At 57.7% G+C, this 115,343-nt stretch carries 103 protein-coding genes and 1 pseudogene (2 of these 104 cut by a window edge); 48 read left to right on the forward strand and 56 right to left on the reverse strand.

Features of this window, described 5'->3' with window-relative positions; translation table 11 throughout:
- Positions 1-282, reverse strand: partial view of a DUF2950 family protein gene (locus J7416_RS14145; protein ID WP_209225600.1) — the start only. Its footprint begins 609 nt before the window's first position; only the first 282 of its 891 coding nucleotides appear in the window; the start codon lies at positions 280-282; the stop codon falls past the left edge of the window.
- A 1-nt stretch (position 283) separates the two neighbouring features.
- Complete coding sequence (locus J7416_RS14150; protein ID WP_209225602.1) at positions 284-1,591, reverse strand: DUF3300 domain-containing protein; 1,308 nt, start codon at positions 1,589-1,591, stop codon at positions 284-286.
- A 225-nt stretch (positions 1,592-1,816) separates the two neighbouring features.
- On the opposite strand from J7416_RS14150, the gene J7416_RS14155 reads away from it, so the two are divergent.
- The 6 genes from J7416_RS14155 (at position 1,817) to urtE (ending at position 8,440) form a co-directional block, all read left to right on the forward strand.
- Positions 1,817-2,158 (forward strand): hypothetical protein, encoded by a 342-nt coding sequence (locus J7416_RS14155; protein WP_209225604.1) that lies wholly within the window; start codon positions 1,817-1,819, stop codon positions 2,156-2,158.
- A 286-nt stretch (positions 2,159-2,444) separates the two neighbouring features.
- Entirely contained in the window at positions 2,445-3,719 is a 1,275-nt protein-coding gene (gene urtA, locus J7416_RS14160) for an urea ABC transporter substrate-binding protein (RefSeq protein ID WP_209225606.1), read from the forward strand.
- A gap of 67 nt (positions 3,720-3,786) precedes the next feature.
- On the forward strand, positions 3,787-5,742 hold the full coding sequence (gene urtB / locus J7416_RS14165; protein ID WP_209225608.1) for an urea ABC transporter permease subunit UrtB: 1,956 nt from the start codon (positions 3,787-3,789) through the stop codon (positions 5,740-5,742).
- 31 nt (positions 5,743-5,773) lie between these two features.
- The gene (gene urtC / locus J7416_RS14170; protein ID WP_209225813.1) at positions 5,774-7,006 is read left to right on the forward strand and encodes an urea ABC transporter permease subunit UrtC; all 1,233 of its coding nucleotides are present in this window, start codon (positions 5,774-5,776) and stop codon (positions 7,004-7,006) included.
- The gene (gene urtD, locus J7416_RS14175; RefSeq protein ID WP_209225610.1) at positions 7,003-7,743 is read left to right on the forward strand and encodes an urea ABC transporter ATP-binding protein UrtD; all 741 of its coding nucleotides are present in this window, start codon (positions 7,003-7,005) and stop codon (positions 7,741-7,743) included. Before urtC ends, urtD begins: the two co-directional genes overlap by 4 nt.
- Positions 7,733-8,440, forward strand: a complete 708-nt coding sequence (gene urtE / locus J7416_RS14180) for an urea ABC transporter ATP-binding subunit UrtE (RefSeq protein ID WP_209225611.1) — start codon at positions 7,733-7,735, stop codon at positions 8,438-8,440. The genes urtD and urtE overlap by 11 nt, the downstream gene beginning before the upstream one ends.
- A 151-nt stretch (positions 8,441-8,591) precedes the next feature.
- On the opposite strand, the gene J7416_RS14185 is transcribed toward urtE, so the two are convergent.
- From J7416_RS14185 to J7416_RS14200, 4 genes are all read right to left on the reverse strand, one after another.
- Positions 8,592-10,838: a DUF3604 domain-containing protein gene (locus J7416_RS14185; protein WP_209225613.1), complete on the reverse strand. Its 2,247-nt coding sequence runs from the start codon at positions 10,836-10,838 to the stop codon at positions 8,592-8,594.
- Between the two features lie 110 nt (positions 10,839-10,948).
- Complete coding sequence (locus tag J7416_RS14190) at positions 10,949-12,463, reverse strand: tripartite tricarboxylate transporter permease (RefSeq protein WP_209225615.1); 1,515 nt, start codon at positions 12,461-12,463, stop codon at positions 10,949-10,951.
- 3 nt (positions 12,464-12,466) lie between these two features.
- Complete coding sequence (locus J7416_RS14195; protein WP_209225617.1) at positions 12,467-12,955, reverse strand: tripartite tricarboxylate transporter TctB family protein; 489 nt, start codon at positions 12,953-12,955, stop codon at positions 12,467-12,469.
- A gap of 3 nt (positions 12,956-12,958) precedes the next feature.
- Complete coding sequence (locus J7416_RS14200) at positions 12,959-13,927, reverse strand: tripartite tricarboxylate transporter substrate binding protein (protein WP_209225619.1); 969 nt, start codon at positions 13,925-13,927, stop codon at positions 12,959-12,961.
- Positions 13,928-14,058: 131 nt separating this feature from the next.
- Between J7416_RS14200 and J7416_RS14205 the strand changes: the two genes are divergently transcribed.
- From J7416_RS14205 to J7416_RS14220, 4 genes are all read left to right on the forward strand, one after another.
- Entirely contained in the window at positions 14,059-14,955 is an 897-nt protein-coding gene (locus tag J7416_RS14205) for a LysR family transcriptional regulator (protein ID WP_209225621.1), read from the forward strand.
- Positions 14,956-15,053: 98 nt separating this feature from the next.
- Positions 15,054-15,851, forward strand: coding sequence for a phosphosulfolactate synthase (locus J7416_RS14210; RefSeq protein ID WP_209225623.1), 798 nt, complete (start codon positions 15,054-15,056; stop codon positions 15,849-15,851).
- A 23-nt stretch (positions 15,852-15,874) separates the two neighbouring features.
- Positions 15,875-17,095 carry a CoA transferase gene (locus J7416_RS14215; protein WP_209225625.1) on the forward strand — a complete coding sequence of 407 codons (1,221 nt, stop codon included), beginning with the start codon at positions 15,875-15,877 and terminating at the stop codon, positions 17,093-17,095.
- 16 nt (positions 17,096-17,111) lie between these two features.
- Positions 17,112-18,575 (forward strand): sulfatase-like hydrolase/transferase, encoded by a 1,464-nt coding sequence (locus J7416_RS14220; RefSeq protein ID WP_209225627.1) that lies wholly within the window; start codon positions 17,112-17,114, stop codon positions 18,573-18,575.
- A gap of 152 nt (positions 18,576-18,727) precedes the next feature.
- On the opposite strand, the gene J7416_RS14225 is transcribed toward J7416_RS14220, so the two are convergent.
- Both J7416_RS14225 and J7416_RS14230 read right to left on the reverse strand, forming a co-directional pair.
- Positions 18,728-20,203 carry a M81 family metallopeptidase gene (locus J7416_RS14225; protein ID WP_209225629.1) on the reverse strand — a complete coding sequence of 492 codons (1,476 nt, stop codon included), beginning with the start codon at positions 20,201-20,203 and terminating at the stop codon, positions 18,728-18,730.
- Positions 20,204-20,284: 81 nt separating this feature from the next.
- Complete coding sequence (locus J7416_RS14230) at positions 20,285-21,886, reverse strand: ABC transporter substrate-binding protein (protein ID WP_247744288.1); 1,602 nt, start codon at positions 21,884-21,886, stop codon at positions 20,285-20,287.
- A 19-nt stretch (positions 21,887-21,905) separates the two neighbouring features.
- Between J7416_RS14230 and J7416_RS14235 the strand changes: the two genes are divergently transcribed.
- A complete protein-coding gene (locus tag J7416_RS14235) occupies positions 21,906-22,775 on the forward strand; it encodes a helix-turn-helix domain-containing protein (protein ID WP_209225631.1) in 870 nt (289 codons plus the stop codon).
- 77 nt (positions 22,776-22,852) lie between these two features.
- On the opposite strand, the gene nagA is transcribed toward J7416_RS14235, so the two are convergent.
- Genes nagA through J7416_RS14255 form a run of 4 tightly spaced genes read right to left on the reverse strand, consistent with a single transcriptional unit; the run spans position 22,853 to position 26,653 of the window.
- Positions 22,853-23,986 carry an N-acetylglucosamine-6-phosphate deacetylase gene (gene nagA / locus J7416_RS14240; protein WP_209225634.1) on the reverse strand — a complete coding sequence of 378 codons (1,134 nt, stop codon included), beginning with the start codon at positions 23,984-23,986 and terminating at the stop codon, positions 22,853-22,855.
- Positions 23,983-25,011 (reverse strand): SIS domain-containing protein, encoded by a 1,029-nt coding sequence (locus J7416_RS14245; RefSeq protein ID WP_209225635.1) that lies wholly within the window; start codon positions 25,009-25,011, stop codon positions 23,983-23,985. The genes nagA and J7416_RS14245 overlap by 4 nt, the downstream gene beginning before the upstream one ends.
- A 12-nt stretch (positions 25,012-25,023) precedes the next feature.
- Positions 25,024-25,779 (reverse strand): GntR family transcriptional regulator, encoded by a 756-nt coding sequence (locus tag J7416_RS14250; RefSeq protein WP_209225637.1) that lies wholly within the window; start codon positions 25,777-25,779, stop codon positions 25,024-25,026.
- Positions 25,766-26,653 (reverse strand): BadF/BadG/BcrA/BcrD ATPase family protein, encoded by an 888-nt coding sequence (locus J7416_RS14255; protein WP_209225639.1) that lies wholly within the window; start codon positions 26,651-26,653, stop codon positions 25,766-25,768. The genes J7416_RS14250 and J7416_RS14255 overlap by 14 nt, the downstream gene beginning before the upstream one ends.
- A 160-nt stretch (positions 26,654-26,813) precedes the next feature.
- On the opposite strand from J7416_RS14255, the gene J7416_RS14260 reads away from it, so the two are divergent.
- From J7416_RS14260 to aroQ, 7 genes are all read left to right on the forward strand, one after another.
- Complete coding sequence (locus J7416_RS14260) at positions 26,814-27,737, forward strand: N-acetylmuramic acid 6-phosphate etherase (RefSeq protein ID WP_209225641.1); 924 nt, start codon at positions 26,814-26,816, stop codon at positions 27,735-27,737.
- A complete protein-coding gene (locus J7416_RS14265; protein ID WP_209225642.1) occupies positions 27,734-28,984 on the forward strand; it encodes an ABC transporter substrate-binding protein in 1,251 nt (416 codons plus the stop codon). Before J7416_RS14260 ends, J7416_RS14265 begins: the two co-directional genes overlap by 4 nt.
- 68 nt (positions 28,985-29,052) lie before the next feature.
- Positions 29,053-29,967: a sugar ABC transporter permease gene (locus tag J7416_RS14270; protein ID WP_209225644.1), complete on the forward strand. Its 915-nt coding sequence runs from the start codon at positions 29,053-29,055 to the stop codon at positions 29,965-29,967.
- Positions 29,968-29,977: 10 nt separating this feature from the next.
- The gene (locus J7416_RS14275; RefSeq protein WP_170424048.1) at positions 29,978-30,817 is read left to right on the forward strand and encodes a carbohydrate ABC transporter permease; all 840 of its coding nucleotides are present in this window, start codon (positions 29,978-29,980) and stop codon (positions 30,815-30,817) included.
- On the forward strand, positions 30,814-31,848 hold the full coding sequence (locus J7416_RS14280) for a Gfo/Idh/MocA family oxidoreductase (RefSeq protein WP_209225646.1): 1,035 nt from the start codon (positions 30,814-30,816) through the stop codon (positions 31,846-31,848). The genes J7416_RS14275 and J7416_RS14280 overlap by 4 nt, the downstream gene beginning before the upstream one ends.
- On the forward strand, positions 31,845-32,840 hold the full coding sequence (locus J7416_RS14285) for an ABC transporter ATP-binding protein (RefSeq protein ID WP_209225648.1): 996 nt from the start codon (positions 31,845-31,847) through the stop codon (positions 32,838-32,840). The genes J7416_RS14280 and J7416_RS14285 overlap by 4 nt, the downstream gene beginning before the upstream one ends.
- A gap of 134 nt (positions 32,841-32,974) precedes the next feature.
- Positions 32,975-33,535: a gamma subclass chorismate mutase AroQ gene (aroQ, locus tag J7416_RS14290; protein ID WP_209225650.1), complete on the forward strand. Its 561-nt coding sequence runs from the start codon at positions 32,975-32,977 to the stop codon at positions 33,533-33,535.
- Positions 33,536-33,594: 59 nt separating this feature from the next.
- On the opposite strand, the gene J7416_RS14295 is transcribed toward aroQ, so the two are convergent.
- From J7416_RS14295 to J7416_RS14360, 14 genes are all read right to left on the reverse strand, one after another.
- Positions 33,595-34,467 carry an isocitrate lyase/PEP mutase family protein gene (locus J7416_RS14295; protein ID WP_209225652.1) on the reverse strand — a complete coding sequence of 291 codons (873 nt, stop codon included), beginning with the start codon at positions 34,465-34,467 and terminating at the stop codon, positions 33,595-33,597.
- A gap of 7 nt (positions 34,468-34,474) precedes the next feature.
- Complete coding sequence (locus tag J7416_RS14300) at positions 34,475-35,749, reverse strand: TRAP transporter large permease (RefSeq protein WP_209225654.1); 1,275 nt, start codon at positions 35,747-35,749, stop codon at positions 34,475-34,477.
- Positions 35,746-36,243, reverse strand: coding sequence for a TRAP transporter small permease (locus J7416_RS14305; RefSeq protein ID WP_209225656.1), 498 nt, complete (start codon positions 36,241-36,243; stop codon positions 35,746-35,748). The genes J7416_RS14300 and J7416_RS14305 overlap by 4 nt, the downstream gene beginning before the upstream one ends.
- Before the next feature lie 51 nt (positions 36,244-36,294).
- Positions 36,295-37,275 carry a TRAP transporter substrate-binding protein DctP gene (gene dctP, locus J7416_RS14310; RefSeq protein WP_209225658.1) on the reverse strand — a complete coding sequence of 327 codons (981 nt, stop codon included), beginning with the start codon at positions 37,273-37,275 and terminating at the stop codon, positions 36,295-36,297.
- Between the two features lie 287 nt (positions 37,276-37,562).
- On the reverse strand, positions 37,563-39,059 hold the full coding sequence (locus J7416_RS14315; protein ID WP_209225660.1) for an aldehyde dehydrogenase (NADP(+)): 1,497 nt from the start codon (positions 39,057-39,059) through the stop codon (positions 37,563-37,565).
- 10 nt (positions 39,060-39,069) lie between these two features.
- The gene (locus tag J7416_RS14320) at positions 39,070-40,218 is read right to left on the reverse strand and encodes a fumarylacetoacetate hydrolase family protein (RefSeq protein WP_209225662.1); all 1,149 of its coding nucleotides are present in this window, start codon (positions 40,216-40,218) and stop codon (positions 39,070-39,072) included.
- Positions 40,215-40,997: an alpha/beta hydrolase gene (locus J7416_RS14325; protein WP_209225664.1), complete on the reverse strand. Its 783-nt coding sequence runs from the start codon at positions 40,995-40,997 to the stop codon at positions 40,215-40,217. Before J7416_RS14325 ends, J7416_RS14320 begins: the two co-directional genes overlap by 4 nt.
- Before the next feature lie 2 nt (positions 40,998-40,999).
- Entirely contained in the window at positions 41,000-41,623 is a 624-nt protein-coding gene (locus tag J7416_RS14330; RefSeq protein ID WP_209225666.1) for a hypothetical protein, read from the reverse strand.
- The gene (locus tag J7416_RS14335; protein WP_209225668.1) at positions 41,620-42,969 is read right to left on the reverse strand and encodes a substrate-binding domain-containing protein; all 1,350 of its coding nucleotides are present in this window, start codon (positions 42,967-42,969) and stop codon (positions 41,620-41,622) included. The genes J7416_RS14330 and J7416_RS14335 overlap by 4 nt, the downstream gene beginning before the upstream one ends.
- A 14-nt stretch (positions 42,970-42,983) precedes the next feature.
- The gene (locus J7416_RS14340) at positions 42,984-43,955 is read right to left on the reverse strand and encodes an ABC transporter permease (RefSeq protein ID WP_209225671.1); all 972 of its coding nucleotides are present in this window, start codon (positions 43,953-43,955) and stop codon (positions 42,984-42,986) included.
- Positions 43,952-44,896, reverse strand: coding sequence for an ABC transporter permease (locus J7416_RS14345; protein ID WP_209225673.1), 945 nt, complete (start codon positions 44,894-44,896; stop codon positions 43,952-43,954). Before J7416_RS14345 ends, J7416_RS14340 begins: the two co-directional genes overlap by 4 nt.
- Positions 44,893-46,410: a sugar ABC transporter ATP-binding protein gene (locus J7416_RS14350; protein ID WP_209225675.1), complete on the reverse strand. Its 1,518-nt coding sequence runs from the start codon at positions 46,408-46,410 to the stop codon at positions 44,893-44,895. Before J7416_RS14350 ends, J7416_RS14345 begins: the two co-directional genes overlap by 4 nt.
- 62 nt (positions 46,411-46,472) lie before the next feature.
- Positions 46,473-47,603, reverse strand: coding sequence for a substrate-binding domain-containing protein (locus tag J7416_RS14355; protein WP_170424017.1), 1,131 nt, complete (start codon positions 47,601-47,603; stop codon positions 46,473-46,475).
- 25 nt (positions 47,604-47,628) lie between these two features.
- The gene (locus tag J7416_RS14360) at positions 47,629-48,897 is read right to left on the reverse strand and encodes an amidohydrolase family protein (RefSeq protein ID WP_209225677.1); all 1,269 of its coding nucleotides are present in this window, start codon (positions 48,895-48,897) and stop codon (positions 47,629-47,631) included.
- Between the two features lie 372 nt (positions 48,898-49,269).
- On the opposite strand from J7416_RS14360, the gene J7416_RS14365 reads away from it, so the two are divergent.
- Positions 49,270-51,249 (forward strand): bifunctional 2',3'-cyclic-nucleotide 2'-phosphodiesterase/3'-nucleotidase, encoded by a 1,980-nt coding sequence (locus tag J7416_RS14365; protein WP_209225679.1) that lies wholly within the window; start codon positions 49,270-49,272, stop codon positions 51,247-51,249.
- A gap of 96 nt (positions 51,250-51,345) precedes the next feature.
- Here the strand turns inward: J7416_RS14365 and J7416_RS14370 are convergent, their stop codons facing one another.
- Positions 51,346-52,476, reverse strand: coding sequence for an aldo/keto reductase (locus J7416_RS14370; RefSeq protein WP_209225681.1), 1,131 nt, complete (start codon positions 52,474-52,476; stop codon positions 51,346-51,348).
- A 26-nt stretch (positions 52,477-52,502) separates the two neighbouring features.
- Entirely contained in the window at positions 52,503-53,243 is a 741-nt protein-coding gene (locus J7416_RS14375; protein ID WP_209225682.1) for an SDR family oxidoreductase, read from the reverse strand.
- 117 nt (positions 53,244-53,360) lie between these two features.
- On the opposite strand from J7416_RS14375, the gene J7416_RS14380 reads away from it, so the two are divergent.
- Complete coding sequence (locus tag J7416_RS14380; RefSeq protein WP_209225684.1) at positions 53,361-54,275, forward strand: LysR family transcriptional regulator; 915 nt, start codon at positions 53,361-53,363, stop codon at positions 54,273-54,275.
- Between the two features lie 98 nt (positions 54,276-54,373).
- Here the strand turns inward: J7416_RS14380 and J7416_RS14385 are convergent, their stop codons facing one another.
- From J7416_RS14385 to J7416_RS22665, 5 genes are all read right to left on the reverse strand, one after another.
- Complete coding sequence (locus J7416_RS14385) at positions 54,374-55,630, reverse strand: hypothetical protein (protein WP_209225686.1); 1,257 nt, start codon at positions 55,628-55,630, stop codon at positions 54,374-54,376.
- A gap of 534 nt (positions 55,631-56,164) precedes the next feature.
- Positions 56,165-57,778 carry a GMC family oxidoreductase N-terminal domain-containing protein gene (locus tag J7416_RS14390; protein WP_209225687.1) on the reverse strand — a complete coding sequence of 538 codons (1,614 nt, stop codon included), beginning with the start codon at positions 57,776-57,778 and terminating at the stop codon, positions 56,165-56,167.
- Between the two features lie 114 nt (positions 57,779-57,892).
- The gene (locus J7416_RS14395; RefSeq protein WP_209225689.1) at positions 57,893-58,309 is read right to left on the reverse strand and encodes an alcohol dehydrogenase catalytic domain-containing protein; all 417 of its coding nucleotides are present in this window, start codon (positions 58,307-58,309) and stop codon (positions 57,893-57,895) included.
- Entirely contained in the window at positions 58,306-58,446 is a 141-nt protein-coding gene (locus tag J7416_RS22660; protein ID WP_247744289.1) for a hypothetical protein, read from the reverse strand. Before J7416_RS22660 ends, J7416_RS14395 begins: the two co-directional genes overlap by 4 nt.
- A gap of 114 nt (positions 58,447-58,560) precedes the next feature.
- Positions 58,561-58,707, reverse strand: a complete 147-nt coding sequence (locus J7416_RS22665; RefSeq protein WP_247744290.1) for an FGGY-family carbohydrate kinase — start codon at positions 58,705-58,707, stop codon at positions 58,561-58,563.
- A 615-nt stretch (positions 58,708-59,322) separates the two neighbouring features.
- Between J7416_RS22665 and J7416_RS14405 the strand changes: the two genes are divergently transcribed.
- From J7416_RS14405 to J7416_RS14460, 12 genes are all read left to right on the forward strand, one after another.
- Positions 59,323-59,985 (forward strand): urease accessory protein UreD, encoded by a 663-nt coding sequence (locus J7416_RS14405; protein ID WP_348540275.1) that lies wholly within the window; start codon positions 59,323-59,325, stop codon positions 59,983-59,985.
- A 1-nt stretch (position 59,986) separates the two neighbouring features.
- The gene (locus J7416_RS14410) at positions 59,987-60,289 is read left to right on the forward strand and encodes an urease subunit gamma (protein ID WP_209225693.1); all 303 of its coding nucleotides are present in this window, start codon (positions 59,987-59,989) and stop codon (positions 60,287-60,289) included.
- A gap of 15 nt (positions 60,290-60,304) precedes the next feature.
- Positions 60,305-60,466, forward strand: a complete 162-nt coding sequence (locus J7416_RS14415; RefSeq protein ID WP_209225694.1) for a peptidase M23 — start codon at positions 60,305-60,307, stop codon at positions 60,464-60,466.
- Entirely contained in the window at positions 60,463-60,768 is a 306-nt protein-coding gene (locus tag J7416_RS14420; protein WP_209225696.1) for an urease subunit beta, read from the forward strand. The genes J7416_RS14415 and J7416_RS14420 overlap by 4 nt, the downstream gene beginning before the upstream one ends.
- Positions 60,768-62,528 carry an urease subunit alpha gene (ureC, locus tag J7416_RS14425; RefSeq protein WP_209225698.1) on the forward strand — a complete coding sequence of 587 codons (1,761 nt, stop codon included), beginning with the start codon at positions 60,768-60,770 and terminating at the stop codon, positions 62,526-62,528. The genes J7416_RS14420 and ureC overlap by 1 nt, the downstream gene beginning before the upstream one ends.
- 17 nt (positions 62,529-62,545) lie before the next feature.
- Positions 62,546-62,998, forward strand: a complete 453-nt coding sequence (ureE, locus tag J7416_RS14430; RefSeq protein WP_209225700.1) for an urease accessory protein UreE — start codon at positions 62,546-62,548, stop codon at positions 62,996-62,998.
- Positions 62,982-63,635 carry an urease accessory UreF family protein gene (locus J7416_RS14435; RefSeq protein ID WP_209225701.1) on the forward strand — a complete coding sequence of 218 codons (654 nt, stop codon included), beginning with the start codon at positions 62,982-62,984 and terminating at the stop codon, positions 63,633-63,635. Before ureE ends, J7416_RS14435 begins: the two co-directional genes overlap by 17 nt.
- Positions 63,632-64,261, forward strand: a complete 630-nt coding sequence (ureG, locus tag J7416_RS14440) for an urease accessory protein UreG (protein WP_209225703.1) — start codon at positions 63,632-63,634, stop codon at positions 64,259-64,261. The genes J7416_RS14435 and ureG overlap by 4 nt, the downstream gene beginning before the upstream one ends.
- A 172-nt stretch (positions 64,262-64,433) precedes the next feature.
- Positions 64,434-65,639, forward strand: a complete 1,206-nt coding sequence (locus J7416_RS14445; RefSeq protein WP_209225705.1) for a YcaO-like family protein — start codon at positions 64,434-64,436, stop codon at positions 65,637-65,639.
- Positions 65,636-66,976 carry a TfuA-like protein gene (locus J7416_RS14450; protein WP_209225706.1) on the forward strand — a complete coding sequence of 447 codons (1,341 nt, stop codon included), beginning with the start codon at positions 65,636-65,638 and terminating at the stop codon, positions 66,974-66,976. Before J7416_RS14445 ends, J7416_RS14450 begins: the two co-directional genes overlap by 4 nt.
- On the forward strand, positions 66,973-68,271 hold the full coding sequence (locus tag J7416_RS14455; RefSeq protein ID WP_247744291.1) for a hypothetical protein: 1,299 nt from the start codon (positions 66,973-66,975) through the stop codon (positions 68,269-68,271). The genes J7416_RS14450 and J7416_RS14455 overlap by 4 nt, the downstream gene beginning before the upstream one ends.
- A gap of 151 nt (positions 68,272-68,422) precedes the next feature.
- A complete protein-coding gene (locus J7416_RS14460) occupies positions 68,423-69,007 on the forward strand; it encodes a pentapeptide repeat-containing protein (RefSeq protein ID WP_209225708.1) in 585 nt (194 codons plus the stop codon).
- 53 nt (positions 69,008-69,060) lie between these two features.
- Here J7416_RS14460 and J7416_RS14465 read toward each other — a convergent pair whose 3' ends face one another.
- The 3 genes from J7416_RS14465 to phnY form a co-directional block, all read right to left on the reverse strand.
- Positions 69,061-70,830, reverse strand: a complete 1,770-nt coding sequence (locus tag J7416_RS14465; RefSeq protein ID WP_209225710.1) for a tetratricopeptide repeat protein — start codon at positions 70,828-70,830, stop codon at positions 69,061-69,063.
- 94 nt (positions 70,831-70,924) lie between these two features.
- Complete coding sequence (locus J7416_RS14470; RefSeq protein WP_348540276.1) at positions 70,925-71,566, reverse strand: GNAT family protein; 642 nt, start codon at positions 71,564-71,566, stop codon at positions 70,925-70,927.
- Between the two features lie 227 nt (positions 71,567-71,793).
- A complete protein-coding gene (gene phnY / locus J7416_RS14475) occupies positions 71,794-73,242 on the reverse strand; it encodes a phosphonoacetaldehyde dehydrogenase (RefSeq protein ID WP_209225712.1) in 1,449 nt (482 codons plus the stop codon).
- A gap of 264 nt (positions 73,243-73,506) precedes the next feature.
- Between phnY and J7416_RS14480 the strand changes: the two genes are divergently transcribed.
- Complete coding sequence (locus J7416_RS14480) at positions 73,507-74,187, forward strand: GntR family transcriptional regulator (RefSeq protein WP_209225714.1); 681 nt, start codon at positions 73,507-73,509, stop codon at positions 74,185-74,187.
- 425 nt (positions 74,188-74,612) lie between these two features.
- Here the strand turns inward: J7416_RS14480 and J7416_RS14485 are convergent, their stop codons facing one another.
- The 3 genes and pseudogenes from J7416_RS14485 to J7416_RS14500 all read right to left on the reverse strand — a co-directional run bounded on the left by J7416_RS14485 (position 74,613) and on the right by J7416_RS14500 (position 77,419).
- On the reverse strand, positions 74,613-75,707 hold the full coding sequence (locus tag J7416_RS14485) for a Xaa-Pro peptidase family protein (protein ID WP_209225716.1): 1,095 nt from the start codon (positions 75,705-75,707) through the stop codon (positions 74,613-74,615).
- 295 nt (positions 75,708-76,002) lie between these two features.
- A pseudogene (locus J7416_RS22670) lies at positions 76,003-76,293 on the reverse strand (ABC transporter substrate-binding protein); the annotation flags it as partial.
- A 205-nt stretch (positions 76,294-76,498) separates the two neighbouring features.
- Positions 76,499-77,419, reverse strand: coding sequence for a LysR family transcriptional regulator (locus J7416_RS14500; RefSeq protein WP_209225722.1), 921 nt, complete (start codon positions 77,417-77,419; stop codon positions 76,499-76,501).
- A gap of 344 nt (positions 77,420-77,763) precedes the next feature.
- On the opposite strand from J7416_RS14500, the gene J7416_RS14505 reads away from it, so the two are divergent.
- From J7416_RS14505 to J7416_RS14515, 3 genes are read left to right on the forward strand one after another with little or no spacing between them, the layout of a single operon-like run.
- Positions 77,764-81,477 (forward strand): CHRD domain-containing protein, encoded by a 3,714-nt coding sequence (locus tag J7416_RS14505; RefSeq protein ID WP_209225724.1) that lies wholly within the window; start codon positions 77,764-77,766, stop codon positions 81,475-81,477.
- 59 nt (positions 81,478-81,536) lie between these two features.
- Complete coding sequence (locus J7416_RS14510; RefSeq protein WP_209225726.1) at positions 81,537-83,285, forward strand: type I secretion system permease/ATPase; 1,749 nt, start codon at positions 81,537-81,539, stop codon at positions 83,283-83,285.
- Positions 83,282-84,652 (forward strand): HlyD family type I secretion periplasmic adaptor subunit, encoded by a 1,371-nt coding sequence (locus J7416_RS14515; RefSeq protein WP_209225728.1) that lies wholly within the window; start codon positions 83,282-83,284, stop codon positions 84,650-84,652. The genes J7416_RS14510 and J7416_RS14515 overlap by 4 nt, the downstream gene beginning before the upstream one ends.
- Before the next feature lie 66 nt (positions 84,653-84,718).
- Here J7416_RS14515 and J7416_RS14520 read toward each other — a convergent pair whose 3' ends face one another.
- Positions 84,719-85,336 carry a TetR/AcrR family transcriptional regulator gene (locus J7416_RS14520; RefSeq protein ID WP_209225730.1) on the reverse strand — a complete coding sequence of 206 codons (618 nt, stop codon included), beginning with the start codon at positions 85,334-85,336 and terminating at the stop codon, positions 84,719-84,721.
- 181 nt (positions 85,337-85,517) lie between these two features.
- Here J7416_RS14520 and J7416_RS14525 point away from each other — a divergent pair, with 181 nt between their 5' ends.
- From J7416_RS14525 to J7416_RS14545, 5 genes are all read left to right on the forward strand, one after another.
- The gene (locus J7416_RS14525) at positions 85,518-86,447 is read left to right on the forward strand and encodes an AEC family transporter (protein WP_209225732.1); all 930 of its coding nucleotides are present in this window, start codon (positions 85,518-85,520) and stop codon (positions 86,445-86,447) included.
- Positions 86,448-86,547: 100 nt separating this feature from the next.
- The gene (fghA, locus tag J7416_RS14530) at positions 86,548-87,381 is read left to right on the forward strand and encodes an S-formylglutathione hydrolase (protein ID WP_209225734.1); all 834 of its coding nucleotides are present in this window, start codon (positions 86,548-86,550) and stop codon (positions 87,379-87,381) included.
- Positions 87,382-87,384: 3 nt separating this feature from the next.
- Complete coding sequence (gene sthA / locus J7416_RS14535) at positions 87,385-88,842, forward strand: Si-specific NAD(P)(+) transhydrogenase (protein ID WP_209225736.1); 1,458 nt, start codon at positions 87,385-87,387, stop codon at positions 88,840-88,842.
- Positions 88,839-89,294 carry a YaiI/YqxD family protein gene (locus J7416_RS14540; RefSeq protein ID WP_209225738.1) on the forward strand — a complete coding sequence of 152 codons (456 nt, stop codon included), beginning with the start codon at positions 88,839-88,841 and terminating at the stop codon, positions 89,292-89,294. The genes sthA and J7416_RS14540 overlap by 4 nt, the downstream gene beginning before the upstream one ends.
- 142 nt (positions 89,295-89,436) lie before the next feature.
- Positions 89,437-90,057: an HAD family phosphatase gene (locus tag J7416_RS14545; protein WP_209225740.1), complete on the forward strand. Its 621-nt coding sequence runs from the start codon at positions 89,437-89,439 to the stop codon at positions 90,055-90,057.
- 1 nt (position 90,058) lies between these two features.
- Here J7416_RS14545 and J7416_RS14550 read toward each other — a convergent pair whose 3' ends face one another.
- A complete protein-coding gene (locus J7416_RS14550; RefSeq protein ID WP_209225742.1) occupies positions 90,059-91,297 on the reverse strand; it encodes an MFS transporter in 1,239 nt (412 codons plus the stop codon).
- Between the two features lie 146 nt (positions 91,298-91,443).
- On the opposite strand from J7416_RS14550, the gene zapE reads away from it, so the two are divergent.
- Positions 91,444-92,502 (forward strand): cell division protein ZapE, encoded by a 1,059-nt coding sequence (gene zapE, locus J7416_RS14555; RefSeq protein WP_209225744.1) that lies wholly within the window; start codon positions 91,444-91,446, stop codon positions 92,500-92,502.
- A gap of 79 nt (positions 92,503-92,581) precedes the next feature.
- Here the strand turns inward: zapE and J7416_RS14560 are convergent, their stop codons facing one another.
- From J7416_RS14560 to J7416_RS14575, 4 genes are read right to left on the reverse strand one after another with little or no spacing between them, the layout of a single operon-like run.
- Positions 92,582-93,856 (reverse strand): folylpolyglutamate synthase/dihydrofolate synthase family protein, encoded by a 1,275-nt coding sequence (locus J7416_RS14560; RefSeq protein WP_209225747.1) that lies wholly within the window; start codon positions 93,854-93,856, stop codon positions 92,582-92,584.
- Complete coding sequence (gene accD / locus J7416_RS14565; RefSeq protein ID WP_209225749.1) at positions 93,853-94,785, reverse strand: acetyl-CoA carboxylase, carboxyltransferase subunit beta; 933 nt, start codon at positions 94,783-94,785, stop codon at positions 93,853-93,855. The genes J7416_RS14560 and accD overlap by 4 nt, the downstream gene beginning before the upstream one ends.
- Before the next feature lie 60 nt (positions 94,786-94,845).
- The gene (locus J7416_RS14570) at positions 94,846-95,742 is read right to left on the reverse strand and encodes a CPBP family intramembrane glutamic endopeptidase (RefSeq protein ID WP_209225751.1); all 897 of its coding nucleotides are present in this window, start codon (positions 95,740-95,742) and stop codon (positions 94,846-94,848) included.
- The gene (locus J7416_RS14575) at positions 95,735-98,833 is read right to left on the reverse strand and encodes an ABC transporter transmembrane domain-containing protein (protein WP_209225753.1); all 3,099 of its coding nucleotides are present in this window, start codon (positions 98,831-98,833) and stop codon (positions 95,735-95,737) included. The genes J7416_RS14570 and J7416_RS14575 overlap by 8 nt, the downstream gene beginning before the upstream one ends.
- 242 nt (positions 98,834-99,075) lie before the next feature.
- Here J7416_RS14575 and J7416_RS14580 point away from each other — a divergent pair, with 242 nt between their 5' ends.
- The 3 genes from J7416_RS14580 to J7416_RS14590 all read left to right on the forward strand — a co-directional run bounded on the left by J7416_RS14580 (position 99,076) and on the right by J7416_RS14590 (position 101,822).
- The gene (locus tag J7416_RS14580) at positions 99,076-99,837 is read left to right on the forward strand and encodes a DUF6478 family protein (RefSeq protein ID WP_209225755.1); all 762 of its coding nucleotides are present in this window, start codon (positions 99,076-99,078) and stop codon (positions 99,835-99,837) included.
- 10 nt (positions 99,838-99,847) lie between these two features.
- The gene (locus J7416_RS14585; RefSeq protein ID WP_209225757.1) at positions 99,848-100,207 is read left to right on the forward strand and encodes a hypothetical protein; all 360 of its coding nucleotides are present in this window, start codon (positions 99,848-99,850) and stop codon (positions 100,205-100,207) included.
- Between the two features lie 88 nt (positions 100,208-100,295).
- Entirely contained in the window at positions 100,296-101,822 is a 1,527-nt protein-coding gene (locus J7416_RS14590) for an MFS transporter (protein ID WP_209225759.1), read from the forward strand.
- A gap of 48 nt (positions 101,823-101,870) precedes the next feature.
- On the opposite strand, the gene J7416_RS14595 is transcribed toward J7416_RS14590, so the two are convergent.
- The 7 genes from J7416_RS14595 to J7416_RS14625 form a co-directional block, all read right to left on the reverse strand.
- Complete coding sequence (locus J7416_RS14595) at positions 101,871-103,214, reverse strand: S41 family peptidase (RefSeq protein ID WP_209225761.1); 1,344 nt, start codon at positions 103,212-103,214, stop codon at positions 101,871-101,873.
- A 6-nt stretch (positions 103,215-103,220) separates the two neighbouring features.
- Complete coding sequence (locus J7416_RS14600) at positions 103,221-104,351, reverse strand: peptidoglycan DD-metalloendopeptidase family protein (RefSeq protein ID WP_209225763.1); 1,131 nt, start codon at positions 104,349-104,351, stop codon at positions 103,221-103,223.
- Positions 104,348-105,865, reverse strand: coding sequence for a 2,3-bisphosphoglycerate-independent phosphoglycerate mutase (gene gpmI / locus J7416_RS14605; protein WP_209225764.1), 1,518 nt, complete (start codon positions 105,863-105,865; stop codon positions 104,348-104,350). Before gpmI ends, J7416_RS14600 begins: the two co-directional genes overlap by 4 nt.
- A 103-nt stretch (positions 105,866-105,968) precedes the next feature.
- Positions 105,969-107,642 (reverse strand): sulfatase-like hydrolase/transferase, encoded by a 1,674-nt coding sequence (locus tag J7416_RS14610; RefSeq protein WP_209225766.1) that lies wholly within the window; start codon positions 107,640-107,642, stop codon positions 105,969-105,971.
- A 75-nt stretch (positions 107,643-107,717) separates the two neighbouring features.
- A complete protein-coding gene (nqrM, locus tag J7416_RS14615; RefSeq protein ID WP_209225768.1) occupies positions 107,718-107,954 on the reverse strand; it encodes a (Na+)-NQR maturation NqrM in 237 nt (78 codons plus the stop codon).
- Positions 107,955-107,968: 14 nt separating this feature from the next.
- Complete coding sequence (locus J7416_RS14620; RefSeq protein WP_209225770.1) at positions 107,969-108,994, reverse strand: FAD:protein FMN transferase; 1,026 nt, start codon at positions 108,992-108,994, stop codon at positions 107,969-107,971.
- Between the two features lie 67 nt (positions 108,995-109,061).
- Positions 109,062-109,247, reverse strand: coding sequence for a hypothetical protein (locus tag J7416_RS14625; RefSeq protein ID WP_209225772.1), 186 nt, complete (start codon positions 109,245-109,247; stop codon positions 109,062-109,064).
- Positions 109,248-109,367: 120 nt separating this feature from the next.
- Here J7416_RS14625 and J7416_RS14630 point away from each other — a divergent pair, with 120 nt between their 5' ends.
- The 3 genes from J7416_RS14630 to tviB all read left to right on the forward strand — a co-directional run bounded on the left by J7416_RS14630 (position 109,368) and on the right by tviB (position 112,288).
- Positions 109,368-109,892 carry a CBS domain-containing protein gene (locus J7416_RS14630; RefSeq protein ID WP_209225773.1) on the forward strand — a complete coding sequence of 175 codons (525 nt, stop codon included), beginning with the start codon at positions 109,368-109,370 and terminating at the stop codon, positions 109,890-109,892.
- An 85-nt stretch (positions 109,893-109,977) separates the two neighbouring features.
- Complete coding sequence (locus J7416_RS14635; RefSeq protein ID WP_209225775.1) at positions 109,978-110,991, forward strand: NAD-dependent epimerase/dehydratase family protein; 1,014 nt, start codon at positions 109,978-109,980, stop codon at positions 110,989-110,991.
- A 13-nt stretch (positions 110,992-111,004) separates the two neighbouring features.
- Positions 111,005-112,288 (forward strand): Vi polysaccharide biosynthesis UDP-N-acetylglucosamine C-6 dehydrogenase TviB, encoded by a 1,284-nt coding sequence (tviB, locus tag J7416_RS14640; RefSeq protein ID WP_209225777.1) that lies wholly within the window; start codon positions 111,005-111,007, stop codon positions 112,286-112,288.
- 37 nt (positions 112,289-112,325) lie between these two features.
- Here tviB and nqrF read toward each other — a convergent pair whose 3' ends face one another.
- The 4 genes in view from nqrF to J7416_RS14660 are tightly spaced (at most 10 nt apart) and all read right to left on the reverse strand, a layout consistent with a single transcriptional unit that may run on beyond the window.
- Complete coding sequence (nqrF, locus tag J7416_RS14645) at positions 112,326-113,549, reverse strand: NADH:ubiquinone reductase (Na(+)-transporting) subunit F (RefSeq protein WP_209225778.1); 1,224 nt, start codon at positions 113,547-113,549, stop codon at positions 112,326-112,328.
- Positions 113,550-113,559: 10 nt separating this feature from the next.
- Positions 113,560-114,168, reverse strand: a complete 609-nt coding sequence (nqrE, locus tag J7416_RS14650; protein WP_170423419.1) for an NADH:ubiquinone reductase (Na(+)-transporting) subunit E — start codon at positions 114,166-114,168, stop codon at positions 113,560-113,562.
- Positions 114,168-114,821 carry an NADH:ubiquinone reductase (Na(+)-transporting) subunit D gene (locus J7416_RS14655; protein ID WP_170415660.1) on the reverse strand — a complete coding sequence of 218 codons (654 nt, stop codon included), beginning with the start codon at positions 114,819-114,821 and terminating at the stop codon, positions 114,168-114,170. Before J7416_RS14655 ends, nqrE begins: the two co-directional genes overlap by 1 nt.
- A protein-coding gene (locus tag J7416_RS14660; protein ID WP_209225780.1) for a Na(+)-translocating NADH-quinone reductase subunit C crosses the window boundary here: on the reverse strand, positions 114,821-115,343 show its 3' portion. It continues 293 nt past the right edge of the window; 523 of the gene's 816 nt are visible here — the last part of the coding sequence; its start codon lies beyond the right edge, outside the window — the gene reads right to left on this strand; its stop codon occupies positions 114,821-114,823. Before J7416_RS14660 ends, J7416_RS14655 begins: the two co-directional genes overlap by 1 nt.

Raw genomic sequence — 115,343 nt, forward strand, 5'->3', positions numbered from 1 at the left:
CAGAAGAACAACGCCATCATCTTCGGGCTGAAAGCGATACCCTTCGCCATACATGCTAAGCACGTCTTGCCGCCTTGCCTGGTCTTCTGCCGGATCACCGGTGCCAATCAGGTCTTCGGCCTCGGGACCAAAAACCTCGAGCAGTTTGCTCTGATCATTGGCTTGCAACGCACCGACAAAGGCATCCAGCGCAGTTTGCGGCGTGTCAAACCGGGCCCCCTCCGACAGCGCGGGGCCTGTGGTCGCGGCCAGCAACAAAACTGAGAATACTGATCTACGCATCTTACCGTCTCCGTGTGCCTTTGGCGGCGTGTCCCCGTCTGGACGCGTTATGTGCCCGGTTTCCAGACGCCTTTTTCTTCATCGCTTGCCCCTTTGATGCCGTGGGCTTGCGCTGAGTTGTCGTGACCTTCTTGGTCCCGGTCTGCGGTCTTTGCGCAACCGGCCTTTTCGCTGCGTCCGTACGTTTGGTGCGATCGATCGCCTGTTGTTTTGCAGCGGCTCTGTCCACGTCGACATTGCCCCGGTTCACTTGCGGAAGGGATCGGTCACCACCGCCCCGGTTCGCCAGAGCACCGCCAGCAACCGCCCCTGCGCCAGCTGCGGCTGCCGCGGCAGCGCGATCACGGGTGATATCTGCGGCACCGGACTCGCGGCTTAGTTTCGCGCGCAGTTCATCCGTCCGACCCTCGGGGCGGTTGACCGGCAGCTCACCGCGCCCGCCTTCGCCTCTTTCATGATCTGCAATTCTATCCCGGGCTTCTTGCTGGCGTTCCGGGTCGGGCTTCCAGCCAACATCCGTACGATCGCCCAGATCGATGTCGTTGCCGATGTTGACGTTGCCATCGATGTCGATGTCGATGTCCGGGTTTCGGTAGATCGGGCCCCCGCCCCAGCCGCCACAATTTCGGCAACCCCAATAGCCATACCAGTCATCATCGTCATCAAAGATCTCGTCGATCAGGGCCACTGTGCCGAACGTCAGCAAAGCCGCGCCCACAACGTCTCCGGTCGACGGGCCGGTATAGACCGTCGCCGGATTATACTGCGGAACATACACCGTTTCAGGCTGTGTCGGCGTGATTACAACCGTATCGTCGTCTGACACCTCGACAGTTTGTTCTGGCCCGGAAACAAGAGCGCCACTGTCAATCGCCTGATCCCGCATCACCTGCACCGCGTCCATCACGTCATCGGATTGGGCAAGCATCGCGGTGCCCACAGTTTCGGTCCAATCGATATGGGTGGCCATCTGCCCAACAACTTCGGGGAATGCCGTTGCCAGAACGCTGACCGAAGGGTCCCAGCCCATGGCGTTGATTTCAGGCTCAAGCTCAACAGGGTCGCGGTCGGCATTGTCCAACAGGTACCGCTCGGCCTTCACAATCTCTAGCGGCTGCGTTGCGGCAACGAGTATTTGGATCAAAAGCGTGTCGGGATAAAGTGCCACTGGGGCGACCAATGTCTGCAGCTCGGCATCGGTAAGTCGGTCGGACGTCTCTTCTGAAGCTGCAGCATCATCTGTGGCCTCTTGGGCAAACAGGGCAGTTGATGCGCAAAGACCGAGGGCAATTACTAGATATCTAAACATATTGCGATCCTTCGATTTCTTGAAAGATCACCCATGACCGCGATTCTTGCAACCGGCGGCAAGTGAGGACGGAAACCCAAAAAAACTTGGGCGCTCAGCTCCAAGCCGGCTGGAGACAACAAGATCGCGTTACAAAAGTGCTGTCTTGACGGGCGCTTTTTCAATTGCAATGGTCAAATTATGAGCGCTTTAAGAAAAATTGTCCTTTCAATTCAGTGCTTCCTGATGTCTGCCGGATTGCTTTACGCCGAAGGTGATATGGTCAAATCCTTTGCAGGTTGTGCGGGGCGCTTCTCGGCTGAAATGGAACATGCGTGGCTTTTGAACGATGCAAAAGCTCAGGACTATGAACTGCGGCGCGGCGGGTTTGTGTCTTTGCTAGAAGCGACGACCACAGCAGAAAATGCCGAATTTGTCTTAAGCCACAGGGTGAATTCCAAACACGCGCATGCACGTTTGCTGCAAACCGCGACCTTTGGTTCGGATAAAACAAAGGCAAGTGCGGCGCGCCGTACCGCCAAGCAGTATTTGGATCAGTGTAACCTGTTGATCCTGGGCGGCGCATAAGAGCCGCTTCGCTGCGCTGCCGCATTATTGAGCGGGACATGCTGCGCTGCCGCAAATTTAGGCAATACCCTGAATCAATCCAAGAACTCGTGCCATGAGACTCTGAGCGCTGCGGAGAACTGTCCTAGCACTATGGAGTGCCGCAAGACGGCTTGGAACATGTGCGAAGGTGTCCGGCCTAGGAACCTGAAGACGCCCTCGCACACCGCAATTATGCGTGGGGGGTATATGGGACGTTTCGGCGCCCCGAACAACCCTGCTGCGCATCGCATAAAAGGAAATGCTGATGCACACCAAACTTCTCACCACAACCGCCGCAGTCCTGTTGGCCAGTTCATTGCCTGCACTGGCCGATTGCCCAATCAAGGTTGGCGTCCTTCATTCGTTGTCCGGCACCATGGCCATTTCGGAAACCACTCTGAAAGACACGATGGAAATGCTGGTCGAACAGCAAAACGAAGCCGGTGGTCTTCTGGGGTGCGAGCTTGAGGCGGTCGTCGTAGACCCGGCCTCGGATTGGCCGCTGTTTGCCGAAAAGGCGCGTGAGTTGCTGACCGTGCACGAAGTTGACGTGATCTTTGGCAACTGGACGTCGGTTTCCCGCAAATCCGTCCTGCCGGTGATCGAAGAACTGAACGGCCTGCTGTTCTATCCGGTTCAGTACGAGGGCGAAGAAAGCTCGAGAAACGTGTTCTACACGGGTGCTGCGCCGAACCAGCAGGCGATCCCGGCCACGGATTACTTTTTGGATGAGCTGGAAGTTGAGAAATTTGCTCTGCTGGGAACCGACTACGTCTATCCGCGGACCACGAACAATATCCTTGAAAGCTACTTGAAGCAGAAGGGCATCGCGGAAGAGGATATCTTCGTCAACTACACGCCGTTCGGTCATTCGGACTGGTCCAAGATCGTGGCCGACGTGGTTGCGCTGGGCGCGGATGGCAAGAAAGTCGGTGTGATTTCAACCATCAATGGCGACGCAAACGTTGGTTTCTACAAGGAACTTGCTGCCGCCGGTATCTCGGCTGACGATATTCCGGTTGTCGCCTTCTCGGTCGGTGAGGAAGAACTGGCCGGTCTTGATACCACCAACCTCGTCGGTCATCTGGCGGCCTGGAACTACTTCCAGTCGGCCGAAAGCGATACGAACGAGGCATGGGTCGAAGCGTGGAAAGCCCGCATGGGTGAAGACCGTGTAACCAACGACCCGATGGAGGCCCACTATATCGGCTTCAACATGTGGGTGAACGCGGCGACCGCGGCCGACACCACCGATGTCGATGCCGTTCGGATCGCGATGTACGGTCAGGAATTCCCGAACCTGACAGGTGGCACCGCTGTGATGCTGCCCAACCACCATCTGGCCAAGCCGGTCCTGATCGGTGAAATCCAGGAAGACGGTCAGTTCGACATCATCAGCCAGACCGAAGAAGTTCCGGGCGACGCCTGGACCGACTATCTGCCTGAATCCGCCGTTCTCGTATCGGATTGGAAAGAGCTGGGTTGCGGTATGTACAACACCGAAACCGAAAGCTGCGTACAGATCAAGTCCAACTACTAAGGTCTTAACCTGAATTCCTCGGGGCGCGCGACTTGTGCCCCGAGGCTTAATACAAAGGTCTTCCTAAATGACGCTTCCGTTCAGGCGGGCAGTGCTTGCCCTGCTGGTCCTTGTGGCCCCTACCCTTTTGCAAGCGCAATCCGCAGACGCCCCGGTCCAGCAGGTGTTGCAGTCCCACGCGGAGGTGATCCAGAAATCCTCTCGCAAGACGATTGGCCCTGCGATTGACGCGCTGGCGCAAAGTGGACTGCCGGAAGCGCAGACCGTTCTGGAACGTTGGCAAGCCAAGGACATGTGGTTCAACAAAGAAACCGGTCTTTTTGTCTTTGCCTCAAAGGCTGACGGTGGGTTGCAGATTTTCGATGTATCTGATGGGGCCGAGATCGGGATTGTCGAGAAAAAGGAATACAAACAACTCAAGCCAAATTCTGGCATTCGCGGGTTGATCGCGTCTGCACTGGTGCAGTTTCAGCTGAATGATCCCAATCCCAAGACACGCGACGCCGCCCTGACAGCGATTGAGCGAGACGCCGAAGCGTCGCACTTGTCCGCCCTGCGGGGTTCTATCGAGACGGAACAAGACGCCGACCTCAAGGTGCGCAAAGACCGGTTGGAGCGCCTGTTGACCATTCGCTTTGATGAGGATGACGCCGCTAGGCTTGCTGCCATCGACAGCTTTGCCGGCGATCTGGGTGTCGATGTCAGGGCAACGCTCAATCCTTTGGTTTCATCCGAAATCAAGGTCGCAGATGAAATCCCTGACGGTGCGGTTGGCATTCAGGTCGGGTCAGACGAGCTGACGCAGGACCAGGCCTATAGCCTGCTTGTCGCAAATGACTTGGCCCCGGAACCGGTGGATGCCGCAGCGTTAAAGCAAACCCTGATCGCCAACATAAACGGCGATACGGTCGCAGGTGTCCAAGTGGCGAGCCTTGACGAGTACGCCGCCCGAGAGGCCGCGTATCAGGTGTTGGCCCAGCAAGGTTTGGCGGCCCCGTTGGTGAAACAGGAAGATATTGCCGAAGCTATTCAAAAGCATAGGTTTTTCAAGGTCTACGTCTCAGCCCCCCTGCCCATCGCTCTTGCTGCGCAGGCGGCTCTGGACAACATCGAAACGCAGGTTGCTTTGAACCAGACAGCGGATCTGGTGTTGGACGCGCTGTCCCTGGCGTCGATCTATTTCCTCGCGGCGATCGGTCTTGCGATCACCTTCGGGGTCATGGGCGTGATCAACATGGCGCATGGTGAGTTCATCATGATGGGTGCCTATACCGGCTATGTGGTGCAGCTGTTCATTCCTGACCTTACGCTTTCGATCCTTGTGGCAATTCCCTGCGCGTTTCTCGTGACTTTCGGGGCCGGTGTTCTGCTGGAGCGGTTGGTCATTCGCTGGCTGTATCACCGCCCGCTAGAGACGTTGCTGGCAACCTTCGGCGTTTCCATTGCCTTGCAGCAACTGGCCAAGAACATCTTTGGCACGCAGGCGCGCCCTTTGACTGCTCCGTCATGGTTGGACGGGTCAATGGTGCTGAACGACATCGTGTCGATCAGCTACATCCGCATCGCGATCTTCGTTCTGGCGCTGCTGTTTCTGGCGCTGTTCCTTGTTGTCATGAACCGAACCCGGCTGGGGCTTGAGGTGAGGGCCGTGACCCAGAACCCTCGCATGGCGTCCTCGATGGGCATCAACCCAGACCGGATCAACATGCTGACGTTTGGTCTGGGTTCGGGCATCGCGGGTATCGCCGGCGTGGCCATCGGGCTTTACGCCAAAGTCACGTCCGAGATGGGCTCTGACTACATCGTGCAAAGCTTTATGACGGTGGTCGTCGGCGGCGTTGGCAACATCTGGGGCACGCTGCTGGGCGCTACGATGGTCGGAACGCTGCAAAAGGGGATCGAGTGGTTCAATCCGTCCAATACGCTGGCGGCGCAGACCTACATGATCCTTTTCATCATCCTGTTCATTCAATTCCGACCGCGCGGCATCATCGCGCTCAAAGGTCGGGCGGCGGAAGCGTGATATGGTTGATATGACGTCTACAGCCGAGCCGATACGCAAGCCGCTGGTGCTGCGCTATGCCTCTGTCGCGATCTTTTTGATCATCCTATCCCTGTTTACGGCCATCATCACTGTTTTGGGCGAAGGGTTTGGCATCGGGCTGATTTCCACCAGCTTTATCAAAACATTGGGCAAGACTCTGTGCCTGTGTCTTGCTGCGCTGGCGATGGATCTGGTGTGGGGATACACGGGTATCCTGTCACTGGGGCACATGGCGTTCTTTGGCATTGGCGGATATGCCATCGGCATGTGGCTGATGTACGCCCGGACCGAGATTATCGTGGTCGACAGCCTCGCGGCCTCTGCCTTGCCACCGACGGCCCAGGAAATCTCGGATGGCATTGCCACTCAGATTTTCGGTGTTGTCGGCGCTTCCGAGTTTCCTCCGATCTGGGCCTTCGCACATTCCTTGCCGCTGCAACTGGCCGCCATCGTGCTGGTGCCCGGTCTTCTAGCGCTTGTCTTTGGGTGGCTGGCTTTCCGCAGTCGGGTGACCGGGGTTTATCTGTCGATCCTGACGCAGGCGATGACGCTGGCGCTGTCCCTGTACCTGTTTCAAAACGACAGCGGGTTGCGCGGGAACAACGGCTTGTCGGGGCTGCAGAACCTGCCGGGGCTGGACTCGGTACCGCAATCAACGGTTTCGATCCTGTTCTTCTGGGCATCCGCCTTGGCGCTTGGACTTGGGTACCTTGTCTGCGCATGGGTGGTGTCCGGCAAATTCGGATCGGTCATTCGCGCCATCCGCGACGACGAAAGCCGCGTTCGGTTCCTTGGATATTCGGTCGAAGCCTACAAGCTTTTCATCTTCACCTTCACCGCCGTGATCTGCGGTATCGCGGGTGCCTTGTACTATCCACAGGCGGGCATCATTAACCCGGCCGAAATTGCGCCCATCGCGTCAATCTATCTGGCCGTTTGGGTGGCAATCGGCGGGCGTGGACGTCTGTACGGAGCGGTGATTGGCGCAGCTTTTGTCTCGCTGCTGTCGACTTGGTTTACGGGCGGGCAAGCCCCCGACATCTCGCTGGGGTTCTATACCATCCAATGGGTCGATTGGTGGACCATCCTGCTTGGGGTCTCGTTTGTCGCGGTCACACTGTTCGCGCCGCGCGGCATAGGGGGACTGATCGACAAGCTTACAGAACGGCGCGCGCCGGATCGACATGGGGCCGATCTGGGGCCGGACTTTGGATCGCTGCGCGAAAAGGAGGCGGATCAATGAGCACGCTTCTCGAGGTCTCCGGCGTTTCCGTATCATTTGACGGTTTCAAGGCCATTAACAACCTGACGTTCCAAATCGGCCCCGCCGAAATGCGTGCTGTCATCGGCCCGAACGGGGCGGGAAAGACGACATTCATGGACATCATCACCGGCAAGACCAAACCGGACGATGGTCATGTTCTTTGGGGTGAAAAGTCGGTCTCATTGCTGTCGATGAGCGAAAGTCAGATCGCCCAGGCCGGAGTGGGGCGAAAGTTCCAACGCCCGACCGTATTTGAGGATCAAAGTGTCCGCGAAAACCTGATGCTCGCTCTGAAAGACAAACGCGGACCGTTGGCTGTCCTGCGGTTTCGGGCGCGTCAGGAAGATCATGAGAAAGTCGCATCGCTGGCCGAGGAAATCGGATTGCAGAGTGCCTTGGACCGCAAAGCCGGTGAACTCAGCCACGGGCAAAAGCAATGGCTCGAGATCGGGATGCTGCTGGCTCAGGACCCGCAATTGCTGCTGGTCGATGAGCCTGCGGCCGGGATGACCCCGGCAGAGCGCAAGCATACGACCGACATTCTTGTCGAAGCGGCCAAAACCCGGGCCGTCGTCGTTGTCGAGCACGATATGGAGTTTGTCCGTCGCCTGAACTGCAAAGTTACTGTGCTGCACGAGGGATCGGTTCTGGCTGAAGGAACGTTGGACCATGTCACACGCAACGAAAAAGTAATCGAGGTTTATCTTGGCCGCTGACCTTCTGAACATCTCCGATCTGACCCTGCACTACGGCGGCAGCCAAATCCTGAACGGCGTCGACATCACCGCGCGTCACGGTCAGGTGACCTGTGTGATGGGCACGAACGGCGTTGGAAAAACAAGCCTTTTGAAAGCGATATCCGGCACGCATCCCCGCAGCGGTGGCGACTATGTGCTGAACGGGGAAGAGATTGGCAATGCCACGTCCTTCGAGCTGGCCAGAAAAGGCGTGGCTTATGTCCCGCAAGGGCGCGAGATTTTCCCGTTTTTGACGGTTCGTGAAAACCTGGAAACCGGCTTTGCCTGCCTGCCCCGCAGCGATAACAAGATCCCCGACTATATCTTTGATCTCTTCCCAATCCTCAAAGAGTTCTTGTCCCGGCGCGGGGGCGACCTGTCTGGTGGTCAACAGCAGCAGCTTGCCATTGCGCGCGCGTTGATCACAAAGCCAAAGCTCTTGCTGTTGGACGAGCCGACCGAGGGTATTCAACCCAACATCATCAAGCAAATCGGCGAAGTCATTCGCTTGCTGCGTGATCAGGGCGAGATGGCCATTATTCTGGTCGAGCAGTACTTTGAGTTCGCCTATTCGCTTGGCGATAATTTCCTGGTGCTTGAGCGTGGAACACCATTCCTGCGAGGGGCGAAATCCGAGGTCGCAGAGGAGCAGTTGAAGTCAGCGGTTTCGGTTTGATCGCCAAGACATGCTCCAACCAAATGTTGACGGGTGACCCGCCGAAGAATGCGGATCAAGTCGTGCAGAGGCAAGGTCACAATCGGCTTCGGCAAGCGCAGGACATCCGGTGATGTAGCAGAGCCCCGAAAACCCGGGGCTCCGATGAAACTCACTTGAAGCTGTAGATAGGGCTGGTCCAGGCGACGTGGCCATCTTCCAGCACCACACGCGCAAAGATCGCGCTGTCACCCGTTGCCGGGATCTTGACCTCTTGGCGGATAGCCATTTGCGTTTCGGTCCGTTCGTCGGGCAGACGCTGAACCATCAAAAGCTTGTCCATGCCACCGCATGAAACCTGAACGCCTTCGACCCCGACATCGGCCAAAGCGACCTCAAGATCGCCCTGGTTTGTCTTGATGGTCAACTTGGCATCTTCGGCGGCATTCTCAACCCACAGGTCGACCGATTGTGCGCCACCGGTTGTGACGCTGGTCCAATCAATCTGCGTGTCGGAAACCTGTTTGGGCTGTTTGTCAGGGTTGTAGAAGCTGGTCGCCTTGATGCGCGAAATCGTACCCCCGGTCAGCGTGGCCGATGCGTCCCATTTCACCAGACGTTGGCGGCCGCGTGTCTCTTGCCCCTTACAGGTGATCTGATAACGGGCGCCAAGGTCGGCTTCGCCATAGGGGCGAACGCGTTGCAGCAAATCCAGACCGTCAAAGATCTCGATCTTGTCGATCGGGCATTGCGCCGAGACTTCAAGGTCAAAAATGGCGGCATCCTGGTTGGTCTGCACGATGTCACCCATGATCGCGGTGGTCGATTCATCATAGGCGTCGTTGTCCAGCGACGGGTTGCGCACAAATACGCGCGCCGGTTCGGCATAGGTCATTTCGGCCGACATGAACAGGCGGGCACCGGTTGTGGCATAGTGGTGGCGGCGGCGGAACTCTTCGAACAGGTGATCGCGCGTCAGCTCCGGCAGCAAGTGGCAAGTCAGCCCGCCATAGGCGCCAAATTTGGCATCCCCGGGGTAAGATGCACCGGGGCGTCCCTTGTGTCCGTCCGACCCGGCCACGATCCCGATGCGATAGCCCATTTTCATTGCATCCTGAACGATCCAGTCAAACGTGCCCCAGCTGGAGTGCACCTCAACCGATGGTTCGACACTGGCGTCATGAGCATAGGTCACGTCGGCAAAGCGGCCACCGACATGGGGCACGACCAGAACGTCTTCGCCCTTGAGCGCGTCAAACAGTTCGGTCACGTCATGGCAATCGCTTTCGGGTCGTGACTTATCCTGCACGATTGCGCGGGACGAACGATAGATCGGGCGGCCCTCGTTGCGGTACCAGATGTTATGATCGCCGCCCAAGCCGGTATTTCCGGACCATTCATAACCAGGCAGCGCAAGGAACTTGCCTTCTTCATTGAACTCGGCCGTCAGTGAATTGATCTCGTCCCAGAACGCATCCGAAATCTGAAAGTCATTGCCCTGGTGGCCTGTGATGTCCACGAATGAGCGATGTTTGGCAAAGAAGAAATAGTCGCGCGCCGAGCCTGAGCCAATGGTCTCGCCCGACTGGCCGTGCATGTCAGACCAATAGTGCGCAACCTTCGATTTGGACGACACCCGCAGTGGGTTCGATTTGGCCACGACCTCACCATCAATCAGAGCCTCGATGGTATAGTCGCCATCCTCGGCCACAGTCAGGTCGTCCAGCACCGCCGAGAAATCACCGGTCTTGAAGCTGACAGTTTCGGGCAGACCGTTGATAGGCTTGTTGGATCGCAACGTGACCTCACCGTCGAACTTGTCCGACGGGTTGCCCCAATTGTCTTCCGGTTTGACGATAAAGCGGAAAGCCTGATCCGCACGGCGCAAGGTCGGCAGGATCGCTTTCCACAGTTTCGGCGCGCCCGGTACAATGGTGATGTGAGGCTGTTTGTCTTCCTCCAGCGGGGTGTAGTCGACGGTGGCAAAGGCATCGACGGTAACACGGAACTGGTGTTCAGCTTCGATGTGGGTCTGGGTGCGCACACCAGGGGACCCCTGACGCTGATCGCCGATGCGGAAGGTGATCTGATCACCGGGCTTCAGGAACTGCTTGCACAACACGGTGATGCACAGGCCCCAGGGGCGCAGGTTGCGTTTGTAGCTGAAATCCGCCTCGAACGGCGCGCCATTCGATGTTTCGATCGTCAGGTAGCCGGGGGCGGTCGGGTCGTCCATTTGCAACGGGGTCATGTCCGAATGGGTTCGGAACGCAATTTTCAACCCGCCCTGATCGTCGACCCCAAATTTGCCGGCAGTGTAGACTAATGTGTAGCTCTGCCACGAACCGGCCTCGATCGGACCTTTCGGGGACACTGTGGCGCTACCCATCAAGTCGCGGCGGTAATCGTGGTTGGGCATATCATTATCCTTGTCAGATGGCGCACCGTGCCCGTTCACACGCGCGACGCGGTGCGTTGTAGGAGTGGAAAAGCCCGCAAATTGCGAGCTTTCCCAGATGGTTGCTTCAATTAAGCGTCGTTAAGCGACGCTTCTTTGGCCTGCTTGCTCAGGCTGCGGGCGCGGGCCACGACGGCCACAACTCCCACGATCAAGAAGCCCAGTGCCACAGGGCGGGTGAAGAAGATCAACGCGCCATGATCCGAAAGCAGCAGCGACTGGCGGAACGTTTCCTCGGCACCGCCGGCAAGAACAAAGCTGATGACAAACGCCGCCGGGTTGAAGTCATAACATTTCATCAGCCAACCGCCAAAGCCTGCGATCACCATGATCAGGACGTCAAACATGCTTCCGCGTGCAGAATAGGCGGCGACGAAAGACGTCAGGAAGATCACCGGATAGAGCACATCCGTCGGGATCTTCAGGATGAAGCGACCGACAAAAGACGCACCGTAATACCCGATCAGACCGTATGCGGCGATGCCCACCAGACCACAGGCAAACAGCTGATAGATCAGTTCTTTCTGGGTCAGGAACAGCGTCGGGCCGACCTGGATGCCGTGGATCAGGAACACGCCAATAAGGATCGCGCCAATGATCGAACCCGGAATGCCAAGCGTCAGCAGCGGTGCCATCGACGGACCGGAAACCGCGTTGTTGGCAGCTTCGGGCGCGGCGATCCCTTCGAGGGCACCTTTGCCCCATTCCTCGGGGTTCTTGGCTCGGCGTTTTCCTTCGCCATAGGCGACAAAGGCCGCAATAGCCGAGCCAAGCCCCGGGAGCATCCCGATGAAAGACCCAATGAAGGAAGAGCGGATCACATGCGGGATACAGGGTTTGTATTCTGCCCAGGTCAGACGGTTCCTGGCGCGCGCATCATCGTTGTCGGGATCGTCGAACTGTTCGATGGGTTTGCCGCGGGCTTCAAGCTGCGAGAAGACCTCGCCCAGAACAAAGATACCGATCATCAAAGGCACCAGCGAGATACCGTTCGACAGATCGAAAGAGCCGAAGGTAAACCGCTCTTCTGATGAAATAGGGTCAAGCCCCACCATCTTGATCAGCACACCAAGGGCAGCCGACGCCAGCCCCCGCGTGATGGATTTACCGATGACCGATCCGATGACCACGAAGGCTGCAAAGTAGACCGCAAAGAGTTCCGGAGGCCCCATTTTCAATGCAATCGCGGCGATGATGCCGACGCCTGCGATCAACAGAATCTCGCCGACATAGTCACCGGTGATGGACGACAGAGTGGCGACCTTCATGGCTTTTGACGACATGCCGCGCTTGGACAGGGGGTAGCCGTCGATTTGCGTTGCGGCCGAGGCCGCGGTGCCGGGGGTGTTGAACAGGATGGCCGCAATCGAACCGCCGTAGCGTCCCGATTTGCCGATGACGTAGAGAAACGCCAATGCGGCCAGCGGTTGCATGTAAAAGGTCACCGGCAAAAGCATCGCGATAGCGGCAGATGCGGTGAGACCAGGTATGGCCCCAACCACCATGCCGACGATTGCGGCTGCGAAGACCCACATCAGAATGATCGGATCACTCAGGACCGATGCCAGGGCTGCAAAGATTTCCATGGCTTAGTACCCCTGAATGATGTCCAGCGGCTCGAACCATTCCCCATAGGGTGGGAAAACTCCGAGCAGGACGAAGAAAATGACATGGTAGATTGCCGGGCAAACAATCGCAGCGATCAGCAGGCCAATCGGGTTCCGAATGCCAAAGATCATAAGCGCCCCGACAGCTGCCAGACCGGTGCTGATCAGGTAGCCGATCTTCCCGATCAGCCAGACATAGGCAAGGGACAGCATCAAAAGAGCCAGAATTCGACCCATGACACCGCGGTCTCCGCTGCTTGTCGAAACTGGCGGCGGAGACTTCAGACCTTTGGCGCACTCTACCACGCCCAGGATGACCAGCGCGACCGACCCGACAAGCGGGAAAATGCGGGCGCCCCAGCCGCCGTCAGGATCGGGGTTGATGCCCATGCTGGCAACGACAGCCGCCAGACCGAACAGGGTCATCAGCCCCCCAATGACTGTGTTTGTGTTCAGAGTGCGCGACGACATGTCTTAGCCCTGACTTTTCAGTGCGCCGATGATCGAGGACACATTGTCCTTCATTGCGCGCAGATTTGCCTCGGCCTCGGGTCCGGGCAGGAAGACTGGCGCATTGCCGCGTTCCGCCATCGCATTGATGAAGGCCTCGGATTCTGTGATTTCCTTCATAGCAGCCTCCAGACCAGCCACGACATCGTCGGGCGTGTCCTTGGGTGCAAACATGATGATGGGCGAGCTGACGTCGACGGCGTCATAACCTGCTTCGGCAAAGGTGGGCACTTCGGTCATGAAGGCGTCACGCTGGTCCGAGTTCAGTGCAAGCGGGCGCAGTTCATTTTCGAAACCAGCGGCCTGCTGGATACCGATCATGCCAAAGTCGACCTGTTCACCGATCAGAGCCGCACGGGTGGCCGAGCCGCCCTTGAAAGGAACGCCAACAGCTTCGAGATCGTTGGAATCCAGGAAGCCCTGTCCGGCAACGTGGTGGAAGCCACCATTGCCTGTATGCGCCCAACGCACCTCACCCGGACGTGCCTTGATGTCGGCCACAAGGTCGTCCAGCGTCTGATAAGGGCTGTTCATCGGCACCATCAACGAGGTGGTCAGCTTGCCGATTTGTGCCACGATGCGGAAAGAATCCAGCGGCGTCACGTCGGTTTCGCGCAGCAGTGAGGTCAGCAGGAATGAACCAGCCGAGGTCAGCAGAACAGCCGTGCCATCCGGACGCGAGCGCGATGCTTCGACGGCCCCGGTAATGCCAGACGAGCCCGGCTTGTTCACAACGACGAAGGGTACGGGGAACAGTCCATCGCTTGCGGATGCGACGGCGCGGGCATAGCTGTCGGTGCCACCGCCAGCTTTGTACGGCAGGATGATGCTGACCGGACGACGCGGTTTCCATTCCGCAAAGGCAGCCGTACCCGACAAAGCCAATCCAACCGACGCCAATGCGGATGTTTTCAAAAAGGTTCTGCGTTCCATGAGGTCCTCCCATCAGATGTTTCTGAGGCACGCCAACGGCAGACACCTCGTCGATCTTCGCAAAGCTACTTGAGCGGAGAAGCAAAAAAAATTATAAACATTTTACGACTAATTCAGAAAAGCTGAATAACATGAACCTCAAAAGCCTGCGTGTCTTTGTCTTGATCATGGAACACGGAACGCTTGCGCGGGCGTCCGAGGTCATGCGCCTGAGCCCCCCGGCCGTCAGCCGTTTGCTGCGTATGCTCGAGGATGAGATGCGCCAACCCCTGTTTGAGCGAGTCAAGAAAAGGCTCATCCCAACGCAGGCGGGTGAGCAGCTTTTGCCCGAAGCCCTGCGCATTTTGGCAGGAATTGACAGCCTGCCCGACTTTCTGGAACGCGCCCGCCAAGATCAAACGCCCCCGTTGCGGTTGATTTCGCATCCGCGCATGGCGACTGGTTTGATGCTGCCCGCGATCCGGCGGTTGTCCGAAGAGATACCGGAAGCGCGTGTGCGGCTGGAAGTACAACCGCGCCAGAGTTTTGGCAGGTATATCGTTCAAGACCAATTTCACCTGGGGCTTGGCTCGTTGTCGGCTCACTGGGAAGATTTGGAAAGCCAGTATCTGTGTGAAACGGCGTTGGGCGTTCTGGTTCGGCGCGATCACCCCTTGGCACGGCATGATGTGCTGCATATGCGTGAACTGCAGGGGTTGGACTATATTGCGTTGACCGAAAACACTCTGCTGCGGCAGTTGGTCGAAGCAAACCTGATCAAGACGGATTTGCAGCTGAAAACACGTCATGAAGTATCGTTTTCTGCGGTGGCCCATCAGCTTGTGGCCAGCGGACAGGGCTTTACCATCACCGATGCAATCGCCGTTGGTTTGGACATGCCCGAGTCGCTGAAACTGATCCCGCTCGAACCAATAAGTCACCTGAAATTGGGTTTGTTTTTGTCAAAAAGCAGACTTCAGCATCCCTTGATCGACCCCATCGTCAAACACTTGAAGCAGATCGTCGAAGAAATACTCGGCTCTCATTGATCGTCAGTTTTTTGGAACAAGGGTAAAGAAAATTCGAATTTTCAGATCATCGCGATCTGACTACGCTCTGTGGAAAACAGCCCTATCCCGGAGCCGGCATGCCCCTGACCACCGCTTTCCCCGACGTCCCACTTGATCCCCGGCGCAGCCTGGAGAAGCCGCGCTCATCGGGTTTGACCATGGTGACCGATTACCAAACGACGCTCGAAGGTTTGCGCGGACTGCTCGAGCTTGGCGGTGCTTATATTGACATCTTCAAGGTTGCGACCGGCACTTCCCGTCTGTTCCCGCGCCAGCATCTGGTGAGCAAGCTCACACTGTTGCGCGAGCATCAGGTCCGACCATTTCTGGGGGGCCAGATGCAGGAATACGTGATCCACACTATGGGCATCGACGCGATGGAAAATCACCTGAAAGAAGCCAAGGATGTTGGTTTTGACATGGTCGAAATCTCGGACAACATCGTTGATCTGGGCCACGGTACGCGCGATCGGTTGATCAGGATGGTCCAGGATGCTGGTCTGGCTCCGGTGGGTGAAATTGGCGACAAACGCGACAATTCGGACCCGGCCGAAATGGTCAAAGAAGTGAATGAAGTGCTGGCGTCGGGTGCCGAGATCGCGATGATCGAGGGACAGGAGTTGATGCTTGACGGTGCGCCAAACAAGGGCCTGATCAAGATTCTGCAAGACAATGTCGATGTCAGCCGATGCATGTTCGAACTGTCCACGCCGCGCGTTGGCTCGACCTCCCCGGAGATCTTTGCGGGCAAGAAGTTCCTGATCAAAACATTCGGGCCGGACGTAAATTTGGGCAATGTGACAGCCGATGTGGTCATCGAAACCGAAACAACCCGCCTTGGTCTGGGTTCGGCGGGTCCCCTGTCGTTGATGTGATCTCGAAGAAAGGACTTTCTCCCATGAGCTCAGGTACGCAAGGACCTCTTTTCGGGATCAAAGTGATCGACTTTTCGCATGTTCTGGCCGGTCCGGCATGCGGCTATTTCTTAGGCCTGTTGGGGGCTACCGTGATCAAGGTTGAAAGTGTCAGCCGCGGCGATGCGATGCGTTACCGCGGTGGCACCGATGCCGCGCGGTCAGCCAAGGGCATGAGCACTGCCTATCTGGCGCAGGGGTCAGGCAAGGCCTCGATCGCATTGGACCTGAACAGCGCCGAGGGCAAAAAGGTCATGCAGCGCTTGTTGGCGCAGGCGGACGTCTTTGTGGAAAACCACCTGCCCAGCACAATGCAGGACTTTGGTTTGGACGAAGAGACTGTGCGCGCAGACCACCCGCATCTGATCCACTGCGCCATGACGGGTTATGGTCGCGGCGGAGACATGGACGACGCTCCGGCCTACGACGTGAACATCCAGGCCGCTTGTGGGATTATGACCTTGACGGGTACGTCCGAAACGGGCCCTCTACGCACCGGTGCGCCGATCATGGACTACGGCGTTGCGCTGGCGGCTGGATTTGCCATCAGCACGGCCCTGTTCAAACGTGAGAAGGCGGGCAAAGGCAGCTTTGTTGATGTATCGATGCTCGAAACCGGGCTGACATTGATGACCTCAACCATCGTGGACTATCTGTCTACCGGGACCGCACCGAAGCAACGCGGTAATGCGGCCAACAGCCGGACGCCCGGTGCGGGCAGCTTTGCCTGCAAAGAGGGTGTGCTGTCCCTTGGTGCCAATGAAGAACCCCAATTTGACCGCATGGCGCATGGTCTTGGTCGATCGGACTGGCTATCAGATCCACGCTTTCAAAATGGCGCGTCCCGTCGCGAAAACGCCGCCGAGCTGGAACGAGAGCTTGCGGCGACCCTTTTGACGCGGACAGCTGCTGAGTGGGAAGAGATACTGATTTCGCATCACGTCCCTGTGGCGCGGCTGCGCACGCTTCCTGAATGTCTGAATATGCCGCAAGTGGCGGCACGCGAGTATTTGCACAAGGGTGACGACGGGCTGGTCGTGCCCACCCTGCCCTTCCGCATAGATGAAGCGGCTGCCCACGTCCCGCATTGTCCCCCTCCCAGCTTGGGGTCAGACACCGAGACCATCCTTTCCGAGCTTGGCTATGACGCAGCCGAGATCGCACAGATGGCCGAAACGGGTGCGGTCCGAACGGCTACTGGCTAAACAACGCGAGACTCAAATGGCACAGGCAAACAACCTCATATTATTTGTAACAGACAATCATGCCCGTGATTTTCTGGGAACGGCGAAACATCCAGTCGTGCAGACCCCCAACCTGGATCGCCTGGCCGAACGCGGCATGCGTTTTGCCAATGCCTATGCGACGACAACCCTTTGCTGTCCGTCCCGAGCGGCGATGGCCACTGGTCAATGGCCGCATCAAACCGGGTTTTGGGACAATGCGACGATGTATGACGGCACAGTGCCAACATGGCACCACCGGCTGCGGGATGCGGGCGTACCGGTCACGGCGATCGGCAAGCTGCATTATCGATCGGGCGAGGACGACAATGGATTTACCGAGGAAATCCACACTATGCATGTGGTCGACAAGGTGGGTTCGCCCCTGACCTTGCTGCGCGCGACCGAAGAAGGCGTGCCGACACGGGGTGGCCACAAGGCGATTTATGGAAACGCGGGGCCCGGTGAGACGGATTATCAGATCTATGACCGGCAGATCACCGAGCGCGCAGTGGACTGGCTGCGTGAGAACGCCAACAATCCCGAACCCTGGGTGTTGGTTGTCTCTTATCCCAGCCCACACCCGCCATTCCGGGCGGCGCAGGACATCTGGGACAAGTATACGCCAGACGAAATGCCGTTGCCCGCAACCTGGGATGCGCAGGACCGTTATGACCATCCGGCAATGTCCTATCTGGCACACATGAACCAGCTGCCCGAAGGCATGGACGAAACCTTTGTCCGCAACGCCTATGCCGGTTATTGCGCCCTTATCACCCAGACTGACGCCGAGATCGGCAAGGTGCTTGATGAAGCTGATGCACTTGGCCTGACAAACAGGACGCATATGGCCTATACGTCTGACCACGGCGAGGCGATTGGCGCCCATGGCATTCTCGGCAAGGCCAACCTGTACGAGCATTCCTCGGGCGTGCCTCTGATCCTGGCGGGTCCGGGTCTGCCCACAGGCCAGGTCGTTGAAGACTGCGTGAGCCATGTGGACTTATTTCCCACCATGCTGGACCTCTTTGACGTGGCCGCGACCGAGGCAGATAAGAACCTCCCCGGAAAATCGCTGGTTTCGGTCGCCGAGGGTGCGGTCGAAGCCCGGCCGGGTTTTGCCGAATACCACGCGATGGGCAGCCTGAACTCGAGCTTCCTGATCCGGTTAGGGAACTGGAAGCTGATCTATCATGTCGACATGCCAAATCAGCTGTTCAATCTGACCGAAGACCCTACTGAGGCCCACGACCTGCTGGCGGGCGGCCAGTCTCACCCAAAAGAGACGGACCTTGTGGCTGCCCTTCGGGATATGGTGGATCCCGAAGCGCTGGATGTGCAAAGCAAAAAAGATCAATGGGCGCGTATCGAATTGTTGGGAGGTCTGGAAACGGTCCGCAATTTCGGTTCCATCGCGGCCTCACCTATTCCAGGCAAGAACGTGAAGCTCGAAAAGGTTTGAAGACCCAGCCCAATGGGTGCCACCGGACAATCCTGAAATTCCAGGACGAATCCTGGAGTGTGAGCGCGGCACACGACTAACTTAAGGCAGTGTCAGTTGTGTCAGGCGGCGTCAGGTCTACCGTTTCAGGCAAGCCACAAGGGTTGTGGCATTCATCCGGCTTTTTCCAGGCTTGTGTCCAGAAACGGGTGTTCGACAGCAGGCCAATACGGAAGTTTTCGCTTGGTCAGTGCGATGTCGCGGAATGCGGGTTGGGTTCCACCGGGGCTGGCAACCTGCACGATGTGATCCGAAATCTGGCTGAACGGTCCGTAAAAGTGGAACAGGGATTTCACGACCACAACTGATTTCTCTGCCAGCCGAATACCGACCTGTTCAAATGCTTCGGGGTGGTAAACCTGCACGCGCAGGTCGTTCACAAGCAGGTCAATCTCGCCCGCGAGGCGCAGCCAGACAACCGTCCCCATGGGTTCCAGCCCTGTTCCCAGATGCTGTCCCAGCCCCGTATCGATTCCCATGACAGTCACGTCCAAATCGATTGGATCGCCCGAGACGACGCCCGTCTTACCGCCAAGCCGCACCGTCAGTTTGCTGCCGACGCCCGCATCCTGACAGATACGCACCACGCCGGGGTCCCAGAACAAACCTGTTGCAAAATTGGTCAGCCCACGGGCCAGCATCGCCGCCAGCATATGGGTGGCATCGCCCGGTGCGCCGCCACCGGAATTGTCCCCCATATCCGCCAGCACACTTAAGCCAGGTCTTGTGCCGATCTGATCGAGGGCCTTGGCAATTGGCAGATAATCCGTCGTTACCTCTTCGCGCAGTTCAAAGAAACGCCGGCCCAGGCGCTCTGCCAGTTGTTCAGCTATGTCCGGCTGATCGTCCGTGATGACCAGCATTCGGGCACCAACGTCTTCGACATCTGCCCATGGAAACCCATGACTGAGTGAGACGGAGAGTACGTCGGGCTTGGCCTGAGCTGTGGCCATCTCGGCCACAAAGCTTTTCATGGCCCCTTCTTTGGTCAGATAAAGGCTCACCATGCGCGTATCAAAATACGCCATCCGCGGCGTGATTTCACCAGCATGTGCGCGCTGCGCCAGATCGAACAGTTCAATCGCGCAAGCGGTGGCGTCGTCATGCGGGTATTCCCGGAAGTGTACGATCAGATCGCTGGCTTCCAACATCCTGTCCGTCAGATGTGAATGCAGGTCCAGAGACACTCCGATCGTCGCATCCGGGCATTGGGCGCGGACGCGGGCCAGAATGTCGCCCTCGCAATCTTCGACATGGTCGGCCACCATTGCGCCGTGAAGCTGCAACAGAATGATATCAGCACCACCGCAGTCAGCCAGATCGGACAGAATCTCAGCGCTGAGCGCATCATAGCAACCCCGCGTCGTGGGTCCGGCGGGCTCGGCAATGGCTGTCAGGCTTTCGATAATCTGCCATCCCAGCGACTCGCCCTTGTCGCGCCACACATGCAGCGCCTCGGTCATCAGGTTCGGTGGCTCTTGCGTCGCGGTTCCATGGCGCAGGAAATACTCTTCGAACCCCGACATCGCGGTCGGCATGGTACAGAAGGTATTCGTCTCGGTCGAAAGCGTTGCAATAAAGAGTTTCATAAATGTCCAATCCCCAACACGTTAAGGGATGACTGCACGAGCCATCCCCTGCGCATTCGCGATGCTAGCATAGTCCGACAGTTATTCCGCTTTCCACCAGCGTTCCATAAAGCTGCTACCGTCCAGGTCGAGGTTCGAGCCGAACTTCTCGGGTGTTCCGACGGTTGGGCGCGTGGCAAAGACGTATGATGCGAACATCGGGATCGCAACGCCGCCTTGATTTGCGACGATTTCCTGCATCTCGCCATACATCTGCCGGCGCTTCTCGCTGTCCAGCTCGGCGCGGGCTTCGACCAGCAGCGCGTCGAACTTTTCGTTGGACCAGAAGGATTCGTTCCAGGCGACGCCCGATTGGAAGGCCAATGAGAACATCAGATCCTCGACCGGACGTCCGGCCCAATAGCTGGCGCACCAGGGCTTTTTCGTCCAGACCTCGGACCAGTAGCCATCGTTGGGTTCCCGTTTGACCGACACGTTGATCCCGCATTTCGCCGCCGAATTTGAAATCAGCGTGGCCGCGTCCACAGCACCCGGGAAGGCGGCGTCAGAAGTCGAAAGCTCAACATCCAGCGAGTCGAGCCCGGCCTGCTTCAGGTAAAACTTCGCCTTGTCCGGGTCGAAGGTCTTTTGCTCCAGCTCGGCATTAAAATACTTCTGCCCCGACCCAATTGGGTGGTCGTTGCCAACCTGCCCATAGCCGAGCAGTATCTTGTCGACCAATTCCTGCCGGTCGATACCCCATTTGATCGCTTGCCGGACATTGTTGTCATCAAACGGAGCAGCGTTGGTCAGCATCGGGAAAGAATAGTGCTGCGTACCGGCAACCGAATGCAGTGTGACATTGGGGTCCCGGGAAATGAACTTGGCGGTTTTGGGGTCTACCTTGTCCGCAACGTCGATTGTTCCTGCGGACAGCGCTGCCATACGTGCGGTAGTGTCCAGCAGCACCAGCAGTTTCCACTCATCAACATGCGCAACATCTGGGTTCCAGTGGTTGGCGTGCCGGATCAGGTCAGCCGAAATCCCCGGTTGGAAATCCTTGAGCTGATAAGCGCCACAGCCAATGCCGGAACGCCAGTCGATGCTATCGCCATCAGCCGGCAGAATTGCAAACCGGTAGTCACTGAGAATGGCCGGGAAATCCGCGTTGCCGCCTTCCAGTTCGAATACGATGGTTTGCGGGCCATCCGCGCTGAGCGTCTTGACACCAGCCAACAAAGGCGCCCCAGTCGAGGTCGATTTTTCACCCCGATGATAGTTGATCGAGGCGATCACATCGTCGGCTGTTACGCTGCGGCCATTGTGGAACTCGACCCCGTCGCGCAGGGTGAACGTCCAGACGGATGCGTCCGGTGACGCCTCCCAGGATTGTGCAAGCGAGGGCTGAACATTGCTGTCGGCATCGATCGCGGTCAGGAAGCCGTTTACCCCAAGGCTGAGCGGGATCAGGAAGCCAGCAGCAATCTGGCCGGGATCAAGCTGTTCCGTCGACCCTCCATGGCCAATACCGGCAACCATGCTGCCACCTTTTTTGGGTGCGGCGGCAAGAGCCCGATCCGCCAGCAGGGTTGCCGCGCCAACGGTCATGCCGGTCGCCAGCACCCCGCGCATGAACTGACGGCGATCGACCTGACGCATTTGCAGGCGCTGCTCCATCTGCCGGACGTATTGAAGTTTATCCATCGGTTGACCTCCCCTGGGCATGGCTTTGTTGCGCGCAGGATTGCGTACCGAATTTAGCTTAACAATAACGCCAGATTATGCTTTCTTTAGCGAGTTTAAGCGCAGCGGCTTCGGATCTACCATGCAAAAAAACCTGGCAACCAATCTGCGTTACCTTTGCGCCGACTACCCGTCTGTTGCGTCAGTGTGCCGGGATATCGGCATCAACCATCAGCAATTCGCAAAGTACCTCAGTGGTCGCAGCACACCCTCGCCGAACAACCTGCGCCGTGTCTGCCGTTTCTTCGACATCGATGAGAATATCCTGTTAGGTGACCCAGAGGATTTGCGCCGTCACACAACCCGCCTTGCCAAAACAGACGCTGATCGACGGAGGGACCCGCTGACCGATGTGTTTCCGGGTGATCTGCAAAGGCTGAGGCCGCTGCTGGGGTCCTACCAGGTCTTCTTCCGGGCACCGAACGATCCGACCAAGGCGATCATCAACGTTGCCTTTTTGGATGAACGGGACCGCATGGTTTATAGCCGGGTGATCGAAGCCCTTGGCGACACCAGAACGAAAACTCGCCGCTGGACACGATGCGATGGCAAAGCGGCCCATCGCGCGGGCCAGATATTCGTCGTGGATTCTGAGCGCGGCCCGGAGGCCTCGCTATGCCTTTACATCCTGAACAAACCCCATCGCGACAAGTCGGGCCTTCTGTTCGGCACGATGTCTTATCTGGCATCGCTGTCAGGGCGCACGCCGACCTCATCCCCTGTCGTCTGGAAAAAGGTCGAGAGCTACCGCTCGGTCCGGGAACTGTTTTCAAGCTGCGGAGAGGTTGATTTGAACAGTAACCGGCTCGACCTCAAGGTTCGTCAGCACCTTAAATCCGCGGTGGAATAGCCAATCCGGGTCGCTGGCCACGCTTCAAGGTCTCTGTGATCCCTGAGAGCTTTACGATCAATGGGGCGACGTATGACCTATTGCGAAACCGGTCTGACTTCGGACAGATCAGGCGCTATCCGTATTAAATGTGAGAGTGTCGGTTTGAGGTCGTCGCTTGCGTTGGCGATCATTCGATGCGGGACGCTGGTGGCTGCGGCAAGCGCCTCGGCAAGCGGAACGCCAACCTGTTCTGTCAGAACCTGTATCGCCTTGGTCAGGCACAAATCAGCTCCGGCCAGAGTTCCATCCTGCAAAGTCAACCTGCCGTTCTCTCGCCGGATCAAACGGCCCTCAAGGTGGAATTCCGTTTGTGACGTGCCGGCGACCGCCATTGCGTCACTGACAAGGAAAACCCGGCCCGGCCCGCGCTTGGCCGCCCAGGCGGCGCGCATCGTGTCAGGGTGAACGTGGATGCCGTCCGCAATCAACCCCGCCGACATTGATCCGCAGGAGAGAGCAGCGCCGACTAAACCCGGCTCGCGGCTGCCAAGCTGGCTCATCGCGTTGAACAAATGCGTGGCGCATTGGGCCCCGGCTTTGGCGAAGGCCATGCAGGTCTCAAACGGTGCGTCCGTGTGGCCCAGCGAAACGATCACTCCGGCGCGGGTCAATGCGTCGACCTGATCCGGAGTGGTGTTTTCGGGGGCCAGCGTGACCATCAAAGCAGGCAGGTGTTTCGCAGCCCAGAGTATGGCGTCCAGATCCTCTGGCTGCATAGGGCGGATCAGGGCCGCATCATGTGCCCCTTTGCGTCTCTCGGACAGATGGGGGCCTTCCAGATGCAGCCCCGCGATGCCCGGAACACCGGCCCGAACGGCCTCGACCGCAGCATCAATGGACGCCCGGGTTTTTTCAGGCGTATCCGTTATCAGCGTCGGCAGGATTCGCGTTGCACCCAACCCCCGGTGGGCCGTGGCGATCTGCGCCAGAGTATCAACGGACGGGTCGTCGTTGAACATCACCCCTCCTCCGCCATTGACCTGCAGGTCAACATAGCCGGGGCTGAGAATATGACCCGCCAGATCCTCGATAGGATCATCGCGCGCTATCTGATGTTCGGGCACCAACGCGTCGAAAACGCCGTCTCGGAACCGCGCCGCGTACCCGTCATGCAATTCCGTGCCGTCAAATATCGGGCCGCCTGCAAAGGTGATCGAAGGACCGGTCATATCGTTTCCGTCACTTTTTTCAGATGGCGAGGCGTGTCGGGATCAATGCCTCGGTTTGCGGCGACTTTTTCGACCATTCCGTAAAACGACACGATTGTCGGAATGGGATCAGTCATCCAATGAGAGGTCCGAACATGTGGCAACTGCGTCGCGCGTTTCACTCGGGTGGTCGTGGCAAAGACTTCGGCGCCCTTTGCGGCCAGCTCATCCGCGACCTCAGCCAGATTGGCCTCAGCCGCATCACCGGATGCCAGTGCCAGAACAGGAAAGCCCTGATCAACAATGGAAACGGGGCCGTGCAGCACCTCGGCCGCCGAATAACTTTCCGCGTGAATCTGGCACGTTTCCTTGAACTTCAACGCGGCTTCGTTCGAGATCGCCAAGGACAGGCCGCGTCCCAAAGTGAAAAGCGAGCGACCGTCGACAGCATCCGCCACGACGCTCCAGTCACAAGCGATGGCCGCTGACAGACTGTCGGGAAGGCCATGAATCGCACGCAGCAGCTGATCATCGCGCTTGACTTGCGCGATGAGCCATAGCCCCGCAACCAGTGAAGTGACGAAGGTCTTGGTCGCCGCCACGCTCAATTCGGGACCGGCGTGAATTGGCAGGGTCGCAGTGGCCGCCTCGGCCAGAGCAGATGTGGTGTTGTTCGTAATCGCGACCGAATAGGCGCCTCCGGAAGTCACCGACTGCGTCAGTTGGACGATGTCCGGGCTTTGTCCCGATTGCGAAACCGAAACACAGATGGCGTCGTCGCAACGCATGTCGACGCCATAGATGGATTTGACCGATGGCCCAACCGACGCCATCGGCAACCCCAACAACAGCTCTGAGGCATATTTCAAAAAATTGCAGGCATGGTCCGACGACCCCCGCGCAACCGAGATCAGGAAACGCGGATCGCGGGCACGGATTTCGTCGGCGGTTTGTGCAATCACGCCCGAGCCTTCAGTCAAAAGGCGGTCTACGGCGTCGGGTATCTCATTGATTTCCCGCCGCATTTGAGTGGTTTTGTCAGACATTATCTCAGGCTTTCAGTTTGACAGGCGCAGTTCAGCCACAAAGTCATAGGCGTCGCCGCGATAGATTGAGCGTGTCAGTTCTGCGACCCGCCCACTTTCCAGATAAGACGTACGTTGAATCCGAAGCCCGGCCGACCCTTCTGCAACATCCAGCAGCTCCGCCTCGGGGGCTTCAAGATTGATGGCCGAGATCTTTTGGATCGCGCGGACCGGTCGATAACCGGCCTGTTCGAGAACAGCATAAAGCGATCCCGTCACTTCGGTCGGGTTTGGCAGGATATCGAGCGGCAGCGCTGCTTTTTCCAACGCCATCGGCCGACCTCCGGCCTCGCGAAGGCGGTGGATTCTTGCGACCTGTTCGTTGGCAGACAAACCCAACGCCATCATCTCTTCTGGCGACGGTAGGAAAATCCCGCGCTCCAGCCATGTCGAGGTCGTATTGAGCCCGCGCCGCTCCATGTCTTCGGTGAAGGATGTCAGGTGGGACAGGGATTGTTCGACCTTCGCGACGGGCTCGCGGACAAACGAACCAGACCCCTGCCGTTGCTCGATTGCGCCCTTGCGCACCAGTTCCTGAATAGCCTTGCGCACAGTCACGCGCGACAGGTCGGTCAGCTCGGCGATCTCTCTTTCAGGCGGCAGTGAACTGTTAGGCGGCAGGATGCCGTCCGCGATCCCTTGTTCAAGACGCTGACGGAGCTGCACGTACCGCGGGCCTGAACTTTGCCCCAACCATCCTTCCGGGCGCAGGAAATCAGCTACATTCATGTTCGATTTCCTCCTGATACGCCTGCGCCAATGCAAGTGCACCCGACAGTGGGTCGCCCAGGGGCTGAAGCAATACAGACTGCATGCCCGGGGGCAGATGTGGCGCGTAACAGGGGCCGATGCCGCCTGTCAGACATATCGGCATCTCCGCGTCCCACCCCATTTTCGTCATCATGCCGGTAAGATAGTCCGCCCCATCCTGCAGGACGGAAAGGGCCAATTCGTCGCCACGATCAGAGTACTCGGTCACCAATGGTGCGAGGGCTCCAAATTCGGACGGGGTCATCTGAGCCGCGGCTTTGACAATTCCTGCGGCCCCGCCATATCGCGACAACAGATCCTGCGCCAATTGCGAAGGGCCGGTCACGTCATCCATATATTCCAGCGCTTTGGACAGCGAGCGTTTGCCGACCCATTGCGCAGAAGCCTGATCACCAAGAACTGGGCCCCAGCCGCCAGCGAACCTTTTCTGGCCGTCCTTTTGCATCGCAATAAAGGACCCCGTTCCGCAATGGGCGATAAACCCATCTCTGGGCCCCAGTGCGCCGCGCAGGGCCGCGGCCCGATCATCTTCGATCCGAACGTGCTGAAATGGCAATGCTGCCGCAAGCTTTTCGGCGATTGCCTCGCCCGTTATTCCGGCCAAGCCCAGATACGCACGCGCTTGCGCAAGCTCGTCCAGAGACAAGCCCGACTGCACCGCCAAAGCTTTGAGGCCGCGCTGCAATTCGGTGCAAGCGGCACTGAAATCTGTGGACACATTTGCCGCGCCCATCTCAACCCGATGCGTCGCGCTGCCGTCGGAAACCGCAAGGCGGCAACGCGTCCCGCCCCCATCAGCGGCCAGAATCAGGTATTTCGATGCGTGAGCCATATAAATACCTTTATAATACCTTTCGGCATTTTAGAAGTCCTAAATGCGACCACAGCGTCAATATCCATCCCGAAATACCGGGAAAACGGTCCATAAAATTATTTGGTAGACTAATGGTATCTAAAAGGTATGATATTGAAAGCTCTTGGGGGAGAATCACGTGAACACGCCTGCAACGGAACAACTGCATCAGGACGCGACTGGGCTAGACACCCGTCCTCTTGCAGAGGTGGCCCACCTGCTGGCGCAGTCGCAGGCCGCAGCAGCACAAGCGACCCTGGATGCCATTGCGCCGATTTGCGGGGGGGCAACGGCGATGGCCAATACGATCCGGTCTGGCGGCAAACTTCGCTACCTCGCTGCTGGATCATCCGGCCTTATGGCAGCCTCGGATGCGTTAGAACTTGGGGGGACATTCTCAATCCCTCCTTCACAGATCCGTATCCATATGGCCGGCGGATTACCAACCACGGCGGAAATGCCGGGCGATGTAGAGGATGCAGTTGACGGTCTTACGGATGAGCTGGCTGATATGGACGCCGCAGACACGCTGATCGCTGTCTCGGCTAGCGGCACTACGCCCTACACTGTCGCCGCCGCAAAACTGGCGCGTGACAGGGGAACACCGGTGATCGGAATTGCAAACAACGCAGGTTCGCAATTGCTGAAACTTGCAGATCATGCCGTGCTGCTGGCGACGCCCCCTGAATTGATTTCAGGTTCGACCCGCATGGGCGCCGGAACGGCACAGAAAATCGCCCTTAATATGCTGTCTACGCTGATGGCGGTCGCACTTGGCCACGTTCAGGATGGTATGATGATCAATCTGCGGGCAGACAACGACAAGCTGCGCGCGCGGGCCAACGGGATCGTCTGCCAACTGACCGGCGTGACGCCCGAGCGCGCTGAAGCTGCGTTAAAGACTGCAGGCGGCAACCTAAAATGCGCAGCGCTTGTCGCCGCTGGCGCAGGATCGGCAGAGGATGCCCAAGCGCTATTGGACGAAACAAGCGGGCATCTGCGCCCTGCGATGAAACGGCTGAACCAAAACAAAGAAACTATCAACCTGGGAGAAACCAAATGAAACGCAAAGTTCTGAGCCTGGCTCTGATGGGCACAGCGCTGGCCACAAGCGCCTATGCGCAAGAGGCGACGCTGACAATTGAAAGCTGGCGCAACGATGACCTCGCCCTGTGGCAGGAGAAAATCATTCCGGCCTTTGAGGCGGCAAATCCGGGCATCAAGGTCGTGTTTTCTCCGTCCGCCCCTGCAGAATACAACGCCGTTCTGAACTCTAAGCTCGAAGCCGGATCAGCCGGTGATCTGATCACCTGCCGCCCCTTCGACGCGTCGCTTGCGCTTTATGAGGCCGGTCACCTGACCGACCTGTCCGATCTGGAAGCTATGGGCAACTTCTCGGACGTGGCCAAATCCGCATGGCAGACCGACGATGCATCCGCCAGCTTCTGCGTACCGATGGCATCGGTGATCCACGGCTTCATCTATAACAAAGATGCGTTCAACGAACTGGGTATCGAAGTTCCGACCACCGAGGCCGAGTTCTTTGCCGCGCTGGACAAGATCAAGGAAGACGGCACTTATATCCCGATGGCAATGGGTACCAACGACCAGTGGGAAGCCGCGACGATGGGCTATAACAACATCGGCCCGAACTACTGGAAAGGTGAAGAAGGTCGTCTGGCCCTGATCAAGGGTGAACAGAAACTGACCGACCCACAATGGATTGCACCGTATGCGACGCTGGCCAAGTGGGGCGCGTATCTGGGCGACGGGTATGAGGCGCAGACCTATCCCGACAGCCAGAACCTGTTCACGCTGGGCCGCGCTGCGATCTATCCGGCAGGCAGCTGGGAAATCGCAGGCTTCAACACGCAGGCCGATTTTGAGATGGGTGCCTTCAAACCGCCGGTCCAGAATGCCGGTGACACCTGCTATATCTCGGACCACACCGATATCGGGATCGGCATGAATGCCGCAAGCGAAAACCAAGAGGCCGCCCGGACCTTCCTGTCTTGGGTCGCCAGCCCGGAATTTGCAAGCATCTTTGGCAATGCGGTTCCCGGTTTCTTCCCGCTCTCGAACACTCCGGTCGAGTTGGAAGACCCTCTGGCCAAGGAAATCGTAGGGTGGCGTGATGAGTGTGAAAGCACGATCCGTTCGACCTATCAAATCCTGTCGCGTGGCACACCGAACCTCGAAAACGAAACCTGGGGCGCATCCGTCGCGGCCATCAAGGGCACTGAAAGCCCCGAGGCTTTGGGCCAGCAACTGCAGGATGGTCTGGCCACCTGGTACGCGCCGCATCAGTAAAACCTGAACCACGCACACCGGACGCGGCCACCCGCGTCGCGTCCGGCACCTTTTCCCCGGAGATTCCCATGCAGACCCGCCGCATACGCTGGCACATTGCCGTTTTCCTCGCCCCCGCGGTGCTGGTCTACACGGCGGTGATGATCTTCCCCTTGTTCAACACGCTGCGCCTCGCACTGTTTACCGAGGTCGATCAGACGCGCATCTACGTGGGCTTGCAGAATTTCCGCACCCTGTTCTTTGATCCGATCTGGTCGGAACAGTTCTGGAACGCCTTGGGCAACAACTTCTGGTTCTTCCTGATCCATATGCTGGTCCAGAACCCAATTGGCGTTGCTCTGGCCGCCTTGCTGTCACATCCGAGATTGCGTTTCGCTGCGCTTTATCGTTCGGCGATATTCATCCCGACAATCCTGAGCTTTGTGATCGTGGGGTTTGCCTGGAAACTGATCCTGTCTCCGCTGTGGGGGATCGCGCCCTCTATGCTGGATGCGGTTGGCCTGAAATCCCTGTTCGCGCCTTGGCTGGGCAAGGAAGAGTACGCCCTGACCACGCTCGCGCTGGTGTCAGTTTGGCAATTCGTCGGCATTCCGATGATGCTGATCTATGCGGCGCTGCTGTCGATCCCCGAGGAAATCCTGGAAGCGGGAGAGATCGACGGCATCACCGGGGCCTCTGCCTTTTGGAAGATCAAGCTGCCGCTGATCCTGCCCTCGATCGGGATCATCTCAATCCTCACATTTGTGGGCAATTTCAACGCGTTTGACCTGATCTACGTCTCTCAGGGCGCGCTGGCAGGGCCGGATTTCTCGACCGATATCCTTGGCACGTTCATGTACCGCACCTTCTTTGGCTTCCAGCTGCAACTGGGTGACCCGCATATGGGTTCTGCCATCGCAGGGGCCATGTTCGCGATCATCCTTGTGGGTGTCTGCATCTACCTCTTCGGCATCCAGACCCGGATGCGCCGGTATCAGCTGTGAGGGTCAAGTGATGAACAAAGCACGCCATAACCCGCTGAACACCGCCGCGATGCACGGGGCGTTGATCCTCTACACGCTGATCGCTCTATTCCCGGTCTTTGTGATCATCATCAACAGCTTCAAGACCCGCCGCGCCATCTTTCGCGAACCGCTCGCCCTGCCCGATGCCGAGAGTTTCTCGCTGATCGGTTATCAGACCGTGATGAAGCAAGGGGATTTCTTCCTCTATTTCCAGAACTCGCTGATCGTCACCGTGGTGTCGCTGGCCTTCATTCTGCTGTTTGGGGCTATGGCTGCCTTTGCGCTGAGCGAATATCGCTTCAAGGGCAACCTGATCATGGGCCTCTATCTGGCGCTGGGTATCATGATCCCGATCCGCATCGGCACGGTCGCGATCCTGGAAATGATGGTCGCGACCGGTTTGGTCAACACGCTTTGGGCGCTGATCCTCGTCTACACCGCACAAGGCCTGCCGCTGGCCGTGTTCATCCTGTCCGAGTTCATGCGGCAAGTCTCGGACGATCTGAAAAACGCGGGCCGGGTTGATGGGCTGTCCGAATACACGATTTTCTTCCGACTGGTCTTGCCGCTGGTTCGACCCGCGATGGCAACTGTTGCCGTCTTTAACATGATCCCGATCTGGAACGATCTGTGGTTCCCGCTGATCCTTGCCCCGGCTGAGGAAACCAAAACGCTGACGCTGGGCAGTCAGGTCTTCATCGGCCAGTTCGTCACCGACTGGAACGCGGTTCTGTCGGCGCTGTCGATGGCAATTCTACCGGTACTGGTGCTCTACGTTATCTTCTCGCGCCAACTGATCCGCGGCATTACGTCAGGAGCTGTCAAATGACCCGAGTTCTGATCGCTGGCCTTGGTAATATGGGCCTGAGCCATGCACTGGCCCACCACAACCATCCAGACGCCCAGATCGTGGGACTGGTGAACCGGTCCGGGCGCGTAGACCATCCTGATCTGTCGGCCTATCCGGCCTATTCGGATTTTCACGCTGCTTTGGCCGAGACAAAACCGGACCTGGTGGTCATCGCGACCTATTCTGACAGCCACGCTGACTTTGCCTGCGCCGCGATGGAGGCAGGTGCGCATGTCTTTGTCGAAAAACCGCTGGCAACCACGGTGACCGACGCCAAGCGCGTTGTCGCCAAAGCCATCGAGACCAACCGCAAACTGGTCATCGGCTATATCCTGCGGCACCACCCGTCCTGGATACGCCTGATCGCTGAGGCGCGGGGTTTGGGTGGGCCATATGTGTTTCGCCTGAACCTGAACCAGCAATCCTCGGGCGCCGAGTGGGAAACGCACAAGGCGCTGATGCAGACCACATCACCCATCGTCGATTGCGGTGTGCACTATGTCGACGTGATGTGCCAGATCACGGACTCGGATCCTGTGCGGGTGCATGGAATGGGTCTGCGGCTGAGCGATGAGATCGCCGAGGACATGTACAACTACGGTCAGTTTCAGGTGATCTTCGAGGACGGCTCGGTCGGCTGGTACGAGGCTGGCTGGGGGCCAATGATGTCCGAAACCGCGTTCTTCGTAAAAGACATCGTCTCGCCCAACGGATCAGTTTCGATCACCGACGGCAACAAGGGCGCATCGGCCGATATCGACGGCCACACCAAGGTCGGCGGCATTCTGGTCCACCGCCCCGACGGCGACCAGACAATCGATATGCCCGATGAACCCGGCCATCAGGAGCTCTGCGATGCTGAACAAGCCTATATGCTGCGCGCCATCGCCGAAGATATGGACCTGACCCGCCACATGAATGACGCCGTGCAATCGCTGGCCATCTGTCTGGCCGCAGACGAAAGTATCCGCACCGGCCAACCCATTACGCTGAAAGAGGCACGCAAATGACCGCCCTGACGCTTACGAACGTGAACAAGTCCTTCGGGACTGTCGAGGTTCTGAAAGACATCAATATCGAAGTGGAAGACGGCGAATTCGTTGTTTTCGTCGGCCCCTCGGGTTGTGGCAAGTCGACCCTTCTGCGTGTCATCGCAGGGCTCGAGGATGTGACCTCGGGCGAGGTCCGCATTGGTGGCGAGGTGATGAACCTAACCCCGCCCTCAAAACGCGGGATCGCGATGGTGTTCCAAAGCTACGCGCTCTACCCGCATCTCAACGTGCGCAAGAACATGTCGCTGGCGCTGAAGCAGGAAGGTCAGAGCAAGCAGGTCATCGAAGAGCGTGTCGCCAAGGCCAGCAAGATGCTGAATCTGGAACCCTATATCGACCGCTACCCGTCCGAGCTGTCTGGCGGCCAACGCCAACGCGTCGCTATTGGCCGTGCCATTGTGCGCGAACCCAAACTGTTCCTGTTCGATGAACCCTTGTCCAATCTGGACGCGGCCTTGCGCATGAACACACGTCTGGAGATTGCCAACCTGCACCAGCAGCTTGATGCCTCGATGATCTACGTGACCCACGACCAGACCGAGGCCATGACACTTGCCGACAAGATCGTGGTGCTGCGCGACGGGCGCGTTGAGCAGGTCGGAAGCCCGATGGACCTGTATAACAACCCCGCCAACCAGTTTGTGGCCGGGTTCCTTGGCGCGCCGTCGATGAATTTCTTTCCCGCCAGCCTGATTGGCGAGAGTGCAGGCATTACCACCGGCATTCGCCCCGAGGACCTGTTTCTGTCTGACGATGGACCGGTGGCTGCAAATGTCACCCATGTCGAGCATCTGGGTGGCGACACCAATGTGATTGCCATGATGCAGGATCACCAGATCACCGCCCGCCTGTTCGGACAGCATCAGGTGGATACCGGTCAGGCCATCCGGTTTGGATATTCACCAAGCAAGGTCTATCGCTTCGATCCCCAAGGGGAACGATTGGAGTAACAGCATACTACCCAGCCGTGTTGCCTGGCTGCATCTGGCAGGATTGCCAGCGGCTGCGCGTTTTTGCGCTTGGATGAGTGCTTGTGAACTGCGAAAAGCAGGTTTCAGCCACCGTCGTAAATGGGATGCACCAAGTGATCGACTATATGAACCGGAATCTGCGGTCGAAACCTGTTCTGGCACTCTGCTTTCTGCTGCTTGGCAGCGTGCAGGTCAGTGCTGACGTAGACGACTTGTTCGGATCAATACACGAGCGTTTGACCTGGATGAAAGGTGTCGCGGCGTGGAAGCATGAGAATGCGGTCGCCGTGGAAGACCTTGAACGTGAGGCCGTTGTGCTGAAAGCCGCTGTGGATGCCGCGCAGGAACTGGGTCTGTCCGGACCAAGTGTAGTCGCCTTCTTTCAGGCACAGATCGACGCTGCAAAAGCCATCCAGGAATGTTGGATCGAGCAGTGGGAGGCCGGTGGCAGCGCCCCGGAAGAAGCCCCTGACCTGGTGACGGAAATCCGGCCCGAACTGCTTCGTCTGGGCAATCAGGTGCTGGCGACCCTTGCCGAAGAAATCACTCAAAACGGAGCGATCGACGAACCAGACCGAGAAAGCTTTGAAACGACCGTCTCAATTGAATGTCTGGATAATGAAGCCCGGTCTGACATTTTCGGCGGGTTGAAACAGGTCGATTTGGCGAATTGAGCCCCAAAGTTTGTTGGCAGGATCAATCACAGTCAGTTGCAAAGGGCGCCATGCTCGGGTCACCGCTTGGACGTCGCGTATTTCTCGGACTCGCTGTAGTAGTCGTCGAATCCAATCCGTTGCCGTAGCTCTGCGAAATCCATCCGACCAGGGCGTTCGTCGCTCTGCATGGACCTGAGGCAGGTCACCATCGCCTGCATCGCTGCGGCCATCAGCGACAGCGGGTAGGCTGCGATGGAATAGCCGATGTCTTGCAATACAGCGTTGGGCAAGTCGGGTGTTTCGCCACCTTCGACAATATTGGCCATTTGCGGAAGTGGCACGGCGCTGCAAATCTCGCGCATTTCTTCTTCGCTGCGAGGCGCTTCAACGAACAGAATGTCTGCTCCGATTTCCGCGAACTTCTCGGCGCGGGCAATCGCTTCGCCAAGCCCGTGATCATGTCGCGCATCAGTACGCGCCAGGATCAGGATGTCGCCCCCGTTTGCCCGAAGATCCTCGCGCGCGTCAACGGCGGCGCGAATACGGTCGAACGCTTCGTCCCGCCCCACAACGGCCTTGCCGGGTGTATGCCCGCAGCGCTTGGGGGCAAGTTGATCTTCGATCATGACGGCTGCGCATCCCGCGCGGGCGAACCCTTCGACAGTGCGGCGTACATTCATGGCGTTGCCGTACCCCGTATCGCCATCGCCGATCAGAGGGATATCAACCGCGCCGGCAATATTGCGGGCCTGATCAATGACTTCGCCATAGCTCATGAGACCCAGATCAGGCGCCCCGATGCGGCTGGCCGAAGCGCCAAATCCCGACATGAATGTCAGCGCATACCCTTCCTGCGCGATCAGTTTTGCGGACAGCGCATCAAAGCAGCAAGGCATGATGTGGCACTGATCCTGCTGCAAAAGATGGCGTAGTTTCGCGGCCTGGGTCATGACGGTTCTACCATTTGAAAGGGATATAAAGGGCTAGGTCCGGCACCATATAGAGAACAGCAACCGTCACCAGCATTAGCAGCAGGAAAGGCCACACGCCACGGGCCACCTCGCCCAGCGAGACGCGCGCAACGGCCTGTATCACGTAAAGGTTCAACCCGACGGGTGGTGTGATCAGCGCGCACTCCACCATGATCACCATGAAGATCCCGAACCAGATCGGATCAAACCCAAGGCCCGTTGCGGCAGGCAACAGAACGGGGGTCATGATCAGGATCATTGAAAGCGCTTCGAAGACGAGGCCCATCAACAGCAACACAACGCAGACCAGCAGGATGAAGACCACCGGCCCCTCGATGTTGGCGGCAATGAACGCCGAGATGTCCTGCGGAATCCGATAAAGCGCGATTGCCTTTCCGAACACCTTGGCCCCCGCGACGATCAGCAAGATGGCTGTCGTGGTTACGGCACTTTCCTTGACGGCGTCCCAAAATGCAGCCCATGTCAGGGTCCGCAGCCAGAATACGGTGATTAGGATGGCAGCCGCAAAGCCCACCGCGGCCGCCTCGGTCGGAGTGAACGCACCGGAATACAGCCCGAGCACGATCAGCAGGGCCAGCGCAAAGGACGGAAGCGCCCGCATCGAACTGCGCATCCTTTGCTGCATGTCCGCTTTTTCAACCGGAACGTAGTTCGGTGACAAACGCGCATGAATCATTGCGAACAGTACAAAGAGTGCCACCAGCAACAACCCCGGGCCGATGCCCGCAAGAAACAGGGCAATGACTGACTCTTCGGCCACAAAACCGAAGACGATCATGGGTATGGATGGGGGGATCAGAATGCCCAGCGTTCCACCTGCAGCGAGCAGGCCATAGACAAAGCGCTTGTCATAGCCCCGGTTAACCATCTCTGGGATTGCGACCGTCCCGATGGTGGCAGCAGTGGCGACCGATGAACCTGAGATCGCGGCAAAAAGACCGCAGCTGAGGATCGTTGCCACGGCCAGCCCACCCGGCCAGTGCCCGACCCAGGCCTGCACAGCTGCAAACAGATCGCGCCCCACTCCGCCCTTCAACAAGACGTTGGACATCAGCAGAAAAAGCGGCACCGCGAGAAGGATGAAACCGTCCAGAGTGGACAGCACCGCCTGAGGTGCCATAAGGGGCGAGAAGCCTCCGAGCAGCAGCATGCCAAGCCCGAGGCCACCCAAGGCAAAGGCAACGGGCACGCCGATCAGCAGCAGCCCAAAAAGGCAGGCCAGTATGATGAGAACCGTCATTCGTGGCTACCGCCCAAAGATGAGATATGTTCCGTACGCAAAGACAAAAGTTCGACCACGGCCTGGGCCGTAACCAGCACGAACCCAACTGGAACCGACAATTCGGCCACCCAGCTTGGAAGATCCAACAGCGACCCGGTGGTACGTCCGCGGTCCCAGCTGTCGAAAAAGATCTCCCACCCCCAAAACGCAACGATTGCCGAAAAGGCGATCAGGACCATCAGGGAAATCGCGACGCATATCTTTTGCGTCTTTGCTGGCATCAGGGCTGTGAGCGCATTCACGGTGATATGGCGGCGCATGTTCAGCACCCACCCCAAGGACAGCAGGCACCCCCAGATCAGGCACAGCTGGCTCAGCTCTGCAGCCCAAATGGTCGGTTTGATAAAAAAGTACCGGGCGATGACCTCATAGGTCAGCATCGCGCCCGTCGCAGCCATCAGGCACGCACCAAGCAGTCCGGCAAAGCGGGATATGGTGGTTATCAAGTGCATCAGGATCGTCCGCGGGCGCAACGCGCAAGACGCCGCCCGCTGCTCAACACATCAGTTTCCAGCGGCGCTTAGGGCTTTTTGCCCGGCTTCCCCGGCAGCGTCCAGATAGGCGTCGTAGACGGGTTGCGCGACGGCCTTCCATTGAGCCAGCTCATCCTCTGTCAGTTCCACGACGGTCATCCCGTTTTCTTGGGCGGCGGCATAGGCTTCGGCCTCGATCGCGGCCATCTTGTCGCGAACATCTGCCTGCGCAACAGCGGCAGCTTCAGCGATGTGAGCGCGGTTTTCTTCTGACAGCCCGTTCCACCAGTCGCTGTTGACGACCACAACGAATTCAATGTCCGCATGGTTCGTTACGGTGATCGTATCCATCACCTCCCACAGTTTGCGGGACTTTACGCCGGATACGCCGGTCATGCCCACGTCAACCGTTCCGCGCTGGTAGGCCAGGTACTGTTCCGAACCTGAAATCAGGGTCGGCGCGCCGCCCGCAGCGGTCACAAAGTCGCCTAGCGTTTTGCCAAAGACCCGAACCTTCTTGCCTTCCAGATCAGCAGGGGTGCGGATCGGTTCGCCATTCGACAGCATGATGGCACCGCCATAGGCCTGCCAGAACAAAACCTGCCCTCCGGTTTTCTCGATCTCGGCTTCGATGATTTCGCGCACATCCGCGCCTTCAGCGACGGCCGCGCGCACCTTGTCTTCGCTGTTGAACAGGAAGGGCATATAGAAGACATCCACTACCGGCGCATCGCCAACATAGCGGGTCAGTGACGCGACACCGGCCTCGATTGCGCCAGAGCCAACCGCAGCAGGAACTTCCTTATCCTTGTAGAGTGTCGCGCTGTCATAGATTTCAACGTCGATCGCGCCACCTGTGCGTTCTTCGACTTCCTTCTCGAACAGCACCAGATTCTGCCCCAAATGGCTTTTGAGCGGCAACTGCAGTGAAATCCGCATCTTTTCCTGCGCGACAACGGCAGACGCAGATAACGCCACGGCGAGCGCGGCTCCTACAAAGTGTTTAACCATTTTCTCCTCCCAATTGCGACGTAATCTCTGATCAGAAGTAATGCCTTGCGCCTTGTGGGGCGTAGCAGCTTACGATCTCCCTTAGTATCACTTTAATACTAATGACATTCGAAACGTCAACAATTTCAGTCCCTTCCAGCGGCCGAAGCTGCCTTCCATTCGCATCAAGAGGTGGTTTCATCCTTGTTTCGACTGGTCCAACGCCAAACGTCCTGTTTAACGTGAACGCCGTCTGATCATCGCAGGTATGACAGCCCCACTAAATGCGAAGCTGCCACTGGGTTTGTTCAGACACTTATGTTGATCTCTTCCGGCAGGTTCTGGTAGCAGACGGGCCGCAGGAACCGGCGGATCGAAAGTGTACCTACACTCGTCGCCCCGAAGTTGGTCGAGGCCGGGTATGGACCGCCATGGACCATCGAGTCGGCAACCTCGACGCCGGTCGGAAAGCCGTTGAACAGAACCCGCCCGGCTTTGCGTTCAAGGATAGGCATCAACGTTGCGGCTGCCTTGGCGTCAGCCTGCTCCATGTGGACGGTTGCGGTTAGCTGTCCTTCAAGCCCGCGTGCGAGTGGAGCGAAAGCGTCGACATCCTTGGCCACAACCACCACGCCCAGCGGGCCGAAAACCTCATGCGACAAGACGGGGTTGGCCTGAAAGACCTCGGCCGAGGTTCGGTAAAGAAACGCGCCAGCCTGACGATTTTCTGCTGTGCCGGAAACCACTGCCTCCACCGCGGGTGTCGACGCGATCCGATCACGTCCATCGCAAAACGCCTGCGCAATTCCGTCCGTCAGCATCGTTTGAGGGGCCGTATCCTGCAAAGCTGCAGCGGCTTGTGCGATAAATTCCTCTGCCTCCGGGCCTTCGGGCAAAAGGGCAATGCCGGGGTTGGTGCAAAACTGCCCGGCCCCCATGGTCAGGGACGCGGCCCAACCCCGCGCGATGTCGGCACCACGGGACTTTAAGGCACCGGGCAGTATGAACATCGGGTTGACCGACCCCAGCTCGCCGAAAAACGGAATGGGCTCGTCACGAGCGGCGCAAAGGTCAAACAAAGCGCGACCACCGCGCAACGATCCTGTGAAGCCAACTGCCTTGATGAACGGATTCTGAACCAGCGCGCCACCAACAGCGACGCCGCCATCCTGCACGAAACTGAAGACGCCCGGATGCAGGTCCAGAGCCTGTCGCGCCGCATCCACAGCCTCGGCCACGATCTCGCCCGTGCCGGGATGCGCCGGGTGGCCTTTGACCACTACCGGGCATCCCGCAGCAAGCGCGGCTGCGGTATCCCCGCCTGCGGTTGAAAATGCCAATGGGAAGTTCGATGCGCCAAAGACGGCAACCGGACCGATGGGGCGCTGCACCATTTTCAGGTCCGGACGGGGCAAGGGCTGACGATCAGGCAAAGCCGCGTTGTGGCGGTAGTCTAGGTAGCCTCCATCGCGAATATGTTGCGCGAACAGGCGCAACTGACCGGTTGTGCGCCCGCGCTCACCCTCAAGCCGCGCCGCCGGAAGCCCGGTTTCAGAGACGCCGATTTCCGTGATGTCCGCGCCGCGTTTTTCGATCTCATCGGCAATACGTTCCAGAAAAACCGCGCGCTCTTCACGCGTGGAATACCCATAGGACCAAAAGGCGTCCTCGGCAGCTGCGCAGGCTTTTTCCACCAATTCCGGTGTCCCTGCCGAGTAGGTTTTGGCGTCTCCGGTCGCGGGTGAAGACTGAAAGCTGCCTTCTCCGGCCATCCATTCACCTGCAATCAGGCTGTTTCCATTCATGTCAATTTCCTTAGATCAGTTTGCGTGCAGCAAGGTTTTTCATCAACGCGCTCGTGCCAAAGACCCATGGCGGGCATTCGGTCGAAAGGCGCACGGTATTGGCCAGAGTTCCCAGCATTGGATTCGATATTTTGACAAGATCACCCATCTTGTGCGTAAAGCCGCCACCGGGCGTGTCCCGGTCCTGCGTAGGAGCAAAAAGCGTACCCAGCATAAGGAAGAAACCGTCTGGGTATTGATGGTGCGCGCCGCGGGCCTGTCCCACAAGGTCCGCCGGATCGCGGCTGATTTCAGCCATCGAACTGGTTCCGTGCATTTCAAACCCTTCCTCGCCAGTGACTTTCAGGGTGAGTTCGGCCTGTCGAACGTCGTCCAGACCAAAGCTGTCGTCAAACAACCGCAGCATTGGACCAATGGCGCATGAGGCATTGTTGTCCTTGGCCTTGCCCAGCAGCAGGGCCGAGCGCCCCTCGACATCGCGCAGATTCACATCGTTGCCCAAGGTCGCCCCCTTGATACGGGCGGCACTGTCGACGGCCAGAACCACTTCGGGTTCGGGGTTGTTCCAGGTTGAGATCGGGTGCAGCCCGATGCTGGCCCCAAAACCCACCGCTGACATCGCTTGCGATTTGGTGAATACCTCGGCATCCGGGCCGATACCGACTTCAAGGTATTGCGACCACACATCTTCTGCGATCAGGGCGTCTTTCAGCGCCATCGCCTTGTCCGATCCGGGCACGACATCGCGCAGACTATCACCCAGGATCTCGGTACAGCGGGCGCGGATGGAGTCCGCTTTGGCCGGGTCACCCTTGGCCTTTTCCTCGATCACGCGTTCAAGCATCGAGGACACGAAGGTGACGCCGCAAGCCTTGATCGGTTGCAAGTCAGAGGGTGCCAAGAAGTAGGGTTTCGTAGGGTCCGGTGTTTCCGTGGAATTGGCGGCGACTTCATCGACGCTGCCAATCACTGCGCCACTTGCCGCCCGCGTTATCGCTGCCGGATCGTCAAGTTCCAAGAGCGCCTGCATCGTTGGCAATTCTGCCGAGGTGATATCAACCAGCTGGTTGCCGCGCCGCACAACCAACGCAGGGCCTTGGGCTTCGGGCAGCCAGATTCGACCGACGAAGGTACCGGTGTCAGGTAAGTTCAGTTTCATTTGGTGTTTCCCAGAGCGTAGAGTTTGGACAAAAGCAACTCGGCCTGATCGCAGGCGGCCCATGTCAGAGACATATGGTCTGCGCCGTCGATCACGTGCCAACCGGCGTTGTCGGGTTGCGACATCAGCGCGCCGCCGCGCAGGTATTCAGGCGTTTCAGCGCTGCCGTTGATGTAAAGAGCAGGCGGACGTTCTCCCGTGGGAGACAGGGTGAAGTCCTCCACGTCCTCTGGCGTCAACTGCAGTTCGGATTGCAAGAACGACAACGGCACCGGGGCAAGATCATACACCCCGCTCAGCGACAGGACCCCAAGCGTTTGTTCGGCCAGTGCGGCATCTGACATTGCAGAGAGCGCCAGATGCGCACCGGCAGAATGCCCGACAAGCACGAAGCGTGCAGAAGGAAAGGTCTGAGCCAGCTTCCGAAGACCCGCCTTGGTGTCTGCCACGACATCTGCCAATCGAACGTCTGGCATCAGGCGGTATTCCATGTTGGCCACCGCCGTTCCGGCCGCCAAAAACGCAGGGATCATGAAGCGATGCGTTTCAGCCTGAAGCGCTCGCCAATAGCCACCGTGTATGATCACCGGCAGCACAGTCTGTGGCCCGGTCCCCTCGGTCCATTCGACCCATTGGCGCGGATGATCGCCATAAGTCGCGCGTGTGAATCGCAACCGTTGCGCAACGGCGTCGCTGTCTTCTGTCATGCGCTCCAAAGCCGCCGAGAAATCGGGGATGATCTCGGAAAACTTGAACTGACGATCCCAAAAGACCTGCATGTTCAAACCTCGGCCTCTTCAATTTGTTCAAAAGCCTGTTGCAGTGCCCGGGTTTGCATCTCGCTTGCGCCACGGCTTGAATTCAGGATCAGACCAACCATCACGATGTCGCTGGTCGAGCTTTCCACCGGGATCAGCGCGACGTTTGTACGACGGGCGATATTGCCCTCAAACCAGCGCAGTCCCATTTCGGTCACCTGTCCGATGACAAGATCGGGGATCGTCTCGAACCCATAGGACGGTTGCACCGGCGTCCCACGTGTGTCACGCCCGACCGAATGTGGCCCCATACGCAGTTCCATATCCTGAGCAATTGCAATGAAAGAGGTGAGTTGCGTGCTTTGACGCAATTGCAGAAGAATGGGCTGTACCAGCGGGGCCAGCCGCCCCACCCCGAAACCATTTAGGCCAACCCGAATAGCTGACGCGCCCGGCAGGTAGTTTCCTTGGGCATCCCGGCGCAGCATGGCCTCTGCCTCAAGCGCAGCCGTGTGACGATAACCACTGCTGGCGGGCAAACCGGCTGCGCGGATCAACCCCGCCGGAGAGGCATGAGCATCGCGCCCGGGGACGGCCATCAAAGCCTCAAAGACATCGACTGCGCGGGTATAGGCGGATTGGGTCATCCTGTAGCACTCCCTCTGATGTTCCGTTTGGTGTTGCGCAAGGCCGGCCCCTGCGAGAGGATCGCGTCGTCCGGAAAGTCCCAGGCAACATGCAATTCCGCCCAAGTATCCGCTTTGACCGAGGCGGTTTCCAACCCTCGGGGCAGAACAATCTGAACAGGTTCTTCGACACGCTGGGGCACCACGTTCCCGCCGAGGATATCCAGCGCCAAACCAAGTGCCCGTGCGCCCATGCTGGCGGGATAGTCCAGCGCAGCCATCGGAACCTTGTGATGCAGGCAAAGCTTGTACATCTCGTTCAAATCACCACCGGTATGAGCGGGCATCTCGAACCCGCCTTCCAGGAACCTGCGGATTGAACCGACGCCTTGCAAACCGCTGTCACACCAGACCCCATCCGGTGGTCGCCGCGCCTCGGCCAAAACCTTGTCGATAGCGGCATAGCCACCGGCCTCGGTCCAATCGGTATAGCTAACGTTCTCCACACGGATGCCGGGGAATTCCGAAAACACCGCCAATGCGGCCTGCTGACGGCGCAGGGCTGGGCTGGCCCCTTCCAGACCACTCAGCATCCAGACCCGTCCCTTCCCGGACAGGTGCTCGGCCATCCAATGAGCACTAATTCGCCCGATCCGATGATCCGAAGCGGTTACGAAAGAAACCAGAGACGAACGGTCATTTGGCCGCCGGTCAACGGCGACAATGGGCAATCCGGCGGCCTTGAGCGCGCCCAACCTGTCGCTTAAGGCGGTGTCGTTGATCGAGGTGATAGAGATCAACAGCAGGTCGATCCCCTGCTCGACCAACGCGTCAATCTGTTGAAGCTGCAGCGCCGGATCGTCGTTGGCGTCCAACACCACAAGTTCTTCGATCTGAGATTGCGCAATCCGCTCTGCATAAAACAGGCTTTGCAGCATCGCGCGTCGCCAGGCATTGCTGGTCGAGGCGTTGGAAAACCCGATGCGATAAGGTGCCGGACGCTGGTATAGGCTGGCGTCCACTGTCCGAACCAGCGCAGGGTCCCATTCCAGAGCCGGCCCTTTGTCCGGCCGCTCTGACCCGAAGGTTCCGGGACGCGCCGACAGCTTCTTGCCTTCGGCAACCTCAGGCACCTCAAGTGCCGCAAACATCATCTGCCGGGATTTCGGGCCCAACCGCAGAAATCCGTGGTCGAACCGTTCCAACCAACCCGCCGCGACCATAGCTCGAAGCAGCCCGAAACCGGTTGATCGGGTGACGCCCAAGTCCTCAAGAATATCGTGCGTGCGACGCGGCGTGTTGTCGGCATCGAACCCTTTCAGGACCGCCGCAATGCGCTGCACGTTTGATTTATCATCCTGTGACATGGGCGTCTTCCTGATCAGCTCCGCGACCGTTTCATGTAAACGGCTGCGGCGAGGATAATCAGCGTGCCCTTGATCACCAACTGTAACTCGATGGACAGGCCAAGGATGACGACGATGTTGAACAGCGACACCAGGATCAACGCTGCAAGCAACACACCAGGGACAGAGCCCTTGCCGCCCGACAGTGCCGCGCCGCCGATCACCGCTGCTGCGATGCTGTCCAGCTCGTAGCCGCGCCCGGTCCAGTTATCGACGATCCCGACATAGCCAACCAGAAACAGGCCAGCGAAGGCGGCCAAAACGCCCGAGATCACAAAGGCCATGACCACCAGCAGCTTGGTCGGCGCGCCGGTCATGTAAGCTGCATCCGGGCTATCACCGTAGAGCTTCAGACGGCGACCAAAAACGGTGCGTTCCAAAAGCCAGTGCATCCCGAAACCGACGATGGCCAAAGCAATCAGTGCAACGGGGATACCAAAGATGTCGCCAGTTGCGAGCCATCGGAACGTTTCCGGCAAGGTCCCGCCTGGTGCGCCCTTTGTGTAAGCAAAGCGAATGCCCTGCAGCACGATCATCGTGGCCAGCGTTGCAAGGAATGGCGTCACTTTTCGATACGCCACAAGGTACCCGTTGATCGCCCCGATAAACGCACCCAACAGCAGGCCGACGATGAAAATCACGGGCGTCGAGTCAATCAGCGACGTCGACAGAACCGCAACCGTTGCCATGATCGAAGCGACCGAAAGGTCGAGCCCCCGAACAATGATGACGATCATCTGCCCGATCACGACAAAACCCAGCGGGGCGGCCTGGATCAGAATGTCCTTCAAGTTTGCAGGCGTCAGGAACCGGGGTGACAAGACCGTTGTCACCGCCCAGATCACGGCTAGGAAGCCCAACAGGATCAACAGCTCTCGCCGCTGGGTGGCGCGCACTGTGTTGCGGTTGGGTTTTGCGCTTGCGGGGTTGGTGGCGGTCGCGGTCATGACTTGCCCTTTCCTGCAAAGAATGAAACGGCGGCAATGATGATCAGACCTTCGGCGATCCACTGAAAATAGCTAGAGATGTTCATGAAATTCAGAACATTCGCCAGGAACGCCAGCAGGATCACGGCGAGTGCTGTACCCAGAACGCCGCCTTTGCCTCCGGCCAAAAGCGTACCGCCAACAATCACCGGCGTGATTGAACGCAGGTCGAATCCAACGCCTGCGCGCGGGTCACCGACCCCGAACCGTCCCGTCATATACATGGCGGCAACAGCGCACAGCAGACCTGACAGGGCGTAGATGGCCACCTTGGTCTGCTTTACAGGCAGGCCAGAAACGGCAGCAGCGGCTTCGTTGTCACCGATGGCGTAGATTCGCGTGCCGAACGTCGTGCGCCACAGCATGAAGCCGATCAGCAGATACAGCGCGATGACAAACATCATGCCAAACGGCATCACGCCCAAACGGCCATAGGTGAAATCCTCGAAGAACAGTGGCACCGAACCTGAGGGTTGGCGCGTGATCAACAGCGCCGCGCCTGCAAGAATTGTCGAGGTGCCAAGCGTGGTGATCAGCGGATGCACACCGACATATGCGGTGATGCCTCCGTTGATCATGCCGATGAGGATGCCCAAAGCAACAACCGCGGCCATCGCCAGCAGCAATGTTTCCGTCGTGTCGCCCGCAATGGCTGCGAAGACCACGCAGAGGAAACTCAACGCCCCGGCATAGCTAAGGTCGATGCCGCCAGACAGGATCACGATGGTTTGCGCCAGGGCGACAATGGCAAGAGCAACCATCTGATCCTGCACGTTGGCCATGTTGAGTGGCGTTGCAAAACGGTCCGAGGCCGAGATTCCGATCACAAAGACGATGGCAATTAGGGCGACAACAACCAGATGAACTGGCTGGGCGCGCGTGGCGCGTGCGATCGTGCTCATGCCGCTACTCCGTGATGGGTTGAGGTTTCGGCGGCGGCTACGGTGATGATCGCCTCTTCGGTGATCTCATCCCCGACCAGTTCTTTGGCCAGTTCGCCGTCGCGCATGACATGCACGCGGTCACAAAGCCCGACGATCTCAATCAGTTCAGACGAGATCACCAGCAGGGCCATACCTTCGTCCGCCAACTCGCGCAGGGTCTTGTATATCTCGGATTTCGCACCAACATCGACCCCCCGTGTGGGTTCGTCGAGGATCAGCAGCTTGGGCCGGTTCTCAAGCAAACGCGTAATCAGAACCTTTTGCTGGTTGCCGCCCGACAGGGCCGAGATCGGCAGTCCCACGTGATCCACCACGACGCCACGACGTTCTTTCAGCACGGCGGCACGCCGCTCCTCATGACCCGGTGGGATGGAGTTGTGATGCACACCAAAGCCCGGCGTTGTGGCGGCAAAGTTGCGCGCGACCGAAGAATTCAGGAACAGCCCGTCATCCTTGCGGGACTCTGTCAGCATCAGAATGCCAGCCTCGATACATCCGGACGGATCGCGATGGGGCATCGGTTCGCCCATCAAGGTTACCTCACCCGTGGACGGTGCCGCGCCGAACAGGGCCAGGGCCAGCTCGGTCCGGCCCGAGCCGACCAAACCGGCAAGCCCGACGATTTCGCCCGCATGGACATCCAGATTGGCAGGCGGAAGGTGTGGAGCCACCACAAGGTTTTCCACTTCAAGCACCTTCTCGCCCGCCGTTGGGTTCGCGGCTTTGTGCGGGAAGAGGTCACCAAGCTCGCGCCCCACCATGGCAGCAATCACACTGTCATGGGTGTAGTCCATCGTCGGTCCCTTCGAGGTCACAACCCCGTCCTTGATCACCGTGATATCGGTGCAAATCTCAAATATCTCATCCAGCCGGTGTGAGACGTAAACTAGCCCCATCCCTCGTTCCCGCAGGTCATTGATGATGCGGAACAGGTGTTTGGTTTCGTTCTGGCTCAGCACCGCTGTCGGCTCATCCAGGATCAGCACCTTGGCCTCGACCCTTAGCGCCTTGGCAATCTCGACCATCTGCTTGTCAGCCACGGACAGGGTTTCGACCAGATCATCAGGGTTCAGCTTGATCCCGAGATCATCCAGCAGAGCCTGCGCGTCACGCTTCAAAGCCTTGCGGTCGATCAGGCCGAACTTGGTGCGCGGCTCGGCCCCCAGATAGATGTTTTCGGCAATCGACAGCGCGCCCAGAACCGAGAACTCCTGATGCACAACCGCGATCCCTGCTGCCAGACTTTGGCGCGGATCGGACCAGCCAGCCTCTTGGCCTTCGAACTCCACATGTCCGCCGGTTGGCGTGTAGAGCCCGGTCAGCAGTTTGATCAGGGTCGATTTCCCGGCGCCGTTTTCACCGCACAGCGCGACAGAATGGTGGCCGTGGACCTCAAACTCGATACCTTTGAGAACTTCGTTCGGGCCGAATGACTTGCTGAGGCCGCGCGCGGCCAGATATGGCTGTGCCATTGTTTTCTCCTCCCGTGGGGTGGCGGGGCGATGCGTGGCCGCCCCAACCGTTTCTTGCCCGTTTACTTGGGATAGTCCGCCGAGAAGGTCGCCGGGTCATAGTCGGCGCCAACGCCCGAGGACATGATGACCGAGCCCGGCTTGTCCATCAGCGCATAGTCGGCGACGAAAACGTCAGCCTGAACGGAAGGTGTCTCATGCCCTTCGGACACAACAACCTGCTGGTTCACTTCGATCCGCTTTGGGATGCCCTTACCGTCAAGGACGTCGAACAGCACTTCGAATGCCTGCGCACCCATTGCTGGCGGGTAGTCGATGCCGATCATCGGTACGTCATTGTTGACCGACAGCTGGTACATCGCGTTGAAGTCGCCGCCGGTATGCGGAGGGATGGTGCCCGCCTCATAACCGGCAGCGAGGAAGGCTTCGATCGAACCTGAACCCTGCAGGCCCGAGTCGGCCCAAACGCCCGAAATCTCGTCACCGTATTTCTGGATCAGGGCAGACATGATAGTTTTGCCATTAGCGGGCGACCAGCTGGTGTACTGGGTCTCCAGTACCTCCAACTCGGGGAACTGATTGAACACTTCCATCGCGGCTTGAATGCGCGCCTCGGCAGGGGATGCGCCGGCAAGACCGCCCAGCATCACCACTTTGCCCTTACCGTCCAGCTTTTCGGCCAGCCACTGCGCCGAGATACGGCCAAGCGCCTGATCCGAAGCCGTTACAAAGCTGATGAAGTTCTCTGCCGACGGAACAGAACGGTCGACCAGAACAACCGGTATGCCTTGTCGCTTGGCGCGGCGGATGACCGGATCCATCGCTTCGGCGGTTGCAGGCGAAATCAGCAGGATATCAACGCCCTGCGCGATCAGGTCCTGCACATCGGCGGCCTGCTTGCTGGGGTCGTCATTGGCGTCGGTGATGATGAAGCGACTCAGCTTGTCAGCATTGCGCTCCGCCGCCGCTTCGATCCCGTGCAGCATCGCCACGCGCCACGGGTTTGAGATCGAGGCGTTCGAGAACCCAATCGTGTAGGGACCCTCTTTCTTGTACTCGGCGGCGTCATAGATCTCCGACGCTCCCGGGTTCCACAGAAAAGTACGTGGCACCCCTTGATATCCCTCTGCCATCGCCGATCCGGCAAACAACCCCAGAGTCGCGGCCGCAGCCACGGTTTTCAAAATACGCATGCGTTTCCTCCCTTACGTATTGATTTTATTCGGCAGCGCGGATCAAGCCGCCTGCATTGATGCCGGTCCGGGGATCTTTGAACATCACCCCGTCCTTCATGATCATCGAAAGGTTGTCCTGATGCTGAACCAAGCTGACATCTTGGGTGACGTCGCCTTTGACCAGCAGCAGGTCGGCCAGGTAACCTTCTTTGACCTGACCGATTTGATCTTCCATCTGCATCAGTTCTGCGCCGACCGTTGTCGCGCAGCGCAACGCTTCGACCGGCGAATAGCCGAAATAGCGAACGAAATGCTCGATATCCCGGGCGTTCTGACCCATCGGCGTGATCGCGAACCCATAGTCACCACCAACGGCAACACGCAAACCGCGCTTGCGCACTTCGTGATATACCGCGCAGGTCGCTTCGAACTTTCGGTACAGGTTCAATTCTTCGGCGATTGCTGCGTCGCCTTCTTTGGTCGCATTATGGACAAGGCCAAACGCGGGCCCGAGGATGACACGATCCTTGGCCTCTTCCAGCATGTCCAGCGCCTCTTCATCTGCAAAGTCGCAGTGATAGATACAATCGACACCATGGCGCACGGCCATTTTCACAGACTCAGATGATCGGGCGTGGGCCGCGACGGTCTTGCCATAGGTCTTGGCCACCGACACAAAGGCCGCCAGCTCGTCATCTTCCAGGGGGGTGACTTCGGCCTTGGCAAAAGACACGAACTCGTCACCCGAGATGTTGATTTTCAGGTTGTCGACACCATCTCGCACGCATTCGCGCGCTGTACGACGCATTTCCAGCGCACCATCGGCAATGAGGCCGAAACTCTCCTGATAGATGTGACGTTTGCGTTCATCGCCCAAGCCTGCGGTAGTGGTCACTTCGGGGCTTGCAGCCCGCATCCGGGGACCATCGAGCAGACCACTGTTGATGGCATCGCGCGCCACCACGCCCAGCAAGGGTTTGGCCGAAGCGGCCTCGAAAATGGACGTAAAGCCATGGCTCAGCAACAGCCGCAGGTTGCCTGCGGTCTGCAGCATGTGGTCTTCGGGGCTTAGCTGCCCCAGTTCCCACGGGTCGTTGATTCCGGTAAAGCTCGGGTGGCAATGGCCTTCGACCATGCCTGGCATCAACGTATGCCCGGTGCCGTCGATGACCTCGCCGGATGTATCCGCTGGGGCATCTTCGCCTGTGTGAATAGCGGTGATCTTGTTGCCCGAGATTTTGACGGTACCTGGGTAGCGCGCTTCTGAGACGCCATCCCAAATCTGCGCACCTTTGATGGTGATATCTGACATTTTTTCCTCCCTGCCCGCTTGAACTCAGACGTTGCGGTCGGAAAAAACCTGCATCAAATCCTAATCATTAATCAGGTCCAAACGAACCAAATATGTCCATATATTGGACTACTACGAAATATAGGGTGATCTGCTTACCTGCTCGGAAATCCTGCCACAGTCGCAGACCTTAGAAAGCAATTGCAGTCCGGTGATGATGCCCTCAATCGCGCGGGCCCTTCGTTCAACACGTTAGCATTCCGGCGAAGTATCAGTATTGTACGTGTCATCACTTCACAGAAATGTCGCGCCGAATATGCGGGCACCGCATTTCATGCGAGTTTTATACAAAGCCGGTAAAGCGCGTTGACCAACTAAACCGAAAGGTGACCCATGTCTTTTTCTAGCCGCTCTTCAATTTCGCGTCGCCAGTTTCTTGCAACGACAACTGCAAGTGCTGCGGCCATTACTCTGCATCCTTATTCTGCGGCTGCTGCTGACAACCAGGCACATCTGCGGATCATGGAAACCACGGATATCCACGTCCACGTCTTCCCTTATGACTATTACGCGGACAAACCCCGTGACACGGTGGGCCTGTCCCGTACGGCCTCAATCATCAACGATATCCGCGCAGAGGCCACAAACTCGCTTTTGGTCGACAATGGCGACTTTCTGCAAGGGAACCCGATGGGTGACTACATCGCCTATGAGCGGGGCATGAAGGATGGCGACAGCCACCCGATCATTACCGCCTTCAACACTGTAGGCTATGATGCCGCCACCCTGGGCAACCACGAGTTCAACTATGGGCTGGACTTTCTGGACAAATCGCTGGCCGGGGCCGAATTCCCGGTTGTTCTGGCAAATGTCGCCAAGGAAAAAGGCGCAAACCCGCGCGACGACAAGACCTTGGTACAGCCTTACGCCATTCTCGACCGTGAGATCGAAATGGGTGACGGCACCAAGCACCCGATCAAGATTGGAGTCATCGGCTTCACCCCGCCGCAGATCATGAACTGGGATCGCAAACACCTAGAAGGGAATGTCGAAGCCCGGGACATAATCGAAACCGCTCAGGCTTATGTGCCAGAGATGAAGGAACAAGGGTGCGATCTGGTCATCGCGCTTTCGCATTCGGGGATCGGCAGCGCCGATCATGCAGACGGCATGGAAAACGCATCGGTTGTTCTGGCCGGTGTCGACGGGATTGATGCGCTGGTCACGGGCCACAATCACCTCGTCTTCCCCTCGCCGACCTTTGCCGACCGCCCGGGGATCGACATCGAGAAAGGTACATTGATGGGCAAACCCGCCGTGATGGGCGGCTTCTGGGGATCGCACCTCGGCCTGCTTGACCTGCTGCTCGAGCGCGACGGAAACGAATGGCGCGTCGTGACCACCACGTCCGAGGCACGGCCGATTTCCAAGCGCAACGAAGATCGCTCGATCACGGCGCTGGTCGGGGATGATCAAAAGGTTCTCGACTCGGTCGCGAAGGATCACGACGAAACGCTGGCTTATGTCCGCCGCGCCGTGGGAAAGACCTCGGCGCCGTTGCACAGCTATTTTGCGCTGGTCGCTGATGATCCTTCGGTGCAAATCGTATCAATCGCGCAGAAATGGTACGTCGAAGAGATGATGAAGGGCACCGAACACGAAGGTTTGCCCATCCTTTCGGCGGCCGCGCCGTTCAAGGCCGGCGGGCGCGGCGGTCCCGACTATTACACCGACGTTCCGGTTGGGGACGTAGCGATCAAGAATGTGGCGGATCTGTATCTGTATCCGAACACGGTCCGTGCGGTTCGTGTGAACGGCGCGCAGGTTCGAGGCTGGCTGGAACGTTCGGCGGGTATGTTCAACAAGGTTGAGGCCGGATCCACGGATGCGGTCCTGCTGAACCCCGACTTCCCGTCCTACAATTTCGATGTAATGGACGGCGTGACCTATCAGATCGATCTGTCGCAGCCGTCGCGCTTTGGACCAAAAGGCGAAGAGATCAATCCAGACGCCTCCAGAATTGTGAACCTTGCCTTCAATGGCGAGCCGGTGACCGACGACATGGAGTTCATCATCGCCACCAACAATTACCGCGCATCGGGCGGTGGCTCGTTCCCCGGCGCTATGGGCGATACGGTCGTGTTCGAAGCCCCGGACACCAACCGCGACGTCATTGTGCGCTATATTGTCGAGCAGGGCACAATTGATCCAAAAGCAGATGCCAACTGGTCCTTTGCGCCGCTAGAGGACACCACTGTGCTGTTCGAAACCGGCCCGAAAGCTCGGGACTACATCAGCGATGTCAAAGGCGTTTCAATCGAGGACGCCGGAGAAGGTGCAGACGGTTTTGCGGCATTCCGCATCAAGCTCTGAGTAATTCCGGGCGGGTACGCGCGCCGCCAAGGGCGGCAACGTGGCCCAGAAACAGTGAAGATTTGCCCGCGGCCTATGCTGGCCGCGGGCAAATCTTCAGACGCGCGCAATCCTTGCGCCTGTGTGGATCATGCCCTGCATCATGTCGGTGTGATATGTGTAGGGTGACAGTCCCGGCATTTCACTGACGGCATCCAGCGCGGCGACATGAGCCTCATCCAACGAGAATTCCAGCGCGGCCAGGTTGTCTTCCAACTGGCTTAGTTTGCGCGCACCGATGACAGCTGCCGCCACGCCGCGGTGGTTTACCATCCAGTTCAGAGCGATTTGCGACGCGCTGTGACCGGTTTCCTTGGCGATACGCATCAGTTCCCGCAGAATGGAGATGTTCTGCTGTGACGCCAGGTTCGCGGTGCTGGGGTCCGTCGTCCACGTATCTGTCAACCGGCCAGCCCCTACCAGATTGCCCTTATCATCCACCGAATACTTGCCGGTCAAAAGACCATTGGCCAGCGGGCTCCAGGCGGTGAAGCTGATGCCCAGCGCATCGCACATCGGCAGATGTTCGTAATCCGCATGACGCGCGGCCAGGCTGTATTGGTTTTGGATCGACGAGACTGGGTTGCGATGGGTCAACCCGGCCAGTGTCTGCATTTTTGCGACATACCAGGCCGGGAAATTCGAAAGACCAAAAGCCAGCAGTTTTCCCTGTCGGATCAGCGTATCGAATGTGTCCAGAACTTCTTCGATGGGGGTAAACATGTCCCATTGGTGCAGGTAGTAGACATCGATGTAGTCAGTGCCCAATCGCTTCAACGAGGCATCGAATGCGTTCAGGATGTGTTTGCGACCATTGCCGCCGCCGTTCGGATCGCCGGGAAACTGGTTCATTGTCCCTTTGGTCGAGACCACCACCCGTTCGCGGGTGCCTGCGGATTGGATGAACTCGCCCAACCATTCTTCGCTTTCTCCGCCCTGATAGGCATTGGACGTGTCAAAGAAGTTGCCGCCAGCCTCGAGATAGCGGTCAAAGATTTGGCGGGCCTGCGCCTTGCCGCTGGACCACGCATCCCCCCAGGCATCGCCGAAGCTTCCGGCACCATAGGCCAGCGGTGACACCCGCAACCCGGTCTTGCCGAGCATCCGATATGTGGTGAGCGATGCGATCCGGACTTCGGGCAACTCATTGGCTGCAAAGGGCAGATGTTCAGAGAGTGCTTCTGACATTTTCGGTTCCTGTTATTTGAGGGGAATTAGGCGCGCACCAGATGGCCGCCATCCACGTCCACAACCGAACCGGTCATGAATGTGTTGGTCATTGCCAGAACAACGGCTTGTGCAATTTCACTGGCATCCCCGACGCGCCCGACAGGCAGGCCGCTGGCAACGTGTGCGAACATCTCGGTGCGGGCCTCGTCGGGCATCCCGGCATAAGCTTCGGTATCGACCATGCCCGGGCTGATGCAGTTCACCCGAGCTCTGCCCGCCAGTTCCTGCGCCAATCCTTTTGCAAGTGCCTCTACGGCAGCATTTACCGCAGCCAGTCCGGTCGCCCCTGCAGACGGACGGCGGCTTAGAACGCCTGAGAAGAAGGTCACGGATCCACCCTTTTTCAGGAAGGGCAGCACTTCACGGGCGGTGACGTATGGGCCGATGAACTTGGCCTCGATCATGCCCCGCAGCTCGTCGGTTGGCAGGTCAGTAAAGGCCCCGTGGGCCGCGCTTGAGGCAGAGATAACCAGATGATCAACCTCTCCCAGTTCAGCGGCCCATGATTTGACACTGGCCTCTTTGGTGGTGTCAACGGCAGCGACCGAGACATGCCCTTCGATGCCATCCGCCACCGCGTTCAGCTTGTCCGCGTTGCGGCTGGCGATGGTCACTTTTGCACCCAAGCCGGCAGCCAGTTCAGCTGTGGCCCGGCCCATACCGCTGCCACCCCCGACGATGACAACGTGTTTGCCCTTCAGAATGGTTTCAAATGGGGTTTCCATGGCGATTTGTCCTAACTTTCTGATCAGCGGAAATTACCCGCTCTGTCTGTTGTGAACAGTGATATAGGAAATCAGCATTGATCCTTGAAATGGATATTAAGTATATTGAAAATTGACATGGTGAATTTCAATACGCTCGACTTAAACCTGCTCAAGGTCTTTGACGCCCTTTATCGCGAACGTCATGTCGGACGCGCGGGTCGGTCTATTGGCCTGGCGCAACCGTCCATGAGCAACGCATTGAACCGCCTGCGCGCTCAGTTCGACGACCCCCTGTTTCAACGCAGCCGTGAAGGTATGTTGCCCACGGCCAAAGCCGACGAACTGGCCCCACAGATCAAAGAGGCGCTTTCGCTGATCTCGCGGATGTTGTCTCCGGCAGAATTCGACCCCAAACAAGTGCGCGCTGATGTGATGATTGCCGCTGCCGACCTTATGGTGATCAACCTTGCCCCGCCATTGATGAAATATCTGAACCAGGACGCGCCGGGATTGCGCATTAGCTTTGCTCCATTGGACAAGCGTAGTTTTGAACGCGATTTGGATGACGGACTCTTGGCTGTCGCGCTGGGGACATTCGGCAAGTTGCCCGCAAGGTTCTTGCGTCAAAAGGTTCTGCGCGACCAGTTTATCTGCATCACTCGCAATGGATTGCTGCCAGAGGGCGCGCCGCTGACGCTCGACACCTATCTGGATCTGGATCATGTTCTGATGACGTTAGGAGGCGGGTTTTCCGGGGTCGTTGATCACGCATTAAGACGACAGGGTCTCTCACGTCGGGTTGTCATGACGGGCACCCAATTTGCCGTGCTGCCCGACATCGTGGCGCAATCGGATATGGTCGCTACGATTCCTGCATCCCTCTCACATATTGCCCAGCGCGCCGGCTGCTCCATCTACTCCCCGCCGTTGGACTTGTCGGGTTGGGATATAGAAATGGTTCAGACACAGAGTCTGGTTTCTGATCCATTGGGCGCGTTCATCGGACAAGCGGTCAGCAGCACCCTGCAAGAAAACACGCGGCACCTCTGAGGCTTAGACCTACGGCACGATTTTCCGCCCGCGTAGTTGCGCGAGACGTTGGTGGAGTCGGCAAGCCACCCCACTCGGTGCACACTGCCAATCGTGCCTTAATCGGAGTGCGTATCGAAACGCGCCCATCTTAGCCAAGCTGCGGCCGTCCAAGAGAACGACTTACCGCCCGCTGGTGTCCCGGTTATGGGGTCGAAATACTCAGAAAAGCCATTCTCCGCCACGAGTTCGCGGATACGTCTGCGCAGCTTGGGTTCTTCTGGCACGCCAAAGTCCGCAAGACCGATACCAATCAACAGATTCACACAAGGCCATGTCGGACCGCGCCAGTAACGATGCGGATCAAACACGGCGCCTTGGATGTCGTAGCTGGCGACCGGGTACTTTGTCCTGGACAGCGCATTTCGAAGTTGGCCACGCATTTCTTTTCGGTCCACGCCTGCATACCAGCAAAGATACGACCCGCAACTCAGCGAACCTGCGAATTCTCCGGTTTGGACATCGCGTGAATCATAAGCCTGAATTTCCGGGTTCCAAATGCTGTCGACGCCTGCTTCCAGCACAGTGATATACTCGGCCAATTGGTCGGTATTCTGACCGAACGCTTCGCACAAGGCGTGCAGGTCCCGCACAGCGCGCAGTGTAATGAATGTCATCAACGGGTCTGCAACTTTGAAGGGCGTGTTTTCCGCAATCGCGCCGTCGTCCCAGTTGACATCCCGGCCAAGCTGCAAGAGCCAAACATAAAGATCATAGTCTTTCTGGGTTGGACGATGATCGCTGTTTACATGTTTGGTGTCTTCGCGAATGTAACTCTGCACACCCGAGGTATCTATGCGGGCGGCGGACTTGTCCCAATCCGGGGCGTTGTCACGACCGGCTTCCCAGGGATGCCTGGTGAATACCGCGCCTTTATCGTCCAACCTCCAACGCATGAACCAGTCTGTCCAGCATCGCAGTTTGGGAAGCAGGGCTTCCATTCGGCTTTTGCCAAGTGACGTGTCCTTTTCCCAGATGAGCCGAGCCGCGGTAACGGCAACGGGTGGTTGGCTGATGCCCGATGACGGAACCGGCCCGTCGCAATTCCAGACATCCGCTCCAGGAAAATACCCTTCTGCTTCTGTGTGAAACAGGATTTGCGGGACCATGCCGTTGTCCCACTGCCCTGACATCAACGTCTCAATCTCTTGCCACGCACGATCGAGATCGAACTCGGCAATCCCCAATGCGGAAATCGCACTGTCCCAGTTCCACTGATAGGGATAAAGCCCATCTGTAGGGATCGTGTATCCGCCTCGGTCGTTTCTTTTCAAAACATCTATGGCACGCTGAGTGACGGCATCAACATCGATCATTTCTGGCTGTCTCCAATGGCCGCGCGTGCGTGTCTGCAACCTTCGGAAGTGACATCGCGCTGTTCGAATCTTCCCTATCAGTCAGAAAGCCCGAAATCGGTTTCGGCAAGGGCAGCCGGACAAGCGACCGCCGTGCTGCCATGTTGATTGGTCGCGGGCCATGAGCAATCGTTGCGCCCGGGATATCAGCTTAGAATGACAAGGCGCCTTTTCCGGTTTCATTTCAACGGGAGTGACACTTCGATCCGATTGCAGGGCCCGACGTTGGGTGACCTGTGCGATGGCCTTGATCAGTCTGAGTTAGCGGCGCAGCTAGACTGTGATCACAACACATCAATCCCCCAGAGGCGAACCGCATCGCGACTGACGATGACAGTATGCATGGCCAAGCGGTCTTTGACATCCACTGTCTATAGAGCAAACCAATGCTATCCGGTTCCAATTCCGAACGTGAGCCATCAGTCGACGCCGAAAGGGATTGCTCTTTCATCCACAAGAGCGAATGCGCAGCTTTGCGTCAGTGCCCTCAATTATTCATTTCTCAGCTTTGATCAGATCCGCAGCCTTTTCTGCGATCATGATCACGGGCGACGCCGTGTTGCCGGACACGATTTTCGGCATGATTGACGCATCCACAATGCGCAAACCCGTCAATCCTCTGACACGTAGCTGGGGGTCCACAACGGACCGATCGTCCGTTCCCATCTTGCAGGTTCCAACCGGGTGGAAAATTGTCGTGGCAATATCCCCAACTGCTTTTACCAGGTCAGAGTTGTCCTGAACTTGGGGCCCAGGCAAAATCTCTTGCGGATCATATTTTGACAACGCTTTTGCCGACATGATCTGTCGTGCCTGTCGCACCGACTCCACCGCCACAGCCTTGTCGCGCGCTGCGGACAGGTAATTCAGCCTAATGTCAGGTTGCTGATCAAGTTCGCGAGAGCTGACATGGCTGCTGCCCACGCTTTCTGGCCGCAAATTGCAGACGGACACGGTAACTGCCGGGAAGGGATGCAACGGATCACCCAGTTTGTCCGTGGACAGGGGCTGGATGTGGTATTCAAGATCTGGAGTCTCGAGTGCGGGGTCCGATTTTGTGAACATCCCGAATTGGCTTGGGGCCATGGACATCGGCCCCGATTGCGTCAGACCGTATTGCAACGCAATCTGAGCTTTGCCGAACAGCGAGTTCGCAAGTGTGTTCAGCGTTTTGGCATTCTTGACCTTGAAAACTGTTCTGATTTGCAGGTGGTCCTGCAGGTTCTCGCCGACTCCGGCGCTTTCGTGCTGCACACTGATGCCGAGATCGGCCAGAACATCGCCTCGCCCTATTCCCGAAAGCTCCAGAATCTTTGGTGAGTTAATGGATCCTGCAGCCAAAAGAACTTCGTGCCGGGCGAACGCATCCAACACCTGCCCCTTGTGCCTGAACCGGATACCCCGAACAGATTGTCCATCAAGGATCAGGTGGTCAGTTGTGGCTTCGGTCAAGACCCGTAGGTTCGGGCGCTTCATGGCGGGGCGAAGGAAACCTTTCGACGTATTCCACCGAACGCCATTGTTCTGGTTCACCTCAAAAAAACCCGACCCTTCGTTGTTGCCATCGTTGAAATCGTCGCGCGGGTGAATACCGAACTCTCGCGCACCTTCTTGCACCGACTTCAAGACGTCCCAGCTCAGCTTTTGTTTTTGAACCTTCCACTCACCCCCGCCACGATGATGTTCGCTGTCACCGCCATGATGGTCTTCGGACTTCAGAAAATAGGGCAGCACGTCATCCCAACCCCAGCCGGTGTTTCCCATTTGCCTCCAGTGATCATAATCCGCTGCCTGCCCCCGCATATAGATCATGCCGTTGACCGAGGTGCAGCCGCCCAGCACCTTTCCGCGCGGGTATACAAGGGACCGGCCGTTCAAACCCGGCTCAGGCGCAGTTTTCATCATCCAGTCCGTGCGCGGATTGCCGATGCAGTACAAATATCCCACGGGGATATGAACCCAATGGTAATTGTCAGATTTCCCGGCCTCTAACAGTAGAACGCGTGTCTTTGGATCTTCGCTCAGACGGTTCGCCAGAACGCAACCCGCAGTTCCGGCCCCCACGATGATGTAGTCATAGTCGCCATCGAGGCGGGTCGTGTTGTTCATGTTCACTCTCAGTCGGACCTGCTCAGCCGCGGAAATCTACAACCAGTTTACCGACCATTTTGCCGGTTTCGATAATTTCATGCGCAGCTTTCAAAGTCGTTGCGCACAATCCGTTCAAGACACGTGTTTCCGTTGTTCGGATAACGCCATCATCCACCAGTTGCGCCATACGCGCCAGTATCTGACCCTGACGAGACATATCCGGTGGTCCACTGCCTGCAATTCTGCATAAGAGCCCGGACGGTTGGCGTCGCCTGCGTACCAGACGCGATCCCCTCGACGGAACCCCGACACACCCGAACCAACACTTTCAACCGGCCCGACGGCGTCGTACCCCAATATGAAAGGGGACGGATGCGGCCTATCAACGGCTGTACGGACCCGACGTTTTGCATCTGCCGGGTTCACTGAAACTGCGTGCACCGCAACCAACAGATCGTTTGGACCAAGTTCAGGTGTGCTCAGATCGACATCCATCAGGCTGTCTGGCGCTTCTTCTGGCAGTGAGTTCAGGAAACCGACGGCTTTCATGATACAGTTTTCCGCATTTCGGCCCGGGACCAGAAATCTCGCATAGCACCGATCAAATCCAAATAGGTTTCATAGCGCGCGCGATAGTGGCCCAGCATATTGGGATCGGGTTCGAAAACCTGCTTGGCGCGGGTCATTCGGGTTATATCCTCTTCATAGTTATCTACTTTGCAATTGGCACAAGCAGCACCAATCGCAGCCCCCAGCGCCCCGGTTTCCTGCGCCTCGGCCACGGTGATCGGAACGTCTAGTCAATCAGCAAACATCTGTGGCCAATGCGGGCTGCGAGATCCGCCGCCGGACAGAACCGCGCGGTCGAAGGAAACGCCAGCTTGCTGCAAGACTTCTATATGTCGGCGATGCTCGAACATCACGCCTTCAAAGAGCGCGCGTAGCATATGGCTTTCCCCGTACCATCCTGCCAGGCCATCCTAAACGCAGTCAGCTCAATCGGACCACTTCATTCGATGAAGGACAAGTGACTGTGATTAATGTCGGTGCCATAAATTGCAGATTTCACTTACGGTTCAAGCTGTTCTTCGAGGCTATCTTTCTTTCCCAGACAATTAAACCAGGCAGCAGCCATGCGCTGAGAGCGGCTGTTTCGACAACTCATAGAGTGTGGTTTCGCCCAGGCCTAAACTTGAGCGAAATGCGTGTATTTCAGGCACGCACGATATTGCAACCTGAGTTTTTTGCACATTTTTTGGTCATTGAGCCAAAACCCGCCTGAAATTAAGTCTAAATGCAGGGAAATCTGGTCGGTCGCGCACCGCACCATAGTGTCCGCCGCTGTGAAAAGGAAAACATTGCCACAAACCATGTCCCACAGGTGCGCTATCAATCAATTCGCGACCATAATGCCTGCCACAGTTTCAGCGCCACCGCGGGCAACGGGGGCAGTCACACTTAGCACCAAGCAATTGAGCGCCCGAACAGTCTTGGACAAGCTTCGGCAATCCGGGTCTTTCAAGTGCCTGTTTCCGCGGCATAGTTCGGCGGGACTTGACGCAGTGCTACTGAACACGGCGGGCGGCGTGACTGGCGGAGACAGTTTCCGTTTCACTGGCACGGCAGCTTCGGGCACCACGCTGACCCTGACAACGCAAGCTTGCGAACGTGCTTACAAAGCCCAACCCGAAGTATTCGGTCAGATCGTCAATCACCTGACAGTAGAGCCGAACGCAAGGCTGAACTGGTTGCCGCAAGAGACCATTCTGTTCAACGGCAGTGCGCTGGATCGCCGGCTGAAGATCGATTTGGCACCAGAAGCACAGATGCTGATGGTCGAACCGCTGGTCTTTGGGCGCACTGCGATGGGTGAGACGTTGACCGATATCCGCCTGCGCGACCGGATCGAGATACACCGCACGGGCAGGCCGGTTTTCCTGGATGCGATGCGGTTTTCAGGCGATTTCCACAATCATCTCGCGCGCCCTCATATCGCCGACGGGGCGGGCGCTATGGCGCTGGTCGTCTTCGCCGCAGCTACTGCTGGGGCCCATCTGGACGCCATTCGCGAGGCCCTGCCGGAAACCGCAGGGGCCAGCCTGATCCATGACGACCTGCTTGTGATCCGCATTCTGGCGGACAACAGTTTTGCCCTGCGCCGCAGCCTTTTACCGGTTCTGCGCCGGTTGAACTCAGACACGCTCCCCCGATGCTGGATGCTATGACATGAACCTGACTCCCCGAGAAAAAGACAAGCTTTTGATCGCAATGGCCGCCGAGGTTGCCCGCAAGCGACTTGCGCGCGGCGTCAAACTAAACCACCCCGAAGCGATCGCTTTGATCACTGACGCCGTGGTCGAAGGCGCGCGCGACGGGCGATCGGTCGCAGACATGATGCAAGCCGGGGCCGAAGTGATCACCCGCGACCAATGCATGGAAGGCGTGCCCGAGATGATCCACGAAGTTCAGGTCGAGGCCACTTTCCCTGACGGAACAAAACTTGTGACCGTCCACAACCCAATTCGCTGAAAAAGGAAAACAGATATGACCCGAATGCTCTTTCCTGCACTGATCCTTGCTGGTCCTGCGGCAGCTCACAACGGAACCCACATCCACGCGCATGGCTCTGACTATGCCACATTGGGCGTTGGCTTGGCCGTTGTTGCGCTGGCGGCTGTGGCACTGTTTGCAAAACTGAACAAATGATCCCCGGAGAACTCTTTCCCGCGGATGGCGAGATCACGCTGAACTCGGGCGCCAAGACCGTTGTGCTGCTGGTGGCCAATACAGGTGATCGCCCCGTGCAAGTTGGCTCACATTATCACTTCGCCGAAACTAACCCCGCGCTGGATTTCGACCGGAGCGCGGCGCACGGGATGCGGTTAGATGTCGCCCCCGGCACGGCTGTCAGGTTTGAACCGGGGCAGGCGCGTGAGGTCACGCTGATCCCGATCAGCGGTGCGCGTCAGGTTTACGGCTTCAATCAAAAGGTCATGGGGGCGCTCTGATGCCAGCAACGATCAACCGTGCGGACTATGCGGCCATGTTCGGGCCTACAACAGGTGACAAGCTGCGTCTGGCAGATACCGATCTGATTATCGAGGTCGAACGCGACCTGACCGCCGAACGCGCGGGGGCGGCCGCGACCGGGGGAACCGGCGACAACGCGCTGCTCTATGGCGAAGAGGTCAAGTTCGGCGGCGGCAAGGTAATCCGTGACGGGATGGGGCAGTCACAGGTCACGCGCGCCGAGGGTGCCGTCGATACGGTCATCACCAATGCGCTGATCGTGGACCACTCGGGCATCTACAAGGCCGATGTTGGCCTGAAGGACGGGCGTATCGCCAAGATTGGCAAAGCCGGGAACCCCGACACACAGCCGGGCGTTGATATCATCATCGGTCCCGGCACCGAAGCCATCGCCGGCGAGGGGCGCATTCTGACTGCGGGTGGCTTTGACAGCCATATCCATTTCATCTGCCCGCAACAGATCGAGGATGCGCTGCACTCTGGCCTGACCACGATGTTGGGCGGCGGCACTGGTCCGGCACATGGCACTTTGGCGACTACATGTACGCCGGGGCCCTGGCATATCGGGCGAATGCTGCAGGCCGCCGACGCTTTCCCGATGAATCTGGCCTTTGCCGGTAAGGGCAACGCCTCGCTGCCCGCCGCGCTGGAGGAGCAGGTCAAGGCCGGGGCCTGCGCCCTTAAATTGCACGAGGACTGGGGCACGACCCCAGCCGCCATCGACTGCTGTCTTTCGGTTGCTGACGCAATGGACGTGCAGGTTATGATCCACACCGACACTTTGAACGAATCCGGGTTTGTCGAAAACACCGTGGCCGCCATGAAGGGCCGCACAATCCATGCCTTCCACACCGAAGGCGCAGGCGGGGGCCACGCACCGGACATCATCAAGATCTGTGGTGAGAACCACGTGCTGCCCTCATCCACAAATCCGACGCGCCCCTTCACAGTCAATACGGTTGAGGAACACCTCGACATGCTGATGGTCTGCCACCACCTCGACAAGTCGATCCCCGAGGACGTGGCCTTTGCCGAAAGCCGCATCCGGCGCGAGACGATCGCGGCCGAGGATATTCTGCATGACATGGGCGCGTTCAGCATCATCGCGTCCGACAGTCAGGCTATGGGCCGGGTCGGCGAGGTTCTGATCCGCACCTGGCAAACCGCTGACAAGATGAAGAAACAGCGCGGCCGATTGCCAGAGGAAACCGGTGAAAACGACAATATGCGCGTCCGCCGTTATATTGCAAAATACACCATCAATCCGGCCATTGCGCACGGCCTGAGCCATGAGATCGGCAGTATCGAGGAAGGAAAACGCGCTGACCTCGTCCTGTGGAACCCGGCGTTTTTCGGTGTAAAGCCCGAGATGGTTCTGCTGGGCGGAACAATCGCCTGCGCTCAAATGGGTGATCCGAATGCCTCGATCCCGACACCCCAGCCGGTCTATAGCCGCCCGATGTTCGGGGCCTATGGCCGCTCGGTCGAGCGTTCGGCGATCACATTTGTCTCGGCCGCCGCGCAGGCCGAAGGGATTGGTGATACACTGGGCTTGGCGAAGCAAACCATCGCCGTGCAAAACACCCGCAACATCGGCAAGCGAGACTTGCTGCTGAACGATGCGACACCCAAGGTTGAGGTTGACCCCGAAACCTATGAAGTGCGTGCCGACGGTGAATTGCTGACCTGTCAGCCAGCCGAAGTTCTGCCGATGGCGCAGCGCTATTTCATGTTCTGAAAACACACGAGGCACCGATGACAACCGCGATCAAAACCGCCCGTATCTATCATGATCACCATCACACGCAGGCTCATGCACAGGTTTCTCTGGACTATGATGGGCGCTTCCTACGCCGCAAGATGCTGGCCACCGACGATGGCGAGGCCTTTCTTGTTGATCTGGCCCAAACCAAGTCTTTGGACCATGGTGGCGTTCTGGTTCTGGAAGACGGCCGCAAAATCGAAATCATCGCAGCACCCGAAGAGTTGCTGGAGGTCCGCGGCGACAATCTGTTGCGTCTGGCTTGGCATATTGGCAACCGCCACACCCCCTGTCAGATTGAGCAGGGCCGCCTTTTGATCCAACGCGACCACGTTATCCGCGACATGCTGCAAAAGCTTGGCGCGGAAGTTGGCGAAGTGGTCGAGCCATTCACACCGGAAGGCGGAGCCTATGGCCACGGAAGGACACATGGCCACACCCACTGACACTGATATCCTGACGCTGACACAGTGGCTGTCCCCGGCTTATCCGGTTGGCGGCTTCGCCTATTCTCACGGCCTTGAGGCCGCAATCGAGGCAGGGACAGTTGTTTCGGCTCCGGACACAAACGCGTGGATCGCGGATGTCCTTGAGAACGGGTCAGGATGGAATGACGCGTTGTTTCTTGCGGCCGCTTTCAGTGCAGAAAACGCAGAGGAGCTGAGCGCGATTGACGCCACTGCGCGGGCTTTTTGCGCCTCGTCTGAACGGCTGATGGAAACCAAGCTGTTGGGGCAGGCTTTTGGCTCTGTAACCGGCGACGTATGGGACTTGGATCTTGACCAGCTGACCTATCCGGTTGCCGTTGGCCGAGCTGCGCGTCTGAAAAGCATTCCGCCAATCCTGACGGCAAAGCTGTTTCTGCAGGCCTTTGCCAGTAACCTTGTCGCATGTGCAACGCGCCTTGTGCCGCTAGGCCAAACCGATGGGCAAAAGCTGATACGCGATCTTACCCCTGTCTGCGGTCGCATTGCGGAACAGGCGCAGCACGTGGGTCTGGAAGAGCTCAGCTCAACCGCATTTCTGTCAGACATTACGTCTATGACCCACGAAACACAATATTCGAGGATTTTTCGGACATGACCAACATGAATGGCCCTTTGCGCGTTGGAATCGGCGGCCCAGTGGGTGCGGGCAAGACCACTCTGACTGCAGCCTTGGCAGAAGTTCTGCGCGATGTCTGTTCGGTCGGTGTCATTACCAACGACATCTACACCCAGGAAGACGCCGAAGCGCTGATGCGAATGCAGATCCTGCCCCAAAACAGGATTATTGGCGTGGAAACTGGCGGCTGCCCACACACTGCGATCCGGGAGGATGCGTCGATCAACCTTGCGGCAGTCGCAGAAATGCAGGCGCGGCACCCGGATCTGGATGTTGTCCTGATCGAAAGCGGTGGCGACAACCTATCTGCCACATTCAGCCCGGAATTGGCGGACCTGACCATCTATGTCATCGATGTCGCCGCCGGCGAAGAGATACCGCGCAAAGGTGGGCCGGCGATCACCAAATCCGACATCCTGATCATCAACAAAACCGACCTGGCTCCGCATGTCGGCGCGTCACTGGATGTCATGCAACGCGACGCCGAACGCATGCGCAAAGGACGGCCGTTTCTATTCTGCGCGCTTCGCCACAGAAAGGGCATTGACGCAATTGTCGAACATCTGGTGCAGATCGGAGGGTTGAGAACCTCTGAGCAAGTTTAGGGCTGTGGCAGCACAGCAATATTTCGTGCGCAAAGCGCCTGGCGGAACGCATTAGGATAAAACCCGGCAAGAATCCACTTGAGGTTGACCTGTCGGGGTTCATCCACCAATCTGATTTCACATTGTTTATTTTTGTGCCTCGCGGCACGTTTGTTTGCGTAAAGTCGATGGCATGACCGACGATTCAACAAAGAGTTACGTGCATGATACCCACCGCTTGCGCGAACCGGCGCACACGCTGAGTATCGTGCAACCCTATCTTCGAGACATGGGAATTACCCGGATTGCCAATCTGACGGGCCTGGATCGGATCGGATTACCCACGGTGATGGTCTCTCGGCCAAATTCCCGGTCGGTTGCGGTGTCCCTTGGCAAAGGTCTTTCGTTGCAAGCCGCCCAAGCGTCAGGCGTGATGGAGGCGGTTGAGGCCTGGCATGCGGAACGGGTGCGATTGCCGCAACGCCTGGCCCGATATACGGACCTGGGCAACGATGCGGCGGTTGTGGATGTGGATCGCCTGCCGCGTGTAACAGGGGCTCAGTTCGATCCACACGGCACAATGCTCTGGGTCGAAGGGCACGAGCTGAACGCTAAACGCGCGTGTTGGGTTCCGCTTGAGATGGTCGACACGGACTACACCGCACCACCAATTGGCGGCCAACGGGCGTTCCCCAGAACGACAAACGGCCTGGCATCGGGCAACAGTTTGAACGAGGCCAGCTGCCACGCCATTTGCGAATTGATCGAGCGGGACGCGACGACCCTATGGTCCCACAAAGCCGCCGCAAAAAGGGTCGATCCGACCACCATAGACGATCCGCGATGCCAAGCAGCCATCGAAATGATCACGACCGCCAGTTTGGAGGTTGGGATTTGGAACACGACTTCTGACATCGGGATCGCCAGTTTTCGCTGCGTGATCTGCGAGTCCGGAGGGCAACCAGGTCATATCGGTGTCGGAGACGGTTGCCACCCAGATCGCGCCATCGCCTTGCTGCGCGCAGTTACCGAGGCGGCGCAGACGCGGCTGACCTACATCTCGGGTGCGCGGGATGACCTGGACCCGGCGGAATTTACAGACCAGGCTCAAACCGAACGGGGCCAGTACGTCCGTGATCTGATTGACCAAGCCGAACCGGCAGATCGGTTTCAGGACTGTCCCACCTTCTCGACCCAGTCATTCGATGACGACCTTGCGCTTTTGCTCAACAAACTGAACGGTGCGGGGCTCACACAGGTGGTGATCGTGGATTTGTCGCGGGACGAATACGATCTTGCTGTGGTGCGGGCCATCATTCCCGGCCTCGAAGCGCCGCATGACGACACCGATTATGTTCCCGGCAGCAGAGCCTTGCGGATCAGGGGTGAGGTCGCATGACAGCCTTTGTTTTTGTTGGCCCTACCCTGCCCTCTGACGACGTCACAGCAGCTTTGGACGCCACAATTCTGCCCCCTGTTCAGCAAGGCGATGTATATCGAGTCGCGCGGGAAAAGCCGGCAGCGATCGGGATCATAGACGGATACTTCGACGGCGTTCCATCCGTCTGGCACAAAGAAATCCTTTGGGCAATGGAGCAAGATATTCCCGTCTTCGGCAGCGCCAGCATGGGTGCACTACGCGCAGCAGAGCTGGCTGACTTCGGTATGATCGGCGTTGGCGGTATCTTCCAAGACTATCTGAATGGCACCTTACATGACGATGACGAGGTCGCGGTTCTGCACAGCCCGGCAGAGCTTGGATTCCAACCGCTTAGTACGCCAATGGTCTCGATCCGAGCGACCGTCAAACATGCTGAAAACACTGGTGTTCTACCGCCAGAAAGCGCCGCTGAGGTCCTGAAACACGCAAAGGCGCGGCATTACCGGGAACGCACGTGGAAAGACATCGGCCAAGCGCTGGAGGACCTGCCCGGACTCGCGGCGTTTATTGAATGGCTGCCGCAGGGGCAAATCGACGCCAAGGCAGATGACGCGCGCGAGATGCTTGCGCGAATGTCGGATCACTTATCGCGCCCGCGCCAGGCACAAGGGTCAGCGATGCGCACCGAACGGACTTTGATGTGGAGACAACTCTGTGATCGCGTAGACAATCGCGAGGGCCAAAACCATGCTGTCATCGATGAACTCAGACTAAACCCCGAACTTTATGCAGACATGCGCATCCGCGCCGTGCTCAGCCTCATCGCCGAAGAAGAAGCTGTCGCGCAAGATCAACAGCCCGATCGTGATACCCTGATCCGACACATGGCTGACCACAGAACCCGCGCCGGGCTGTCGCACAAAGCACACTTGCTGGAATGGCTGGAAGCCAATGATCTGAACCTTGCAAGCTATGAGGATATTCTGACGGATTCCGCCCGCGTCGAAGCAATCCTTGCATCGCGTTCCGGCCAGTTGAACGGGCCGTTGCTGGCCGAACTAAAGCGCACAGACCTTTATGCCAAACTCAGGGATCGAGCTCATGCCAAGGCCAAAGTTGAGAAAGCACGTCGATCCGGGGCAGACCAGCTCAGGATTGTTTTGTGGTACTTTGAGACCCGTCTGGGACAGCAAATCCCGGAAAATCTGGATGCCTACGCAGTTTCAATAGGTTTACCCGGCCGTGAGGCACTTTGTGACTTGATTGAGACCGAGTTCCTGTACTGCCAAACTGAGGCCAACGCGTCCCTTGCCCAAGATCAGACGACGCCTGCGCAGGAAGGGGAAGTTGAATGATGAACACACCCGAAAACATGGAACACGAGGAACCGGGCACGCGGTTCTTGCTGTATCCGCAATCTCCGTTTCTCGAACCGGGCGTGCAGCCAGAACTTGTCGAGATCTCGGCCCCGCAGGGAAGTATCGGCCCTGGCCCCTCGGGGCCGCGCATGTACACCGTCAATCCGGTTGGAAAAACCACGCCCTATGGCGCTATCGTACCGGGCCCCGGTGGCCCCGGCATGTATCTGCCGCCTTGGGATGGGTACATTCAGCCCCCTGCCATGCCAGATGAGTTGGGGAACTTCTTTCATATCGCGCCCGATGATCCGTCATTCGAGGCCGCTCATCTGTTCGGGTCGGCTCATTTCACCATGGATGTCTGGCAAGGGTATTTCGACCGCCCGATCCCCTGGCATTTCGCGCGTGACTTTGACCGGTTAGAGCTTTCTCTGCTTCCCAGCCTGGACAACGCTCATATCGGTTGGGGGTTTCTTGAAACCGGCGGCACGCATGAACATGGCGATGAATACCGTCCCTACAGTCTGAACTTTGATGTCGTTGCTCATGAGATTGGTCATGCCATCATTTACAGCGTGATCGGTATGCCTTCGGACGGGGACGCCGGCGGAGAGTACTACGGCTTTCACGAATCCGCCGCCGATATGGTCGCGCTGTTGGCCTCTTTGCATTTTGGCTCGGTCGTCGATGCGCTGCTCGAGAATACGCGGGGCAACCTCTATACCTTCAACCGCCTGAACCGCTTTGCGGAATTGTCGGAAAACGCCCAAATCCGCGTTGCCGCGAATACCCGATCCCTGTCAGAGTTTGCCGCCGGATGGTCCAGCGAACATGACCTGTCCGAACCATTGACCGGCGCGATGTTCGACATTTTCGTGGACATCTATCACGAACGGCTGCTGGTTCATGGCCTGATTTCGCCAGAAGAAGAGGACCTGTCAGATCAGCTGGAAGACTCACCGGATTACAGCACCATGATGCAGGGGATTTTCGACGCGCGTTACGCAGAAAACCCTGACGGTTTCCGGATCGCCTTGCTTGAGGCGCGCGATTTTCTGGGCACTTATCTGGCCGACACGTGGGAGCGGCTGGATGCCGATATGCTCAGCTATTTCGGTGTGGAAAAAGCCCTGCTGACAGTCGACCAGGAAATCACGGGTGGAGCCTTTCGCAACATCATCGAAGGCAACTTCCGCATGCGCGATATTGGCCTGACAACCGCCGGTCCTCGCCTGCCCGACGCGGACGAAGACAGCCATTCAAATTCAGTCCGGACGCAAGTGCCAGGTTGAGGCGCAAAGTCCTTTATTTTTAAACGGTTTTATGGCATGCAATCTGGGGGTGATTTTTGGAATTCATTTGCTCGAGTTTCTAGGTCGAGTTTGATTTGAGGGGGAGATGAGGAAGCTGGCTTCGTCGATCCCGTAATTGGGAGAGAATGTTATGTCTGAATCCTTGCTCAGTTTTTCAGAAGTGTTGATTTATGGCCGTGTACTAGAAGATTTGGAATACAATCGTATTCCTTCCAAAGCCAGAGGCGACAACAAACATCTGGATCAACAATTCGGCGTGGCCAAGGACGCAAAGGGCAAGAAGGGGCCACGCTTCGCCAAGATTTATGCCTTCGCGTTTGAGGGCACGTATTATGACCTGCCCGAGCCGGTAATTTTTCTCGTACATGACGAAGGGGACGAGGTCGCCAAGCCTAATGTACCTGCCGACAACGCCTCTCGTGCACCCAAGGAACCGGGCATTGGTGGCGTAGCGGCAGCTGATTACCAGATGGCCGACGATATTCGGGTCTGGCGCTATGACAAAGCCGATCAAACCATGCGTATGGATGTAATGACCGGGCAGTTCGAACAAGTCCTGTTGGACATCTATTTCGGCTTCGACAGCCCGGCGATCAGCGGTGCGAAGGTCTCAGGCGCCAAGGTCAGTGGCGCGAAAGTCTCTGGAGCCAAGGTCAGCGGTGCAAAAGTAAGTGGCGCAAAAGTCAGCGGAGCAAAAGTGCGCGGCGGCGATTGAACCCAGCTTGCACAAGGTTCTTTAGGGGCACCCGCCATGGTGCCCCTTTTCTGTTAGAACCCAGCCTTTTTCAGACCTTCGACAAAGTGCTGGGTATCCTCTTCTAACCGATCCGGCTGAATGGTCGCCCACCTCTCTAACGAAAAGTTCGGATGCGCTTCGCGGTGCTTTTCTCGGATCAGGCCGGCCATGTCCGTTTTACCCAGCTGAGCATAGCTGGCTGCCAGCATGCGCTGCCCTTCGGTCGGGTTATTCATCTTGTTGACGGTCTCGATCACGTCATCATAGCGTCTGAGATTGTAATACGCCCCGCCCAGATGCCACAAATATTGATCCGGGAAATACGGGTTCAAGCGCATCGCCTGTTGAAGGTGTGTAATCGCCGTTTCGTTGTCACCGGAATGTGCAAGCGCGTCAGCGTAGTCCGAATGCATATCCGCATCGTTGGGGTTCAGGGCCAGCGCCCTTTCATAAGACTGAATCGCTGCGTCATGCTCTTTGCGGTACAGATGCACATAGCCCAACTCGCCGAAGCCCCGCGCGTCGGTCGGGTCAAGCTCAATCGCCCGCTGTGCCAGTGTCAGCGCTTTGTCTAACGCTTGCGACGGATCTTCGGCCCAGGAATAACGCCAGTCGATGTTCAAGGTCCGGGAAAGGGCCGCAGCGGCGCGGGCATACCTTTCATCCCGTTCAAGGGCGGATTGGTAAAAGTTCTGCGCTTTGCGATTGTCGTTGCGCGTGTACTTGAAGATATGATGCTGGCCTTGCAAAACCGAGCCGTAGGCTTCGAGGTCGGCTGGAATGGACTGGATCATCCGTTGTTTTTCGTGCGACTCGATCATCACGGCCGTTGCGGCAACGATGCATTCTGTAACCTCATCCAGAATGTCGAAAATATCGTCAATCTTGCGATCAAACCGCTCGCCCCAAATGGTGCGTTCTGTACTGGCATCGACAAGTTCAGCAGAGATGCGAATGCGACTGGCGGAACGCCTTACGCTTCCCCGCGCAACATAGCGCACATTCAGTTTCTGGGCGGCCTCTTTCGGAGGCATCGCCTGGGTTCTGAAGAAAAACGACGAATTCCGAGCGATGACGAACAAGTTCCGGAACTTGGACAGGTTCATAATGATGTCGTCGGTCAGGCCTTCGGCGATCCAGCTGTCGGATTCATCGCCGCCGCTGCTGCTGAAGGGCAAGATCGCCACCGACGGGGTATCTGGGCGTTCTAGAATATCCCCCTGAACATCCGGGCGCATCGTTCCGGCCATGGTTGCGCCGGCCACTTCGCTGCGCACGCAATAGATCGATACGGGGTTCAGAATGTTCTTGAGCTGTTTTGGCCCCAGAAACTCGTATCCGTACCGCAGCCGGTTGCAAACCTGATCATAGACGGCGGAACTGACATAGAGCCGTTCCGGCTCGGCGATCTCTTGAAGCCGAGCTGCGATATTGACGTTGTCACCGTGAATTCCGCGTTCATCGATCAGAATCTCGCCCAAATGGACCCCGGCCCGGAATTTGATTCGCTGATCCTGTGCCCGTGTTTTGTTGTGGTCACTTGCGATCTGGTGCAGTTCGACGCCAAATTCTACCGCGCTGGTGGCGGTTTCGAACAGTGCCAATATCCCGTCGCCACGGACCTCAACCACACGTCCTTGGTACTTTGCACATGATGTTTCCAGTAAAGAAATAAGTGATTTCAAAGTGTTGTATGTATCCAGCTCATTTTCACTCATGAGCCGCGAGTATCCGACGACATCCGCGAACAAGACTGCGCCCAGCCTTTGGGTGATCGGAAAGTTGGGAACAGTGGTATTCACAAGCAATGCTCTTTTTTCGGACTCAAGTCGGAACCGTCTTCAACATATAACAAAAATTGCTTTTGACGACCGAGACCCTTGTAACCTAATTTCATCAATTGTCTGCGATCTTTGGCGGCCATGACCACGCGGCACAATCGGTTGGGCCTAGGGAGACAACCGTTTTTGCGTCCAGCTCCTGCCCCAACACCTCACGATGCGCCATCCAATCATCCCGCAGGATACCCACGACGACCATGTCGTGAAACTGTCCTTCGGCGAACCAGGCTTGCCGCATTGTCCCTTCGATCTGGCATCCAATTTTAGCTACCAGATCCCGGCTGTGGTGATTATCCAAACGGTAATACGACGTTATCCTGTTCAGCCCCAATTGCCGGAACGCAAGGTCCAGCAGCAGAGCGGCTGCCCGAATTCCCACCCCGGATCTGCGAACAGCTTTGTCGACAAAGACTGCAACCACAGCGTCTCGGTTGATACTGGAAATCGAGTCAAGACCGGCCAACCCGACCACTTGACCAGCGCTGGATTCCACCACAAACCAACACTGCCGACTGGCATCGGGCGCTGCAAACGCGTCTTTCCACCATTCCTCTGCATGGGCCTGATTAAGTGGCACGCGCGTGGTTCGGTCAAACCTCGCAAGGTCTTCCACATCCTGAAACCAAGGAAGGACCGCGTCCAAATCGGACCGTTCCATCGGACGCAGCTTATACGTGCTTTTTGTGTTGCCGGTCACTTGAAATGCTACCTTTGAAAGAAATCGCTAAAATCTGCCCGGACCCTAGCACAAAAATCCCGAAATTACGAAATGAGATTACGTCCTGTCCGACAAACAAAACGACTGCTCCTCAAACAACGGTGCTCTGCCACAACGGGCGCCTCTCTCACGGTTGGCACGTGGGCCAGATGTTTTGGGCTGTGCCCTGGGCTGCTTTAAATGCCTCTGTGGGCTGGCCCGGCCTGCTACTCGGGCCAAGGAAGCGAATAGGTTTTGACGTTAGTGAAGAACTTCATCGCTTCGATCACGCCCTCTTTGACGCCATTCCCGCTGTCCTTGATGCCTCCAAACGGGGACATTTCAATCCTGTAACCGGGCTGTTCCCAGATGTTGCAGGTTCCAACCTTCAGCCCATTGATGAATGCAATCGCACGGTTCAGATCGTTTGTGCATACGCCAGCCGACAGCCCAAATGCAGTACCGTTTGAGATCGCAATGACCTGCGCATCGTCATCCGGCACCCGCACGATTGGCACGATGGGACCAAAAGTCTCTTCCATTACTAACTCGCTGTCATGGGGCACCTTGTCGACGACGATGGGGGGCAACAAGGCGCCTTTTCGACCGGGATGATACAGAACCTCTGCGCCCTCTTCAGTCGCCATCAGAACACGCTTTTCGAACAATTCGGCGGCTTGATCATGTATGACGCAACCCAGTTGCGTTTCTGGGTCCTGTGGGTCTCCGAACCGAATTTCCCTGGCTTTCTCTAGAACACGTGGAACGAATACGTCCGCCACACTGTCCTGCACCAAAATGCGCTTGATCGCAGTGCAGCGTTGACCCGAATTGCCGGTGGCCCCGGCCACGGCAATTGTGGCGGCTTTGTCCAGATCGGCGTCGCTCAGGTCGTTTAGCACGATCAGAGGGTCATTGCCCCCCAGCTCCAGGGCCTGGCGTTTGTATCCCGCTTTTGAGGCGATCATCTTGCCGACCGGCACCCCACCGGTGAAAGTTATGATGTCGATATGCTCATTGGTGATCATCTCATCCCCAATGTCCTGTGGCCAGCCGGTGACAACCTGGAACATCTCGGGTGGCAGCCCGGCCTCGTACAGGATATCGGCCAACGTCAACGCGGTCAGCGGCGTCAGTTCGGTCGGCTTGCAAACCATGCAGTTGTTTGTTGCGATCGCAGGCGCAATCTTGTGCGCGACCATGTTGAGAGGATGGTTGAAAGGTGTGATTGCGCTGATGGCGGTCACGGGCTCGCGCTTGGTGAAGATCTTTCGCGCCTTGCCATTGTGTGTCAGATCGCAGGAGAAGACCTCGCCATCATCTTTCAGGGCCTCGGCCGCCGCGAACTGAAACACGTCTTGCGCGCGCTTGGTTTCATAGATCGAATGTTGATAGCAAATGCCAAGCTCCAATGTCAGCCATTTCGCAAGATACTCGCGCCTGTCACCAATCAACGCACCTGCACGCCGCAAAATCTCGCTACGGTCATATCGGGTCAGGCTGGACGTATAGTTCGCCGCGATTTCGAAGGCTTTGCGTGCGTGTTCGGCGTGACCAGCGGGGACCGTGCCAACAATCTCATTAGTGTATGGGTAGTGAACCGGGACAGTGGCATCGGTAAAGACGATCTTGCCGCCGATGCGCATGCCTTCGTTGCGGATGTCGGATGTGTTCATGTTACGGTCCGTGGTTTCCTGGTCGGGCGGGTATGCCAAGCCCAGATGACAGTTTTACAAAACTATCCGGTTTGGCGAAGTCCAGAGCAAGTTCTTGTATCAGTCCAGAGGCAGGTGCTGTAGAACGCGCATGATTTATCTTGTCACCTCTGCCCTGCTTCAGGTTCGAAACCTCTCAAAGTTGCGAATGAATCCAACACACTTGGAAATCCGAGTTTCATTTTGTATTTTGGATACAAGTTTTCACCGACCGAGACCACTCATATGCCAAGAACACGCGCGATAGCACGTCAAAGCCTGCCAGATGTCATCACAGATGACCTGCGTGAACGCATTCTGAGCGGCGAGATGGCCGAAGGCGAAACTATCCGGCAAGAGGCTCTGGCCGAGGAGTATGATGTCTCGCGCATGCCAATCCGCGAAGCGCTCAAACGGTTGGACGCCGAAGGGCTGGTTCAACTGACAAACAATCGCGGTGCATCGGTCACCTCGCATTCCCTTTCCGAGATCGGAGAGATCTTTGACCTGCGAGTGCTTTTGGAAGTCGACGTCTTCAGACGCGCGATCCCTCAAATGACCGAAGCGGATTTTGCGACCTGCGAGCGGCTGCTGAATGACATGGAAACGTCGTACGAAGCATATGACGTCGGCCGCTGGGGCAGTTTGAATTATGAATATCACAAGGCCCTGTACGCGGCTGCTGATCGTGGGCTGACCAATGAAATCCTGCAAAGGGTCAATCTGCAGTCCGACCGATATGTCCGCATGCATCTGAGCGTGATGGAACAGCGCGAACCGGCCAAAAAAGACCACCGTCAGCTATTGTTGCTCGCCCGCAAGAGGCAGGTTGAGACCGCATGTGACCTGCTGACCAAACATATTCAGCGCACCAAAGACGAGTTGCTGGAAATGGTTGTCAAAACACGTGGCGGCGAAACCAGCTGAAGCCTCTGTTGGCCCAGAGGATGCAGGAACGCGACCTTGTGATCTGTTCCGCTCAGTTCTGGCGGGGCCGCGACAGGCTTTCGTTGCTAGCCAGCACCGTTGCGCAAAAGCACACCCATTGCAGATATTCATCGGTGAGGGCAGCCCACCAGAAGCGAAGACATCAGCGCCGGATCAAAAACTTGCCTCGGTTCACCGCAGCGACAACGCCGCCGGCAGTCCCAAACGGGCTTATTGGTGACAGAGTTCTCACCCAGCTCGCCGTGCAACGCACCGAACAGACAATCCCAAAATTGCTGCAGCACGGGTTTGTTGAAACCCAGCTTTTCGCCCATTTCCTGCTAGCGGTTTTCCGATCATACCGCGTTCACCGGCCATCACGATAATCGGATCACCCGGCCGAACTCGGATGAACATGAAAGGCATCAGCGACCTATGAGTGTCAGGTCTTTGGGAAAGCTGGTCAGCGAGCGGCAACCGTCTTCGGTTACCAGAACATCATCTTCGATCCGAACGCCGAAATTGCCCAAGTCATAGAGACCCGGTTCATTTGTCCAAACCATGCCAGCGCGCATGATCTGATCGTTCCCACGCATAATATACGGCGCTTCGTGCACGTCACGGCCCAGCCCGTGCCCTGTCTTGGTACGGATGCGGTCGGCATATGGCGATACTTCGAGAACTCCGGTCACAGCGTCGTCGATATCATGGGCGGTCACGCCCGGTCGGCAAGCTTCAAAACCAGCCAGATTGGCGCGCAGAACCGTGTCGTAGACCGCCCTGCCCTCATCCGACACCTCCTGAACGAAAAAGGTCCGCGTGATGTCAGCGGCAAACCCATGTTTGCGCGCACCAAAGTCGAACAGAAGTGCGTCGCCCGGCTTGATCTGATAATCCGCCCGCGCCTTGCCATGTGGTCGCGCCGAGTTGTCCCCGGCCGCAACGATGGGCGAAAAGGCCAGTGAGGCCGCACCTTCGGAAAAAAGCGCCTGAACCAGCGCCTGCTCGATCTGTTTTTCCGTTTGACCGACGCGCACATCTGCAATGACACGTTCCAGAGCGCGTTCCGAAGCATCGATGGCCGCTTGCAGGGCGGCAATATCGTCGTCCGTCTTGACTATGCGCAGGCCCGAGATTTCGCGCTCACCGTCCACGATGCGCAGATCTGGCATGGCGCGGGTAAAGGCCTTGGACACAAAGACCCGCATCACCTGCCCCTCAACGGCCAGGGATTTTAGCGGCATATGCTCGGCCATGGCAGCGAATGCACCGTCATATCCGGTCTGATCCAGCCAATCGAAAACCGCGCCATCGAAGCCGACCAGATCCCATGATCCCAGTTCCAGATTAGGCACAATTGCTGCCGGGTCGCCCTGCGCCGGGATCACGACCACAAAGGGACGCTCGTGGCTCATGAAGGGTTTTCCCAATGCGCGGGTGAAATTCGGGCCGGGCACCAGTGCCACGGCGTCTACTGACATCTCATTTGCCAGCTGACGGTACTCGGACAAATTCGGCATGTGCGCCGGCCTCCTAAATTGGATAATCGGAGCCGCCAATTGGGGCAGCTCCGATCAGTGAGTGGTGTTCAGTTTGACGCTTGCGCCGCAGAAAACATGGCCGCCCATGGGACGAACCTTGTAGCCCTGCACCTCGTTGCACAGCGGCATGTAGACAGCCGAATGCCCTCTGTGCCTGTTCATACTTCCTGGCCTCAAGGATCAGGTCTTCGCTCGGCTGGTGGCGCCATTGTAACCGGTTTGACGCTTTGCGACCGTTACCGTCCCGCAGAGCTGCACCGTCTCTGTTCAGATCATTCGAATGGAACTTAACGCCCTGATGCAGGTTTAATGGGTATTCCAAACCGTCATCGCTGGCTTCAACGCTTTCCACCAGACCCGGGATCACATTGGTCATGTCGGCCTCAAACTAATGCAGTCGGTTATAGATCGGGCGCGACAAGGCATCAAAGGTGGTCCCGGCTGTAAACAGTGCCGGGTCGAACCCTTCGGGTGAACCTTCAGAACAACACACCAATGTGCTGGCTTGAGCGGCCGCGCCGGACAGGGCGCCCACCGTAGTTGCCGCAGAAAATCCAAGCTTCATGATTGTCTCCCAAAAAAGTGTTTTTGTTCTGCTTTACCGTCGTTTCTAATTTGCCAAGCAATTTCAGACGACTCTCATCGTCGCGAGATAAGTGCTATTTGTATCCAAAATACAAAATCCATTGTCAACGCAATTCGATATCAAACATGCCCGGCCACGAAGAACACTCGCTGGCCGGGCATGTTTTCAGCAGGATTGAGAGGGGCTACGCCGTGAAGGTTGGCGTCACACCGACCGGAGGGCGGTCCAGAATGTAAGCGCCAATGCGGTCCAAAACCGGGCGTCTTGGGCATCCTGGCCGGGTCGCAGCGCCCAGGTTCCGCAGATTTCCCGGCCCTTCGAACGGTACAAAGTACAACGGCCATTGATCCCGTTTGAATTGTTCGGCGGCCAGAGCGGACACGATAGTGCAGTCATCAGAGTGGCAGATATGGCGGCAGATCGTCTCAAATCGCAAGGCACTCAGGTCAAATCTCTTGGCGACCCGAATTTTGGGGTCTGCCTTGGGCAAACGAGGTTCAAGCTCATAGCCGAAGCTGTGGGGCAACCGAATGAAATCGTGCGGCGGCACATCCTCGGCAGCGATCGAATCCAAGGTACACAGCGGATGATCATGGCGCATTGCCAAATACAACGGCTCGCTCCAAATCGATGTGAAGGTCAGAGCGTTGCTGTTGTTGATCTTGGCGACCAATGCCATGTCCAACTGATGATCTTCGACCAATTGCAACATGTTCTGCGGAAGATCTTCGATCATGGTCACGCGCATACGTGGAAAAACATCGTTGAACAGTTCTGAGAAATACTGCGTTAAATACGGCGCAAGTGTCGGCGTCATACCAATCCGATAAGGGACCGCCTCGGGGTCGCGAAACTGAGTGGCGGAGTCGCGTATCTTTTGCGCGTCTGACAGGATGGATTCAGCTATACCCAGGATGCTTTGGCCAAACGCGGTCGGGCGCACTTCGTTGTTCAGCCGCAGGAACAGCTCGACACCCAACTCCTGTTCCAACTTCTTGATCTGGTTAGACAGCGCAGGCTGCGAAACGTTGCACGCAACTGCTGCCTGACTGAACTTACCATGCTTTGCAATGGCAAGCACGTACTCCAAATCTCTGAAATTCATCCGCTCAATCTCTCTGCGGTCATACAAAAACGGCGCGTGACCGTCCCTTTGTCTACCGCAAAGTGGGGAAAGGTGCATGAAATACTGATCAACTCCGCTGACAAAACTGTTAACCAGCGCTTTTGAATAGAACCCCATTCGGGGCAAGAACGGCGTAACTCATTGAATAGTAACAAGTGAGCTTCCCGGACTCTCACGGAAAACGTGATTATTTGTATTGGTTATACGGCCAATTTGCAGGATGAATTTCAGCTGACACGGGGTGCCGTCTACCCCTTTGCTACGTGGAATGTCCGAAAAACCGGGCGGACCGCCAAACGTAACAATTTTTGACGGAGTACCCCATGCTGTCCCAAATGCTGACAAGCCTGCGCGCCCGCCTCTTGACCACGTCTACGATGGCGCAAGAGACCAACCGCGACGGCCAGACCCTTTTCAACAACTTCTTTCAAAGTACCGTTGTCGATGACACTCCGGCCTTTGTTCTGGCAAATGACTTCTCGCGTCTGCTGAACTTCGGCGAGATCATCACCAACAACGCTGTCGCTGCCGTTCAGGCGCAGGGTCAAGATGTTGACGTGTTCAACTTCCGCTCGGGCCGGATCGAGGCGAACAACGGCCCCGACGCGCTGGCCACCGGCGTTCAGGTCACCGGCAGCGCCCAGGTTCGCAACTTTGGCGAGATCGCGGGCGAGTTCAACGGCGTTCAGTTTGCAGGCGCTCAAAGCTCGGGCGGTCTGGACAACTTCCGCGGTGGCGTGATCAGCTCGGACAGCCGTGCCGTGGATATTCAGGGCCAGGGCATTGATGTGCGCAACTTTGGCGACATCATCGGTACCGGTGATCAGCGCAATGGCACAATCTACACCAACAGCACTGCCGAAGATGTCTCGATCTCGAACTTTTCGGGTGGCACAATTGACGCTGGCGCAGGCAATCAAGGCGCAGGCATCTCGCTGCAGGTTGGCGATGAGGTCGGCGATCGCGTGGAAACCGAAATTTTCAACGGTCTCGGCGCAACGATCCAAGGCCGTGGCCAAGGCGCGGCCAATACCGGGCTGGCCGGCGACGGTATCCGCATCGACGATGGTGCCGAAGGTGCAACGCTGGAAACCGAGATCGTCAACAGCGGCCTGATCTCGACCGAAAGCAACCAGGGCACAGCCGCCGGTATCCGCATCGCGGATGGCGTAAACGCCGAAGGCAACATCCTGAACAACGCAACCGGCGTGATCGAAGGCCCGCGCAATGGTCTGTATATCGGTGAAGGCGAACATGATCTGGATGTGCTGAACTTTGGCACCATCCAATCTGGCAGTCGCGCCGTGAACATCGATGGCTCGGGCGTCGACCTGATCAACGGCGGCGACATTCTGGGCACCGGTGACCAGCGCAACGGCACCGTTTATGCCGATGGTACAGCGGATGATTTCTCGGTCCGCAACCTGGACAATGGCACAATCGATGCGGGCGAGCACAATCAGGGCTCGGGTTTCGCAGCTGAAATCGGTGGGGCCGCTGACGGCGCCAACACCTTCTCGCTGGAAAACGATGGTCTGATCCAGGGTCGCGGTAACGGCGCAGCAGGCACTGGTCTGGCCGGAGACGGTATCCGCATCGGAAACCCCGGCAACGAAGGCGTTGCTGAGGTGAACATCACCAACCGCGGCGAGGTGACCTCGGAAGGCGCCAACGGTACTGTTGCCGGCGTGCGTTTTGTGGACGGGGTCAGCTTCCAAGGCGAATTCATCAACTCCGGCACGGTCTCGGGTGTCCAAAACGGTGTTTACTTTGGCAATGGCGATCACACCGGCGGTTCGTTTAACAACATTGGCAACGTGTCCTCTGACAGTCGCGCTCTGAACATTGATGGTATCGGGCTATCCGTTGAAAATACGGGCACCATTGTCGGTACCGACGATCAGCGCAACGGGACAGTCTATGCCGATGGTACGGCGGATGAATTCTCGGTTACCAACGAAGGTCTGATCGACGCCGGTGAAGGCAATCAGGGTTCCGGATTTGGCGTGGAAATTGGTGGTGCAACAGATGGTGCCAACACCTTCACGCTGGAAAACTTCGGGAGCATCACTGGGCGCGGGAACGCTGGTGCGGCAACGCCGCTTGCCGGTGATGGCATTCGTATCGGTAACGTTGGCAACACCGGCACGACTGACGCGACCATCCTGAATACCGGAAGCACTACCTCTAGCGGAGCCAATGGCACAGTTGCCGGCGTTCGGGTCGTCAATGGCGTGAACTTCCAGGGTACGCTGGAGAACCAGGGCGTCATTTCCGGTGTCCAGAACGGTGTGTATTTTGGTACCGGTGATCACTCTAGTGGGTCCTTTGTGAACTCTGGCGTCGTCGAATCGGGCAGCCGCGCGCTGAACATTGATGGCGATGGCCTTGATGTCACCAACGCTGGCCAGATTATCGGTACAGGTAATCAGCGCAACGGTGCGGTCTATGCCGATAGCACTGCCGACAACTATACCTTCACCAACACTGGCACTGTCAGCGTCGATGAAGGCAGCAACGGTTCCGCCGTATCGCTGCAAACCGGTGATGTTGATGGCGATGTCGTCTCGGCGGCCATCATCAACGAAGGAACTTTCCAGGGTAACGGCGACGCTACCGAAGGAAACCAGGTCGGCGACGGTCTGCGCCTGTTCACAGGTCAGAACGACGCGTCCTTTGCCGGAGTTGTCATCAACGAAGGCCTGATTGCCGGGTCCGAACAATCGGACGCTGCAGCCGGTATTCGTGTCGATGGTGGTCTGAACCTGCTGGGTGCGATCCTGAACGAAGGCGAAATCCGCGGCACGGTCAATGCGATTGATGCATCGGACTCCGGTGACGTTACCATCGTCAACGACGACGAAGGCGTGATCAACGGCAACGTCCTGCTGGGCGATGGCGATGACATCTTCGTCGATCTGGGTGTCACCAATGGCGACATCGACGGTGGTGCAGGTGATGACGTTCTGATCGCAGGCGATGCTGACAATGTTTTGACCGGCGGTCTGGGCAATGACTTCATCGATGGCGGAGAAGGCGTCGATACCGCCGATTTCTCGGATCTGGATGTCGCGATCGAGGTCCGTCTGGACGCCAATGGCAACGGCACCGCCACGCGCGATGCAGGCTTCAATGTCTCGATCGTGGATGCGGCTATTGTGGCCCCGGACCAGTTTGGTGCGAATATCCCGGATGGAGGCTGGTTTGTAGAAGAGGCCGTTCAGGGCAATCTGTACTACAACATTCACACCTCCGACTTCCCTGCCGGGGAAATTCGCGGGCAATTGCTGGTCGATAGCGATGTAACCGAAAACGGCATCCGCACAGTTTCGCTGAGCGGCGGTCTGGATGCAGCGCAAGAGCCTGGGCCGACTTCGGACAGCGAAGCCACTGGCGACGCGACCGTTGTCATCACTCAAAACCTGACAACTGGCGAAGTCACCTACTCGAGCGATCTGAGCGTTGTGGGTCTGAACGAAGCCGACCTGAACACGCCGATCCCAGGTGTTGTCTCGGCGATCCATCTGCACAATGCACCAGCGGGCGCAAACGGCCCGGTCGTGCAGGACACGCTGGTGGACGCAGGCGCGACGCTGGATGTTGACGCAACGGGCGGCACCGGTGTTGTCGGGCAGGACGTGATCGACAATCAGATTGAAACCGACGTACTGGTCTCGATCGAGAACGTCATCGGCTCTGACGATGGTGACGTGATTGTCGGCAGCTCTCAGGACAACGTTCTGAACGGCGCGGATGGCGACGACCTGCTGAACGGTGGGGGCGGCGATGACGTCCTGATCGGTGGCGAAGGCGCGGACACCTTCGTGTTCGAGGGCATCTTCAACGATGACACCATTTCGGACTTTGAAGCTGGCGTTGACAGAATTCAGGTCAATGATCTGGGTCCTGACTTCACCGGTCCTCTGAACCCGGTTCAGGATGGTGCGGATGCCGTGCTCAGCTTCGGTGACGCAGGCTCGATCCGTCTGACCGGCGTCGATGTCGCTGATCTGAACGAAACTGACTTCGTCGTCTAACTGACCAACGGCGGGGCGGCTTATGCCGCCCCGTTTGTCCAACCGGAAAGGGTTCCCCGATGTTCCAGAAAGCCAATCCCGTGAAATCCGCCTGGGGGTCGCTGCGCAAAGGATTTGTGGCAGTCGCCTTCTTTAGCCTGTTTCTCAACCTTCTGATGCTGGCCGGACCACTATATATGCTGCAGGTCTATGACCGCGTGCTGACCAGCCAGAATGTCGAGACCCTGATTGCCCTCTCTGCTTTGCTAGCCGGTGTTTTCGTCGTTATCGCGTGTCTCGACCTGATGCGCATGCGCATCCTGGGCCGTCTGGCCGCTCGATTTGAGCTGAGCGTCGGCACACCCGTTCTGAGTGCCGCCATGCGACGCCGTGTTCATGGCGATACCAAGGCGGGTGACAACCTCGTCGAAGATGTGAATGGCTTTCGCGAGTTTATCTCGGGCACAACCCTGACCGCATTTTTCGACGCGCCGTGGATACCGATCTATTTGCTGGTGCTTTATGTTCTGCACCCCTATCTGGGCCTGCTTGGTTTGGCCGGTGCGGTTTTGCTGACAGTCATGGCATTGATCAACAATGCCCGCGCCCGGACGCCGATGCAGTCGGCCTCGCAAGCGCGCGGGCGCTCGGACGCATTGTTCAATACCAGCGACAAGAATGCTGAACTTGTCCATGCGCTTGGTATGAAATCTGATCTCTTGCGCCGCTGGACCTCGCTGCAAACCGAGGCGCATCAACACAAAACTCGCGCAGCAGACCGAGTGGCCAGTTTCTCGGTCATTTCCAAAACCGTCCGCATGGGTTTGCAATCCGCCATTCTGGGTCTTGGCGCTGCCTTGGCCATAACCGGAGAATCCACGGCTGGCGTGATGATTGCCGCCACCATCGTGCTCGCCCGTGCGCTGGCCCCTATTGACCAATTGATTGGCCAGTGGCGCAGCTTTCTGGCAGCGCGCGGATCTTACACAAAACTCTCCAAACTGACCGACGAATTCGCAGATACTACGCCAAACCTTCATCTGCCGCGCGCGTTCAAATCCCTGGACGTCAAGATCGCGCAGGCCGGACCTCCGCGCGCGATCAACGCATCAATCCGTCAGATCGACTTTGGTCTCGTGGCCGGGGACGTGCTGGCCATTATCGGCCACAGCGGCTCGGGCAAAAGCACGCTGGGCAAAATGCTTGCTGGCATTTGGCACCCGCAACGGGGCGAAGTATTGCTGGACGGAAGCCCGATGTCGAAATGGAACGACGAGGACCTTGGAAAGCAGATCGGTTACCTGCCACAGGATGTCGAGCTGTTTGACGGCACAATCCGCGAAAACATCGGTCGGTTCTCGGTTGCCATCGACGATGCCGAAGTGTTGCGCGCCGCGCGCGAGGCCGGAGTGCATGAAATGATCAGCGCCCTGCCCGATGGGTATGAGACCCGGATTGGGCGCGGTTTCTTTCTGTCGGGCGGTCAACGCCAAGGGTTGGCTCTGGCCCGGGCGCTATATGGCGATCCGTTTGTGCTGATCCTGGACGAGCCGAATTCTGATCTGGATGCTAAGGGTGAACAGGCGCTGCGCGATGCGATTACAGCGGCTCAGGCCCGCGGCGCAATCGCCATCGTCATGACCCACCGTCCGGCAACACTTCAGGCCGCCAACAAGGTGATGGTCCTGCGCAATGGCGCCCAGACCCAGTTTGGCGACAAAGAGGACGTTCTGCGAGTCAATCGCCGGAACGTTCTGGACAATCCGACACAACCCGGGGCGAAAACGCGTCCTGCCTCTGCACCTCAGATCACCGGAGCAGCCCAATGACACAGTTGATACAACGCCAGCACAATCAGACCGCACTTTCCCTGGACGACAAGTTTTTTGTGGACGGCGCCACGAAGCCTCCGGGGATCAAAGGCTATGTCCTGTTCGGACTGTTCGCCCTGACGGCCTTTGTCGGAGGCAGCATCTACTGGGCCTTTGCGTCGAAACTGGATGGGGCGGTGGTCGCGCCAGCCTCGTTCGTAGTGGAAGGCGATCGCAAGACGGTAGAACATCTGGACGGCGGTATCATCGACACGATCCTCGTGACTGATGGGGCATTCGTAAACGCAGGCCAGCCTCTCGTGCAGTTGGACAGCACCGAAATAGACGTTGAACTGAGTGTTCTGGGCAGCCAGCTGGGCGAGCTGTCCGTGCGCCGGGCGCGTTTGCTGGCGCAAATCAGCGGCAGCCAACAGTTTGATGAACCGACCGCCTTGGCCGAGTTCAGCGATGGGATGGATCGGCTGCACTGGTTGTCGCCTTATCTGACGCAAAAACAGTTGTTTGACGCAGAAGCCCGCGCCCGACAGACCGAAGCCCAGATCAACGCTCAGCGTATCTCGGGCTTGCGCAACCAGATCGCGGGTTTGAATGAACAGCGCCGCGCGGCCCAGAACCAGGTCGACATCACACAGGTCGAACTGTCGAACCTACGATCCCTCCTGGACAAAGGCTTGGTGGCCGCCACACGCGTCAGCGCGCGTCAGATTGAGCTGGAGCGTCTGGGCGGCGTCGACGCGTCCCTGCGCACCCAGATCGCGCAGGCCGAAGATCAGATTCAGGAACTGCAGCTATCCCTGCTCAGCCAACAAAAGCTGCGCGATGAAGTAATCGCGGGCGAACTTGCTATCGTGGACGCGCAGCTTGATCTGATCCGCTCGCAATATTCCGGGGCGGCAGAGCGGCTGAAACGAACGCGGGTTCTGGCCCCGGCCAGCGGTCGTGTCGTAAACCTTGCCATATCGACAACGGGTGGTGTCATTCGCCCAGGCGAAGCGATCATGGATATCGTCCCCGCAAATCAGGCTCTGATCGTCGAGGCGCGGATCAAAACCGGCGATATCGATAAGCTGCAGATCGGGCAATCCACGCGTATTCGGCTGTCAGCCTTCGCTCAGGCCGACGTGCCCGAGGCAAGTGGGCAGATATTCGACATCTCGGCCGACGCATTGGAGGACGAGCGCACCGGCGAAGCATACTACAAAGCGCGAGTAAAGCTGGATACCGATCAACCCGTCGAAGTCGCCGCTTTGGAATTGGTTCCCGGTATGCCTGCAGATCTGTTCGTGAATACCGGTGAACGCGCCGTGATCAGCTATCTGTCGCAACCAATCAGCGACCGGCTGGCAAAAACCTTTATCGAGTAAACTGTTGATCCCGCACCCGGTATGCCGGGTGCGGGTTGTTTCGGGCACTACGTCAAGGCGATTGGCTCAGACGCCGTAACGAGCCATGAACATTTCAACGGCTTGCAGAGCGATTTCGTCGACCTCGGCCTTCGAAAAGCTCTTTTGAACTCCGATGGCTGCACGTGTCCAGATCCGAACCTTGCACAACTCACTGAATTGCTCGGCCGCCAATTGAAGGTCGTCGATGGCAAGCTCGCCTTTGGTGACCGCTTTTTCCAGATACTCGACCATTTTCCGCTGACCGTTCTGGGGCCCGGCCTCAAAAAATGTCTGGCCCAGCTCAGGGAACCTGTCGCGTTCGGCAATGCAGATGCGGAACATCTGCTGTGAAAAATCCGAGACAAGAAAGGCCGTCAGTTCCTTGGCAGCAATTGTCAGAACTTCGCGGGCCGGCTTGCTGTCGTCCACCATGGCCACGACGTTTTCAGCCATCCGCTTACATTCGACCTGCGCAACTTCCATGAATAACAGGCGCTTGTCCGGAAAATAGCTGTAGAGCGTTGCCTTTGACACCCCGGCGGTTCGCGCGATGTCGTCTACGCTTGCACCTTCAAAACCATCCGCCATGAAAACCTCTCGGGCTCCGCGCAGGACCTGGTCAAATTTTCGGCCTGTACGCAGGATGACGGCGGCTTCGGTCATGGGCTCTCCTTAGATCATATGGGTGTCGAATGTATAAACCGTTCAGTTCAGATACAACGATTCGCACAGTTTCAGGGTCAGAGGCAAATGATTAGGCCACGCGAAAGGGTTTAAGGCCGCAATGTAATCCCCTGGGCGGACAATGCTTGCAGCTTGCAAAATCCGTGATACGAAGTTCCCCATGGTCGATATCTTCCTGCGCACGCTGCCCTTTTTCGCGATCATCGGCCTGGGGTATTGGGCCGGTCGCAGCCGGTTCTTCTCGGAAGAGGCGACGGCCTATCTGACGAAATTCGTTTTCTATTTCGCCCTGTCGGCCATGCTGTTTCGCTTTGCCGCCACCCTGCCCTTTGCCGAGATTTTCAATGCACGGCTTGTTCTGGGGTACCTGATCGGCACTGCCGCCGTTTACAGCCTGGCCACGCTGGTTGCATGGATACGGCGGCTTGATATCCCAACCGCCGCGGTCGAGGCGCAATGCGCGGCGATCGGAAATGTCGGGTTTTTGGGGCTGCCAATGCTGGCGCTGTTGTTTACCGAAGCCGCTATCGGGCCGGTCATGCTGGTTCTGACCGTTGATCTGGTCGTGTTCTCGTCATTGATCGTCATTCTGATCAACGGCGGGCGTGATGGGCGACTGACCCCGGCAACCTTTCGCCTGATCGGGATCGGGTTGCTCAAGAACCCGATGATCGTTTCGATTTCAGCGGGTCTGCTCTGGTCCGCCTTTCAAATCCCCGTACCCGCACCACTGAACGACTTCCTGACCATTCTGGGCGGCGCGGCCACGCCCGGTGCCCTGTTCGCTATCGGAGCGTCGTTGGCCAGCAAATCCGCCGAGCGCGTACACATCGCGGGTTGGCTCAGTTTCTGCAAACTGGTCATTCACCCCGCCTGCGTCGCAATCGTCCTTCTGTGGATTCTACCCGTCGCGGCCTTTCCCGCATCCGTGGCCATCGCCGCCGCAGCGCTGCCAGTGGCGGGCAATGTCTATATGCTGGCCGCGCATTACGGTGTCGCACCTCACAGAGCATCCGCCGCGATCCTGCTGTCCACGGCAGTCAGTATTCTGACGGTGCCTTTGGTGATCGCCTGGGTCGGAACCCCCTGACGCTGCACTTGTAAAAATGGCGTGCGGCAGGCACTCAGGCTTTACGTATCGTCCTTGTGGCTATAGCCATGGCGCAACCCTAACGTAAGGACAAAACCAGATGGAAACCCTTTCGGAAAATGCATGTTTCGGAGGCGTCCAAGGCGTCTACCGCCACGCGTCGGCTGCATGCCAGTGCGACATGACCTTTGGTCTGTTCCTGCCAGCCGAAGCCAAGGACGGCCCGGTCCCGGTCCTGTGGTATCTGTCGGGCCTGACCTGCACCCATGAAAACGCGATGACAAAGGCGGGCGCGCAGGCCTGGGCAGCCGAGCAAGGCATCGCCGTCGTGTTCCCGGATACCTCTCCACGCGGCGAAGGTGTTGCCGACCACGAAGACTATGACCTGGGTCAGGGTGCCGGATTCTACGTGAACGCGACTCAGACACCCTGGGCCCCACATTTCAATATGTGGGACTATGTGGCCGAAGAGCTTCCTGCCTTTCTGCTCGAAAACTTCCCAATCGACGGCGATCGTCAAGCCATCACGGGTCACTCGATGGGCGGCCACGGTGCGTTGACGCTGGCCATGAACCTGCCGAGTCGCTTCCGCTCGGTGTCAGCCTTTGCGCCGATCTCGAACCCGACGGGCGCAGATTGGGGCCGCAAGCAACTGAGCGCTTATCTGGGCGATGATCAGTCCGCTTGGGCCAAACATGACGCATCGCTGATGATGAAGGAAACCGGTTTTGACGGTCCTGTTCTGATTGACACGGGTGCCAACGACCAATTCATCCACCTGCTACGCCCCGAAACATTGGCGCAGGCGATTGCTGAACGTCGCCAGCAGGCAATCTTCCGTCTGCAGCCCGGCTATGATCATTCATATTTCTTTGTGTCGACCTTCATGGAAGACCACATCACATTCCACGCCGAGGCGCTGTACGGAGACTGAGGCATGAGCGACTACGATTACGACCTGATTATCATCGGGTCTGGCCCTTCGGGGCGATCTGCGGCGATTCAGGCGGGCAAACTGAAACGGCGCGTTCTGGTGATCGACCGCAAGGATCGGTTTGGGGGCGTCTCAGTGCATACTGGCACGATCCCATCCAAAACCTTGCGGGAAACGGTTCTGAACCTGTCCGGCTGGCGCGAGCGCAGCTTTTATGGACGCTCCTACCGGGTGAAAGATCAAATCCGTGCCGAAGACCTCAAGGCGCGCTTGCATATGACGCTGGACCACGAAGTTGACGTGTTGGAACACCAGTTCAACCGCAACCATGTGGAAACCATGAACGGTTTGGCGAGATTCGTTGGCCCGCATGAGGTCGAGGTCGCAACGGATGCGGGCGAAACCACCCGCCTGACGGCCGCAAAGTTCCTTATTGCAACTGGAACCAAGACCTATCGTCCCGACTACGTGCCTTTTAATGGCAAAACAGTTGTCGATGGCGACGACTTTCTTGAGATGGCCGAGATCCCTCGCTCGCTGGTTGTGATCGGTGCCGGGGTGATTGGCGTCGAATATGCCACCATGTTCTCGGCGCTGGATGTGCGGGTAACGCTGATCGAACCACGCGAAACATTCCTTGATTTCATCGACAGTCGTTTGATCCACGATTTCACGCATCAAATCCGCGAAAACGGCGTCGATCTGCGCCTCGGCTCTGCAGTCGAAAAGATCGAAGATGCCGGCGATCATGTCGAGGTCACGCTGGAAAACGGTCGTCACGTACGCGCCGAGATGTTGCTGTTCGCTGCGGGGCGTATGGGCGCGACCTCGGCACTGAACCTGGATGCCGTCGGGCTCGAGACTGATCACCGTAACCGGATCAAGGTGGATCGAAAGACCTACCAGACCTCTGTCCCTCATATCTACGCTACTGGCGATGTAATCGGGCATCCTTCGTTGGCCTCGACCTCGCTGCAACAGGGCCGCGTCGCGGCCTGTCATGCGTTGGACACCCCTACCCTGCCTGAAAGCCCATGGTACCCGTATGGTATCTATTCAGTGCCCGAAATCTCGACCTGCGGCATGTCCGAGGAAGAACTGCAGGAACGCGGCATCCCTTATGAGGTCGGCGTGGCGCGATTCCGCGAAACCTCGCGTGGGCATATCATGGGTCTGGAACATGGCATGCTGAAGATGCTGTTTTCGCTAAAAACCCGTCGGGTACTGGGCGTGCAGATCGTAGGCGAAGGCGCAACCGAACTGATCCACATTGCGCAAGCGGTGCTGAACCTGAAGGGTACAGTGGACTACTTCGTGCAGAACACGTTCAACTATCCGACGCTGGCCGAGGCCTATAAAATCGCCGGTCTGGACGCGTTTAACCGGATGCCAATCCCCGATGAGTTCAAGGTTCGCAAGAAACCCGCTGAACCCGCAAAGAAAGAGGCTAAAAAAGCGTGACAACCCTGTATGTCGACGGCGATGCCTGCCCGGTCAAGGCCGAGGCCGAACGTGTCGCCACGCGGCACAAGGTACCTATGGCTCTGGTCTCGAACGGCGGGCTTCGCCCCTCGGCCAACCCCTTGGTGCAGGTGGTCATCGTTGCAGAAGGCGCGGATGAGGCGGACAAGTGGATTGCCGAACGTTGTGGCGCCGGAGACGTGGTGGTGACCTCTGACATCCCATTGGCCGCCAAGTGTGTCGAGGCCGGGGCGCGGGTTCTACGACCTAATGGTGAGACGTTCACGGCGGCAAACATAGGCCAGCAACTGGCCCTGCGCGACCTGATGGCCGACCTGCGCGCAGCCAATCCGTTGGGCGCAGGCGGCGGGGGCAAACCCTTTGGCAAAACGGATCGGTCTCGGTTTCTGGACGCGCTGGAGCGTGAATTGCGGGCGGCACAAAGGGGCTGACCCTCCCGCCTGCTGAAGACGCATCAAAGATGCGCCTGTGGCAGTTGGGCCAGGCAGCGCTGCGCGCTGCGGCTGCACCTTGAAAAAAACCGTCGCGCTTGGTTCAGTCGCGACAACCAAGGATTGAGAGTGTGGGGGTAGTATGCCGATAAAGGCCGTGATCTTTGACATCGGGAACGTTCTGATTGAATGGCAACCTGAGCGCTATTATGACCAGATCATTGGCGAAAACCGCCGTCGCGCGATGTTTTCTGAGGTCGACCTGCACGGGATGAACGACCTGGTCGACCAGGGCCATCATTTCACCGACACGATCTATGACTGGGCCGAGAAATACCCCGATTGGCGAGACGAAATTCGTATGTGGCACGACAAGTGGATTGAGCTGGCCGCGCCTGAAATTCCGCACTCAGTCCGTCTGCAACGGGCCTTGCGAAGCAAGGGCGTGCCGGTATTCGCGCTGACCAATTTCGGTGTGCAGAACTTCGACTATGCGACCACGGTGTATCCGTTCCTGAACGAGTTCGATAAACAGTATGTCTCGGGCCGGATGCGAACTGTCAAACCGCATGTTCCAATCTATGAAATGGTTGAAGCGGATTGTGGCCTGCCGCCCGAGGCGCTGTTGTTCACCGATGACCGGATCGACAATATCGATACGGCGCGCGCGCGCGGGTGGCAAACGCATCACTTTACCGGACCACAAGGTTGGGCAGACCGGCTGGTGAAGGAAGGCCTGCTGACAAAGGATGAGGCGCTTTAGCTCAGGCGGCGACTGGTGCGGGACGGTTTTCGCGGATGGGCAGATGGACTATGGCGCTGAACGCTCCGATCGCAACGCCGATCCACCAAACCATAGTGTAATCGCCGTATTGGTCGTACATCCGCCCGCCCAGCCAGACGCCCAGGAAGCTGCCGACCTGATGACTGAAGAAGATGATCCCGTAGAGCGTGCCCATGTAGCGCAACCCGTAAAGATGTGCGACCAGCCCCGAGGTCAATGGAACTGTGGCAAGCCAGAGGGAACCCATGACCAGCGAGAACACAACGACAGAGATCGGGGTGATCGGAAAAATGATAAAGGCCGCGGCAGCAATCGTGCGAGCGGTATAGACGCCAGCAAGCAGGTATTTTTTGGGGAAGTGGTTCCCGGCCCAACCTGCCAGCAAGGTGCCCACGATATTCGCCAGCCCGATCAGTGAAATGGCCACGGCCCCGAGCGCTGACGTGCTGGTGATCCCGATGGAATGTAGAACGCCGCCCGGTTGGATGGGGCCACACATTTCAGTCACGAAGGCCGGGAAATGGGCCGTGATGAAACCCAACTGGTAGCCACAACTAAAAAAGCCCAGGAAAATCAGCGTATATGATGGATCGCGGAACGCCTTGCCCAGGATCTGCCCCATGCTTTCTTCAAGCTCGGCCTTGGTTGCCGCTTGCGGCGCACGCATGAAGGGCAGCGTCAGCACCAGCGCCAGGATCGCGATGGCGAAGACGATGAAAACCTGTTGCCAGGGCATGAAACTCAGCAACCACTCCGCGGTCGGGGCACCCAGGACCTGTCCAAAACTGCCAGCAGCTGTGACAATTGCCAGAGACATCGAACGGTTTTCGTTCGATGACGCGCGCCCGACGACCGCAAGCACGACGCCGAAACCGGTTCCTGCGATACCAAACCCGACCAGCCAGGCGTACATCTGATGCTCAAACGGCGTGACGGACCAGGCCGACAAAACCATGCCAGCCGCATAGGTCAACGCTCCGATCACAATCGCGCGCCTGTCACCGATCTTTTCAGCAATCGCACCAAAGATCGGCTGGCCGATACCCCAAGCCAGGTTCTGAATCGCAATCGCCATTGAGAATTCGGTGCGTAGCCAGCCGAACTCGTCTGCGATGGGAATCTGGAACACGCCAAATGACGCGCGCACAGCAAAGCTGACCGTGATGATGATGCACCCAACGATCAGGATGGGGTTAAACAAGCGCGCGTATTGGGGCATTAGATCCTCGGCATGTCGGGCAGCCCAAATTACTCGCTGTGAGGCAGTCGTCAATTCAGGAGTTTTGCGGTCACGGATAAGCAAATTTGATGTGACCGATGAATGGCCGCTTTTCAACGGGCAAGCCGGACGGTATGCCTCGGACTATGACGGGTTTGATTTCGCTTTATGACAAACAGGTGGCCGAAGGCACCCTGACCAGAGACGACGCGCAAGAAGCCGTTCTTCCCCATTTCGAACGCATTCGGGCTGCTTTGGCGGAACCAGTAAAGCGTGGGTTCTTCCGGAAAGCGCCGCCGCCGCCGAGAGGATTGTATCTGTGGGGCGGCGTCGGGCGCGGGAAGTCTATGCTGATGGATATGTTCGTCGACTCGCTGACGGACATCCCGGCCCGCCGGGTGCATTTCCACGCCTTCATGCAGGAAATCCATGCAGGCATGCACAAGGCCCGGCAGGACGAGGTCGAAGATGCATTGGCCCCGGTTGCGGCCTCGGTCGTCAAATCCGTGCGAGTGCTGGCTTTTGACGAAATGCAGATCACCGATATCACCGATGCGATGATTGTTGGCCGCCTGTTCGATTTGCTGCACGAAGGGGGCGTCGTCGTTGTCACCACATCCAACCGGCATCCTGATGATCTGTACAAGGACGGGCTGAACCGTCAGTTGTTCCTGCCGTTTATTGCCCATATCAAAGAACAGCTTGAGGTGTGGGAGCTGATCTCGCCCACAGACTATCGCCAGAACAGGCTGGAGGGCGCGCCGGTCTACTTCACACCAATCGGTCCCGAAGCCCGTGCAAGCATTCGCAGCGTTTGGCACGATTTGGCCGGAGGGGCAGCAGACCCTCTGATCCTGCAGGTTAACGGGCGGGCGGTCGAACTGCCTGAGTTCCGAAACGGCGTAGCCCGAGCCAGTTTCTACGACTTATGCGGGCGGATGCTGGGCCCTGCGGATTACTTGGCTATCGCGGAAGAAGTCAAAGTTCTGGTGCTTGAGGATATCCCGCGCCTGTCGCGAAACAACTTCAACGAAGCCAAGCGGTTCGTCACGCTGATCGACGCGCTGTATGAAGCAAAGGTTCGGTTGATCTGCTCGGCTGCCGCGGAACCTGAGATGCTATATGTTGAAGGTGAAGGCACATTCGAGTTTGAACGCACGGCGTCGCGCCTGCGCGAGATGCAGGATCAGAGCTGGGGCAAATAGGGGGCTCTGCCCCCATCGCGCTTTGCGCGATTCCCCCGGGATATTTCTAGCCAGATGAAGCTGCGCGGATACGCACTTGTCATCCGTTTTCACGTAGAATGTTGCCCGCCAAATAAAGCGAGCCGCAAATCAGGATGCGCGCCTGCGGATCTTTCGCCACGATGTTGTTGACCGCGTCGGCGACACTTTCTGCAGTGGTGGCTGACAGATCGACTTTAGAAGCCGCCGCAGCAGTGTCGTCGGCCCTGAGCGTGGCAGCCTCACCCGGGATCGACACTGCGGTCAGGCTTTGAGCTTGTTCTGCCAGCGGAGCCAGATACCCGGTCACATCCTTTGTGTTCAACATGCCACAGATCATATGGGTCGGACGCGCAGGCAGGGTCGCGAGAAGATCAGCCAGCGCCTGCCCCGCAGCGGCATTGTGACCACCATCCAACCAAAGCTCGGCCTTGGGTGCTAGTTGTACAAGTGGGCCGGTTTTCAGCCGCTGCATCCGGGCGGGCCATTCAGCCTTGGTCACTGCAGCTTCATAGGCGTCATCGCCAAGACTCAGGTGGCGCAGCACTGCAAGGGCGGTACCGGCGTTTTGAATCTGATGTGCACCCAGAAGGTTCGGCAAGGGCAGATCACGCAGACCGGTTTCGTCCTGGTAAATCAGGCGCCCGTTTTCCTCGGTGACGTGCCAATGCTGCCCATGCACCAGCAACGGCGCACCCAGACGCGCGGCCGTGTATTCGATAACTTCTAACGCTTCGTCGTGTTGCGGCCCTACGATGCATGGCACGCCGGGCTTGATGATCCCGGCTTTCTCTGCCGCGATTTTGCCCAATGTGTTCCCAAGGAACTGTTCGTGGTCGATGGATACCGGAGTGATGGCCGTGACCGCAGGTTCATGAATGACGTTGGTTGCATCCAAGCGGCCGCCCAGCCCGACCTCGAGCAAAGTGTAGTCCGCCTTTGACCGCGCAAAGGCCAGCAAAGCCGCGCAAGTCGTAATTTCGAAATAGGTGATGTTTTCGCCACCATTGGCGGCGTAGCATTCATCCAGGACCGCTGTCAGATCAGGTTCGGAAATCAGTTCACCGCCCAGGCGAATCCGTTCGTGAAACCGGGCGAGGTGGGGCGACGTGTAGGCATGCGCCGATAGGCCGGCCCCTTCGAGCCCCGCCCGGATCATCGCTTGGGTCGAGCCTTTGCCGTTGGTTCCCGCGATGTGGATCACGGGCGGTAGTTTCTGTTGCGGGTTATCCAGCGCTGCCAGCAAACGCCACACACGGTCCAAGGTCAGATCAATGATCTTGGGGTGCAGTGCCATCATCCGTTCAAGAATGACGTCCGATGTCTGAGATGTCATTTTGCGTCCGCGTCTTCGGCAGGGGTTTCGGACTTGGCATCCTCGGGCTCGGGCGCTGGCAGATCACCCTTGATCGCTGGTGGCTGGTTCATCAGCATTCGTGTGATGGTGATCAATTCATCCCGCATCTCTGTGCGTTTGGTCACGCGATCCAACATGCCGTGATCCAGCAGGTATTCCGCGCGCTGGAACCCTTCGGGCAGTTTCTCACGGATCGTCTGCTCGATCACGCGCGGTCCGGCAAAACAGATCAACGCGTTCGGTTCAGAGATATGGACGTCACCCAGCATCGCGTACGACGCGGTCACACCTCCGGTCGTGGGGTGCGTGAGTACGACGATATAGGGGAGATTCGCCTCTTTCAGCATCTCAACCGCGACGGTGGTACGCGGCATTTGCATCAGGCTCAGAATACCTTCCTGCATCCGCGCGCCACCGGCGGCCGAAAACAGGATCAGAGGACGCTTCAGCTTCACGGCCTCTTGCGCAGCGGCGATGATGGCGTTGCCCACATACATGCCCATGGACCCGCCCATGAACAAAAAATCCTGCGCGGCGGCCACAATCGGGGTTCGGCCAATCTCGCCCGAGGCGACCAGCATCGCCTCTTTCTCGCCCGTCTTTTTCTGGGCCGCTTTCATCCGGTCGGGATATTTCTTCTGATCGCGGAACTGCAGCGGGTCGTCCTTGGGGGCAGGAACCTCGACCTCGGTAAAGATACCGCCATCGAACAGATGGCCAAAGCGTTCGCGCGGTGTGATCGCCATATGGTGTCCGCATTGCGTGCAGACATTCTGGTTCTCGGCCAGTTCGCGGTGGAACAGCATCGTGCCGCATTCATCGCATTTGTGCCAAAGATTTTCGGGCACTTCTCGGCGCGAGAAGATCGAGTTGATCCGGGGGCGGACGTAGTTTGTGATCCAGTTCATGTCGGAACCTTGGCTTGTGCGGCGTTGACGTCAAATAAGACGCTACGGAAAGAAATGCAATCAACGCCTGAGCGCAACCCTTGCCGTCAGCCAACTGACAAGCATCACTGCAAAATCCACATACAGCCACTGCCGCAGCATCCCTGTATCAGACATATCATATGGCAACAGATACAGGGCCAGACCGCTCAGGCTGTCGGGCAATGAGATAAACAGTAAGGCAACCATATTGTTAAACAGATGCAATGCGATAGCAGGGCCCAATGTCCCGGCCCGGGCGGTGAGATCCGCCGCCAGCAGGCCAAACAGGCCGGACCATACAGCGACCAGCAAGGCATTATCTCCAGCAGCACCCGGGGCATAATGACCGGCCGCAAACAGGATCGAAGGAATACCCAACCAAATGACTGGAGACCGGAATCGCGCCGCGAGAGTCTGCTGCATATACCCGCGAAACAGAACTTCTTCGGCGCTGACCTGAATCAACACCGCAAAAAGAGATACCGGCAGCAATAACAACCATGTCGACAGTGCGAGGTTCTGCGTCAGGGTCGCCCCCATGTCGTAGGGCGGCAGAATGGTTACAACGAAACCGATCACAAACAACGCCTTGAACACAGTCCAGAATTGAGATGTTGCTTGACGCCAAGGACCACAAATGGAGTTCAGGGTACGCCCCTGCAAAGACCGGGCGGCAACCCACACCCCGAAAGTGACAAAAGCAAAACTGGCCAGCAGAACCAACATAGCGGTGGGTGAGGCTCCGGCCAGCAGGGACTGCGCCCACGCGACAGAACCCAGTGTCGACACCAGCCCGAACAGCACAAAGTTCAGGACGGTCACAACCACACCCACAAGGGCCAGCCCCACCAACAACCGCCACAGCTGTGGGCGGGCGCGAGCGGCGTCAACTAGACGCTGATGCGCCGAATAGGCACCGGGCTGAGTGTCAAACATTGTCGGGACGTTCCCTGGTGATTTGGTTGGCGTCCACGAAAAGCGATGTAGCGTTGGTCGCATTTGCTCTTTCCGCCAATGTCGACAGGTATCCGGCGACCGTTTGCAGCAATTGCAAAGCAACGCCCGCGTCGCTTTCTATGACCGCGCGCAATTCTTCCGCGCCTATCCGCAAGAACGAACAATTCTGAACCGCAACTAGGTCAAGCTGCCGTGGTTCGCCCGTAATCACCGACAGATCGCCAATCAGACGTCCGGGCTCAATCACAGAAATTGTCCGCGCTACACCACCTTCTTCGGTCCAGATCAGATCAGCCTCACCGGAAATGCAGAGATAAGCGGCGTCTGCCGCCTGCCCCCGCGAAAAGATGATCTGACCGGCGGCGGCCTCGTACCATTGGGCCGAAAACGCCAGAAGGCGCTGGTTTCGGCCATCAATCCCTGAAAACAGCTCGGTCGAAGAGATGATCTTGAGCTTGCGGCTAAGATCATCTGTTGCGCTGGTTTCGTCCTCAGGGCGGGTGCGCGAAACACCATCAATCCGGCCTTCTTTGATCTCAACGAAAAGATCATAGGCTTCGGGGTGGGCGAAATGATCCTCCATGAACAGCATGATCGAATCCGGCAGCAGCTCGCGCAGTTTCAGCCGGGTTCTCAACCGGCTTTCCGAGTCGTGACTGGCCAGTGCCTTGTCCAGAATCAGAACGTCGGGACGCTTGATCCCGGCGCGCGAAAAGGCTGCACGTTCCTGAAACACCGTTGGCAGATTGTTCCCGCCCAGACCCGATGGCAGGTCATAGATGATGGCCGCAGCGCGGCGGCGCAGGCCGGCGTCGTTCATGGCTTCGGCCACGACGTCTTCGATCTCATCTATATGCGCACCGGCCATCAAGGATATTCGTCCGAACAACGCATTTTCCATGGCGGTCATACGACCGATATACGTCTCGGGCGTCACCGGAATGAACATACCGTCCAACGAAGCCCGCAACTGCTCTGCCTGACCGCTGCGAATTGCAAGGATCTTGTCTTTGTACTCATCCGGGAAGTCCGGCCCAATCTGTTCAGCGGTCAGCAGGAACGGAACAGTCAGCAACAAGGCCCGCTCACCCTCACTTAATTCACTATCCCCTTTGGCCTTGCGACGATCTTCAATATCCAGAAGACGGTGGAACATCTCTTTTGTCATACCCAGTCGCAAGAACAGCGGGTGATCGGTTCCATCCCGACCAAACGTCTTGTTCAACGTCTCAAGCACCGCGCTTGCGATACTCATCGCGTCATCATCCAGATCATGGTGGCGCAGCATCCGCATGAAGCGACTGTCGCCTGCCAGAATATCAGGTGAGATGTCATGGGACGGCGCAGCATAAAGCAGGTTGCCCCCAAGCGGCACAGCCGGGTTGAAGCGGTTGGGGTCAAATCGATAGACGTATCTATCCAGTCCCTTTTCCTTAAGCCTCCTGGCAACAGTGTCGCGCAGTTTCACAATTTCACCGGCAAGAATGGGATGCTGTTCCGGGTCGAACTGAGATCGCAGCGTCCTACGGAACATGAATTCATCAATTCCCATTGCCTCGACCAGCTCGAACCACCAATCGCGGATGTCCTCGATGTCTTCGAGGCCTGCCAAACCGGGGTCGATCCATTCATCGGACAGGGAATCCGGCGGGTTTCCAGCGCGAACCGCTTCGATCTGCCAGCGACTTGGCACTTTCGTTGCGTCCGCTTCATGCTGTGGATGGGTCCGCAGAGGCATCAAGAGGTTGTCACCCAAGGTACCGTCAAACAGGTAGGGGCGCGAATAGGCATAGCCGATGCGTGCTGCGATCACGGTTTGATGTAGCTTTTGAATATCGTGACCCGCAATTGTGACATCGCCCTGCACCGGCAGAATTTCCCGGGTCAGCAGTTGCGCCAGCGCACTACGCTCGGCCGCGCTGGAGGATTGGATGGCCACGCGCGCGCCTTTGGGAATGATCAGGTCAATGTCTTCGAGGATCGTTTTGCCGTCATCGTCACGCACCGTGACATTGTGCAGCTCAATATCTCCGGTCAGGTGTGGGATGGTTTCTGGTTCGCCCACAAAGAGCTCTTCCGGGATCATGTTGTCAGGCGCAAACCGCTCGGTCACGATTTCCCAACGCAGCGACATATCCTGAACCTGGTTGTAATAGGTCAGCAGAGCCTTCCACGGACCGCTAAGATCCTTGTAGGCCCCGAGCGCCGCAACAAGCGCGCCCACAGTCACCTCACCTTTGATCGCCAGATAGCCACCGACCGAAAAGAACAGGAACGGTGTCATCTGAGTAATCAGATTGTTGAGGAACTTCATGAAGAATTTCTTGTTGTAGATCTTGAACCGGATCTCAAACAACGCCCCCAACCGATGGCTGAACTGCGCCAGCCGATAACGCCAGCCGCCATTGGTGCGTAAATCGCTGATCCCCGCCGCGCTTTCCCCGATTTCCGAGCTAAGTTGGCGGACCTCTTGAATACGCTCTTTGTTCAGCAAGTTGATCTGACGCTGAAGCTTTGGGATCAGCCAGGCCTGCAACGGGATCAGTGCGATACTGGCCAAGCCGAACCATACGCTCTGCATGAACAGAAAAGTGACGATCGTCATCATCTGACCAAACTGAAACACCGGTTGCGCTATCGCGTCGCCCATAAGGCCACCCATCGGTTCGGCCTCGGAAGTAATCATCGACACAAGCTCACCCTGACTGGTGGTGGCGAAATAGGATTTCGGGAACCGCATCGTTCGGTGGATCAGCGTAAACCGCAGTCGACGCAGCATCCGTTCGGCCAAAACACCCTTCATCGTGTTGATACGCATTTTCATCAACCCGCTGACGATAACGGTCGCGAGAAAGGCAAAGCACAGGATCAGCAGGTACTGAACCTGCGTAAAAGTCACACCCAATACCGTCACGGTGTCGCCGGGCGCACCGATCGCATCGTTGATGATCTGCTTTGGCAGCTCGAGCGAGGCGTAGAGGAACGGGAAAGACAACACCGTCAGACACAAAAGCACAAGCTGTTGCTTTTTTGAGTGTTTCCAGATGAATGCAAAAAGAGTGGGTTCCATGCCCCGCCTTGCCTTAGAAAAATGATACACTGTCTTGTCGGATGATCCACAGCAATCAGGTGCCGGACGGTAAGCACAGTGCCGGTTGATTGCAAGAACGGCCGCCCGATTAGCAGCGCAGACTGGACCTGCCCAGTCACAAGCACGTTAACGGACGGGTCATTTTAGTCGGATTTCAAAATTTCGGTCTTATCCTCGCCACTGTCTTTGACTAAAGAAGGTCAAGTTCAAATGATGGGACCATGGGCAGAATTCTTGAACGATACCTACACCGCAAGACATTTGCGCGTTGGCGGCGCGCCGTTCAGGATGCGGCCGAGGCACCTATCCCTCAATTGCGTCAGCAGCGCGACGAAGCGCGCAGGCTCCGAGCGCAATTGGACCGGCTTATTCAGGAATCCACCGAACGGCTGAGCTTGCCCCTGGTCGGCTCGCAACAGTTTCCCAAACCGTTGGGTACCGATTGGTGCTGGCGTCCGGATTTGTGGCGCGGACCTTTGGCGCGGCCGGGTATCGCCTCGGTTGCGCGCAAGGCATCGTTCGACCACCAGGTAACCATCTTCCACGATTGTCCTCTGTCCGAAATCAGCGCGCGGCAGGCCCGCAACACCGATGACAGAGATCTGGCCGCATTTGGGCTGAACCTTGAGATATTTGGATTTTCGGGCTCGTTCCTGTCTCTGTCGCTGGACTTGCCGCCCGAGGCCGCCCAAGGTTTGACCCGACAGCACCTTATGCGGATCGATGCGCTGCTCGAGGCTGAACGCCCCCTCGAGATGACCGCGCGGCTGAACGTTCAACATGGTCCGAATACAGACTTTGTCGTGCGATCTCTGGATATTTCGGCCCCCTTAAATGCGCTGGATTTCGATCTCGCCAAACTGCCGTTGAACGAACGTCGCATCGACAAGATTTGGCTCGACCTGGTTTTGACCAACCCAGCAATGAACCGCATCACCCTGCGCGACCTGACTCTTTGCCGCCACCACCGCGCCGATTTGTAAGAGCATTGGCATGACACATCCGACCCTGACCCCCACCCTGTTCAAAAACGGCATCTGGCGCGCCCACCTGCAAGCCGAAACCGAACCTCAGATCGACGTTCTTTATCTGGGGCAGGCACTGGATGACGTGCGGGTAGAAAAGGCCGAAAATGGATGGGAGCTCAGCGTACATGTACCGCCTGCAGCGATCTCGGACGGAGTGCATTGCTTTGTGATCAAAGACTCACAGTCCTCAGAGAAGATCGGAGAGTTTACGATTATCGCAGGCACGCCAGCGGCCGAGGATCTGCGGGCTGAGGTCGCATTGCTGAGGGCGGAACTGGACATGTTGAAACGGTCCTTCCGTCGGTCCCAAGCTCCTTCGGACTGACACAGGATGGGTCGCGCTGCGGCAGCCCCCTATCTTTAAATCGCATTCCGTGCATCATTAACGTATCCGCAGCAATCCGGGTGCATCCATGGACCGCAGCAGTATCGTCAAGGTCATTGCCCTGATGGTGACGGGGTTTGGCATCGGTATCGATTTTACCGGTGCTCTTATTCTGGTTCCGGCTATTGAAAACAGCTTTGATGCCGACATCACCAGCACCCAATGGGTTCTGAACATCTACGCACTGTTCTTTGCCATGACCATGGTCGCAGGCGGACGCATGGGGGATATGTTCGGACATCGCAAAATGATGATCATCGGGCTGTCGATCTTTTTGTTCTCGTCCATCATGTGTTTTGTCTCGCCCAGCCTTGATTTCCTGATCTTTTCGCGCGCACTTCAGGGAATTGGCGCGGGCTGCGTCTGGCCCTGTACACTGGCCTTTGGGGCCACCAAGGTCTCACGCCCGGAACACCGCGCGATGATCATGGGGATGATCCTTGCAGGCGTGACCAGCGGCAACGTCTTCGGTCCACTGATCAGTGGAGCCGCAGTAAATTTCGGCGACTGGAGGCTGTTCTTCCTGGCCAACGTTGTGTTTTCGACCATTTCTATGGTCACCGCCCTAATCCTGATGGAGCGTGAAACAAAACACAAACAGGGCGAACATATCGATTTTGCCGGAATGGGCATCCTGTCGTTCGCCGTCCTTCTGCTGCTTTATGGGTTGGACGTTGGCGCGGATTGGGGTTGGAGCTCGGTGCCGCTGTTGATGCTGTTTTTCGTCAGCGCGGTATTGTTCTTATTTTTCCCAAAGATCGAAAAACGCGTGAAAGAGCCTCTGTTGCTGCCCCAAATGATGCAGAACCGCGAGTTTCGTATTACGCTTGGGTTGAATATGTTCAACGTCTCGGCCGCCTTCGTCGGGCTGCTGTATTTTCCGCAGTACATGCAGAAAGTTCTGGGCTGGTCGGTATTTGCGTCCGCGCTCGGCCTGGCTCCATTGACGGTTCTGCTGGCCGTTGGTTCGATTGTATCCGGGACGCTGTACAATGATTTCGGCCCAAAACGGTTATTGTTCTGGGGCTACCTGATCGCAACAACTGGCGCGCTGAGCGTCGTTATCCTGCCCGCGGGCTTGGGATACTTTCAGATCCTACCGGGCATGGCGATGATCGGGCTGGGGGCGACGCTGACCGTCGGGCCATCCGGCACGGCTGCTGTATGTGCCGTTAAACCCGAAAGAGCTGGTCTGGTCGGCGGGTTGAGCTTTATGACACATCTGGTCTATGGCGCGATTTCCGTCGCCTGTGCGACCGCGCTTATGTACGCCACCAGCCTTGCCAACCTCGGCAAACAACTTGCTGCAGACGGAATCAATCTGTCCGCAGCCGATCAAAAGTCCATCAACGGTGGAACGCTGACAACCGATACTGCGCGGGCAGTCATGGAGAAACTGAGCTCGGACGAGGCTGAAAAAGTCAAATCCGCCATCGCCTCGGCTTTCGACACCGGGATGAACATGGCGTTTGTCTTCGCCGCCATTTCGGTCTCGATGGGCGTTCTTCTGGCGTTGATGCTTGATGAAGAGAAACTGCACAAGGTCGAAAGCTAGGACCTGCCGTGCGAAAAGGGCCGCTGGTGTCAGCGGCCCCTGTTCGGTTTACTGGGAAGGTCCTCCGGTAGGATTGAAGGCAGACAGGCCTTTGAGGATGTCGATGGCGTAGGCCAGTTGATAATCCTCTTCCCGCAGCTCGGCCGTGGCTTCGGCTTTTGCACGATCTTCTTCGATCTGACGGATTTCATCTTCGCTGAGGCTGTCGTTGTTCAGGCTACCCCGCAGGTCAGCCTCGGACCGGGTGCGGGCGTCAGCTTCATCCTCGTCGGTCTGAGGTGCCGGACGCGGCTGTTCGACGATGATGTCGGGGCTCACACCCAGCGCCTGGATCGAACGGCCCGACGGCGTGTAGTAGCGCGAGGTTGTCAGGCGCATTGCGCCGTCTCCACGCAGCGGCATGACCGTTTGCACGGATCCCTTTCCGAAACTCTTGGTTCCGACCACGATCGCCCGTCGGTGATCCTGCAGCGCGCCTGCGACGATTTCCGAGGCCGAGGCTGAACCGCCATTGATCAGCACCACGATCGGCTTGCCTTCGGTCAGGTCACCCGGTGTTGCGTTGAAACGCTCACCATCATTGGCATCGCGGCCACGGGTCGAGACGATCTCACCTTCGTTCAGGAACGCATCCGAAACCTTGATGGCCTGAGTCAGCAATCCGCCGGGGTTGTTCCGCAGGTCGAGGACGACGCCGTTGACCTTGTCAATTCCGCCGGCCTCTTCGATCTGTTCGTTCAGACCCTCTTGCAGATTGGGGAAGGTCTGGTCGTTAAAGGTGGTGACCCGCAAGATAACGCTGGTGCCTTCGGTTCGGGCGCGTACGGCGGTCAGCTTGATGGTGTCACGAATGATGGTGACATCAAATGGCTCTTGCTCGCCCTCACGGACAACGGTGATCACGATTTCTGAACCCACCGGGCCCCGCATCAGGTCCACGGCCTTGTCCAGCGTCAAACCCAGAATGCTCTCGCCATCGACATGGGTGATGAAGTCACCCGCCTCGATCCCGGCTTCTTCTGCCGGTGTGCCATCGATAGGAGAGACGACTTTTACAAAGCCTTCCTCTTGCGTGACCTCGATACCCAGCCCACCGAACTCGCCACGGGTCTGAACGCGCATCTGTTCTGCGTCGTCCGGCGACAGATAGCTCGAATGCGGATCAAGCGAGGTCAGCATGCCGTCAATGGCAGCTTCGATCAGTTCTTCCGGCTCGACCTCTTCGACATATTGGGCGCGGATACGTTCAAAGATATCGCCAAACAGATCCAGTTGTTCATAGACGGTGGCCTTGCTGTCGGCCTCTTGCGCCAGCAAAGGACCGGCGATTTGTGTGGTTGCGATTACACCTGCCACGGTTCCGGCCAGACCGGCCATCAGAAATTTCTTCATACTCGTTTATCCATCCTTGTCGGTCCGAAACCACGATTCCGGGTCCACGGGGCTGTTGTTCTCTCTTACCTCTATATAGAGCGTTTCTGACCGGTCAGTTCCAGTGCCATCACCGCTTGTTGACAAAATAGCGCCGATTTCGGGCGTTTCACCCGGCATTAACCCGACCGGAGTGCCCTCAGGGATCACCTCGCCAGTGTTGCCATAGACGTCCTGGAGGCCTGCAAACACGAACAACAAACCCGGTTGCGGCTCGAGGATCACCACATTCCCAAGATCCAGCAACGGGCCGCGGTAACGGATCGTTCCGGCGGTCGGAGTTGTAACAATTGCCCGTGGGCGGGTGGCCAGTACCACGCCGGGGCGGGTCACACCTGCGGCATCCGTCTCATTCGCGCGATGCAGCATCACACCCTGAGTCGGCAGCGCGATCTGCCCTTTACGATCCGACACATCAGCATCCGTCGCCGCGATTTCACCTTCCGAGATTTCGGATAGCCCGCTGGCGAACCCGTCCAATGTCTCGGTCGATGAAATCAGGATGGCCGTGCGCACCGGGTCTTCCACGAACCGGCGGGGCAGATCGGTGCGGTCGGCAATGGCCTCGCTGAGTTTGGTTCGGGCATCCTGCACACCGGTCAGTCCTTCGACGAGTGTGTCGGCAGCGTTTTGCTGCAGTTTCCGAAGGGTCTGAACCTCTTGCAGATCCCGCGCCAGCGCCTGTGCGCGCGCGTTCAGGCCGGGCGTGACCTCGGACAACATCATCCCCGCCCTTGCAGACCCAAGCGGACCGGACGGATGCAACATTAGAACGGGCGGGGCCGTAGTTTCGATCGTTTGCAACACGCCAAGGAGCTGGGCCACATCTTTTTCGCGTGCCCGCAACTCAGCCGTCAGCTGAGCCTCACGCGTTGCCGCCATGCGCAACCCATCACGCATCGCCGAAAGCCCTGCCTCATAGGCCTGGATGGTTTCGGTCAGGGCGCGCACGCGATCCCTTGCCCCATCTGCTTCGGTCAGGTTGATCGACGCCTGTTCCAGCATTCGTGCGGCATTCAACGCGGCCGTGGACGGATCATTCTGCGCACCAGCAGGCGACGCAAGACACAACGCAAAAATGAGCGCGCGGAGCTTCATGACAATAAGCTCTGCCCCGTCATCTCGGGTGGTTGTTCCAGGCCCATCAGTTCAAGCAGCGTTGGTGCCAGATCGGACAGGCGACCATTGCGTAAACTTGCCCCTTGAGGACCACCAACCAATGCCACGGGCACCGGGTTCAGCGTGTGTGCTGTGTGCGGACCGCCCGTTTCAGGGTCGACCATGACCTCGCAATTGCCGTGATCCGCAGTAACGATCATCGCGCCACCCACCTTGATCAACGCGGCGACAACCTGGGACAAGCCCTGATCCACCGCCTCGCAAGCCTTGATCGCGGCCTGCAGATCCCCGGTGTGGCCAACCATATCCGGGTTGGCGTAGTTCGTGACGATCAGGTCATACCCCGCCTCGATCGCCTCGACGAACTTGGCCGTCACTTCGGCCGAAGACATCTCGGGCTGCAGGTCGTAGGTCGCAACTTTGGGGGATTTCGGCATGAACCGGTCTTCGCCCGCTTCGGGCGTTTCCTTGCCGCCGTTGAGGAAAAAGGTCACGTGGGGGTATTTCTCGGTCTCGGCCAGGCGGAACTGACGCAGCCCTTTCTTGGCAACCCATTCGCCCAAAGTGTTTACGATGTCCCGTTTGGGGAACACTGTTGTCATATAGGCGTTGTGGCCGTCTGAATATTCGACCATGCCCAGCAAAGCCGACAGCTGCGGACGTGGGCCGGTGTCAAAATCTGCGAAACCTGGCTCACCGATGGCTCGCAGGATTTCACGGGCGCGGTCGGCGCGGAAATTCAGACAGAAAAGACCGTCGCCATCTTTGACACCATCATAGCCGGTCAAAACCGTCGGAACGATAAACTCGTCCGTTTCCGATTGGTTATAGGCGTGATCTACTGCGTCATGCGCAGTCTCGGCGGCACGACCCTGACCTTTGATCATTGCATTATAGGCTTCGCTGACCCGCTCCCAACGATTGTCGCGGTCCATGGCAAAGTACCGGCCACTGACCGTAACGATCCGCGCACCTTCGGGCAGGCGGTCCTCAAGCTCGGCCAGATAGGTAAAGGCTGATTTCGGGGCCACGTCCCGCCCGTCTGTGATGGCGTGCTGCGCAACCGGAACACCCGCATCCGTGATGGCCTTGGCCGCAGCGACGATGTGGTTCAGATGACCGTGGACGCCACCATCCGAGACCAGACCCATCAGATGAGCTGTGCCGCCTGCCGCTTTCACCTTGGCGGTAAAAGCCTGCAGCGCGGCATTGTCAAAGAAACTGCCATCCTCGATGGCCAGATCAATCTGCCCCAGATCCATCGCAACGACCCGACCGGCACCAATATTGGTGTGCCCAACCTCGGAATTCCCCATCTGACCGCTTGGCAGGCCGACATCCGGGCCATGCGTAATAAGCTGAGCATGCGGGTCATTGGCCATTATCGCATCAAAGGTCGGAGTGTGCGCCAGACAAGGGGCATTGGCCTGAGTGTCTTCCGACAGACCCCACCCATCTAGAATGCACAGGACAACGGGTTTGGGGGCGGTCATTGCGGCTCTCCGGGTTTCTGCTCTTGGACGGTCTTGTATCGTCTGGCCTTGGGCAATTGAACCTTATTCTGCGCGCCAATGGCCAGAATTAATGCGCGACAGACTAACCTTTGGTTTTGTAGTCCTGATACGGTCTTGCTTTGCGGCCACGATACTTGACGGTCAGTTCCAAAGGCGCATCGTTTTCGTCGTAGACGCCTACTATGACTCCGGTACCACGGCTTTTAGTCCGCATCTCGATCAGTTGCTGTTCTGATCGGGTTGTGCGCTGTGACTGTCGACGAGTCCAAGCGAACAGATGGTCATACATTTCAGCAATCACGTCGGCATGGTCTTCGCTATCCCCCAAATCGGTCAACTCATTGGAGTCGTTTTCAAGGTCAAACAGGATCGGCCGGTGGCCACCTTCGCAATGGATCAGCTTCCACTTTTTGTTGGCCACCATGAACATGACCGCATCTCGGACCGAGGCGTTCAGCATGTCCGCGATTGGCGAGGCCGAATAGTCGTATTCGCAAATCACAACATCCCGCCGCGTTTCCACCTGCTGCCCATGCAGGATCGGCAACAGGGAATGCCCTTCAAGGATGTGGTCTGCGACGTCTCCCCCTGCGACCTCAACAAAGGTTGGTGCAAGATCGATGGATTCGACAAGCGCATCACTGACGGAGCCGCGGGTTCGATCGGCCTCGGACGACGGGTCGTAGATGATCAACGGCACCTTGGTCGAGGCATCCTGGAAGAAAGTCTTCTCCCCCATCCAGTGATCCCCAAGAAAGTCGCCGTGGTCTGATGTCAGAACGATCATCGTATCGTCCATCCGACCCGTTTTCTCCATCCAGTCAAACAGACGGCCCATCTGGTCGTCGGCCTGTTTTATCAGCCCCATGTATGCCGGGATCACCGCGTTACGCACGTCCTGCCGCGAGAACGCCTGACCGACTTTGGTCTCCATGAACGCCTTGAGCACTGGATGCGCATTCTGCCGCTCGGCCTCGGACCGGACGACCGGGACGACATGCTCGGGACCGTACATTGATGCATAGGGTTCGGGTACGATGTAAGGCCAATGCGGCTTGATAAAGCTCAAATGGCAGCACCAAGGCCCCTCATGCGTTTGCATGAACTCAATACCCCGGCCGGTCAGATATGGTGTTTCGCTGTCTTCGTCGGCGATATTTGCAGGCTCGGCAGAGTTCTTCAGAAACCAACCCGACAGAACATTCCCATCTGCATCCAGCCCAGAGTTGGCGAAGTCATGCCACGGGTTGTCACTTTCGTATCCTTTGGCGATCAGATGCCTATTGTATTCCTTCGCCCCGTCTGGATCGTAAGAACCGTCTGGCCCTTCGGGCAGCATGCCGTCGTCGCGCTCGTACACATCGAACCCGCATTCGGCCACGCGCGCACCGATCAAACTGTCCGGCTCTAAACCCAACCGCGCCATCCCTTCCGCATCGGCACGCATATGCGTTTTCCCGACCAGCCAGCAATCCATACCGGCCTTTCGCAGATGGTCGCCCATCGTGATCTCACCAACCTTCAGCGGGATACCGTTCCACGACGCACCATGCGAATGAACGTAACGGCCGGTATAGGTCGACATTCGGGAACTGCCGCAGATCGGAGATTGGATATAGGCCCGGTCAAACCGCACACCTTTAGCCGCCAAACGGTCGATATTTGGGGTGTGCAGATGCGGATGCCCGTAGCAGCTTAAGTAATCCCAGCGTAGCTGGTCGAACATGATGAACAGGATGTTTTTGGCTTTGGCCAAACCTGCGCCCTCCCCCAAGATACCTCGGAGGAATGTTTAGACAGTTTCATCGTAAGAACGAAGCGCAATCTGCGCTTAGGCCTGACGCTCCATCTGTTCAAGCATCTTCTTGGCACGCTTGCACTGCAGCTGATCGCGCAGGGGCGAGTTCGGGTCGACGTCTTTTTGGCAAACCACACATTTGTCGGCGCCGGAAATCGCGTTCAGACCACCACAACTGCCCTTGATGGTTTTGCCCATCAGCATTACGCCCAAGGACATGCCCACCACGATGAGCAACAGCAGAAAGAAGGCTATGATAAAGGTGCTCATTCCGGTCCCACCCGTCAGTTGGTGCCCAGGGCGTCTTTGAACGCTGTACTATGAACAGTAATATAGGCATCGTCGCCGCCTGTCACATCCCGCGAGATGAAATACACGGCAAGTTTATGCTCTTCGGCCAGTTCCATACCCTTTTCCTGACCCAGCGCCAGCATCGCCGTGGCCCATGCGTCAGCCATCATCGCGTTTTCGGCCAGAACCGTCACCGAAGTCGTACGGTGTGTGATCGGACGACCGGTTGTCGGATCTATGATATGCGAATAACGCACACCGTCCTGTTCAAAGAAATTCTTGTAGTCACCGGAGGTGGCCATGCCCAGATTGTCCAGTTGAACAATCAGTTGCAGGTTCTGCGATCCCGCTTCGGGTTTTTCGATGCCAATCCGCCACGCCTCGCCCTTGTCATTCTGGCCCATGGTGACCAGATCGCCGCCGATTTCGACCATGTAGTTTTCGATACCCGCCTCGCGCAGCGTCGCGGCCACCGCGTCGATGCCATAGCCTTTGGCAATGGCGGACAGGTTGATACCAACACCAGCATCCGACTTTGCCAGCGTGCCCTTGTCCGCATCCAGCGTCAGCAAACGCGCCTGACCGACGCTATCCAAAGCGTTCCCAATCTCGGCGTCCGAGGGCACCGGATCTTCCGGCTTGCGCGGGCCAAAGCCCCACAGCTCGATCAACGGGCCCAAGGTGACATCAAATGTGCCGCCTGATTTTTCATGCACGTCGTTTGCGGCCGCGATAACCAGCGCGAATTCGTCGGACACTTCGGTCGGCTCTGTACTGGTCGACGCCGAGAATGTCGAAACCTCGGAATTCGGGTCCCAGTTGGACATCTTGGCGTTTACGTCAGCCAATGTCTCTTCGACGGCAGCGCCCAGGGCAGTCTCATCAACATTCGTCCCGATGGCGGTGACGTTGAATGTGGTGCCCATGGTCTCACCGGACAGGCGTACAACTTCGGGCTCTTCATCGAAAAGACACCCTGACAAAAGTGTTGCAGCAGCCAATACAGGCAAAAGGCGCATCGAGAGACCTCCTGAGGAAAACCGTGCCCGGCATATGCCAGCGACCCCTTGCAGAGTCAAACCGACTTCACAGTTTCAGCGGCAAGAACCCCAGTACCAGCAATCCGATGCCAGCTGGAACGCCGAACAACCAGGCTTTTTTTTGCCAACCTTCGGCCTGCTGTTTCCAGGCCATTCTGAAGTTATGCCCGCAAACCACCACAGCAAAGAAAATCAGCGCGGCAATGGGTGGGGTCAGGTACAGGTCAGACAACAGGCGGGATATCCTTGATTTGCGGCAGTTTTCGCCGGTTTGGGAATTTGCACCCTATACAGACTGCTTTGCTGCGGTAAGGTGTAAGGGAAGCCATCTCAAAAAAAGAGGAGATTGCCAATGGCCCCAACCTCATATCAGCCCCCCACCCGTGGCGACAAGGCCGATAAAAGCACACAAAGTCAGTCGGTTGAATCCAACCTGTCGCATACTCAGACGACAGTCGCCAAGCTGCTTGAGGGTAAAGGGGATGCTGTGTTTGCGGTTCGCCCAAATGACACGATCCATTCGGTCGTCAATACACTCAAGGAAAAGCGGATCGGTGCGGTGGTCGTGACCGACCAGAATGGCACGCTGCAGGGTATCTTGTCGGAACGCGACATTGTGCGACGCATGGCGGACACGCCCGGCCAAACCCTGCCGCAATCGGTCGAGGATTTGATGACCCGCGAGGTCAAAACCTGCGCACCGGACGATCTGTTGAACGATGTCCTGAAAACCATGACAGACGGACGGTTCCGTCATATGCCGGTCCTGAGCGACGGTCATCTGCGCGGCGTCATCACAATCGGAGACGTGGTTCATTTCCGGCTGAAAGAGCTGGAATACGAAGCCCTGCGCATGAAGCAAATGATTGTCGGCTGATACCGTCCAAAGAAAACCCCTTGACCTTGGCGGGCCAACAGTATCCCTGATGCGCAAGTTGGTTCGGTTTTAGGTCGAGGGTATAGTGAAGCGCGTTCTGATCACGGGTACAGCCGGTTTCATCGGGTTCCATCTGGCAAAACTATTGCTTGCCGAAGGGTTTCGGGTGCATGGCTTTGACGGCATGACGGACTACTACGACGTCGCCCTCAAGCGCCGCAGGCACCAGATGCTGCTTCAGAACCCCGGTTTTTCTGCAACAGAGGATCTGCTGGAAAACCACGAGAAACTGAAGCAGGTGGGGACGGAGTTCCAACCGGACGTGATTGTTCACCTCGCAGGTCAGGCGGGCGTACGCTATAGTCTAGAAGACCCGCGCAGCTATATCGACTCGAACATTGTCGGCACTTTCAATGTTATGGAGATTGCGCGCGAACATAAGGTCGAGCACCTGTTGATGGCCTCTACATCCTCGGTCTACGGCGCGAATGAGGTGATGCCATTTACCGAAGTTGAAAAGGCAGACACGCCTCTGACCATCTACGCCGCCACCAAGAAAGCGAATGAGGCCATGGGCCATTCTTATGCCCATTTGTGGAAACTGCCGACCACTATGTTTCGCTTTTTCACCGTCTATGGAACGTGGGGCCGACCTGATCTGGCGCTGTACAAATTCGTTGACGCCATTCTGGATGAACGGCCGATCGACATCTACAACCACGGTGACATGTATCGCGACTTTACCTATGTCGATGATCTGGTTCGAGGCATCAGGCTGTTGATCGACACCCCGCCTGTGCGCCCCGACAGCCCGGACGAGATCGAAGAAGGCGACAGCCTGTCGCCCGCGGCCCCATGGCGCGTGGTTAACATCGGCAATGGCGACAAGGTCCGACTGATGGATTTCGTCGAAGCGATCGAGGACGCGGTCGGCAAGAAAGCCATTCGAAACTATATGCCGATGCAGATGGGCGATGTTCCTGCGACCTGGGCGAACAACGATCTGCTGCAGCGACTGACCGGTTATCGTCCCCAGACCGATTTCAAAGACGGAATCGCCCGTTTCGTAGAATGGTTCCGCGACTACCACGGAAAGTAGGCTGAGTTCCCGAATGTTCGAAACAGATCCAAACTCTCGCAAAATTGCCGTCATCGGATTGGGTTATGTCGGCCTGCCGCTGGCCGTCGCTTTCGCCAAGATCGGCCCGGTCATCGGCTTTGACATCAATGCCGCTCGGATTGAGGCGCTGCGCGCAGGACAGGACAGCACCCAGGAGGTCGAGCCAGAGGATCTGGCAGATGCGAAGGGCCTGACCTTTGCCACGGACCCGGCCGACCTCGTAGAATGCGACACCTTTATCGTGACCGTCCCAACCCCGATTACCGCGGGCAAACAACCAGATTTGGCGCCCTTGTTGAGCGCCTCCGAGACGGTTGGAGGCGTTCTGAAAAAAGGGGATCTGGTGATCTATGAATCCACAGTCTATCCCGGTGCAACCGAGGAAGACTGTGTGCCTGTTCTGGAACGCGAGTCCGGGCTGACGTTCAATACGGATTTCTTTGCGGGCTACAGTCCCGAACGGATCAACCCCGGCGACAAGACCCACCGAATTTCAGACATCTGCAAAGTGACATCGGGGTCGATCCCCGAAGTCGCCGATCTGGTCGATGCGCTTTATGCCCGGATCATTGCCGCGGGAACACACAAAGCTGAAAGTATCCGCGTTGCCGAGGCTGCAAAAGTCATTGAAAACACGCAGCGCGACCTGAACATCGCGTTGGTCAACGAGCTAGCGATGATCTTTGGTCGTATGGGCATCGATACCGACGCGGTGTTGCGTGCAGCCGGAACCAAGTGGAATTTCCTGCCCTTCCGTCCTGGTTTGGTGGGGGGTCACTGCATCGGCGTTGACCCCTATTATCTGACTCACAAGGCAGAGGCGGTCGGGCATCATCCGCAAATCATCCTGGCCGGTCGGCGATTGAATGACAGTATGGGCAGCTATGTGGTGTCCCAGCTTGTGAAACGGATGACCCGCGCCAGGATTGATGTGGGATCTGCCCGTGTTCTGGTCATGGGCCTGACTTTTAAGGAAAATTGCCCCGATCTGCGCAACACACGGGTCGTCGATATCATTGACGAGTTAAAAGACTACGGAATTGCCGTTGATGTTCACGATCCACATGCAGATGCGTCAGCCGCGCAGTCTGAATATGGCATTTCACTTGTGGATGCGCCGCAGTCGCACAGCTATGACGGCGTGGTACTGGCGGTCGCACATCAAGAGTTTCTGCACATCGATCCAGCACAAATTCGTGCCTATGGAAAAGACCCGTGCATCGTTTTCGACGTGAAATCCGTCCTGCCGATCGAAGCCAGCGATCTTCGCTTGTAAAAAAAACCGGCGCTCAATGCGCCGGTTTTTTTGTCACTTATCCGCCGAAGTCGTCTAGCATGATGTCTTCGCGGTCTACACCCAGATCCAGCAGCATGTTGATGACCGACTGGTTCATGATTGGCGGGCCACACATGTAGAACTCACAATCTTCGGGTGCGGGGTGATTTTTCAGGTATTCTTCGAACAGAACATTGTGGATGAAGCCTGTATAGCCTTTCCAATCGTCCTCGGGCTGCGCGTCCGACAGGGCCACGTGCCATTCAAAGTTCGGGAACTCAGCAGCCAGCTGATCGAAATCTTCAACAAAGAACATTTCTTTCTTCGAGCGCGCGCCGTACCAGAACGTGATCTTGCGATCCTTGTTCTTCAGACGCTTGAGCTGGTCGAAGATGTGGCTGCGCATAGGCGCCATACCAGCGCCACCGCCGATGAAGACCATCTCTTTTTCGGTTTCGCGAGCGAAGAACTCTCCAAACGGACCCGAGATTGTGACCTTGTCACCCGGCTTCAGGTTGAAGATGTACGACGACATCTGACCCGGAGGGATACCTTCCGATCCCGGAGGCGGTGAGGCAACCCGGACGTTCAGCATGATCATGCCCTTTTCATCCGGGTAGTTTGCCATCGAATAGGCACGCTCGATCGGTTCGGCAACAACCGACTCGTACTGCCACAGGTTAAAGCGGTCCCAGTCTTCGCGGTACTCTTCCTCGACATCAAAGTCCGTGTACTTCAATGCGTGGGCCGGCGCTTCGATCTGGATGTAGCCGCCAGCGCGGAAGTTCACATCCTCGCCTTCCGGCAGATCCAGCGTCAGCGCCTTGATGAAGGTCGCCACGTTCTCGTTCGAACGCACCGTACATTCCCACTTTTTGACGCCAAAGACCTCTTCGGGAACTTCGATGTCCATATCCTGCTTAACGGCCACCTGACAGGACAAGCGGTCACCACAGGCCGCTTCGCGCTTGGTGATGTGGCTTTCTTCGGTCGGTAGGATCGATCCACCGCCTGAATGCACACGCACACGGCACTGTGCACAGGTACCACCGCCGCCGCACGCGGACGGCACAAACAGCTTCTCGGCTGCCAGTGTCTGCAGCAGCTTGCCACCTGCAGGAACCGAAATGGTTTTCTCGCCGTTAATGGTTATGTTCACATCTCCGGTCGACACCAATTTCGACCGCGCCGCCATGATGATGGCGACCAGAGCGATAACGATCAGGGTGAATAGGACGACGCCCAGGCTAAACGTTTCCATCGACGCCTCCTTACAGCTTCACGCCCGAGAAGGACATAAAGGCCATCGCCATCAGTCCCGCGGTGATGAAGGTGATACCAAGACCCTGCAGACCATCCGGAATGTCCGAGTACTTCAGTTTTTCGCGCACGCCCGCCATAGCAGTGATCGCCAGTGCCCAGCCAAAGCCGGAAGACAGACCATAGGTCGCGGCCTCGGCAAAGTTATAGTCACGCTCGACCATGAACAGCGAGCCACCCAGGATGGCGCAGTTCACCGTGATCAGCGGCAGGAAGATCCCCAGCGCGTTGTAGAGCGGCGGGAAATACTTATCCAAGACCATCTCAAGGATCTGAACCATCGCCGCGATCACGCCGATATACGAGATCAGGCCAAGGAAGGTCAGGTCCACATCTGGGAACCCGGCCCAGGCCAGCGCACCCGGCTTCAACAGGTAGTTGAGCAACAGGTTGTTCGTGGGCACGGTGATCGCCTGAACGACCATCACAGAAATACCCAGGCCCAGCGCGGTCGAAATCTTCTTGGATACGGCGATGAAGGTACACATGCCGAGAAAGAAGCTAAGCGCGAGGTTTTCAACAAAGATGGCCTTTACGGCCAGGGAAATCAGACCTTCCATCAGTGGGCCTCTACCTGCTGAATTTTGTATTCACGTTCCTCGACCTGGTTCGGCTTCCATGTGCGGAAGGCCCAGATGATCAGACCGATGATAAAGAACGCGGACGGCGGCAGCAGCAGCATGCCGTTGGGCACGTACCAGCCACCATTGTTGACGGTTTCCAGAATGGTCACACCAAACAACGACCCGTTGCCGAACAGCTCGCGGATGAAACCAACCAGCAGCAGGATCAGGCCGTAGCCCATGCCGTTGCCCATGCCGTCGATGAACGACGCGACCGGCGGGTTCTTCATGGCAAACGCTTCGGCGCGGCCCATCACGATACAGTTGGTGATGATCAGACCGACGAAAACTGACAGGGTTTTCGAAATCTCAAAAGCGTAGGCCTTGAGGATCTGGTCTACCAGGATCACCAGCGAGGCGATGATCACCATCTGCACGATGATCCGGATTGAACCCGGGATTTGGTTGCGCAGGCACGAGATGAAGAAGGATGAGAACGACGTCACAAAGATCACCGCCAGCGCCATCACCATCGACACCTGCAGCGACGAAGTCACCGCCAGCGCCGAACAGATACCCAGCACCTGCAGCGTAATCGGGTTGTTGTCGACAAGCGGGTCGACCAGCATCTCTTTTTTGGTCTGAGACATCAGAGTTCTCCTGCTTGCAGTTTGGCCAGGAACGGAGCGTAGCCCGCGTCACCCATCCAGAATTTCACCAGGTTATCGACACCAACCGAGGTCAGCGTGGCGCCGGCCAGCGCGTCGATATAGAAATCGGGGCCAGCGGCGGGTTGCGATTTGGCGACGGTGATTTGCAGATCGCCCGCGTCATCACGCAGCTTTTTACCGTTCCACAGCGCTTTCCAGCGCGGGTTGTCCACCTCGGCACCAAGGCCCGGGGTTTCACCATGCTGATAGAATTGCAGGCCGTAGATATCGTTGCCGTTGTTTTCCAAAGCGATGAAGCCGTACAGAGTGGACCACAGACCGTAGCCATGCAGCGGCAGGATCACCTTGTCCAAAGCACCGGAATCGTCGCGCAGCAGATAGACAACACGGTACAGGGCCTTGCGACCAATACCGGCAGGGTCATCGTCCAGCGCAACGCTCAGGTCCGGGTCGCTGGCGGCGGCCAGATCGTCGAAGGTGGCTGGATCGAACTTGTCGTCC

Source organism: Ruegeria sp. R14_0 (assembly GCF_017743975.1).
Taxonomy (GTDB): domain Bacteria; phylum Pseudomonadota; class Alphaproteobacteria; order Rhodobacterales; family Rhodobacteraceae; genus Ruegeria.

Bases quoted from the DNA above. Each gene is read 5' to 3' on its own strand.
- tviB (WP_209225777.1), top strand. From the start codon at position 111,005: ATGTTCGAAACAGATCCAAACTCTCGCAAAATTGCCGTCATCGGATTG.
- J7416_RS14630 (WP_209225773.1), top strand. From the start codon at position 109,368: ATGGCCCCAACCTCATATCAGCCCCCCACCCGTGGCGACAAGGCCGAT.
- J7416_RS22665 (WP_247744290.1), bottom strand. From the start codon at position 58,707: ATGCTACGCGCGCTCTTTGAAGGCGTGATGTTCGAGCATCGCCGACAT.
- J7416_RS14280 (WP_209225646.1), top strand. From the start codon at position 30,814: ATGACCCGAGTTCTGATCGCTGGCCTTGGTAATATGGGCCTGAGCCAT.
- J7416_RS14350 (WP_209225675.1), bottom strand. From the start codon at position 46,410: ATGGCACAGCCATATCTGGCCGCGCGCGGCCTCAGCAAGTCATTCGGC.
- J7416_RS14560 (WP_209225747.1), bottom strand. From the start codon at position 93,856: ATGACATCTCAGACATCGGACGTCATTCTTGAACGGATGATGGCACTG.
- J7416_RS14200 (WP_209225619.1), bottom strand. From the start codon at position 13,927: ATGGAACGCAGAACCTTTTTGAAAACATCCGCATTGGCGTCGGTTGGA.
- J7416_RS14385 (WP_209225686.1), bottom strand. From the start codon at position 55,630: ATGATCGATGTTGATGCCGTCACTCAGCGTGCCATAGATGTTTTGAAA.
- J7416_RS14245 (WP_209225635.1), bottom strand. From the start codon at position 25,011: ATGTCTGACAAAACCACTCAAATGCGGCGGGAAATCAATGAGATACCC.
- nagA (WP_209225634.1), bottom strand. From the start codon at position 23,986: ATGACCGGTCCTTCGATCACCTTTGCAGGCGGCCCGATATTTGACGGC.
- J7416_RS14415 (WP_209225694.1), top strand. From the start codon at position 60,305: ATGACCCGAATGCTCTTTCCTGCACTGATCCTTGCTGGTCCTGCGGCA.
- J7416_RS14545 (WP_209225740.1), top strand. From the start codon at position 89,437: ATGCCGATAAAGGCCGTGATCTTTGACATCGGGAACGTTCTGATTGAA.
- J7416_RS14590 (WP_209225759.1), top strand. From the start codon at position 100,296: ATGGACCGCAGCAGTATCGTCAAGGTCATTGCCCTGATGGTGACGGGG.
- J7416_RS14410 (WP_209225693.1), top strand. From the start codon at position 59,987: ATGAACCTGACTCCCCGAGAAAAAGACAAGCTTTTGATCGCAATGGCC.
- J7416_RS14225 (WP_209225629.1), bottom strand. From the start codon at position 20,203: ATGAAACTCTTTATTGCAACGCTTTCGACCGAGACGAATACCTTCTGT.
- J7416_RS14485 (WP_209225716.1), bottom strand. From the start codon at position 75,707: ATGCCGAATTTGTCCGAGTACCGTCAGCTGGCAAATGAGATGTCAGTA.
- J7416_RS22660 (WP_247744289.1), bottom strand. From the start codon at position 58,446: ATGACCCGCGCCAAGCAGGTTTTCGAACCCGATCCCAATATGCTGGGC.
- J7416_RS14325 (WP_209225664.1), bottom strand. From the start codon at position 40,997: ATGCAGGTCTTTTGGGATCGTCAGTTCAAGTTTTCCGAGATCATCCCC.
- urtB (WP_209225608.1), top strand. From the start codon at position 3,787: ATGACGCTTCCGTTCAGGCGGGCAGTGCTTGCCCTGCTGGTCCTTGTG.
- nqrE (WP_170423419.1), bottom strand. From the start codon at position 114,168: ATGGAAGGTCTGATTTCCCTGGCCGTAAAGGCCATCTTTGTTGAAAAC.
- J7416_RS14300 (WP_209225654.1), bottom strand. From the start codon at position 35,749: ATGACGGTTCTCATCATACTGGCCTGCCTTTTTGGGCTGCTGCTGATC.
- J7416_RS14315 (WP_209225660.1), bottom strand. From the start codon at position 39,059: ATGAATGGAAACAGCCTGATTGCAGGTGAATGGATGGCCGGAGAAGGC.
- J7416_RS14275 (WP_170424048.1), top strand. From the start codon at position 29,978: ATGAACAAAGCACGCCATAACCCGCTGAACACCGCCGCGATGCACGGG.
- J7416_RS14520 (WP_209225730.1), bottom strand. From the start codon at position 85,336: ATGACCGAAGCCGCCGTCATCCTGCGTACAGGCCGAAAATTTGACCAG.
- J7416_RS14255 (WP_209225639.1), bottom strand. From the start codon at position 26,653: ATGGCTCACGCATCGAAATACCTGATTCTGGCCGCTGATGGGGGCGGG.
- ureC (WP_209225698.1), top strand. From the start codon at position 60,768: ATGCCAGCAACGATCAACCGTGCGGACTATGCGGCCATGTTCGGGCCT.
- J7416_RS14215 (WP_209225625.1), top strand. From the start codon at position 15,875: ATGAGCTCAGGTACGCAAGGACCTCTTTTCGGGATCAAAGTGATCGAC.
- J7416_RS14330 (WP_209225666.1), bottom strand. From the start codon at position 41,623: ATGACCCAATCCGCCTATACCCGCGCAGTCGATGTCTTTGAGGCTTTG.
- J7416_RS14340 (WP_209225671.1), bottom strand. From the start codon at position 43,955: ATGACCGCGACCGCCACCAACCCCGCAAGCGCAAAACCCAACCGCAAC.
- ureG (WP_209225703.1), top strand. From the start codon at position 63,632: ATGACCAACATGAATGGCCCTTTGCGCGTTGGAATCGGCGGCCCAGTG.
- J7416_RS14205 (WP_209225621.1), top strand. From the start codon at position 14,059: ATGAACCTCAAAAGCCTGCGTGTCTTTGTCTTGATCATGGAACACGGA.
- J7416_RS14505 (WP_209225724.1), top strand. From the start codon at position 77,764: ATGCTGTCCCAAATGCTGACAAGCCTGCGCGCCCGCCTCTTGACCACG.
- J7416_RS14220 (WP_209225627.1), top strand. From the start codon at position 17,112: ATGGCACAGGCAAACAACCTCATATTATTTGTAACAGACAATCATGCC.
- J7416_RS14620 (WP_209225770.1), bottom strand. From the start codon at position 108,994: ATGCGCCTTTTGCCTGTATTGGCTGCTGCAACACTTTTGTCAGGGTGT.
- J7416_RS14510 (WP_209225726.1), top strand. From the start codon at position 81,537: ATGTTCCAGAAAGCCAATCCCGTGAAATCCGCCTGGGGGTCGCTGCGC.
- J7416_RS14655 (WP_170415660.1), bottom strand. From the start codon at position 114,821: ATGTCTCAGACCAAAAAAGAGATGCTGGTCGACCCGCTTGTCGACAAC.
- J7416_RS14575 (WP_209225753.1), bottom strand. From the start codon at position 98,833: ATGGAACCCACTCTTTTTGCATTCATCTGGAAACACTCAAAAAAGCAA.
- J7416_RS14190 (WP_209225615.1), bottom strand. From the start codon at position 12,463: ATGGAAATCTTTGCAGCCCTGGCATCGGTCCTGAGTGATCCGATCATT.
- dctP (WP_209225658.1), bottom strand. From the start codon at position 37,275: ATGGTTAAACACTTTGTAGGAGCCGCGCTCGCCGTGGCGTTATCTGCG.
- J7416_RS14460 (WP_209225708.1), top strand. From the start codon at position 68,423: ATGTCTGAATCCTTGCTCAGTTTTTCAGAAGTGTTGATTTATGGCCGT.
- J7416_RS14395 (WP_209225689.1), bottom strand. From the start codon at position 58,309: ATGAAAGCCGTCGGTTTCCTGAACTCACTGCCAGAAGAAGCGCCAGAC.
- J7416_RS14570 (WP_209225751.1), bottom strand. From the start codon at position 95,742: ATGTTTGACACTCAGCCCGGTGCCTATTCGGCGCATCAGCGTCTAGTT.
- J7416_RS14360 (WP_209225677.1), bottom strand. From the start codon at position 48,897: ATGTCAGATATCACCATCAAAGGTGCGCAGATTTGGGATGGCGTCTCA.
- fghA (WP_209225734.1), top strand. From the start codon at position 86,548: ATGGAAACCCTTTCGGAAAATGCATGTTTCGGAGGCGTCCAAGGCGTC.
- J7416_RS14320 (WP_209225662.1), bottom strand. From the start codon at position 40,218: ATGAAACTGAACTTACCTGACACCGGTACCTTCGTCGGTCGAATCTGG.
- J7416_RS14250 (WP_209225637.1), bottom strand. From the start codon at position 25,779: ATGAATGTAGCTGATTTCCTGCGCCCGGAAGGATGGTTGGGGCAAAGT.
- J7416_RS14150 (WP_209225602.1), bottom strand. From the start codon at position 1,591: ATGTTTAGATATCTAGTAATTGCCCTCGGTCTTTGCGCATCAACTGCC.
- J7416_RS14155 (WP_209225604.1), top strand. From the start codon at position 1,817: ATGTCTGCCGGATTGCTTTACGCCGAAGGTGATATGGTCAAATCCTTT.
- nqrF (WP_209225778.1), bottom strand. From the start codon at position 113,549: ATGGAAACGTTTAGCCTGGGCGTCGTCCTATTCACCCTGATCGTTATC.
- J7416_RS14305 (WP_209225656.1), bottom strand. From the start codon at position 36,243: ATGCACTTGATAACCACCATATCCCGCTTTGCCGGACTGCTTGGTGCG.
- J7416_RS14595 (WP_209225761.1), bottom strand. From the start codon at position 103,214: ATGAAGAAATTTCTGATGGCCGGTCTGGCCGGAACCGTGGCAGGTGTA.
- J7416_RS14195 (WP_209225617.1), bottom strand. From the start codon at position 12,955: ATGTCGTCGCGCACTCTGAACACAAACACAGTCATTGGGGGGCTGATG.
- J7416_RS14375 (WP_209225682.1), bottom strand. From the start codon at position 53,243: ATGGAAACCCCATTTGAAACCATTCTGAAGGGCAAACACGTTGTCATC.
- J7416_RS14230 (WP_247744288.1), bottom strand. From the start codon at position 21,886: ATGGATAAACTTCAATACGTCCGGCAGATGGAGCAGCGCCTGCAAATG.
- J7416_RS14580 (WP_209225755.1), top strand. From the start codon at position 99,076: ATGGGCAGAATTCTTGAACGATACCTACACCGCAAGACATTTGCGCGT.
- phnY (WP_209225712.1), bottom strand. From the start codon at position 73,242: ATGAACACATCCGACATCCGCAACGAAGGCATGCGCATCGGCGGCAAG.
- J7416_RS14370 (WP_209225681.1), bottom strand. From the start codon at position 52,476: ATGTCAGAAGCACTCTCTGAACATCTGCCCTTTGCAGCCAATGAGTTG.
- J7416_RS14265 (WP_209225642.1), top strand. From the start codon at position 27,734: ATGAAACGCAAAGTTCTGAGCCTGGCTCTGATGGGCACAGCGCTGGCC.
- J7416_RS14210 (WP_209225623.1), top strand. From the start codon at position 15,054: ATGCCCCTGACCACCGCTTTCCCCGACGTCCCACTTGATCCCCGGCGC.
- J7416_RS14525 (WP_209225732.1), top strand. From the start codon at position 85,518: ATGGTCGATATCTTCCTGCGCACGCTGCCCTTTTTCGCGATCATCGGC.
- J7416_RS14585 (WP_209225757.1), top strand. From the start codon at position 99,848: ATGACACATCCGACCCTGACCCCCACCCTGTTCAAAAACGGCATCTGG.
- J7416_RS14480 (WP_209225714.1), top strand. From the start codon at position 73,507: ATGCCAAGAACACGCGCGATAGCACGTCAAAGCCTGCCAGATGTCATC.
- J7416_RS14455 (WP_247744291.1), top strand. From the start codon at position 66,973: ATGATGAACACACCCGAAAACATGGAACACGAGGAACCGGGCACGCGG.
- sthA (WP_209225736.1), top strand. From the start codon at position 87,385: ATGAGCGACTACGATTACGACCTGATTATCATCGGGTCTGGCCCTTCG.
- J7416_RS14515 (WP_209225728.1), top strand. From the start codon at position 83,282: ATGACACAGTTGATACAACGCCAGCACAATCAGACCGCACTTTCCCTG.
- J7416_RS14345 (WP_209225673.1), bottom strand. From the start codon at position 44,896: ATGAGCACGATCGCACGCGCCACGCGCGCCCAGCCAGTTCATCTGGTT.
- J7416_RS14185 (WP_209225613.1), bottom strand. From the start codon at position 10,838: ATGCCCAACCACGATTACCGCCGCGACTTGATGGGTAGCGCCACAGTG.
- J7416_RS14600 (WP_209225763.1), bottom strand. From the start codon at position 104,351: ATGAAGCTCCGCGCGCTCATTTTTGCGTTGTGTCTTGCGTCGCCTGCT.
- J7416_RS14285 (WP_209225648.1), top strand. From the start codon at position 31,845: ATGACCGCCCTGACGCTTACGAACGTGAACAAGTCCTTCGGGACTGTC.
- J7416_RS14380 (WP_209225684.1), top strand. From the start codon at position 53,361: ATGGTGAATTTCAATACGCTCGACTTAAACCTGCTCAAGGTCTTTGAC.
- nqrM (WP_209225768.1), bottom strand. From the start codon at position 107,954: ATGAGCACCTTTATCATAGCCTTCTTTCTGCTGTTGCTCATCGTGGTG.
- J7416_RS14295 (WP_209225652.1), bottom strand. From the start codon at position 34,467: ATGACCCAGGCCGCGAAACTACGCCATCTTTTGCAGCAGGATCAGTGC.
- J7416_RS14550 (WP_209225742.1), bottom strand. From the start codon at position 91,297: ATGCCCCAATACGCGCGCTTGTTTAACCCCATCCTGATCGTTGGGTGC.
- J7416_RS14500 (WP_209225722.1), bottom strand. From the start codon at position 77,419: ATGAATTTCAGAGATTTGGAGTACGTGCTTGCCATTGCAAAGCATGGT.
- J7416_RS14355 (WP_170424017.1), bottom strand. From the start codon at position 47,603: ATGCGTATTTTGAAAACCGTGGCTGCGGCCGCGACTCTGGGGTTGTTT.
- J7416_RS14435 (WP_209225701.1), top strand. From the start codon at position 62,982: ATGGCCACACCCACTGACACTGATATCCTGACGCTGACACAGTGGCTG.
- urtD (WP_209225610.1), top strand. From the start codon at position 7,003: ATGAGCACGCTTCTCGAGGTCTCCGGCGTTTCCGTATCATTTGACGGT.
- J7416_RS14445 (WP_209225705.1), top strand. From the start codon at position 64,434: ATGACCGACGATTCAACAAAGAGTTACGTGCATGATACCCACCGCTTG.
- J7416_RS14390 (WP_209225687.1), bottom strand. From the start codon at position 57,778: ATGAACAACACGACCCGCCTCGATGGCGACTATGACTACATCATCGTG.
- J7416_RS14335 (WP_209225668.1), bottom strand. From the start codon at position 42,969: ATGTCACAGGATGATAAATCAAACGTGCAGCGCATTGCGGCGGTCCTG.
- J7416_RS14365 (WP_209225679.1), top strand. From the start codon at position 49,270: ATGTCTTTTTCTAGCCGCTCTTCAATTTCGCGTCGCCAGTTTCTTGCA.
- J7416_RS14420 (WP_209225696.1), top strand. From the start codon at position 60,463: ATGATCCCCGGAGAACTCTTTCCCGCGGATGGCGAGATCACGCTGAAC.
- ureE (WP_209225700.1), top strand. From the start codon at position 62,546: ATGACAACCGCGATCAAAACCGCCCGTATCTATCATGATCACCATCAC.
- accD (WP_209225749.1), bottom strand. From the start codon at position 94,785: ATGAACTGGATCACAAACTACGTCCGCCCCCGGATCAACTCGATCTTC.
- J7416_RS14450 (WP_209225706.1), top strand. From the start codon at position 65,636: ATGACAGCCTTTGTTTTTGTTGGCCCTACCCTGCCCTCTGACGACGTC.
- gpmI (WP_209225764.1), bottom strand. From the start codon at position 105,865: ATGACCGCCCCCAAACCCGTTGTCCTGTGCATTCTAGATGGGTGGGGT.
- urtA (WP_209225606.1), top strand. From the start codon at position 2,445: ATGCACACCAAACTTCTCACCACAACCGCCGCAGTCCTGTTGGCCAGT.
- zapE (WP_209225744.1), top strand. From the start codon at position 91,444: ATGACGGGTTTGATTTCGCTTTATGACAAACAGGTGGCCGAAGGCACC.
- J7416_RS14235 (WP_209225631.1), top strand. From the start codon at position 21,906: ATGGCTTTGTTGCGCGCAGGATTGCGTACCGAATTTAGCTTAACAATA.
- J7416_RS14270 (WP_209225644.1), top strand. From the start codon at position 29,053: ATGCAGACCCGCCGCATACGCTGGCACATTGCCGTTTTCCTCGCCCCC.